The following is a 115343-nucleotide window of genomic DNA, read 5'->3' as shown; positions in this document are numbered from 1 at the left end:
ACCGAGACCCTGACCTTGTTCGCCTATCAGGAGGGCTTCAAGAAGTTCAATCTCGGCTACACGTCGGCGCTCAGCTTCCTGTTCCTGATCGCGATCACGATCATCGGCGTGACCTATCTGGCGCTGTTGCGACCGCATCTGGAGAAGCACCGATGAGCGGGCAGGGCCTCACCGGACTGTCGAGCTGGAGCCGCCGCCTGGTCGCGGCCGGTGTCTCTTGGCGTGGTGCTTGATCACGGCGTTTCCGCTTTATTGGGTCGTGGTGACGGCGTTCAAGACCCCGCCGGGCGTAATCTACGAGAAGCCAAGCAATCTCTTCGTTGCGGGCTTCATGGGCGCACCCAGAATGAATTTATCCATGGCGAGATTGTCGCTCGCGACGGCGTGCTGGTCTTCAGCGAGCCGTCGGGTGCGGTGCTGAAATTGCCGAAGTCCCGCGAGGCGGCCTACGCGGGGAGCGTCGGCCAGCCGGTTGTGCTTCGGCGTGCGGCCTGACCACGTGCTCCGTCAAGATGTGCCGATGAGCTCATCCGTCCGCTTGATGGTGAAAGACGTGGAGCCGCTCTGGCCGCATACGCTCGTGATTGGAGCCGTCGGCGCATTTCCGTTCACGGCGCAGATGCCGGTGGGGTGGCTGCGGCGCCGGATTGCTTTATCGACGTCGCGCTCGATCTGGAGCGAACGCATCTCTTCGACAAGGTTTCGGGGATGGCCATTTCTTGAGCTCGCGGCTCGGCCCGGCCTGTTTCGCCGTGCGGTCAACCCCTCCGGCCAAAAATATTCCGCTTTACCGAAATTCGGGAATGGCGTATGTATCGCTCATCCGGCTCGACCTGGAGGGGCGATCGTACGTCGTCACTGATCGAGAGCCGGGCTTGCGGTGGACGCGGCAGCGTCGGCACGAGAGGTGCGGGCAGGGCGGGTAGTCCCTGTGAGTCCGAAACTGCGTGCGGACGAGCTGTGCTGTACAGTTCGTCTCGCCAACATTCTTGCGGTGCGTGTGCACACGGCCGCAAGACCCTGTGGCGGCCGGCGAACGCGCGTACGGCAAAACCGTGTGGTCCTGGCCGTCGTCGCTACGGTCAAGTTTTCGCGGAGGTGTGGAGCGCCCAACCGGGTTAACCGCATCGCTCATCTGCGAGGCGAGGGAGGCCAGAAGGAACTCGGCTCCCGGGAGAGCACGGCATAAGCCGTCAAACCACTGCGCAGGGAAGGCCGAGTGATTGGCCACACCTGTATGCTGTTGTGCGGTCTCTTTGCGCTACATTTTCGCGCAGCAGACCGCGGGTGCGAGGTCGGCACCCGGTCTTCCCTGCGCCCCTCTGGACAAGAGGGTGGAATGACGAAGCAAAGCTCGGGCGACATAAGCCGCGAGAATGCGGGGTCATGGGGTATCGATTCCGCCCGAATCTCAGAGCATCGGTTCGAACTGGCAATGCACGAGCATTTCGGAGACCGACGCATTGTTCGGCAGCATGAGTGCGGCTTCCGTGAAGGCGGTCCGACCTACGGCTTGACGTAGGTCCAGCCCTTCTCCTGCAGTTCCATCACGTGCACGACTCCCGACTTGACGACCTCCGCCTGCCGAACAATCGGAATATCCTTGCTCTCGGCCTTCTGCATCTTCTCCTGGGTGTTGCCGCAGGCCTTGAACGAAACCTCGGGCGTGCCCAGGGCCATTTCCTCGATGCGCGCCTTTACCGGCGATGTGTCCTCGCGCAGCATGTGCAGGCCGGGTCCAAAGGTGACCACCTCGATCTTCACCGTCTCGCCTGCGTCCTTGTAGTATTGGGCTACGTTCGTCGCGTTGTTCAGCGCGAGATTCATCGCTGTGGGGTCGTTGGTATTCACCTGCAGGATCAAGTGATGTTCTTTCTTCTTCGTTGCAGCAGGATTCTCAATACGGGCTAGCGCGGATCGCATCCGCGTCGACGCTGTCTGCGTCGCGATATGGTGTCTCGCAGGGCTCGTCTTATGCGAGACAGGCTGCCCTTCCGCCGGTGTCCAGTATTTTCCGCCCTGCTCAGCGACCGCAAACGATGCGGACACCAGAACGGCGGCCGCTCCCATCGCGAGTGCTGTGGCAATATGATGAAACTTGATCATTCTGCGTCTCCATCGAAGAAAAGCATCTGCAGCAATCAATGATTCGGTGTCGCGATCGCGCGAGGCCATTTGCAGGCCGCAGCGATTTTCGCGCGCGCCGTGTCCAGCCCGGCGAGCGAGAACGTTCCGTCATGGGCAGCCCCGCTCCGTGGTGAGAGGAGGACAATGAGGTCTCCGCCGTCCGGGAGCGACTGCACGAGGCGAACAACATCCCCGGCGAACGCGACGCCGGGACCGAATGCCGGTACGGCTGCTGCGACCTGCGTCGCCGGATTATCATTGACGCGATACGAAATCGCATCATCACCTCCTTCGCGGGAGATGCCGGGTCCCGCGAGCACCAGCTCCGTCCGGCCGCCGCGGCAGCGAATCGACAACTGCATCGCGGAATCGCCGGTTCCGCTGCGTGACGATGCCGTAGCGGTCGCGATCGGTGCGTAGTCTACTGGCGAGGTCGTCTGGCTGACGATCCAGTCGTCTTCCGGCGTCATGCGACGCTGGGGCACGACGGTACGCGTCAATTTGTTCAAGCACCCGAGGTGCTCCGCGTGTTCCTTCTGAAGGCAGGAACGGAGCTGCGTCATCGACTCTTCGGCCGACGCAATGCCGCCTGTGCACCCGAGTGCAGCAAAAAGCAGGATGGCGGCGCGTTTCATTGTGATGCTTGTTTTGCGCCGGGTTGACGATCCAGCCAAGCTTGCGCCGCAGGGACGCGCGCCAGACCCGGAACCGTCGCGGCGAGGTTGATGGATTTCCACTTCGGATCGAAACCGGGTGCCTGCAATCTGTCGATCCGGGAGAACAGGTGGTCGACGAAGCGCGAAACGCGCTCAGAGCGATTTGTCTTGGCCGGCCAATTGAAGGCGACCAGAGCGGTCGGCACGGCAATCGTCGAAATCCGTTCGCCCTGCTTGATCAGATTGGGATAGTCGGTCGCGTCGAGGGTGGCGGGGAGATAGTAGTCCTCGAACTTGCTCTCGTACGGGACGGGCAGGAACTTGAAACCTGGCTCCCAACGACCCCTCACGAAAGCATCCACCGGCTTCGATGTAATGAAGACGACGGCTGACATCTCGCCTTTGCGCATCTGCTCGAGCGCCACCTGGTGCGGAATAAACGTTTTTTCCACCTCGATGTTGAGCCGGCTGAAGATCATCGGCCCTGAATAGGCCGCCGCAGTGCCCTGGTTGTTGAAATTGACCTTCTTGCCGGCGAGGTCGTTCAAACTCTGAATCTCCGGTCGAACGAAGATCTGCAGCTCGGACGGGAACAGATTCAGGACATACGCAATTCGTCGTTGGATGTCCGGCACCTGGCTCTTGTATTCCTCGAGCGCGTCGGAATTGATGATCGCCGCGTCGATGCCGCGCAGATAGAGCAGGGAATTCAGGTTCTCCGTGGCCCCACGTGTGACGACCGGCAGAACATGCAGGTTGTCCCCATCGTCGACCACACGCGCGATCTCCGCCGCCAGGCGGATCGGCGCGCCCTCGAGCAGACCGCCGGCCAGGCCGACAGTCCAGGCGTTCATGGAAATCACTTCAGGCCTCGGCTGCGGCGGCTCGGGCCGTGCCAGACGAACCTTGTGAGGCCGATTGTCTTGCGGCCGTGCAGCTGCCCAGGGCTGAATGGGCAGGAGCAATGGTGCGAACGCCGCGAGTAAGAGCAGCCGACGCAATCCGATAATCCGTTTCATTGACCCACTCCCTCTACACATGCCGCATCCGTGTCGGCGCTTTCGATCCTCGTTTGCCGCATTGCCAACTTGGGAACATCGCCGCTCAAGACCATGCTATCGACGCAGCGCTTCGAATCGCGCCTTCGCCTCCTTGATTCCTCCAGCTTCGGCCCGCGCGTATAGAGTTCGCGCTTTAGTTGGATCGCCTTGCGTTCCATACGTTCCAAAATTTGGAAGTATCAGCGGATCGTAGGTTTCCGCGAGCGCGAAACTTGCTTGCGCGCTGCCCATCTCAACGGCGCGCTCCAGCACGATCCGCGCCGCGCCGATGTTTCCCTGTTTAAGAAGTACGCTCGCGCGCGCGATTAATTTCGCCGATTGGACCCCGTCGTTAGGATTGACCGAAGCATCGCCCTGGTTGCGCGCCGCTATGGCCTGATCTTGGACTGCCTGATTCTGGATTGGCGGCGGCGGCGCTGGCTGCGGCGCCTCGCGCACGGCGTTGCCGGCGGCAGCCAGTGGAGGCGCCGCGGAGGGAGTTTTCGCCACAAGCGCGCCGTTGTCCAGACGCGCCAACGCGAGATCCCTCTCCAGTCGCTCGGCCCGCGCGCGTTCACGCAGCAGCAAGCTGCGCAGCTCGGCCGAGTTCCGCTCTTCTGCCTGCTTAGTCCGTACGACTTCCTCGCTTGCCTTGGACGCGCGCTCGGTCTGCGCGTCGAGATCGTGGCTCGCTTTCGCGAGATCCCGTGCCAGTTGCTCGGCCCGCTCGCGCTCCTTTTGCTGCGATAGCCGTAAGTTGGCGATATCGCTCGCTTCCGCTTGTTTAACCTGCGCCGCTTCCTCGGCAACTTTGGCCGCTTGAGCCTCGTACGCGTAGATCTTGCTGCGTGCCATTGAGAGATCATGCGCCAGCGCATTGGCTCTCTCTTGCTCTTGCTCCATCGATCGCCTCTGTTCCGCAGCGCCAGCTTGTGCTGTCTGCGATAGCTTGGCGACCTCGTTGCTGGCTTTTGTCGCCACCGTCGTCTGAGCATCGATATCTCGTCGCGCGGCCGCCAGTGCCTGCTCCAGCTGCCTGGACCGATCCCGCTCCTGTTGCAGAGCTTTCTGCAACTCGACGGCGCCGCTTTCTGCTGCCGCTTTCTGCGGGAATGCGTCCTCGCTACCTTTCGCCAACAGTGCTGTTTGCGCCTGGTAGGCATCAATAGCGCTTCGCGTCAGGGAGAAATCCCGCGCAAGAGTGTCGGCCCTTTCGCGCTCCTTCTGCATCGATTGCCTCAAATCCGCGGCATTGGCCTCCGCTGCCCGACTTCGCTGCGAAAGTTCCGCGTTTGCCGTCGCCGCCAGCGCAGCCTGGGACTCGATGTTTTGCCGCGCGGCTGCGAGATCCTGCTCCAACCGCGCTGACCGCTCGCGCTCCTGTTGCACGGCCTTCCGCAGCTCCGCGGCACCGCTCTCCTCCACCTGTTTCAGCCGCGATGTTTCCTCGCCTGTCTCTCCTGCCTGTTTCAGCCGGGACACCTCCCCACTTGCCTTCATCGCCAGCGCAGTTTGGGTTTCGATATCGCGCCGCGCGGCTGCGAGATCCTGCGCCAGCAGCGCCGATCGCTTGAGCTCCTCTTGTTGCGATGCCTGCAGCTCACCGGAGCCACTTTCGCCGGCTTGATTCAGCCGGGAAGCTTCCTTCAGTCGGGAAGCTTCCTCGACGGCCTTCGATGCCAACGCCTTTTGGGCTTCGACTTCGCGCCGAGCCGCGTTGAGATCCTGCACCAGCCACTCGGCCCGATCGTGCTCCTGCTCAAGATGTTGCAGCAACTCGATGTCGCGCCTTGCAACGGTAAGTTCGCAGGACAGCGACTCTGCCCAGTCGCGTTGCTGTTCTGGAGCCTGGTGCGGGGGTCTTGTATCGCTGATCGTTGTTTGCGCAACCTGTATCGATTCGAAGCTGCCGTCTGGGCGCGGCGGCAACGTTTCAAACTCGTCAGAACCGGGATTGCGGGCAGTCGTCGCCTGTTGTGCGTCTGCGAGCTGCCGCGTCTGATCCGGGAAGGCCTCCGTTTCCGACGCCCATGTGATAGCGAGCATGACCGCTGCCATCCGCAGGGGGGCATATCGTCCCATCGTGAGCGAGACCTTCACCACGTCGTCGTTGAGCATGACCGTGCGACTCTTCTGCAATCACCTGTCGCGTAGCAATACGACTTCCTTCAGTTGCATCATTGTGCTCTCCACCTTTCCGCAAATCATAGGGCTCGCTTGGAAGACCCTCCGCACCATTTTTAAGGTAGGCTACGGATTGGGTCCGCTCATCGAAACCGTGAACCGCTCAAAGTGCCTTCCGGTGCATTGCGCGGTGTGACCTGATTGCCTACGAACGATAGCGGGCCGCCGTCTTCGCCAATGAGACGGCCCCGAGCGGGCTGAAGCCGGTGGCTGTCCATTCCTGGGCGTGCCATCACCAAGAATGAGAACCGCAAGCGCGTTTCTATTGCGCGCCAAACGGAGCGCGGGGCAAGCACTACAGGTTGGTACTCCGTTTGGAATAAACGGGTCGACATTCTTATGTGCAGCTACAATCAGCCGTTTCGCACCTAGTCGGCGTGTGCCGATCCAAAGCAAGCGCGTAAGCCTGCAGAGCACAAGGCCACATCCGGATTGTGGCTCAGTGTCCGATCCGTTCGGAGTACTCTCCTTTCGTCCACGCGCATCAAGGAATTCTGACGCATGTGCGAGGAGGAGGTGGTAACTTTGACCCAGTGTTCCACGGGTAGACGGGAAATGAATTTGGTCGGAGGGGTTTTCGCAGCAGGAGATCGGGATTGTTCCAGCAACCGGCGCCGCCACCTAGATCAATGCCACCGCATACGCACACGCTTACCGCAGTCCGGTAAGCTGAGCATAGAAAGTGACGGTTCGACCTGGCTCAAGCTGGAGCGCTCCAGACTGGATCGTTCAAGGTTCGCGGCCTCGGCAGCAGCGCACGAAGAGTATTTTCTGAAGGGCTACGAGCATTGACGTTGCCGTTGTGGGAGGGACCCTGCTTTTGAAATCGAGACTCAGAAATGGCGAGCCCCGGCCGGGGCAACCCGTCGAGGCGCTTTAGTGGTTATTACCGCTCTTCTTCGACTCGTCGCGTGGCTACTCGCGGCCGCTGTCACTTTCGTAACGCTCGGACCTGGGTATGTTCGGCCACACCCTGTTCTCGGTCAGCAGGGCGATCACGCGCTCGCGTTCCTTCTGGTCGGGCTTTTCTTCGGCCTCGCCTATCCGCAGCGGCGCTGGATTGTTTCAGCGGTTGCGGTTGCCCTGATCGGCCTGCTTGAGATCTCGCAACTATGGGTGCCGGGGCGGCATGCGAGGCTTGAGGATTTTGTGGTCGATGCGCTCTCGGCCTGCGTCGGCTTCGCGCTGTCCGCAGCGGTCAACTGGATTCAACTGGATGATGGCGCAATTTAGCCAAGATCCGGCGCGGTGCGGATCTGCAGGCGGCACAACTCGCTAAGGGCGATGCGTCGGCCGCCGTCCAACGACGATGAAGCCGGGCGCGATCGTCCTGCGACGCCGCGAAGGCAAGGCGTTCGAGCCGCTCCTGCGGAGCGGCTGGATCTCGGCGCTCTCGAAGCCGAGGCGCCCTTGGAAGCGCGAGCCGGGAGTGCTTCGCTCGAACCGCATGCTAATTGTTGGCTGATCGGACCGCGAGGCGAACACGCAACGCGCAATCGAGCTCAGTGCATTGGAGCGCGGGCGCCTCGCCGCCGCTTGGGTCGGTGTAGCGGATCGCCAAATTTAAGGTCGGCGACCAGCCGCCAGAGCTGAACCTCGTGGCCGTCCGCCAGCCGCCCAGCCCGCTCGGTTGCGGACGCGTCGTCTGGGCAGTGAAGGTTGACCACGCCCCCCAATTGGCCGTGTTTGTCCAGAACGAATGCACGATAGTGTGGCATCGCAAATCCCCAGGCGCACAGCATCTTACCTGCTGCCTCGATGTCTGGCGTGGAGATTTTGGGTATTGACGAGCTACCCCTGATGGGCGGTATGCCTGCCGCAATGGCTCGCTGCGAACCCGCTCATTCCGTCAGGCCCTTCGGCGCCCGTTCGAATAGCTCGCGCCGACGCACTCAGGCGCGACGGTGGAGATGTCTGGGCCGCTCCCGGACTTTCGGAAGCTCGCTGCCATGGTAGCCGTTGGGGTTCTGCAATTGCCAACGCCAATGGTCCGCACACATCTGCTGCAAGGATCGGGTCGATTTCCAGCCTAAGGCATCCATCGCAAAGGTTGGGTCGGCAAAGCAGGCGGCAACATCACCCGCACGGCGCTCCTTGACTTCATAGGGAACCGATCGCCCGCTCACCGCTTCGAATGTGCGAACGACCTCCAGAACGCTGCTGCCGTTACCCGTGCCAAGATTGACCGTGAGCACACCGGGCTTTATCAGGTGACGCAAGGCACTCAAATGCCCGGATGCGAGATCGACCACATGAATGAAGTCGCGGATTCCGGTACCGTCAGGGGTGGCGTAGTCGTTTCCCCAGATCTGCAGCTTCTCCCGCCGCCCAATTGCCACCTGCGCCACGAACGGCAGCAGGTTGCTAGGAACGCCGATCGGGTCCTCTCCGACAAGCCCGCTTTCGTGCGCGCCAACCGGATTGAAATAGCGCAGATTGCCGATCCGCCAACCGTCGTCGGAGCCGCAGAGATCCTTCAGCATCTCTTCGATAACAAGCTTTGTACGGCCGTACGGATTGGTCGGACCGAGCGGATGCTTCTCGTCGAGCGGCAGATAGTTCGGTATCCCGTAAACCGTCGCGGACGAGCTGAAGACGAGCGACTTTACATTCGCCCTTTTCATGGCCGACACAAGGCGCATCGTTCCCAGGACGTTGTTCTCGTAATACGTCATGGGCCGAATGTTGGAATCGCCGACCGCCTTTAGTCCTGCAAGGTGAACGACCGCGGTCACGCCGTAAGCACGGAGTGCGTCGTAGATCACGTCTTCATTCCGGATATCTGCGTGCCGAAAGACGAGCGTCCGCCCGCAGATGGATTGCACCCGTTCGAGCGACGCCTTGCTGCTGTTGCAGAGATTATCGACGGCGACAACGTCGAGGCCGGCGTCCAGTAACGCGATGCAAACGTGGGACCCGATGTAGCCGGCAGCCCCGGTCACTAGGACCATCTCGGACATCTTCCGCTTTCGCTCAACCAGTTTGGTGCAATATTGCGACGGCGCTTGTTGTCACCTCTGCACGACGCGAGCCGAATCGCCTGCGGTTGAATCGGTCGGACCTGTTCCCGATCGAATATCTGAACTGCTTAGCTTTCGGGGAGGGACGGCAGGACCATCCTGGTATTGGAGGCTGACCTCGACGGCGTCACCCGGCAGCAGCTCGGTATCTTCGCCTGCGATGATTCGTTCCTCCCCCTTATCGCGCTTCCTGATAATGGCAATCTCCAGGTTATTGCCGGCTCCTCGCACGAGTTGTGTTCGAACCATCGCAACGTACTGAAGCTTCTCGCCGACGCTCTGCAGCTTCTCTCGAATTTGATTGAGTCTTACGCTGGTATCTTGCAGCTCACGGAGCAGGTCGAGCCTGCGCTGGTCATCCAGCTTTGACAGCTTTCTGACGAACTCGTCTTGCTGCTTTTTGACCTGCAACAGTTGCGCAGAGGTTTGCAGCTTCCGTGTTGATGACAGCAGTACCGCGCGACGCGCATCCGTAACGCGAGGGCTGATCAAGGATCCCTTGCCGAAGAGCTCGGTGGTTTTCTGCAGGTCGTCAAGATCTGCCTGAAGTCCTTCTTCATCCTTCTTCTGCTGCTCTGACAGCACGCGGACCTCGTCGTCTCCCTGTCGAATGCCGTGCTGAAGGTACGTCTTTTCCTGTTGATAATCACTTTGCTTGGTCTTCAGATATTCCGTTTCTGCGTTAACGATTTCCGAGATCGCCGATCGAGCTAAGGGCGTGTCCATCAACGCGCTTGGAGCGATCTGGACTCCCTCTCCAAGTTCAGTCTTGATGCGCCACATACGCGCCTGTTCTTTGGCTAGCTCTGTCCAAAGTGAACCATACTCGCTCCTCAGGTCGGCTGACTCGAGGTAAGGGTTGTTCATTCTGATACGCATGATGTCGTAGCCGCCTGCCACGGCGACGAGCTGGCGTGCGGTTATAGACGGACGATAAGGGTACTCACCCGGCTTCGATACATCCCCGTTCACGTATATGGGCTTGTATTCTGCGATGACCGTCGTGACCTCGTCTGCGTCGATCACGACGACCGTCTCACGGCCGTCCGACGTCCTCTGTCGAAATGCCTTGCTTGCTAATGCAGCGCCGATTTTGGCTTGGATCTGCGGTAAGGGCAGGCCGGCCACTGGAACCGCTCCGACCAGTGGCAACGAAACATTCCCGTCCAATTGAACGGCAGCACGATGCCGTAGCTCCGGCACGCCCGCCACCGCAACCTCCAGCACGTCTCCGACGTCCACCAGATATTCTGCCTTTGCTGGAGTGACGAAAATTGTCAAGCCAACAGCCACCAAGGCGCATTTGATGCAACGACTGAAGTCGCTGCTGGAGAGGTCGATATGGAAGGTATTGCGCAGTCTGGAGTTCGGCATTGCGTCATTCCCGGTACGAATGTGGTCACCGAAGTGAAGTCTTTCGAAATTGTTCGCGGAAGGCGGTAAGTCAAAATCCGTCCGAGTAGCCGTCCAGACAGGCGATCCGCAGAACTACGTTCTGTTCTCTCATTGACGCGACCGCTCGGTGCATTCTTCCGCTCCGTTCGACTGATCGGTCCCCATCGGGACGGGCGCTTATAGCAGCCCGAATCTAATCCCGCGCCGTCGCGGCTCAATCGACCATCGTAGTTACCCACTTATTGCCGGTCCCATCCAGTTATTGCCAATTTCCATCCAATGATCACGACTGTACTGATTCCGCCCAAGTGGCGAGTGATGGTGGCCTGTCTGCTATGAGTTGCGCGTCCTTCACCAACTTGCCGGCGTCTACCAAGCTTCCGGCACATTGGGTCTCACGGGGCAGGGCGATCGTGAGCCAAGGGAGGGGGCGGATTGGCTGCTCGATTGATATGCCAGCAGGTAGCGGATTCCTACCCGTAGCCGCGGCCTGTTTTGCAGCTGACCTCCATCTGCATGGGACACGGGTCTGCGTGTGGGACAACGCCATCGCAACCGCGCAGCTTCCTCCAACGGTCTGTGCGGTCGCTGCGAGTTTGTCTCATTACTGCTCGAAAGATTACGATTGGGGGCGACAATGGCTAGTCTGTCGGATCTGCCGGTAGCGATCGTCGGAGCAGGGCCTTATGGCCTCTCCGTCGCGGCGCATTTGCGCTCCTCTGGTGTGCCGTTTCGGATCTTCGGTACGCCGATGCGTCGGTGGCGAGAGCAAATGCCAGAGGGCATGTTTCTGAAATCTGAAGAACACGCGTCGAGCCTTGCCGATCCGTCCGGGCACTACACTCTACAGCAATTCCGCACAGCAGCAGGATCTTCCCTCGCGACGGCTCCCATTCCGCTCGAGACGTTCACCAGATACGCATTGTCATTTCAGCAGCGTTTTGTTCCCGTGGTGGAAGATGTATTGGTGACGGCTCTCGACAAAAGACAAGACGGGTTTGACTTGAGGCTGGCGGACGGGGAAAGGATCAGGGCGAAAAGTGTGGTTATCGCGACCGGCTTGTCACATGCCGAGTATGTTCCGCAGGAACTGGCGCAGCTGCCAGGAGAGTTGCGATCACACAGCAGTGTCCATCGCGACCTGAGCCACTTCAAAGGTCGCGACGTCATTGTCATCGGTGCTGGACAGTCGGCTCTCGAGACTGCAGCGTTGTTGAATGAGAGCCAGGCAAAGGTGAGCCTGCTCGTACGCGGGTCTTCGATTAGCTGGAATCAGAGCCCTTCATCTGATCCGCGATCGCTCTGGCAGCGAACGCGGCGGCCAGACTCGACGTTGGGCGCAGGGCTTCAAACGTGGTTCTGCGCAAATGCCCCGTTTCTGTTTTACTACCTACCTCAAAGGGCGCGTATCGAGATGGTACGGGGTAGCAGGCGCCGCCAAGCGTTGCTGGGCCCGGCCGGCGCGTGGTGGCTTCGGGAGCGGGTTCTCGGCCATGTCCAGATCCTCTTGGGCCAGTCCGTGTTAGGCGCGACGACGAGAGGCGGAAGGGCAGTGCTTCACGTCAGCGGACCGGATGGAAGATCAGGCGATCTCGCCGCCGACCATGTCATCGCTGCCACAGGCTATCGATTTGCCGCCAACTCGCTGCCGTTCGTCGATGCGTCCTTGTTGCGCGATCTGCGTTGCGTCCAGCAGGTTCCCCTACTGTCTACCAGCTTCGAGTCTTCAATCCCGGGCCTCTATTTCACCGGGCTCGCGAGCGCCTACAATTTTGGGCCGGTGATGCGTTTCCTGTGTGGATGTCAGTACACTGCCGAACGTATCTGCCGCAGTATTGGCGAAAGGGAAGCGCCATCCCCTTCGACTTTGGCAGCGCTGATTTCCGAGCACAACCCGAACAGCTCATGAGAACTGCTCATGATCGCTCCGCCCCCGTGCTTATCCTGAAGACGGGGAGCTATGCCATTCACCATGGGCAGCTTGGCATCATCCGAAGCCTGGGAAGGTTGGGCATACCAGTATACACCGTTGCTGACGATCACCTGACCCCTGCGGGGACTTCCAGATACCTGGCAGGGAATTTTGTATGGCGCGCGGGCGATCTGCCAAGACCGCAGCTGCTTGAAGCGTTGGCGAAGATTGGCAAGAATCTCGACAGGCCCACAATCCTCATTCCCACCGATGATCTGGGGGCCATCCTAGTCGCCGAAGAATTCGCGACGCTGCGGCAATGGTTCGTATTTCCCGATATATCACCCGGCTTGCCGCGGAAACTTGCGAACAAGCAGATGTTGTACGAGTTCTGCCGTCAAATAGGCGTGTCCTGTCCGAACACGCGGTGTCCTACGTCTATCCTAGATGTGCACGAATTTGCGGCATCGGCGGGATTTCCGATCGTCGTTAAACCGGCAGCGGGCTGGCTTCATCCGAAGCTGAAGGTATCAATTGTTCATTCGGAACAGGAGCTTGTCGATGCCTGGCAAGGGGCGGGGGGCTCGCAGAATCCCAACCTGCTGCTTCAAGAATACATTCATCCTGGAACGGACTGGTTCTTCCATGGCTACTGCAATGGCGCGTCGGATTGCCTGGCGGGTTTCACGGGAATGAAACTACGATCCTATCCGCCACACGCTGGAGTGACTACGCTGGGCAGATCCATAAACAATGACGTTCTGTTTCATCATGCTCAGACTTTGCTCAAGGCGATATCCTATGCGGGCATAATGGACTTGGACTTTCGCTTCGACGAGCGAGATCGACAGTACAAGCTTCTGGATTTCAATCCGCGCATCGGGGCCCAGTTTCGCGTGTTCGTGGACGACAACGGTCTCGACGTTGCGAGAGCTCTCTACTGCGATCTCACCGGCCAGATTGTGCGGCGCTCCAAACAGGTCGATGGACGTGTTCTTGTAGTAGAACCGGACGATCTCCGTGCAAGCGTGAACTACTTCAGGCGGGGCGAACTGTCGGCCTATGACTGGTTGCGTTCGTTTAAGGGGCAGAAGGAGTTCGCCTGGCTCAACTGGGATGATCCCTTGCCTTTCCTGATGGTGTGGACGCGTTTTGCAATCCGAGCCGTTCGCAAAATACTCCGGTTCGGACTGTTTAAGTCCCACGCCACCTGGCAGTCGACTGGCATGGATCAAGAGCGCAGACCGGATCACGTGATACCGGTTTCGCGATACGGCTTGTGGTCGGGCTTGATCTCGGTCGTAGGTTCACTGCGGCATTATCTGGCATGGCCGTGGTGGAATTAACGGGTGCCGACCGGGCCAGCTCGCTTGGAATGCCGCCCTAGTTGCCTGCGATGATCATCCATGATGCTTCGCTTCGTCTACCGCTCCCGCAGCGCCTCCTGCTTGTATCGCGCCAGCGGCGAAAGAAGGTAGCTGATGATCCTGCGCCTGCCGGTCTTGACCTCGGCCGTGACCGCCATGCCCGGGCCGAGCTTCACGAGCTTGTCTTCCACTTGCATTTGGGTGCGGTCGAGTGAAATGCGCGCCGCATATTCCAGCTCCTGGCCCTTCGGCTCGCTGCTGCCTTGCGCCGTGCCCGACGCGCGGTCGTTCGGTCCGCCCTGCCTGTCCCGCGTGATGGCGTCGGTCGACACGCTAAGCACGTCCCCATGGAGGAGCCCATAGCGCGTGAAGTTGAACGTATCGATCTTGATCTCCGCCTTCTGTCCGGGATGGACGAAGCCGATGTCGCGGTTGGAGAGCATAGCTTCGATCTCGAGTTGGCTCTCGGTTGGAACTACGATGGCCAGCGCCTGCGCCGGCGTCACCACGCCTCCCACCGTGTGAACGGCGAGCTGTTGCACGACGCCGTCGACCGGCGCAGTCAAATGTTGAAGCTTCGAGCGCCGCTCCGCCTTGACCACCTCTTGCGCAGCGCTCGCAGCCTTCTGCTCGGCTTTCGCAAGTGCGTCATAGGTCGTACGACGATACTCTGCGGCGGTTCTATCCTTCGTTTCCTTCAGCAGGGCGATCGCTGCGTCGGCTTCGCGGAGCCGGCTTTGCTGGAGGACCAGATCCTGCTGGAGGCCGACCAGTTCCTGATACTCGGAGAGATAGACAACCTTCGAAGCCAAGGCCTTGTCGACGAGAGTCTTGCGAATGTCGACCCGCTCCTGAAGCACCGGTATCGTCGCCTGGAGCTTCGCCACGCTCGCCAAAGTAGTCGCCCGCTCAGCTTCCTTCTGGCCCTGCTGACGCTCGATCTCGGCGAGCTTGGCGCTCTGCTCGGCGCGCTGGCTGATCAGAAATTGGCGATGCATCTCGATCTCGGCAGCAGTTGCGCCCTGCGGTGACTTGAAGGCGGCGAGCGGATCGTCGGCGAGCGCTGCGCGCAGCCGCGCGACGTCGAGTTCGGCCGCGACGAGATCGCTCCTTTGGCGCTCCTGATCGGCCTCCGTCATCGTTGGGTCAAGCTCGATCAGAACGTCGCCGGCCTTGACGGTCTGTCCGTCACGTACGTGAATTGCGCGGACAACGCCCGTCTCGAACGGCTGGATCAGCTTAGTACGCCCGCCAGGCACGATCTTGCCCGTCGCGGTGGCGACGATATCGACGCTGCCGAATGATGCCCACAACAGCGCGACGCAGAAGACTGCGATGATACTCGCCCCGATCGCGCGACCGATCGGCGACGGCGGCGATTCGGTGATCTCGAGCGCCGCGGGCAGAAATGCAATTTCCTGCTCTCGGCGTCGAACTTCGGCTCTCGGAAACGTAACGATATTTCGGCTAGCGGACGTCATGGATACCGGCCTGTAGATAATGGAGGTTCGCGTAGCGCCCATTCGAGCGGATCAGCTCGTCATGGCTGCCGTCCTCGACGATTCGGCCATGCTCAAGTGTGACGATCCGGTTCGCATTGCGCACGGTCGAGAGCCGATGAGCGATGACGAACACAGTCCGGCCGGCGGCAATTCGCTTCATGTTCTGCTGGATGGCGCGCTCGCTTTCGTAGTCAAGCGCGCTGGTGGCCTCGTCAAGGATAAGGATCCGGGGGTTGGTAATGAGTGCGCGAGCGATCGCGACACGCTGACGCTGCCCGCCGGATAAACTGCTGCCTCGTTCGCCCACGATGGTGTCATAGCCCTCCGGCAGCTCCAGGATGAAGTCGTGAGCGCCGGCGAGTGACGCCGCCTCAATGACGCGCTCCATGGGCATGGTCGGGTCGGCGAGCGCAATGTTCTCGCGAATCGAGCGATTGAACAGCACGTTCTCCTGCAAAACCACCCCGATCTGACGCCGAAGCCAGGTTAGGTCGACCGTCGCGAGGTCAACCCCGTCGACCAGCACGCGCCCGCTCTCCGGCACATAGAGCCGCTGGATCAGCTTGCCGATTGTGCTCTTGCCCGAGCCCGAAGAGCCCACGATACCGACGACCTGGCCGGGCTCGACGCCGAAGGACACGTCGTGCAGAATTTCGGGGCCGTCAGCGCGGTAGCGGAAGGCTACGTGCTCGAATACGACCTTGCCGCGGATGGGCGGTAGCGCGGCGCGGGCAGAACTAAAGCTTGGTTCGGGAATGGTGTTGAGAATATCGCCGAGACGATCGACCGACAGACGAGCCTGATGGAAATCCTGCCAGATCTGCGCGAGCCGAAGCACGGGCATGCTCACCCGCCCCGCCAGCATGTTGAACGCTACAAGCTCGCCGACGCTCAGGTCGCCGCCAATCACGAGCCTGGCGCCGAAGTAGAGCGTTGCGGCGGTGACCAGCTTGTTGATCATCTGGACCGCTTGGCTCGCCGTATTGTTCAGGCTGAGCACGCGGAAGCTCGCGCCCACGTAACCGGCGAGTTGCTCTTCCCAGCGGCGTTGCATCTGCGGCTCGACCGCCATCGCCTTCAGCGTCTCGACCCCCGTGACGCTCTCGACCAGGAAGGCCTGGTTCTCCGAGCCGCGATTGAACTTCTCATCGAGGCGCCGGCGAAACAACGGCGCGGCGCCGACGGAAATTCCGATGTAGAACGGGAACGATGCCAAAACGATCAGCGTCAACGACGTTGAATAGTAGAACATTACCGCAAGGAAAACTGCAGTGAACAAGAGATCGACGACGAGCGTGAGCGCCGAGCTCGTTAGGAACTGACGGATGTTCTCGAGCTCGCGAACGCGTGCGACCGAATCGCCGACGCGGCGTGTCTGGAAATATGCGATCGGTAACGCCATCAGGTGGCGAAACAGCCGGGCGCCGAGCTCGACGTCGATGCGGTTCGTCGTGTGTGCGAATAGATGGACGCGCAACGTGCCGAGAACGGTCTCGAACAAGGTCAACGCGACGAGGCCCGCGATCAGGACGTCGAGCGTGCTGATGCTTCGATGCACGAGCACCTTGTCGATGACGACCTGGAAGAACAGCGGGGCGACGAGGGCAAAGACCTGAAGGAAGAACGACGCAATCAGCACTTCGCCGAGGAGATGGCGATACTTGTGAACCGCACCGAGAAACCAGCTGATATCGAACCGCCGAGCGGGATCCGTCAGAGCCGCACGCCGGGTCATCAGGATGATGTCGCCGTCCCAGATGGCTTCGAGTTCAGCCTGGGTCATGGATTCGGGACGGGGAGACAACGGGCGCTGAACCAGAAGCTTGTCGTCGATGACCTTACCCAGGATCAGGAAGCCGCCGTCGCGCAGCAGGGCAATTGCCGGCAGCGGCGTGACGCCAAGTCTGTTCCAGCTCGACCGCTGTGCCCGGGCCTTGAGCCCGAACTCCCTGGTGCAGCGCAGGATTTCGGTCACACCGATCCGCGACGTACCCATACGATGCCGAATTTGCTCCGGGTCGGCCGCAATACCATGGCAACGCAGCAAGATCGCCAAGGCGATGAGCCCCGACTCATCGTCACTCGCAGGCTCAGGACCCGCCTCCTGGACGGGTATATCGCGAGGATCGGCAGAATATGCCTGCCTGAGGGCGTCACCGGCGCGACGAATGAGGGCGTCACCGACGCGGCCAACCAGATCACGCCCATGCGCAATCAGATCGGTAAGGGCATGCGCGCGACCGGCGAGGCTTTGAGGTCCGCTCAGGATCAAGCGGCCGTCCCAAACTTCTTCAAATTCCGCACGGGGCATCAACTTCGGGTGTGACGCGGTTGGATGCAGCACAAGCGCCGCATCGTCCTCGACCTTCCCGAGCAGCAGAAATCCGCCATCACGCAGCGCTGCGATTCCGGGCAGATTGATGCCTGCGAGCTGTTTCCAATGTGTTGTGCGCGAACCGACCTTCAGTCCAAAATCGCGGGCGCAGCGAAGCATCGCACGGATGCCGATTGCGCTCTCCCCGCAACGATCGCGGAGCTGGTCGGGCTCGGCGTTCACGCCATGAAGGCGCATGAACAGAGCAAGGGTTCGAAGCCCGAGATCTGCGACATCGGCATTTCCATTCTGGATCGCCATTTTTTTACTCAACCTTTCGCAGCTACCGGCCGCGTCGAGATTCCTTCTCATGCATTCACAAACATTGACGATGCCGCACCCAGGCGCTGAGCCAGGGTGCGGCCCGGCATTAATGTTGCGGTCGGGCTAGCGACGAGTCGGGCCCCCAACCGGTCGCTTGCGACAAGGCCGCCACGATCTGACCGGGATCCACGTGGCCGGTGTGAGCGGCCAGATACTGGTTCAGCAGCGCAAAGCTATGGTTTGCGTGGGACGCCATGCCGATCGCAATCGGATGATCTGCCACCGTGATCGACTGGGGCGCGGTCGTTGCCAGGGTGTTGGTGGCCGGATCCACATGTTGCTGGAGCAGCGCAAAGCCCTGGCCTGCCAAGGACCCCGTGTTTGCAGCGGTCGTTTGCTGATGACCCGCATGGTCGATCGTCTGCGGTGCCGTTGGGGCCGCGGCCGTCGTTGTGGCAGCAGGATGATGATCCGTCGCGATATGGTGGTGGTGATGGTGGTGCGACGACGTTGTGGTCGTGACGGGCGCGGGGCGAGGATCCGTCACGGTGATGGTCTGCGGCGAAGTCGTCGAGACCGCGCCGGTGGTCGGGTCCTTCGCACTTGCAGTCAGCGTGAGCGTTGCGACCGGATGACTGTTGCCCTTGTAGTTCGATTGCAACGTCAATCCGCTGTCGACTTGTGCGGCCGTCAGGGTAATGTTCTTTCCACTGAAAGTACGACCATCGAGCTTGTCGATGATCGTCTCGTACGTCGGCAACCCCGTGATGTTTACAGTCACGTGATCGTTGATGTCCGTCGTCGTCACCTTGGTCCCGAGATCGACCTGGCCGCCTCTCCCGGCCACCCAGAGCGAGTGATCCGCGATGGTGAGAACCGGCTTGGTCGCTGACGGGGTCGACGGCGTCGTCGGTGTGATTGGAGTCGTTGGCGTGGTCGATGCCGTCGAAACCCCCAGGCCGGAGAACGTCTTCACCGCGCCCGACAGGTTTGCCGCAAGACCGCCAGCATCCTTGATGCTCGCGCCGCTCGGAAGGTTAACCCCGGTGATCGCGAGCGCCGAGGTGTTGGTGTTGGTCGAGGCGACGGTGGTCTTGAAGGTGAGCGTGCCCGTGCCGGAACCACCTGCGTAAGTGGCCGTTCCGCCGTCATTGAGCGACAGCGTGGGCGTGCCCGTCACCGTCACGGCTTCGTTGAAGGCGAGCGACAGGGTGATCGTGTCCCCGACGTGCTCGGTGCCCGTTCCCGGAGACGCCGTGGCCTGCGTCACCGCCGGTGAGATCGGATCGATCTGGAGCCCGGTGAACGTTTTCACCGCTCCCGACAGGCTCGCCGCGACACCGGAGGCGTCCTTGATGCTTGCTCCGCTCGGAAGATTGACACCGGTGATGGCGAGCGCCGAGGTATTGGTGTCGGTCAACGCAACGGTCGTTTTGAAGGTGAGCGTGCTCGTGCCCGAACCACCAACATAGGTGGCGGTATTGCCGTCATTGAGCGACAGCTTGGGCGTGCCCGTCACGGTCACGGCTTTATTGAAGCCGAGCGTCAAGGTGATGGTATCGCCGGCGTGCTCGATGCCCGTCCCCGGAGATGCGGAGGCCTGCGTCACTGCCGGCGTGACCGTTGGGGTGGTGGGCGTCGTGGGCGCTGCGGGTTGTGTCGGTGCGGTGGCGCCCGCACCCGTCCAACCGGCCGCCTGCGACCCGGTGACCAGCGTCATGTTGCGATAATCGACCGCGGCTGTCTCGGGCGCCGTCGAGCGATAGATGCCGTATTCCCAATAGGTGCCCTGCCCATAGCCCAACGGACCCTGGTAGTTCACAACCTCTTTGCCGTTGATCGAGACCTGCAGGTATCCGCCGCCGCTGTTGGATATATTGGCTTGGACCTTGATGTCATTGTAGACACCGGTCTGGATCGGGTTCGGGTCGGTCCAGAGCGTGAGCATATGGAGAGCGGATGACGAATTGCTGGGATTGCCACCGGGCAAAACATAGCGGGCGACAATTTGCAGATGGTCGCCGTTCATCTGGAGCGCGAACGGCGGCGACGTCCCTACGCCGCTCGCAGTGTCGTCATTATGCATTTGACCGACGACAAACCAGCCGTTCGAGCTGTTTTGAGTGTTTACAAACGACCCATTGGGCCCATTGGCCTCCACCATGAACTGATAGTCCATGCCAATCGGAGTGCCGGGCGGTATCTTTGCACCCCAGCTGGTCTTGACCCCCGTCGAGTCGTTTTGAATTTCAGAGCGATCAACGTGCGAGCCATCACCGCCGCCTGCCCAATTGTCGCCCTGGTGGACCTCGAACCGCAGGGTCTGCGGGTCGGGGTTAGTGATACTGTAGCTCTTACCCGCCGTCTCGATTTCGTAGATGTCGCCGCCAACGCCATCAAACTGGCTTCCAGGTGTGGTCTTGAAATTCGTGATTGTGCCGGTTGTACTCAATTTCTGGCCTCCGAGTGCAGAGTTTCGCTTTGACGTTGACAAGGGAATTCCACTGCCGCAAACGCGATGGCGCGCGACATACCGCGTGCTCGCAAGCGCCTAGCATTGCGAACAGTCTTTCATAGCAGTGGGATTTGAAGTGCCCCCCCGACTGCTCGGCCGGTTGGTTAATGAGCGAGTATGGCGAAAAGAATAAGCGAGTAAGGCAAAAGTTCGAACGGCAAATGCGGCCCGCCTGTGGCGCTTACCGCCATGTCCCAGCAATTACAGCCGAATTCGGCAATGTTGCCTTGCGGGCGGCAACATAGGTATTCACCGATAATACCAACGTATCTTCTCGCCGTCGTGAATCATCTCGTGTTCTGGGCCCAAACAGGTCGCCAGCGACGGCGGCAAACCTGCCGGTCGGACGAGTCGGGGGCCGCGTGGCGCGTGATTCTCGTGCTCTCCAAGCGTAATCCGCAAGTGGCGATCGTCAATGCCGGTAAGTCGCCGATCACGGAACCGGTCTCGATGAGAACGCAGCGCTAGCGACACACGGCCCGATCGAGGGAACTCGTGCTCCCGATTTTCGAGGATAGCGCAAACTCGATCGTGTTCTTGATGCGGCCGCGGATCTACGCCCGAAACGTCGAAACGGCGCAGATTTGGCGGACGAGCGGCATCAGCATGGTCTCGATTGTCATTTAAGAAAACCGTGGTGTGATATCGGCCCGATCGAAGCATTTTGGCGAGCGCAATCGGCAGGGCGCCTTTACTCAGCATCAGGTGGCGTACTTGCGCTCAGGTTGAACGCGATCGAAGCGCTTCTTTTCTCAACTCTCCTGCTGACACTTGCTTCACACATGCATCGAAGTGGGAGGTGGTCCTGCAACAGGCTTTGTATCTCCTAGATCACCTAATTAGCCATCGAGGATATCTCGAGTAACAGTTCCTTCCCATGTCGCACGCGCCGTCCTATCCGCCACCCTCCGATAGAGGCAGAGATATGCGTTACACATCGCATCGAGCGAGAATTCTGTTTCAACACGCCGACGCCCTTCGATACCGAATTTACTAGCAAGCGCACGGTCATTAAGGAGTCTGAGCACGCGATCGATCAACACCCCAGGGTCTTGGCTCGGTATAAGAAACCCCGTCTGGCCCTCCAGAACCAATTCGGGAGTGCCCCCATCGTTTGTTGCTACGATTGGCTTGCCCAATGCCATGCATTCGGTGATCGCGTTGGAGATGCCTTCCCCGTGTAGATGGCTGTTGGTGGTGAGAACGCCGACAGCGAAGAGATTAGCGATGCTTTCTATGTCTGTCCGCTGCCCCAGAAACTTTATGCGCGGTGAATGTTCTGGTGGAACGCTATCGCGCACCTGCGGCAACATTTCACCGGTGCCGACAGCCAGAAAAGTAACATCGTCCCTAAGACGGCAAATGCGGCACGCCATCTCGACAAAGGTTGCGTAATCTTTTCCGGGCCTGAAGTTAGCCACCATCCCAACAATGTGGGGGGTCGTGATGCCGAGCGCGCTACGAAGCTCTGCCTCGTCTATTAAGTTAAGGACCCTCGCAGGATTAAAGCCATTGTAGATCGACAGACCTTTGTGCTCGGGAATATGGTAGGCAGCGAGGCCCGCGCGCGAATTGGCGACGACAATGTCTGAGAATGGGATAGTCAGCTTGCCCATTAAATAGTTTTTATTCCAGGGCGTCATATGCGACGGTGCGTCTCGTACAAAGCCATTGACGAACGCCGCGCCGCACAATTTCGCAACCGGAGCTGCATAAATAGAGCATATCGAGCCCCAGGAGTGGACAATATCAATCTTCAAACTGGAGGTCAGATCATACAAACGCTTGAAAAAACGCAAATCCCTCCTGCCTTTACGAATGAGCGGAATGTAATGCGCATGTTCACTGGCAATTTCAAATTGATCATCCTCTTCATAGGTAACCGCGACGAATGACTCTATGTCGCGGTGGTGGGCGAGCCCGCCCAAAAGTTCGACGATTTGCCGTTCTTTCCCTCCTCGGCCTATGCATTCGGTTAAGTGTAGTATACGCATCTCAGCGCTCTCCCACATGGACTGATTAAGTCCAAGTCGCAACGAGGCGGTTCAGCACGAAGTTCAACGTTCAACCGCGCTCGATGTAAGGCTTCTCACTTGCAGCATTTGAGCCGCCGCCGATTGAATGCCGCTCATACGAACCTCGAACCTAGTCCTTGTATCGAATGGCCCCCCAACGCCGACACGAGGAAGTGCAAAATGATTTGATTTGGCATCGGAGATCTGTCCACTCCGCGTCGTTACTGCGGTCGAAAAGCCTACTTCCTTCGCGAGATGTTCTTCGCGGGGACCACATGCTTTAGAGCCGCCGTAAGGATAAGCGAAGTGCCGAACCGGAAGCTGCAGCAATTGCTCCAAATAACAGCGGTTATCCGCCATTTCGGCCCGCGCCGAAAGAACATCCAGGCCCGACAGTGCTGCATGCGAAACGGTGTGCCCGCCAATTGACGCGAGAGGATGCCGGGCCAGTTTTTGAAGCTCGCTTTCACTCAGGAAATAGGCCTCGTTCAGGGCCGATAGCGATATGCCGGCCTTTTCGAACGTGGAGGTAAGTGTTGCAGCCCGGTGATAGTCTTGGTGAATCCACTCAATGACCTTGTTTAAGCCCGACACCTTTTCGTGAAACTCGGGACAGTGGAACCGCATGTCCATGGCGTCGATTGTAACCGCCTCTCTAATGCGAAACAATTCGCGCAAACCCAGCCACCACGATTGCAGCGCTCGTGTTAGGGCGCCGGTAGGAACGTACATCATGAACGGGGCCTGGTTTCGCTCGAGGATTGGAAGCGCGGTCGCGACATTGTCTCGGTAGCCGTCGTCAAAGGTAAGCACCGCATAGCGGCACGGTCCAGGATCCGTGGCCAATCGCTGGAGACATGTTTCGAAACTGACGATCTCCCACCCTTCTTGCCGCAGCCAGTTGAGTGAATATTCGAAAAGGGCCGCTGACGTTCCCGTCGTCAATTCCGAGCGATGATCTTGTTGAATTTCATGGAACATCAGGATCGCAGCCCTGCCGGCAAAAATCCTGCAGAAGGTTGGCATTAGCCCAGACCGATGAGCCAAGTGCGTGATGCTGTCCTTGAGACCCTGCTTCACGCTAACCCTCCGTTGGTCTGCGCTGCAATGCCTCTACGAGGCTCTGCTGGTTGGTGAGGGGCCGGCCATCGCATTGTCGTCATCCGCTCCGCAGCAAACGCCTGCCCATTGCCCTTGTCCTGAAGTTGGAGAGAACATCTCCATATACCCCGACGATCTTTTCCACGGTGAGCGCCTGGTCGTACCTCGCCATTGCAGCCCGTCCCCGGAACTCGCTGCTCCGCGACCAGTCAAAAACCTCGCGAAGGTTGCGGGCAATCGTCGCGGCGTCCTGCGGACAGATCCGCGTTCCCGCGATGCCATTTAACAGCTCGCCAACGTCGCCAACCTCCGTCGCCACCACCGGACGATTGCACGCGAGAGCTTCCTTGATAGAGGTCGGCGACCCCTCATAATCCGAGCAGAGAAGCAAGGCGTCGGCCGCGCTGTAGCACCACGGCATTTCGCCGTTCGGCACATTGACGACCGTCATCAACTCCGCGTCGACGCCCTCCTGCACGAGTCGCTCGACTGACGCTCTTGCCAGATCGTATCTCTTCTCAGGGCGCGCCGGATCAAATGGAAACAGAACGATACGCTTGTCTTTCGGCCACCCCAGCCGCGCTCGTGCTTTGTCGCGATCGTACGGCTTGAATACGCCGAGGTCGACCCCGCAGGGAATCACGATTCCCGGAATCCGTCTCCGCAGCCCCTCCGAAACGACTATGACGGCATCGGCGAAATACGACACAGCCCGCGTGCTCAGCCGTTCAAAGGTACTCGTTCCAATGACGTCGGTCCCGTGCAGCGTGATGACGAGCGGCGCCTGCAACCGAAACATTGCAGGATATGCCGAATAACCGTAATGCGCATGGACGATGTCGTATGCTACCGCGCTCGTCATTCGCATGACGTCAAGAGTGCCCCTCAGATAATTCATCTTGGACTGGGATCCGAGAATATCGATGACGTCGACCGTGTGGCCGAACCGGCGCAACTGCTCAACCTGCTGGCACACGAAGGCTCCGGAGCCCGGTCTCTGCGGACTCGGATACATGTTGGTTACGCAGAGGATCCTCACGATTGGTATTCCTTCGACGCTTGGCACGAACTGCCAGCGAGTCACTGGTCTGCGCCGCTAACCTCTTTGAGCCGTCGTCGGATCTCCGCTGGGACGCCCATCACGAGCGAACCGTCGGGCACGTCCTTCGTCACCACCGCACCGGCGCCGACGACGGCGCCAACGCCGATTCTGACGCCTGGCAGCAGGTTGGCTCCGAGGCCGATCGCCGCGCCGCGCGCGATATGGGGCCCGAGCATGGGCGAACCGTCGTAGCCATTGCGGCCGATCGCATTGTCGTTCGAAGTGCCGACGCAGCCCGAAATGAACACGTCGTCCTCGATCGTCATATTGCCCGCCAGCCAGGTGTGATCCTGCACCCGGACCCGATCGCCGACTCGCGTGTTGTAGTTGACGGTGACGTAGCGTCCGATAACGGTCTTCGAGCCGATCCGCGATTGTTCACGGATCGATGCGCCGTCACCAATCAGGGTCCCCGCGCCGATGGAGACGTCGTAGAAAATTACCGCGTGCGGTCCGATAGAGCAGCCGGCGCCGACATCGACCCACGCCTCGAAACTAGGCGCGCGCGACAACGCACCGCTCCCCTTGGGCGCCTTGCCGATATAGGCCCCCGGAAAAATTTCGACGTTGTCCCCGATTCTCGCGCCGCTCTCAATCACGACATGCGGGTGAATGACCACCCCGTTGCCGATCGTAACATCGGGCCGCACCACAGCGAACTCGGCGATCGTCACGGCAGCGCCGATCGCCTCGGTCTCGACCACCGCCCATGCACTGATTCCAGTCACCGTAACTCTTTCCCGACTTCGGCGCGCAGCAAGGCGGGCGCATACGTTGAATTCTGCCACAAGTTCTTGTGACCGTCCGGTTCGGCCGCATTGCCTACAATCGCCGCGATATGGCGCACTTGGTCGCGTGTAAGTTCGGGGAACATGGGCAGGGACAATGATCGTGCGGCCAGAGTTTCGCAGCACGGCAAGTCGCCCTGCCTGTAGCCGAGATAGGCGAGGGCAGGCTGTAGGTGGAGCGGCAACGGATAGTGGATCCCGGTCGCCACGCCGGCCTCGTCGAGCTTGATCCGCATTGCATCACGCTCGTCCGTGGTGATCACATACAAATGGTAGACGTGCGTCGACCCCATTCGAACGAGCGGCGTCTTGATCCCCGACTGCGCGAACTCCTCGGCGTACCACTCCGCAGCGCGCCGCCGATTGGTGTTCCATTCATCTAGACGCCGGAGCTTGACCTGCAGGACTGCCGCCTGGAGCGCATCGAGCCGACTGTTGAACCCGATCTCGGCGTGGCTGTAGTGGGTGGTTCGACCATGGTCACGCAGTCGTTCGATCCGCTCGGCGATCGCGGCATTGTTGGTGGTGACCGCTCCGCCGTCGCCATAGGCCCCGAGGTTCTTCGCTGGATAGAACGAGAAACATGCGACATCGCCGAGCCCCCCGGTTCGGACCCCCCGATATTCCGCCCCGTGTGCCTGGGCTGCGTCTTCTAGCAAATAGAGGCCGCGCCGCCGTGCGATGTCCTTGATTGGACCCATGTCAGCCGGCTGCCCGAAGAGGTGGACTGCGATGATCGCTTTTGTACGATCCGTGACGGCGCGCTCGATCATCTTGGGATCGATCGTGTAGGTGTCCGGATCGATATCGACGAGCACAGGCCGTGCTCCTGTCGCCACGATGCCGGCCGCAGTGGCGATGAAGGTATGGGCGGTCGTAATGACCTCGTCGCCATGACCAATACCCAGGGCCCGCAGCGCCAGGTGAATCGCATCGGTGCCGTTCGCCACGCCGCGCGCATAGCGCACCTGGCAATACGCGGCGAAATCTCTTTCGAACGAGGCAAGCGCCTCGCCGCCTATGTATTGCGCGGAGTCAAGAACGCCTCGAATTGCTTCGGCCATCTCGTCTTTGAGCGTCTCATATTGCGCGTTGAGATTGACAAACGGGATGTGCATTTTTCGAACCTCACTAGAATCCATCTTTGTCTCTAGAGAACGTCATCGGGCACCGTGCCCGCGCAGAACCGCGGGAAACGTCAGGGCAATCAACTTCAGGTCGGTCAATATGGTCCAGTTCAATGCATATTCGACATCCATCTCGAGCATCGCTTCGGGGCTGACACGACCCCGACCGCGCACCTGGCAAATCCCGGTTATTCCGGGCTTCACAATGTGACGCTTATGGTGCCAGTCCCGGAAGTATTCGAGTTCATAAGGAATCGCTGGCCGCGGACCGACGATGCTCATTTCGCCCCGCAATACGTTGAGGAATTGAGGCAGCTCGTCGAGGCTGGTTCTCCGCAGCCACCGTCCCACGCGCGTCACGCGAGGATCGTCCGTCAGCTTGTATGGGGCGGCGGGGTCGTTCGAGAGGAGTTCCTTTGCCCAAACCCTCCGGATCGCCTCACGGTGGACGTTTTGGTCGGCGTTGTGGTAAAGCGTCCGGAATTTGAAGCAGTCGAACGGCTTCTCGTCTCGCCCGATCCGACGTTGGCGAAAGATCGCTGGACCGGGGCTATCAAGATGTATTGCTATCCACACCGCCAAGAAGACCAGCGCCAGTCCCACGAGCGCGAGAGCGCTGATCGAAACGTCGAGCGCCCGCTTGCCGAATTCCCGCGGGGTCGCCCTCCGTCGTGTGGCGTCATGCGACGGCAATTTCGGGACCTCCCGCCGGCATGTTCCGCCGCCGAAATATCCGCTGATCCTTGCCATTGCTACGGTGCTTGTTCTTGAGCCGTAGACACGCCGATGCCGCCTCGAGCGCTTCGACAACGCGCAGCCCGTTCAGTCCGTCCGCGCGCGGCCGTTCCCCGGTCACGATCGCATTGACAAAGTCGAGTATCTCGAGCTTCAGCGGTTCGCTGCCGGATATTGCGGGGATATGCACGTCGCCATGATGGTAGGCCGACTGAAAGTCGGCGTAGGAGTCGCCGTCGATCTGCGGCCTGAATCGCTTTTGGTAAACGCGCACCTTTTCGGACGGCTGCACGTCGTCGAACACCAGCATCGCATCGCTTCCGACGATTGTGATCTGGCGCACCTTGACCGGGTCTAACCAGGAGACATGCACATGGGCGGTCGGGCCGCTCTTGAAGCCCATCTTGGCATAAACAACATCCTCGACATTGGGCAGAACGTGCGCGCAACCCCAAGCGCCGATGGTTTGCGGCACCTCTTCCAGCAAGTAGAAGATGATAGAGAGGTCGTGCGGCGCCAAGTCCCAAAGGACGTTAGCGTCCTGCCGATAGAGACCGAGATTCAGGCGCCGTGAATCAATGTAGTAGAGCTCGCCGAGAGAGCCGCTCTTGATCATCTGGCGCATGACACCGACCGCCGGATGATATTCGAACGTGTGCCCGACCATCAGCACGCGCTTGCGCTGCTCGGCGATCGCATTCAACTCGCGGCATTGCGCGCTCGTCATGGCCAACGGCTTCTCAACGAGCGCGTGCTTTCCGGCCCGTAGCACCGCTCGCGCCAATTCAAAGTGCGTCTCTACAGGGGTAGCGACAATGACACCGTCAATAGAAGGGTTATTCAGCACCGCGCCGATATCACGCGAAATAGCGACAGAAGGGTATTGCGAACGGATATACTCCAATCTGTCAGGACGCGGATCAACGGCCATCGACAACCTTGCACCCCGTATGTCGCAGCTGACGCGGATGTGTTTCGAACCCCAGTAGCCGCAACCGATGACCGCGAGCGACGGGCCGCCGTTCGCAGTCCGAATTTCCGCGTCTTTATTCGCAATATTCGCCATATTGGCTCCTGTTTGAAGGCGCTCAGCGTGCTTCATTCAAGATAACCAATCGCGCGTGCGCGCCGAGGTAGAACAGGGATTATGATCTAGGCTCTTTGGGGGTACACAGGTTGGAACACCCTCGAAGCGGTGGTCATAGCCACAGTGATTGATTGGCTGATCAAAAATCTAAAGCCCTTCAAGCATCTAACGTCTTATCATTCCATGGCTTTTCCGCACAACTTCCGCGCCGGTTGCCACAAAGAGCTGATCCTCGGTTTTTGCAGCGCATTGTTTGCCGGTGTGCCCAGGCAGAGAACAGCACCTCGTCTCTCTCAACGCGCCTGCTCCATGTTCGGAATGTGCCTACGACGACCCGCCGCCTTGCCCGATGCTCGAAGCGGAGGGTTGCGCAAGCGTCGTCGCTTGTGACGCTTCTGACGACCCGGACTCGTTCTGGAGGCCCGCTACTCGGCCTGCTGCCTCGGGGGAAGGCTTATCGCCCGGGCCCGACGACCTGACCGGCATCGGCGGGTTTTCGACACTGAAAGGACCGTCAGCCGCATCGCTCATCGCAGATATGTTGGCCGACAGAACCATTGGGCGGGTGTCCTTCAGTGGAAACCTGATGATCTTTCGTATAGGACTCCCCAAAAGAGGAGCACAGTCTCGAGATCGCGGACGATCCGCAGGATGTCCGCTGGCCTTGCCGAGGGATGATGCGATAACCAGGATGGAGTACCGACGACATGGACATGGGCCCTTCGATCGCGCTCCTGCTCCGCAGCGACGACACCCCATCGCTCGAGGATCGCAATCTAGCGGAAATCCTCGATTTTTTCGGAATTCCATGGACGGCGATGAAAGTCAGCGAAGCTAACGGGGACAAGATAGCCACGCTGACGGCAAGTCATCCGCAGTTCTCCATCCTGACTTCCGCGCGCTGTCTCGCCGAAACCTTGCAGCCCTGTAAGCCCGGAACGTTTCCGGCTTGGTTGGCTGCAGCCGCTTCCGTGTTCGTCTATGGATTTCAACCTGGCGATTCCTGCAGGGCTCTGCTGCGCCGGATCACGGGAGACCCGGCGGCGGATATCCGCGGCATCGATACGTGGCCGATAACCGTGTCCGTCACGGATGCTTTTCCGGACATGTGCGGCCCAATGTCGGCCCTAAAGATCCAACTGCAGCCCGGCGCCGCGGACGTGGTGCTCGTGATCCGAGGGCATGGCGAAGTGCAGAGCATCGCCTCGGCGCCCACGGGACATATGTTCGCCGGAATTGCTCATGCCGGCGTGCACTTTTTTGCCGACGCATCACTGGCGATGGTGGACATTCGCGAACGGGCCGCGACTTATTTTGATGTGAAGAAGCGTTTCGCCGGTGCGGTGCCGGTCGTGATGTATCTGAAGTGGTCGTTCCGCGACATCTGCTGGACCACCTTCGAAACAAACGCGTGCCTAATCATTGACGATCCACCCCTGAGGCCACGGTACGGCTTTCTCGATTTCAGCGAGCTCCTGCACTTGGCCAATAAGCAGACGTTCGCGACGACAGTCGCCTTCATTCCATGGAATTGGCAACGAACAAATCGCGACACGGTTGCCGTCTTTCGGCAGAATCGCGGAAAGCTATCCGTCTGTGTGCACGGCTGCGATCACACCCGTGGTGAATTTGCGGCCCGTTCAGCTGACCTGCTCGACAGAAAACTGAAGACCGCCAAGTGTCGGATGCTGTCCCTTCTCAAAAAGACCGCGCTTGATCATGAAAACGTGATGGTTTTCCCGCAAGGGGCATTCTCGCCCGAGGCAGCGTCGGCCCTTAAACGAAACGGCTTCGTCGCGGCAGTAAACACGGAAGTCGCACCGGCCGACCACGCGGCGAACGAAACGACCCTTGCAGACCTGTGGAGTGTCGCCATCGTCAGGTATGGGGCATTCGCGATCTACACCCGGAGGTACATCCACCATGGCATTGAAAACTTCGCATTTGACGGAATCCTGGGCAAGCCGTGTTTCATCGCCGGGCATCACGACATTTTCCGGGGCCATGGCAGCGAACTGGCGGAGTTCCTCCGACAGCTAGCTTCCTTGCGGTGGAAACTTTGTTGGCGGACTCTGGGGGACGCCGTCTGCCGCAGCTACGGCATTAAATCCGGCGGCGGAGCGAGCGAAGTAAAGATGTTTGCTGAACAACTTCGCATCGAGAACACGGGGGCGATGCCGCGACGGATCCGAGTTGTGAAAGAAGAACCGGAGGTCGTCTCGTTGAAAAATGTTACAGTCAACCAGGAGACCGTCGCGCACGAATACATGGATGGATGTCTTAGAGTGATCGTCGATATTCCCCCCGGCGCAACGGCGGATATACGCTGCGTTTATCGCGAACAGCTGGATGCTTTGCCGGATTCAGATGCGCTCTCATACCGACTTGGAGTGGCGGTTCGGCGTTATCTTTCCGAACTTCGTGACAATTACGGGCACCTCTTTCGTTCTAAAGTATAGCGCCGGGGGCGAATTGCCACGAGAGTGGTCATGCTGCTTCGGCTCCGGCGCATAAGCTCTCGGCAAGGTCAGGCTGTATCGCTACCAACTCGCGGAAACGCCTCTTGCTCAGCCGAGGCGTGCCCCAGCAGCCCGAAGACTGCTGCCGCGGCCGGCTTCGAACCGGGAGCATCGCGCGCGATCAGTCTGCGAATGCCTTGGCAGGTCCAAAGTGTTGATTGCAAGCTTCTGGGCGTAGTCATGATCTAGGCCAACCGGCAACCTTCAGTCCGTCTTCTTTCCCTTAGCCAGAATAGGTAGCCCAAAGAAGTCGAAGCTCGGCGCTGATGAAAGAATACACTCGGGTAACGTGATTCAAGTCCAAATAATTGGATCCTGCGTTTTAAGAGAAGCCGTGACCTTCCCAGAACGAGCAACCGCCTGCGTTGACACCACAAACGCAATGCTGGTGGTGAATTAGAATGAGAATTGCGGTGCTCGGACTTGGTCACGTCGGCACGACGACGGCCGCTTGCCTCTCGAGGCTAAACTTATGCCCGCTCCACTAGTTGCCGATGGCGTCAAATCCTCTCATGTTCGCCCCGGTGCGATTGCCGCCGCCAGCCGTACTGGCGTCGGCAAAAAAATCTGGATTGACCTGGAGAACACGCCGCATATTCCGTTTTTCAAGCCCATTATCCGCGAACTGGATCAACGGGGCTACACGGTTGTGCTGACCGCCCGCGACGCGTTTCAAGTGTGCGAGTTGGCGGACAAGTGTGGATTGAATTACAAAAAAATCGGCCGTCACTACGGCAAGAACCGCCTCCTCAAGGCGTGGGGCCTTGCCTGGCGCAGCCTGCAATTGCTGGGCTTTGTGCTGAAGGAGCGTCCGATTATGGGGTTGAACCACGGCGCGCGCGCACAGATAGTCATCTGCAATCTTTTTCGAATCCCAACAGTCATGATCATGGATTATGAACACTCCAAGACACCGGCGATCGTGGCTCCGCGTTGGGAAATTGTTCCCGAAGTGCTATTGAACGAAAATCTTCACGCCAAGTCGAAAGAACGAATCCGCAAATATCGCGGCATCAAGGAAGATGTCTACACTCCGGAATTCAAACCGGACACCTCCCTCTGCAAGCAACTCAATTTAAGCGACACGGAGATCATCGTCACGGTTCGTCCGCCCGCGACGGAAGCGCATTATCACAATCCCGAAAGCGAAAAGCTCTTCATCGAGTTTATGGAACGCGTGACGGCGACCCCCGAGGTGAAAGCGGTTTTGCTGCCGCGCAACAAAGCGCAGGAATTGCAGATCCGCGCTAACTGGCCGAAGTGGTTTGAAGGCGGCAAAGTCATCGTTCCAAAACAGGCTGTGGATGGCTTGAATCTGCTCTGGCATTCGGACCTTGTCGTCAGCGGTGGCGGCACCATGAACCGCGAAGCCGCTGCGCTAGGCATCCCGGTCTACAGCATTTTCCGCGGCAAAAGCGGCGCGGTGGATCGCTATTTGCAAAAAGAAGGCAAGATGGTGCTGATCGAAGCCAGCGACGACGTCCAAAGCAAGATCCTGCTTCAACGCCGCGACCGCAACGCGGCGGCTAATGGGGGGGGCCGCAACGCTTTGAGCGACATCGTTCGCGAAGTCGAAGGCATCGTTCGCGCTGATTGCCGCATATGATTCGATGCTGTCCACGGCAATGGACAAGGTCCTTCCACGCCAAATTGTCCGATGGAAGAAGATTGAAGTCCGCGCGGCCCACCTGAGAATGGTTCAGGGGGACCTTTATCGCGATTTCGTTCAGGAAATGATGGTGAGAGAAAGATTGCCGGCCTCAGCCGCAACTGCGCTTCGCGCACCCTGGATGGCTCGCGCTGACCTCTCGAACCAGCGCGGAACATCCGAGCTAGATCTGCTCCGCCATTTTCGATGGAATATCATGATCGCGTAGTACTGGCGTCGAAGCTGTCCTCACGTCTGGTAGGCTGTCCGATGATCGCGGCACTACGCTGGCGAGCTTCAGATCCAAAGCACCGTGATTCTGCTTGAGCTCCAGATCGCGGCGCTTGGCGTTGATCAAATCATCGAACGAAAGCAGTGGGGAGCGAAACGCCTTGGATCCGTAGATCTTGTGGTTCGAAAGAACCACCAGAGCGTCGGCCCATCCATCAACCTCTTCGAGGGGGAATAGCTCGAGTTCCCAAGCTTTCACGAACGGGTCATGGCAGCGGATTTCGTATCTTTCGGAGAGAAGCCTTGCGACCACCAACGCCGGCGTTTCGCGAGCATCGTCGACATCCGGCTTGTAACTCACTCCCAGAATGCCGATTCGTCTGACGGACGGGGCGATCTTGTTTTGAATTCGCCCGGCGGTGTGCTTCGGCATCTCGTCGTTCAGTTCGCGCGCCGCCCTAATGACATTGAGGCCGTCGATGTCCTCAGTCAAAAACCATGGATCGATGGCGATGCAGTGGCCGCCGACGCCGATCCCCGGTTGCAAAATGCTAACGCGCGGATGCTTGTTCGCAAGCTCGATCGCAGCCGAGACGTCGAACCTGAACTTGTCGGCGATCAGGGAAAACTCGTTCGCGAGAGCGATATTGACGTCGCGGAAAGTGTTTTCCATGAGCTTGGCGCACTCCGCGGTCACAAGGGTTGTCTTGTGAATCGCACCCTTCGTAAACGTCGAATAGAGGCGTTCCGCTCGCTGTGCTGCTTCCGGCGACGTGGCGCCGATGATGCGATCATTGTGCACGATTTCGTGCAGGGTATTGCCGGGAATGGCGCGTTCCGGACAATGCGCGACTTCGATTTTAAGACGTTTCGATTGGATGATTGGAAGTACGACGTCTTCACAGGTCTTCGGCTTGATCGTAGATTCGATGATGAGAAGATTTCCGTCCTTCATCACGGGAAGCAGGCTATTCAAGGCCGAAACAACGAAGGACAAATCGCATTTCTTATTTTCGTGCGGAGTCGGCACGGCCACAACGAAAACGTCCGCCGGCGCAGGCCCCGTCTGAGCGGTGAAACGTCCAGTCTTCAAGGCAGCCGTCAGCAGTTCCGGAATGCCTTTTTCTTCAAACGGGCAGTGGCCGCTGTTAATCTCATTCACCTTGTTCTCATTGAGATCAAACCCAGTAACTCTTGCGCCCGCGTTCGCAAACAAGAGCGAAGTCGGGAGTCCCATATAGCCAAGGCCCGCAACGCAAACGGTGTCCTGCGTTCGGGAGACCGGCTGCACATGTTGGCCTGTGACGATGTCGAGAATTCTCTCGGCGGTGTGGCCGTCTCCAAATGGACTCGTCCAAGTAGTCATCGGGCGATTGAGAGCCGCGACCATTGCCTGCGTGTCTCGGTGTACCAAAACATTCGCGCCGACATCTACAGTTTCGGGCCGTTCCGTGCGATCGCGGATCGTCACACAAGGTACGCCCAGAATGCAAGCTTCCTCCTGAACACCGCCGGAATCAGTAATAACGGCGGTGCAATTCGAAAGCAAAGTCAGGAAATCCGAATAGCCGACAGGCTCGGTCCAAGTCAGATTTTCAGGCAGGTCAATCTTGCATTCTTTGAGTACTTTCTGTGTGCGATAGTGGATCGGCCAGCACACTTTGCCGGGGATCTTGGTAATCAGGTGGATGATCTCTCTCAATGCATCCGGATCATCGACGTTTGCAGCCCGGTGGGACGTGAGGAGATAATACCCCTTCTTCTGCAATTTCAGTTCAGAAAGAATCTGACTCGTTTTCTCCGCTTGAACCCGATGAGAAAGTAACGCGTCAACGATCGTGTTACCGACCTTGAAGATTTTCGACTCCGGTAGGCCTTCTTTTTTCAGGTAACCGACCTGCAGGTCGGTGACGGCAAACAGATAGTCCGAAATATGATCGGCGATGATCCGGTTGCTTTCTTCGGGCATCGTTTGGTCGAACGAGCGCAATCCGGCCTCAACATGCCCTACCTTGATATGAAGTTTATGCGCCGCGAGAGCGCCGGCCACCACAGTGTTCGTATCTCCTTGGACGAGCAATACGTCCGGTTTCTCTGACATTAGGATAGGCTCAAGCGCGATCAATATGCGGCCCGTTTGGTTCGCATGGCCGCCGGATCCGACGTTCAAATTGTACTGCGGCGCCGGAAGATCGAGCTCTGAGAAAAAGATCCCGTCGAGCTTTTCGGAGTAATGTTGTTTCGAGTGAATGATTAAGTAGTCGAGCTTTCGCTTCCGGCATTCGCGAATGACCGGCGCCATTTTTATGATTTCCGGGCGAGTTCCGACGAGAATGGCGATCTTCATCTATTCACCGTGAGCGGCTCAAACATGAGGATGGACGAACGTAGGATATCCAATATTCGCCTTATATGCGGACCCTTCTGGGTTACCCCGGTCGGTGCCTGCTTCTTATGCGAGCGGACGGTGCGGTGTGGGGGGCAGTCACGATGATCTATCGTCAGCCGTGATGCCGAAGCGCGCCAGGCATTTCTTGTTGCTCAAGCTGCCCGCTATGCCAGCACCGAGTGGCGCACTCAACCTCTCACTTCGGCGATCGTCCGGTGCTCCACCCGCGCCGGTTGGCGTGTAAAATGCCGCCCTCCGGATGAAGGTTCAGGGGCAGTTCATTTTTGTTCTGGCGCGGCCAGAGTTAGGCGCGCTAGCGAGGCAGTGAAGCTGCGCGCCGTCAGTCAGGGTCAGCGTGAAGAGACAGGCGTTGACGACCCGAGTGTTATCGTCAAATTTCGATAATTGGCGGCGGCTGTCTCGGTCGCCGTCGAGCGATAGATGCCGTATTCCCAATAGGTGCCTTGCCCATAGCCCAGCGGACCCTGGTAGTTCACAACCTGGTTTCCGTTGATTGAGACCTGCAGGTACCCGCCGCCGCTGTTGGAAAAATAGGCTTGGACATTGATGTCGTTGTAGACATCGGTCTGGATCGATTTCGGGTCGGTCCAGAGCGTGAGCATATGGAGAGCGGATGAGGAATTGCTGGGATTGCCACCGGGCAGAGCGTAGCGGGCGACAACTTGCAGATGGTCGCCGTCCATCTGAAGCGCGAATGGCGGTGAGGTCGCCACGGCGCTCGCAATGTCGTCATTGTGCATTTGACCGACGACAAACCAGCCGTTCAATCTGTTTTGAGTGTTGACAAATGACCCGTTGGTCCCATTGGCCTCCAGCATGAACTGATAGTCGATGCCAATCGGAGTACTGGGCGGGATCACTGCACCCCAGCTGGTCTTGACGCCCGTCGACTCATTTTGAATTTCAGAGCGATCACAGTATGAGCCATCACCACCCGCTGCCCAATTGTCACCCTTACGGACCTCGAACCGCAGGGTCTGCGGGTCGGGGCTGGTGATACTATAGCTCTTGCCCGCCGTCTCAATTTGGTAGACGTCGCCGCCGATAAGAAAGTGGGTTTGCGGGGTAGCCGAAAACGACGTAATCGACGGAACAACTGTTCTCGTTCTACCGACAGACTGCGATGCGGTGGTCGTATCACCTGCCATGTTGCTGTTGGTGCCGGCAAAGCTGCGAGTATCGTTGGACAGATTCTCGGCCAGTAAATTCAACGAACCATCTGCGTCCGCTATCCTCGTATCGAGAGATGTCGATCCATCAGAGATGTTCGCGACGCTGCCGGCCAGCGCGAAGATAAGGGGTATCACTATTGTCATTGTTGTCCCCCTTGTCTGTATTCTACCTGTAGTCCGAGCAATTACAGCAACGCTCTATCGTGAAACTCGAATAGCGTGCTGCCGCAAAAGTTCTTAGCCATTGGTGAAATTAACTCATTCGAATCCCGATACAATTTTCGACCGGTTCAATCGAAGGAAAATAAGGACTACCACCAGGTATGAGCCCCGAGGGATGCATCGGGCTGCATCCCGTAGGTAACCCCTATTATCCGCCAAGACGGCTTCGGGAGTCCTGAACACCTGATATGCATTTGGGAGGAGACCGCACGCACGAGGCGCGCGGCATGCTTCATCGTGACCTCGCTCGCACGCCAGGCCGTTGCAGCACAGGAGGTTTGTGAGACAATTTGGGCATGAGTGCATCCACGAACCTTGAGCAAACGGCTCCCCCGCGCTATGGCGCGTCCAAAAGCCGAGGGACCGTGATTCACGCTGGTCGCGCCATCGCGGTCGTCTTCTATGTCACCGTTGCCGCCCGGCTGCTGAGCATCGTCAGCCAGGTGCTGACGGCGTCGACCTTTGGCGCTGGCCCAATCATGGACGCCTATACAGTGGCGCTGATCGTGCCCACAACTATTTCTGGCATCTTGACCGCGGCGGTAGGCGCGGCCTTGATTCCGGTCTTTGTGGACTACCGCGAGAACAAAGGCGAGGCGGAGTCCATGCGCCTGCTCTGGGTTGCGATGACGCTGGGCACGCTGATTGCGCTCGCGGTAACGGTGGCGCTGGTCGCGGGCGCGCCGATGGTGGTGACGGTCTTCGCCCGGCAGATGGATGCCCCCACGCAGACGCTAGCGGTCATCCTCCTGCGCTTCTTGATGCCCGTGCTCTTGCTGCAAGTGTTGGTGACGCTGATCGGCTCCGTTCTGAATGCCTACGGGCGGTTTGCTCTGCCATCGCTGGCTCCCGCCACGATTACGCTGAGCACCATCGCGTTTCTCCTGTTTGCGCGTTCCTGGGGCATCTATGCCCTGGGCTGGGCCACGATTGTGGGTTATTCGCTGAATTTCTTGCTGCTCGTCGTTGCCTATCTGCGCATGGGGCTGCGCTTTCATCTCGATTTTTCATGGCGGCATCCGGGCATCCAGCGCATTGCCGCGCTTTCTACGCCCATGCTGATTGGGGCGTTGCTGGTCAACGGCAACAATCTGATCGATCAGTTCATGGCTTCGCTCTTGCCGCCGGGCAGCATTGCCTCGCTCAGCTACGCGATCAAGCTGGTGGATACGCCCTCGGGGATCTTTTATACGGCGCTCTCCACGGCGCTCTTGCCGATCTTCGCGCTGCAAGTGGCCCGGCGCGAATTTACGCTCCTAACCACCACCTTCCGCCAGGTGGTCATTTTTTCCGCAATCATCCTTTTGCCCGCTGGCGCGCTGCTGAGTTCGTTGTCGCGCCCGGTGGTGGAGATTTTCTATTACCATGGCAATTTCAGCGCGCAGGCTACCGATGTGGTGGCATCCGCCGTGATGTTTCTCGCGCCGAATATATTTATCGTGACCTACGGCTTTATCAACGGACGGATCTATAACGCCCTGCAGGATAATCGCACGTTGCGCAACGTAGCCGTGCTTTCGCTGGTGCTCAATGCCGTCCTTGACTATCTGTTGATGCAAGTCTGGGGCGTGGCAGGCATAGCGTTCGCTACCACGCTGACCTATCTGATTGGCGCGCTGACCCTGCTGGTCATTCTTGACAAGCGGCTGCAAGGGCTGCGCCTGCCGCAGCTTGGCCTCTCGCTGGGCAAGACCGCGGTGGCGGCGGCGTTCCTGTGGCTGACATGCGCACTGCTGGCGATGCTGCCCCAGGTAGCCGCGCTGCCGCTGCTGGTACAGATCGTCTTGCTGAGCGCGGCGGGCCTGGTGATCTATGCTGCGCTGCTGATGGCCTTGCGCGTTCCAGAGGCCAGCCAGCTCTGGGCCATACTGTGCAGTCGGCTGCCCTGGGGCCGCGCGCGGGCAAAACCCGCGTAGGCCGCGGATGAGCGTATCGATGTTTGCGTACCTGCGAGGAAGAACTGCCATGAGTGTACAAGTGGCTAGCTCCCCACCTAAAAGTCTTAGCCTGGCAGACTTGGTCAGGCAAGCGCGTGGTATGGTCCATGTCATCAGACGAACACGTTCGTGGACCTGCTTGCGCCTGTTCTGGTTGGGCGAGCGCAACCCTCGCCGCGTTCCCGGCGCGTTTCGCTTTCCGTTCGGGCCGGTGCGCTATATGGACGCCCGGGTGATGCTGTCGCTCTATCAAGAGATTTTTCTGGACCGCGGCTATGAGGCCGCCGGATTGCGCGACGCGCCTGTGATCCTTGATTGCGGTGGGAACATTGGCATGAGTGTGATCTGGTTCAAGCAACGCTATCCGCGTGCCCGCATCACCGTCTTTGAGGCCGACCCGCAAACCTCCGATCTTCTGGAAGAGAATGTGCGCGCGCTCGGCCTCACCTCGGTCACGGTGGTTCGTGCCGCCGTCAGCGATGCCGCTGGCAAGGTATCGTTTGTGCCTGAGGGGTCGCTGGGCGGCCATGTCGGCGATGGGCCAGGGGTGCTGGTGGACGCGGTGCGTTTAAGTGACCTGATTACCGAGCCGGTGGATTATCTCAAGGTCGATATTGAGGGCAGCGAATTTCGCGTGCTCAAAGACCTGTGCGCCACAGGAAAAATAGGGTTGGTCAACCATCTTACGTGCGAGTTGCACTGTAATCCCGGTGTGCAAGACCAGGTTGCTGAATTGTGGACGGCGCTTTCGCAAGCGGGCTTCCGCATCACGGTTAAAGAGGCGAGGGTGTGTGCTGAACTGCCAGGGCCACCCGCGCCCACGCCGTTTTTGTCCGCACCGAGCGCTAAGTATCTCGTCTGGCTCTATGCCTGGCGTGTGTAGGGATTTGGACCGCGTCTTGCCATGCGAAGAGGATGTCGTTCAGCTTCATCGGCATCGTGACACGTGAGTGCAATCTATCGAGTGAGGCGCGACAGAAGACACTCTCGCACTATCTGATCAAGATCGCCCCGCAATTGCGTGATCTATGGTCTGGGCTTCTGGTGCTAGAGAATGGGTAATCCGAAAAGGTCGCGCCACGGACCGGCTCAAATAGTATACTTGTTGTGGTGTGAGTTTGGATGCCATGCGTTGACCTCCTCTCAGGGAGCTCTTTCTCGAGCATATCCGGAATTACCGGTGTTTGGGAGCGTATGGTTGCAGCCTGCAACATCTGAAAAGGCGGACGTCTGCAGTGCTGGCTTGCTCAACCAAACTGCGCCGTCGTCCGGCCCTCGATAGCTCAGGGTTTGCGTCAGGAGGAGTGGGTAGTGAGTAGCATGGTTCAAGAAGAGGGACAGAGATTCGAGTTTGGGAATAACTGGCACCACTTCATTCAAAAGAATTTCGGACCCGAGAGGGTGCGGATTTCCAGGAAGCACCTTCTCGATTTTATCGAACGGGACGATCTGAAGGGGCTAACGTTCCTCGATATTGGATGCGGAAGCGGACTTCACTCCGTTGCCGCCCTGGAAGCAGGCGCAGTTTCGGTTCGTGGCTTTGACTATGACGCGAATTCAGTCGCTACGAGCCGATACGTGCAGGCTCAAGTAGGCAATCCCTCTAATTGGACCGTCGAGCAAGGCTCCGTTCTTGACGATACGTTTGTGAGGAACTTGGGAGCGTACGACCTGGTCTATTCATGGGGGGTTCTGCATCACACCGGAGACGTCTGGCATGCAATTCGCAATGCCGCAGCGTGCGTTAGGCCCGGTGGTATGTTTTATATCGCTCTCTATTCAGCGGACGTTCAAGTCAACCCGCCGCCGGAATTCTGGCTCGACGTCAAGCAAAAGTATGTCGCTGCGGGATGGCTGAAGAGACGCTACATGGATCTTTGGTACGTCTGGCGCTTTCAGATGCGCTATAACCCGCTGCGGCTACCGCTGTTTCTGTGGAGGATGCACGAATACAAAAAGAGTCGCGGCATGAACTTGTTTACGGATATTCGTGACTGGCTTGGCGGTTGGCCGATGGAATTTGTCTATGACAAAGAGGCCGTCGCCTTTTGCAGGGAGCTCGGTTTCAGCTTGCAGAGGATGGTGACCGGTGAGGCGAACACGGAGTTTTTGTTCATAAGGTCGGCCTCACCTAAGTGAGGGCAAGGTGCTCTCTTATTGTCACTCGGTAAGGTGAGATCGGCGCTACAGCGGGCAGCATCGAGGAGATTTCGCTCTTTTCGAAGAGGGCGGGCTGGAGGGCAGGGCCTCCAGTTGTGATAGGTTGGGTGTTAAACGTTGATGATGCGCTACCTTGGGCGTCGGCCATTGCCTTAAGGCCGCCGGCGCTCGATCTCGCGGTGCCTATGGCGGGCCACGGGACAATTCAACCATTCGATCGCGTGGTCGACTGCATTCCCAAGAGCGCTCAGCTTGGCCGCTTGCTCGTATTCCTTGGCGAACACGCGACTCGGTACGAGCTTCGAAGACGTTCGGCGGAGAACCACTTCCGCCGCTCCGATTGACGTCCCGGCTTGGGGCGTACGGTATTCCGCGATCTGGTCTGGGGTAATCCGAAAGGGTCGAACCGCGGACCGGTCCAAAATACTATGCTGCTGGGGTGTGAGTTTGGATGCCATGCGTGACGTCCTCTCATTAGGGAGTTCATTTCAAGCATGTGCGGAATTTCCGGTATTTGGGAGCGTAATGGTTGCAGACCGCAAGATCTGAAAAGGCTGGCGTCTGCAATGACGCAAACCCTGAGTCATCGCGGGCCGGATGACGGCGGAATTTGGTTAAGCGATCAAGCCAGCATTGCCTTCGGCCAGCGTCGCCTGGCAATTATCGACTTGTCCCCAATGGGACATCAACCGATGGTCTCGGCCAACGGGCAATATGCAATTACGTTCAACGGTGAAGTATACAACTTCCGAGAACTCAGGGCCGAACTAGAGCGCTGCGGAGTGCAGTTTCGTGGGCATTCAGATACAGAAGTAATTGTCGAAGGATTCGCCCAATGGGGGGTCAAATCGACCATCGCCCGCTTGAACGGGATGTTCGCAATTGCAGCGTGGGACGCCGGAGAGCGTCATCTGTTCCTAGCTCGTGATCGAATGGGCGAAAAGCCGCTTTACTGGGCGATTTTCGACGGACTGATTTTATTCGGATCAGAATTGAAGGCGCTGCGCGCTCATCCCGGTTGGAAGCCAAATCTCAATCGTGGGGCGATCGCCGCTTTTCTTCGGCATGGTTATGTGCCGGGTCCATTCACGATCTATGAAGATGTCTACAAGCTGCCGCCCGCGGGGTTGGTCAAAATTTCGAGCGGCGGCGGCCCCGAGGTTGGCGCGTACTGGGATCTGGCCGATGTTGTTTCGCGGGGGCAACGGGATACGCTTCGAGCCAACGAAGAGGGATTGGTCGATGAGCTCGAGGCGCTGCTGCATGATGCAGTATCGCGCCGCATGATAGCGGATGTGCCGCTTGGCGCCTTTCTGTCGGGCGGCTATGACTCATCTACTGTCGTCGCACTCATGCAGAGAGCGTCTGCGAGACCAGTCAAGACGTTTACCATCAGCTTTGACAACCCGGCGTTCGACGAAGCGAAGCACGCTGAGGCTGTCGCGCGACATCTTGGGACCGACCATACAACATTCCCAGTTAGCGGCGCGGACGCGCTGGATGTGGTGCCGAAATTGGCCGAGATGTATGACGAGCCATTCGCCGACCCCTCCCAGATCCCGACCCATATTGTTTCCGCGTTGACTCGAAAACAAGTCACGGTGGCTCTGTCAGGAGATGGTGGAGACGAGTTGTTTTCCGGATACGACCGGTATCGGTGGACGGAGAAGGTTTGGCGACCGAGTGCGAGTATGCCGCTTGCGCTCCGTCGCCTCGTGTCTTCGAGCATTCGCGTTGCAACGCCTGGCACTTACGACAGCATAGCGCGCTATGTGCCGTACCTTCGGAGCGTGCCACGTGTTGGCCGAAAGGCCCATCGGTTGGCGAAAATCCTCTCAACTCCATCGATCGATTCCGTGTACCATCAGGTTGTCTCTCATACCCAGGACAACCTTGTAAAAGGATCACAAGAGGTGCGGACGGCCTGCTGGGATCAAAATCTCCAGACCCTCTTGCCAGATCCGGTGGACCGCATGCGCTACCTGGACATGTGCACGTATTTGCCCGATGCCATCCTGGCGAAGGTTGATCGAGCCTCTATGGCCGTCGCACTTGAGGTCCGTGTTCCGCTCCTTGATCATCGCCTGATTGAATGGGTCTGGAAGTTGCCGGTATCTCAGAACGCGCGGGCCCCCCGCCCCAAACATCTGCTCCGGCGTGTTCTTGCCCGCCATGTGCCCGATCATTTGGTCGAGCGCCCGAAAATGGGGTTCGGGGTTCCGCTCGCGGATTGGTTGCGGGGTCCGCTACGAAATTGGGCCGAAGACCTGATGAACGAAGCTTGCTTGAGCGCCGGTGATATCTTTCACGTCGATGCTGTTCGGACGCTCTGGGCCGAATTCTTGAGCGGAGATAATGAGCGGTATTTCCTCATTTGGAATGTTCTAATGTTTCAAGCGTGGCATCGCCGATGGCGCGATGCGTCGGCGGTGGACGCCGGAACAAGACGCTTGGCAGAGATTGTCTGACTTGGGCGTTTAGTGGAGAAACGCCGATGCGCTTCCTGACAATTTCGAATGAACATCCTCAGATATACAGGCAAGTTCAGTCGAAAGTCGCCGAACTGCTATTCCTGTTGCGGTCCCATTAAAGCTCGGGTGTCAGGTGCGAATTCTCGCGATAGATTTTTCCATTCCCTACCTGCTGAAGGATGATAGCTATCCGATCGGCGGCTGGGCCGTTCAACTTTCAATATGGCTTCGCGCGCTTGAAAACGCCGGTCACGAGGCCGCTCTCCTTACCTGGAAGGGCGCTTTGGCTCACGTCGGTTCGGGCCAGCAAATCAAACTTATCGAAACCTATGATCCTGCGCGTGGGGTGCGGGTGGCGAAATACTTCTACTCATACATCCCCAAAACATTGGCAGCCGCCCGCGCCTATCATCCAGATATTGTGATCCAAGGCGCAAGTGCGATCCATACCGCCATCATGGCTTTCGTCGCTGGTCAACTGGGGATTCCGTTCGTTCATCGCATTGTCAACGACGTAAACGTCGATGACCGATGCAAGATCGGTCTTCGATCTTATGAATGGTTCGCTTATTCCTGGGCTCGGCGTCGAACAGCAGCATTTCTCTGTCAAAACGAGTATCAACGCGAAAAACTGGCGGCTCTTTTTCCGGGCAAGCCTATACACATCATTCACAACGCCGTTGCAGTGGCAGAGGACGCGCCCGCTCCTTTGCCGCGCGCGGAACGCGGATATGTCGCCTGGCTCGGTGTCTTCCGCTATGGAAAGAACCTGCCATTACTTTTTCAAATCGCGCAGGAATTTCCAGCCGTTAAATTCCGCGTGGCGGGGATGCCAGAGCGAGATGTTGATCAACCGACGCAGGACGCTATGAATGGCCTGCGCCATCTGCCAAACGTCGAGCTGGTCGGCCATCTTCGGCGGGCGGATGTTCAAAAGTTTCTTTCAGAAGCGACGATGCTTCTCTGCACGTCTGATTTCGAGGGGTTCTCGAACGTGTTCCTGGAGGCGCTCGCCGTGGGCACACCTGTCGTGACGCGCCGGCAAGTCGATCCGGACTCGATCATCCTGCGTCATATCCTTGGCGCATCGGCTGAGGACGAACCGGCACTTTCCAAATCCGTGAAGGCATTTTGGGACATGGACGCGAACGAATACAACGCGGTGGCTCGACGGTGTCAGATCTATGTTAAGGCCAATCACTCGCCGACGGCAAAAGCTCGCGAATTGATTGCGGCCCTGACGCCTCTTGTCGCTAAGTCAAAACGCCCAGGGCAACAACGAAATGTTCTCACAAGCAATGAAGAATTTCCTTCAGCGCGCTAGCCGACTTTGACAACGGTGTATTGTTGCCGTGATGCTCCGACTACAACGGCAATACAGACGATAAGAATGATGGTGGTTTCGCACGGTGAGGCGAGATGTCGAGAGTTTATTGGACGGTGAGATCCGTAGGTCCACAATGACTGCATCTTTGACGCACAACGGCCGAGCGCCTTATCATCTCACGTTGCCGCGTTCGGTCGCGCAGGCCGGAACATTCTTCTTTCTGTTGTTTTTGTTTATGTGGCCCTTCCAGGGCGCACTATTTCTAGCGGACAATTTGTTCGGCATCCAAGGGTTTAAACCCTTCAACTTATTATCAGCAGTGGTCTTGGCTTATCTGGTGTTCGACACTGCGCCCCTATACGCGACCGACAAAATCGAACGAACATCCATCAGAATTTTTCTCCTGTATTTCGCAACTCTTGGCATTGCTCTCATTCGATCGGTTCCAAACGCGCCCCTTTTGCATAGTCGCTTCCCTGGCATTCCAGGGGACTACGTTGACTTTATACTATCGGCTTGCATTGTGCCGACCTTCTACACTCTCTCCTTCCTGTTTATCCTTAGGCGCATGTGCTCCTTTCAGGAGCTCGAGAAGATCACGACGGTGATCTGCCTTTCGATACTATTGCTATCAATAGCTTTCGTCGCGGTGGTGCTGATGAATCCGTCCGTTCTGCTTTCAGGACACGCGGGCGGAATGACCGATAGCGACCGAGACGAAATGGCCCAGTTGTGCATAACGTATTTTGGATCCCATTATAACGTAATTGGAAGTATGTTCATTTCCACTGTGCCGTTGTTGCTCTATCGAGCCCTTACACGCGGCGCTCTCTGGATCGCGCCCCTGTGTCTATCGCTTCTGGCAGTTCTTCTCCTCGAGTCCCGAACAACGCTTGTCGCAGTAGTAGCTTCGTGTTCCCTGTTCCTGATCCTGCGGCGCAGGTTCGACATTTTGGTTTTCGGTGCTGGGGCGGCTGGCATCGCGTCGTTAGTGTGGAGCGGACCAACCGTTGAGGCCCTTCTTTCGATCGGATTTGGCAGCGGTTCCGACGTCGTCTCGGCCGATGCCTTGCTGACCGGCCGAGTTGATTACATTTGGCGTCCGCTGCTAGAGGAGTGGACGAGCAATATCGGCTTGTTCCTGTTTGGCGCCGGTCGCTACGGAATAGGGACGAGCCAACTCTGGAGCACGGGAACCCTGTTAGAGAAAACCGTAGCGCATAATGCGTTTATCGGATTCTTTCTTGATTGCGGGGTGATTTTAACCGGTGTGGCCCTAATGTTCCTTATGGCTGGAACAGTTACCGCCTGGCGAGTTGGGCGAAGATTGAATAGTGGCCTATATTGGGCTCTGTTCGCGAGCATGTTTGGTTGTGGGATTAGTATGGTGACCGGGCGTGACATCCTTCCAACAATTGAGAACATGTATGTATTTCCGGTCATTGCGATGATGATCAACTTGGCGCGGTTGCGGTATCTGGCGAGCCAAGCGGCGCCTCGTCAATGATTGGCTTGCAGACAGCTCACTGCGCCGAGCCGTTGCCGATACCAAGCGTGGCCGCCGCAACGTTTGGCAGCGATCCGCTGTTTTTCTTTCCAGTGTGCAACGCTGGCGAGCGCCCGTTGCCACTACTTCCAGCCGGGAGTCCTTCGAGAGGTTTATGATCCGCCACACGCACACTCCGCAAAGGCGGCCCTCTCCGAAGCGATAAGCCTAAGGGCGGAAAACCTGGCGCGCAGCGCACCCCACACTGCGGTTGATGTGAGATGCAGAGAACCACCTGGTTGATTTGTCCCAGGAGATCATGTGAGACAAACTACGTCTGACAGTATGCGTCCGCTGAAGGCCGCCTTGTCACGGTATTGAGAACTGTCCTTATGGACAGTGATAAGGCCAGTGCCCAAGGCGGGCCGTTCGAAGTAAGGGCGCTCGAAACCGTCATCGGCAGCCTGCCGCGGAGCCTCGGATGGCGGGTGTCGAACCTGCCGATACAGCGCCGCATCGTCGATGCATCCCGACGCTGCTCGCGCAGGGCATCGTTATCAAGTGCGCGATGCTTGCGTTCTGGGCGGGCGAGGCGGCCGCACAGCTTCCTCCGCTCAGGCTGCGGCTCTGCGCGAGATCATCCTAATCGTGGGCAAGATCGCGGTCGACGACGGCATCGGTGCGGATCCCGGTCGTGGCCGCACTAGCAAGGGCTTCCTTTGGGCGATCGCGCATCGGCGGGGCACACGCCGGTCGTCGGTTGAGATGGCGGTGTTCAACCCGAACTCGTGAGGCGCACTGGCTTTGTCTCTGCCGATGCATCAAGTTGATGATCTCGGCGAATCCCGTTCGGAAGAGGTCGCTCGATCCTGCCATCCTCTGCGCGTGGACCAATTTTCTGTCCGCTGGTGCGGATGCGATCAGACAGATCGCGCACAATTCCTATAGCGAGTCCAAGAAGCAACCCTGCAACGATCGCTACTCCGAGCACGATTCTAGGTTTTGGCCAGGTAGCCCTCAAAGGAGGCGACGCTCCAGTGACGAGACTCGCCTCAAAAGCCGGCGGGGTTTGTTGTTGCGTCGCTTCTGTCTTACGCAGCACATGGCGAAAATTATCATAGGCGCTTTTTGATGATTCAGCGGCGGCGGCTAGTCTCTCGCGACTACCAGCGGAATCCGTTGTGTCATTCGTCTTGTTCCTATCGTAGTCCTTCAAGGCCGCTTCTGTGGTCAATGCTTGAGTGCTCAATTCGTTCAGTCGATCAGTAACCCATTTCTCACCCTGCAAGCCTGCCTTGTTCATTTGAAGAGTAATGTAGTTTTCTGCAACGGCATTCAGGATCTGCGCCGCCCGATCCGGATTTCTGGAATCGAAGGTAATCTCGATAAGATATGTAGGACCGACGCGCTTGGCCGAAAGCTTTCGTTCGAACGGTTCGACGGCATAGCGTGCGGCGTTAGCTTCCGTCTTCGGTTTACTCCAGCCGAGCAGTCCTGATATCATGCCGCCACCTTGGCCCGTCGCAAATTCCGGGTCTTGAGCAAGGTTGAGCTTCTCGATCACGGCGTTAGCGATGCTCTCAGACTTTATGATTGCGATCTGACTCTCCACGACCGTCGACAGCGCCGCGGCGTCCGCGAAGGTCAGTTTCGAGTTTACGAGGAGTTGCGCCTTGGCGGTGAACGTCGGTACCACGATGATGAGGTACAGGATGGCAATGCCAACCCCCGCCAAACACGTCAGCAGCATGATCAGTAGATGCCGTCGGATGAAGGCCAGCACTGCTAGCACGTCTGCTAGTGAGACGGCTGGCCCCGGGCGAAATTCCGGCGGCATACTGTCGCGACTTTCCCAATTCTCTGTGCTGTTGGTCTGGAGCATTTTCATTGCCACGGCTGATAGTTGAGGCTCCGGGACGGTGCTCGAGTTGTGTGCGGAGAAGTTCGGTTGGCGAAAGATGCAGGAGCCGCATCGATAGGCATTGCAACTAACCTTTTTGGCATGAGGTGCTTGGCCAGAATGCTTGGTTGAAGGGGGTGAGAGGGGACCGGAAGAGTCGGATCGTCATCATGTTGCCGGCCCGTTGGCGAGCCCCCGACCAGCCGATGGTAGAGGACGGCTGCGCAATAAGCCGCAAGGGCGACGAGCACAAATTGGGCGCCTGCTGCCAACGCCAGCAGCGCGGCCATTCGATTCTTGCTGGCGCCGGCTGGAATCGTCCTGCCCGCCATCGAATGTGCCGGAAGCTTGGTAGAGGCCGGCGAGTTGGTAAAGGACGCATAACCCACCAGTCACTCCTAGCCATCTCGCTTTCCAGCCGAACAGTAGCATTCGAGTCACTGGGTGGAATTGGATACGACGGAGTAACTACGATGGAGGATTGAGCCTGGGCGCTGCGGGCCTAAATTGTCCAATCATCCGAAGGGGCTCCGACGGTAGCGGTTCCGCTCGGCCTTCGGCGGACTGACTTGAAGTTCACTGAGAACAACCGCTTGGCGGCACACCCGGTCCGGTCGTGCTCGAGCTTCGCTAGGACGTACTCGAGATGGAGGTCGCTCAACTTTCCGCCCGGGTTCACGGCGTCGCGCCGGCCGAGCCCAGCCGGGCTGCAATGGAGCAGGCGGTCGACCTGGTCGGCAAAGCCGAGCGGCGGAGGTACCTCGCCCGGAAGAGCGGGCGTTGCGATATCCACCTTTGCGCTCCGGTAGCGTATGGGAGAAATGCTACGGATCAAGCGTCGAGCGTATGGGAGAAATGCTATGGATCAAGCGTCGAGTCAGGAGAACTTGAGTTATGGCATGCGCAGGATTCCCTTTGTCAAGCTGGTGACCGCAGGCGTAGTCCTTTGTGTATTAATTGCATTTGCCCTTGAGGCCGTTTTTTTATTTTGCAGCATTTTCATGACGAGGAGCATCCCCCTGTACGATGATTTTGCAACCCGCGATTTTTCACAATGGAAAGGCTTTTCCAAACAAGTTTGCTGTAATCGGTCGGCAGTGGTCGTTGACGCCCCCAACTGGGATTCTAAGAACGCGGCGCGATTCGAGATAAACTTCGATGACCCCATCGTTAGGGGGAGTCATCGATCCGAATTCCGATTGAAGCCGACAGAGTTTCATCGACTTTATGAGTATGGATTGAAGATTTTCGTGCCACCGGATTGGCAGTCCGATAATCATCAGGTTGTGGTGACGCAGATGCACAACACGCCAGACCGTTGGAAAGGTGAGGGGGGGCTGGTTCCCCCGCTGGAATTGCGCTTGCTCAACAATAGCTGGGTTCTTATGACAGCTTGGGGGCAGGTGCCAACGTGGTTCGATCGGAAAGGGGACATTCGTTATGTTAAGTCCTGGTCACAGCCGTTTGAACGTGGAAAGTGGACCGGTTGGATTTTTCGTACCAAGTGGTCGCTCGATGAGGATGGGATTGTCGAGGTCGAAAAAGACGGCAACTTAGTTTTCCAGAAGCTCGGCCCGAACTGTTACAACAATTTGTTTGCGCCCTATCTTGAGTTCGGAGCCTATGCTCCCACTTGGGTAGACTTAAGCGTGCCTCCTGAAATCAAAACCAGGGAAGTTTTTTTTACGGACGTTTTTGCTCGCGAGCTTTGAGCGGCTGACTGAGAATTCTGTTGAACAGCAGGCTGTGGATTTGAGTGGACCCCCTGGTGAGGAGTACGGGCTTCCAAGATGGAAGAGCGGCCGTGCTTTGTTTCATCACGCAACCCTTGGCTGCTGTTGTGGTTGCTAACTTTCGGACCTCTTCGCCCAAAAATCGTGGCCTATGAGAAGCTGACCGATCTTGGTATGCAGCCTCTGAATTCGCGCTCGTGCCCGGCCGCGCCATGGCTGCTGTCGTTTTCGAACGCCCACGCCGGGTGTTCCAGCAATGTTTCTTCCGAGCGTAGATCTGGTTGGATGGACCTGATAGTGCTGGGAACGTCGGAGCTGAGCCAAGCGATGGCAACTGAGCGGCAGATTGCGGCGAACCGCAAGAACGCCTTGCGAAGCAAGGGGCCGAGCTCGCGCGCTGGAGTTGCGCGAGCTGCACGCAATGCGTATCGACACGGGCTTGTCGCAACACCAGGCGCCATTGTGCTGCGGCAGGTCGAGGAATTGGCAAGGGAGATTGCGGGTCCTTCGGCAGGTTACGTTCAACGCGCAATGGCGTGTGAGGCCGCTCATGGTGCCATTGATTTGGCGCGCGTGCGGTAGGCCAAGGTTGCGATCTTCAACCGCGCGGTTGTTGCCGAACGAGGTGAAGTTTCAGATCCGATTGCTAAAGGGAATGATCTGGCAACTGCCGATGCAGCCGCGCTGATGGCGTGCGCTGCGTCGTGCCTGATTTACTTATAAGCTCGACGATACGAAGCGCGCGCTTTGGCGCGGCGCAATCGCGCAATGCGAGCATGTATGCGAGTGATCAGCTATCTCGAGAAGGAGTGCGATTAGACAGGAGTTTTGCAGAACGAACCCGATTTTCTGCAATTGACACAATGTTAGCGGACTTTATCGGATTGGTTCGGGGAATAGCACCAAGCAGCGGGGTGTTGGAGAATGCGTTCATAGCACCTTGGCGCGACCGATCTTGAGCGATGCGGCGCTTTCAAGCCAATGATTTAGTCGTTCTGATTGCACGAGCCATCTTTGTACGCCAAATGGCCGAGCAAGCTTGCAAAACGAACGACACCCATCAGAGCGGAACCGGGTAGGCCGGAGCCGCAGTTGGAGGGGAGCGACGCACGAAATTCCAGCGGCTGACTGCGCGGGTCGAGGGTGTGGTGCAACAGCTCGTCGTTCACACGGTCGGAAGAGTGGTGAGTCGGCGCGGACGCCGGCCATCGTGATTCCAAGCGAGCGCCAGCTCGCGATCGAGGCCATGCTCTCCTACCGCGACATCGGCTTCGCTCATCAAGATCGATACGTCAGCCGCGGCGCAAGGCAGCATCGAGCTGAAGGGCCGGGGGCTGAATATGTGGCGCGCATTTCAATCGACCGCACGCGCATGCAGGTGGAGGATAAGCTCGTGAAGGGGCATGGGGGTGACGGCCAAGGTCAAGACCGCCGCGCAGGATCATCAGGTACGTCTCTCGCTGCTTTCGACATACAAGCAGGAATTGCCGCGGAAGCGATAAAAAGCCGGCTCCTGCAGGCATGTGCGCTGTACGGCGCCTTCCCGAGAGAAGTGTCCGCGCGATCTCGAGCGGACACTCATGCAGGAGCAGCAGGGAACATGCTGCCGTGCGCCTGGACGTCGCGGAGTCAACGAAAGCGTCGCACCTCTACTCCGCGATCTGACCGTTCGAGCGACGGCAGCCGCTTCCGAACCCCGCGTCTACTTGTAGAACGGTACCGCGGCACGAGTCCCGTGGTCCACGGCCTTGTGAAGTAGGCTGTTGACGGGATGGATCGCGACGCGACCAGAGTGGGGAACCAATGGAGCCGGCTCTTTGAGCTGCTCCATTTCGGACATCATCTCGACAGGCTTCGCGATCGCGATCCCTCCTCCTGCATCGACGGCGGAGGGGGCGCGACCGTTTGTTGCCCGTACCAGCGACCCATGGTTCATTCCCCAGATCGCGGCTTGCGTCCGGTTCTGGACCCTGATCTTGCGCAGGATCGCCTTGACGTGGACCTTCACGGTCGCCTCGGCGATATCGATCTTTCGGGCAATGCATTTGTTGGAATCGCCTTCGATAAGGCAGGATAGAATTGCCTTTTCGCGCGGCGAGAGCTGCGGCGAGATCGTGTCCTCCGACGCGACGCAGATCACGTGCTCATTGTCGCTGAACGGGGCCGTTTCGCGTTCGCGATTGCCGTCAAGAGCGAACGAGAGAAATGCCGGCGGGAAGACGGTCTCGCCCATCGTGACGAGCTCAACGGACTTGATGAAAGCGTCGCACGAATTGACGTTGACGAAGTAGCCGTTGGCGCCTGCGCGAAACGCGGAGGCAAGTTCGACTGGCCGATAATTGTCCGACACGATCGCGATGCGCGCATCGGGATACCGGTCCTTTATATATCCGATCTGTTCTATCCCAAGACCAAAATCATCGCCGGTGTGGACAATGAGAAACATCAGTTGCTCAGCTTGAAATGAACTTGGTAGCTCTTCTGGGCTCGATGCCGATATCGGGATTCGAAAATTTGCCGTATGCAATATTCTAGCGATACCCTCTCTGATCAGAACGTTCTTTCCGATAAGAACCATTCCGTAAGATTGCCGCCTCCTCATATTACCCTCCAGCCTACGCAATGACACAACGGGAATGACACAACAGAAACGAACTCAACTTAGCCTTGCGACGGACGAACTAATCCATGTTGGATTGGTCGCTCTCGCTCGGCTTGCAGTCTTCAAAAATAACGGGCTACCTCGCTTTTGATGCTCCCATTTTTTGCCGAACGTTGTCGGCGGATTTCGACCGCTTCAAATTGCTGAAGCCTTTATTAATGTTAGATGCGAATTTCAGATCGCCCTATATATCGTTCGTTATAGACTGGGGCGTGCGTATACCCGTGCGATTACGGTCCAAAAAACTGCCTTTCGGTGCAGCCTCTGAGCGAATTAGGGTAATGATGCTCCTTCAACATTGAAGAGCTTGTCGATTGCTTTTGATTGGCGATGCAATTTATGCGTGAAAACATCCCTTGTACGAGTGAGATGCATCGATCTACTTAAGACTGCTGAAGTATCGAAGGCGTGCACCATTGAGGAATTGCGCCGTTATCTGGACTGGATAGCCGCAGAGGCTGGCCCGCCGCAGTCCGATCTCCGGGTTCTTACGGGCGTTCGGGTCGCAAATTGTAGGGTGAAGAGTCGGGAAGCGAGCAGAGCTGCGTGCCCATTAACCTCTAAGTATTTATGTATTACGTTGCGACATTAGCATCGCTTGTTCTATTGGAAATTTCGGATCAGTTTATTGATGGCGATGAAACAGTGGCGGGGACACAGAGCTTATCTTTTGGGGGGGACACGCTGAGGAGCGCCCAATGCGACATACCAGTTTAGTCATTGCGGACCGGCATCCGGTCGTCTTGCGGGGACTTAGCAACGTGCTCGGTGCCGCGGCCGATTTCAACATCGTTGCATCTTGTAGCGACGCCGCGAGCTGCATCGAAGCGATCCGGAACTTGGCGCCCGATATCGCGATCGTAGATCCGGCAATGCCCGAGCTCGCCGCGCTGAAAATTCTTTCAACCATCAATTCAGAAAATCTTTCGACACATTTGGTCTTTTTCGCCTCAAGTGAAGATTGCGAACTGGTGCTCGCGGCGACGCCCGCGACCTGTAGCATCGTGCTGAAGGAGACAGAACCCGAGACACTGGTGCAGTACTTGCGGCAGATCGCCAATGGCCACAGCCTGCTGCCGACGACGTCATCCGATTCGATCGTGTCGCAGGAGCAGGGCGCGAATTCGGAGAATGGGCTGACAGCGCTGACGGACCGCGAGCGTCAGATCATGCGTCTGGTCTCCGAAGGATTGTCGAACAAGGAAATCGGGCGGCGGTTGAACATCGCCGACGGCACCATCAAAGTGCACCTTCACCATATCTTTCAAAAGCTTGAAATCAGCAATCGGACAGTGCTCGCGGCCCTCGCCATTGTGGAACATGATCGTGCGACCATCCTGCGGGAGAAGGCTCCGCAACCCGGATTGGGCCCGACAAGTGGAGAGCGTTGAGAGGATCTTCACGTACCACCATTCCCGGCCAACGCTCCCGCTGCGATGGGCCTTCGGCCCCTAAACTAACGGATGCGGCGCCGCCGGCTGGAAAGATCCAGGTGGATCTGCTTGACGATCTGCGGCATCGGGCTGGACTAGGGGGGAACGACACGCCTGGTGCTGCCGTGCGCCGGATATGATTGGTGTGGGCGCCGCTTGATTGGCGAGGTCAATGTCCCGGAGGCTTAGTGGGGTAGTCCGTCGGGGCAGGTGGTTGATCCAAAATCGCAGCCAAAGTATCGGGAGGGTCGTGTATTCATTCGTCATCTGCAGCTCTGGGTCCATCGCGATTTGTCCGTTGTCAGGTAAAACGAAGTCGCGGGCGATAGCGAAGGGCAGCAGATGCGATCGCAGAGATGTGCCGAGTGGATCTGGGCACATCTGGAGCGGCGGCCCTGGCCCTCCCTGCTGCCCACCATGGTCAGGGCCGCTTCCCCACAGACCGACCTGCCAACAGGACTAAACTCTGCTGACAGCGCGTACGCGGGCGCACCTTGATGTCCCTTCAGTTTCATCGTGCCGTCGAAGACATGGAAATTTGGAGCGCGGCCGACGACGGCTTTTCCTTTGTGATCACGTATGAGAGCCCTGCTGGTTCTGGCTTTCATGGACGTGCCGGCTATGTGGCGTCCTGGCGGCCGTTCTATCGGAGTAACGGCGCGATCAAGATCGGTGGTTCGGCGTTTGCGACTTTCACGGAGGCCGAGGAGGCCTGCAACACGATGCTTGAGTACCTGACGGGCCTGCACTGAAATGAAGTGCGTGGCCTGCAGTCAGGTTACGTCGACATTCGAGTACTTTTGAGCCGAGAGGAGCGGTCGCCAGACTGAGGCGACCTTGAGGCTTAAGCTGAGGGCCAGCTCGCGCTCATTGAATAATATTGATCGTGCGATGCTGTAGGTCTGACGTTGCAGCAGCCAGTCTGAGTTCTTGTTTCGCTTCCAGCTCTCGCGGTCGAGGGTGACGCGGATGCGATCAACAGCACAAAGATCACCATCAAAGAATTCTATGCTTCAATCAACCGTGCTGGAGAGTCCCCCCTTTTGCTGCTTGAAGAATGGCAGTAACTTCTCCAAAATCTCATGCCGATGCCGGCCGATCTCCCAAGTGAGGGCGTCACTGAAGCCAGGGGCATGGGCCTGGACTTTCGTTGGGGTTCCGCCAGGGTTTGCCCAGCCGCTCAGCGCTTCGCCATCCCATTCAGTGGTCTGCGTGTGACTAATCGACAAGGTTGCCTCCGAGTAGCGCCGTCCTGGATCGTCATTGCCTTCCCTCAACCCTGAGGGCGCAGATACTAATGTTGCCAAGAAACAGCTCTCTTGGACAACTGCCGGGGATAGGTACTACCTACACGGGGTCAGCCTATACCGTTATTTGAAATCATATGAACGCGGCGCGCCACAACGCCACACGTCTGCCGCCGAGACGGTCAGGCGGTGTTGCCGGCGTCCACCGTCAGCACGGTGCCGGTGATGTTCCGGCCGCCTTCGCCGAGAAGATATTCGACCATGGAAGCGACGTCGTCGGGTTCGGGCAAGTGGCGCAATGCGCTGCGGCCGGTGATACGTCGACGGCCTTCGTCGTCCAAAGACCTGGTCAATTCCGTGTCGATGAAGCCGGGCGCGATCGCATTCACGGTGATGCCGATCCTGCCGACCTCTCGGGCCAGCGAACGGGTGAAGCCGGCAACCGCGGCCTTGGACGCGGCATACACGGACAGACCGCTGTAGCCGGTCGAGGCGACGATGGAGGAAATGTTGACGATCCGCCCCGCACCATCGGCTATCATATGGCGCGCCACGTATTTGGTCAGAATGATCGGCGACAGTACGTTCAGGCGAATCAAGGCCTCGATTTCGGAATTGTGCATGGTGGCCAGCAGCCCATCGGTGCCGATTCCGGCATTGTTGACGAGGCCGTAGATCGTGCCGAATTCGTCGCGCACTGATTTTGCGAAGACCGGGATCGCATCAGTCACCGCAAGGTCGCAGGCTCGGAAATGCAGGCGCCACTGTGCTTCGCGGATTGCAGCCGCAAGCTCTCCGCTCTCGCGGCGCGCCACCGCGACCACATTGTAGTCGCCGGACGCGGCGAGCCTGCGGGCGATGGCAAGACCGATCCCGCGGCTGCCGCCGGTGACGAGGACGTTACGCATCGGATCGCGCCAGTTTGCCTGCTGCCGTGACGTCGAGCAGCTCGACGAAGCGGATCATCGCAGGCACCTTCCATACCGCCAGGTAGTCCTTGCACTGGCTGAGAATCTCCGCGCGAATCGTCTCGTGGCGCTCCCGATCAGTGCCGTCGGCGAGGATGACATCGGCGACCACAATGGCGCCGGTGATCGGGCTCCTGCGCGATCGCGCGCGCGACATCTGGACGGAGGCGTGCCGGTTGATCACGGCCTCTACCTCCTCCGGATGCACCTTCAACCCGCCGATGTTGATAATGCCGCCTCGCCGGCCGACGAAGTGGTATCGTTCGCCGCGCAGCTCGACCATATCGCCGGTATCGACGTAGCCCTCGGCGTCGGCAAGCGGCGGCGCCTCGGCGCCGACATAGGCGCGCGCGGTACGCAGGGACCGGATTCGCAGCGAGCCGTCGACCACCTTCATCTCAACGCCGTCTCGATTCCTCCCGATCAGGTGGGCAGGAAAACCCTCGCGCCCGTCGTCAACACTGAAACCGACGCCGGCCTCGGTCGAGGCATAGGCGTGCCCGATCGACGCCTGTGGAAACGCCCGGGCCAGACCGTCGAGCACTGCCTGGTCAGCGATTTCGCCCGACAGGCGGACATAGCGCGGCGAGAAGTTGGCGGCCGCGCCGCTCATCAGGAGCTTGCGCCAGTGCGACGGCGTCCCGGAGACGTGGGTGACGCCGCCCGCGCGCAGCCTAGCCACATAGGCCGCAATGGCTTCCCCGGGCTCCGAAAGCACCATCGATCCGCCGCCGATCAAGGCTCGCAGGAAGATTTGCAGGCCGCCGTAGCGGCGGATGTCGTAGAACGTCGCCCAGGTTGCGTTCCGATAGCGTGCGGGCCCCTCGGCGATGATCGCGCCGGCAAGCCCATCGAGCGAATGCCGGACAATCTTCGGCAGCCCCGATGTCCCCGAGGTCAGCATCAGCCACTCGGTCGCACGGTCGACCTTCCATCCCTCGTCCCTCCGCTCGGGCAGGTCGATGCCGATACGGATATACTTGCCGGCATCGTGTAACGGCCGATCGGTGACGATGGTGTCGATCTCGGCTTGCTCGAGCAGGACCTGGAGGCGGTCCCAATCGAGGTCGGGCGGGCACAGAAGCACGCGACGGGCGACGCCGTCGAGCTCGATCATTGCAAGCGCGGACAGTAGCTGTCCCGACGTTGCGAGCAGGACCGAGCGGCCGGACAGATCGCAGGATCTGCCGGTCAGGCAGCTGCGCTGGATAATGCCGGTCAGCGATACACTGTGCCGGGCATCGGAAATCGAGCGGTCCTTCGGCCCCTCACCGAGATATTGCCGCAGCGCGATGATGTCAGGCGGGGACATTCTCATAGGCTCGGACAAACTCACCGAGGGTGGAGGGGAAGGCTGCGTCCTCGGCGACAGTGAAGGGATCGATACTGAGCTCGTCCTCCAGCCGCGCAACCAGGATTGCGAATGCCAGCGAATCGAACCCCGTCTCGTGCAGTGACAGATCGTCCTCAAGCGGAGGAAGCGTGACCTTCTGTTCCTCGGCGATCTGCTTCATCGCGGAGAAAATCTTCGACTTGACCGACATGGTACACCTCACATTTCGGCTTTCCGGGCCGATGTTAGAGCCTGATTTCGCCCCCAACGATGCGCGCGTAGACGGCCCGGTCGATCGAACGATAGTCGCCGGTCGCTGCATCGCGCAGGAACAGCGGATCATCCACGACAGAAGGATTGAATCCTTCGCGTATCAGCCGCTGCTTCTTCTGCTTGAAAGTGTCGGTCGCCTCGAGCACCGGGCTCAGCCTGACGAAGGCCGGAACTGCGTAGGGCGGAAGCCGGTGCGAAAGGTGTTCTCTGAATATCCCGAAATCGAAACCTCGGTCCACCACCAACGTCGCCATGCCGGCGCGGCCATCGGCCCCGGACACGGCAACTCCATAGGTCGAGGCGTCGATAACGCCGGGGCAATCCCTTATTGCGTCGTTCACTTCGCTGGTCGCGACGTTCTCGCCCTTCCAGCGGAAGGTGTCGCCGACGCGGTCGACGAATTGCAAGTAGCCCTGCTCGTCGCGCAGCATCAGATCACCGGTGCGGAACCAGGCATCGCCGTCGGTAAAGACGTCGCGCAGAATCTTTTTCTCGGTCTCGGCGGGATCCGTGTAGCCCTCGAAAGGTGCGCCGTCGCGATCGGCGCTGCCGATACGCCCGACAGCCTCGCCCGTCTCGCCAGGGGCGCAGGCGATGCAGAGCCCGGCGTCGCTGCGGAGTGGACTGCCGCTATCGGCATCGACCTTGATGATCGAGGCGGGAAAGCGATGCGCCAGCACCGGCGGGATCCGGCCGATCGCGCCGGGTTTTCCCTCGATGTTGAACAGCGAAAAATTGCCTTCCGTTGCGGCATAGAATTCGAGGATCTGCGGAATCGCGAAGCGGCTGGCGAACGCCTCCCAGATGTCGCCGCGCAATCCGTTGCCGACAGCCAGCCGCAGCCCGTGTCGCGCCTCTTGTTCGGACACGGGCGTCTTCAGCAAATAGCGGCAGACCTCGCCAATATATTGGAAGACGGTGCAGTCGAAACGCACGATGTCGTCCCAGAAGCTGCTGGCGGAGAACTTCTCCGCAATCACGACCGAACCGCCCGCGCGGAGCATGCTGCAGGGAGCTGCGACGCCGCCCACGGAGTGGTGGAGCGGCAGGCAATCATAGAGACGATCGTCGGTGGACGCGTCCGTCAGTCCGGCAAACCATCCGCCCCAGGTGAGAATGCGGCGATGACTGACGTTCGCCGCCTTCGGCAGTCCCGTCGTGCCCGAGGTGTAGATAAGGAGCGCGCGTTCATCGATCGTGACGTCGCCACGTTCGGCGGAGGACAGCGGACCTGGCTCGATGGCGGCGAGTGCGGCGTCCAAATCGTTGCGTGGGTCGCCGGTGCCGAGGTTCCAACTTTGCGGCACGCGGTGCAGGTGCGGGCGCGCGCCCTCGAACGCGTCCACGCAATCGGCCGCAATGATGATGTGATCGGCATGCGCGACGTCGATGCAGTGGGCGAGCGACCGGCCGACCAGGCTGGTGTTGATCAGTGCCACCGTCCCGCCGACCCTGCTGACGCCGAGCCAGCAGGCGAGGTAGTGCGGCCGGTTTGGCATCAGCAGACAGACGGTGCGGCCGGCATGAAGGCCGAGGCGCCGCGCCCAGCGCGCATACCGGTTGATCTGGTCGGAGAGTTCTCCATAGGTGAAGGATTGGCCGCCGGAGAGCAAGGCAGGTCGCCCGGGTTGACGCTGTGCCCATTCTTCCACGATGTCGGCGAACAACCGATGCGGCTGCGCTTCGAGCCGCGCGGTCAGTGCGATGGCTTGCAGCCAAGTTTTGGCGGCAGAGCGTCCGCGCAGCGGAGCGCCGCGTCTGGTCGCCTGCTGGATCACGGCTTCTTGCACGACCTGATCCTGCAATTGGGGTGAAGCGACGTCCGTGCGCACCGGCTCGCTCGTCGGCAAAGTTGCGGCCAGCGCGACCCTTCAATCATTGTAGATGCCGCTCTCTTGGTTGTCGAAGCCGAATCTCTGTTCAACTGGCTTCATCCCGACCCGGGTCCGAGCTGGTTGAGGATCATCCGCTCCATCGTCTTCACCGATTGAAAATTTTCGGGCGTGATCGCGAGTTGGGGAAGAATGAGATCGAACTCGGCTTCAACCTTGAGCATCAGCTCGACCATGCCCATCGAGCTCAGCCCGATATCCACCAGCCGCGACTCCGGGTGGACGTCGGCGGTGATCGCGTTCTGCTGGAGAATACTCCTGACGACGGATAGGACACGGTTCTGAATGTTGACGGTAAGGTCGTGCATTTCGGCTACCCCCTCGCCGTGACCGGGCGTGATCACAATCACAATCGGGTGGACGATACCCAACTGCTCCTCCGGTCAATAGCTCTGCTTCGGAGGTACCCCGACCGGGAGTGGTAGCTGCTTGACACCTACTTCTGCGCCAACGACGCAACAGGGGGAAGTGGGCTAGTTGTCGATTTTCGCGACGTCCAACCAAGAAATGGGAGGCTCTGGCTCATGAGCGTTCAGGAACTCCAGTTCCGCAACCTCGCCACGGAAATCGGCCGGTTAGCGTTCTCTCCCGACGGCTCCTCGTTCCCGCAGCGGACGGCAACTGTCGCACAGGTCGCTGCGACGGAGGCCGAGGCGGTCGATCGCGAGGCGCGCTTCCCGCGGAAGGCGATCGATGCGGCGCGCAAGGAGAGACTTCTGGGCGCTCAGATTCCAATCGAGCTAGGCGGAGACGGTGCATCGATCTCCGAGGTGGCTGACATGTGTTACGCGCTCGGCCGCGCCTGCGCCTCGACCGGGATGATCTTCGCGATGCATCAGACCAAGATCGCGTGTCTGGTCCGCCATGGTGCGGGCAGCAGTTGGCATGAAAGTCTCATGCGCCGCGTGGCTGCCGAACAGCTGCTGCTGGCATCGTCGACCACGGAAGGCCAGAACGGCGGAAACATACGGTTCAGCTCGGCCGCAGTGGAACGCGCCGGCGCCGAGATTTCGCTGGTGCGCGACGCGACGGTGATTTCGTACGGCGCCGAGGCGGACGGCATCGTCACTGTCGCCCGCCGCTCCGACGATGCCGCCGGATCCGATCAGGTGCTGCTGGCCATCACCCGCGACGACTATACGCTGGAACCCACTCTCGCGTGGGAGACGCTTGGCATGCGTGGGACGTGCAGCGCCGGGTTCAAGCTGAATTTCAGCGGCGCTGCGGACCAGATATTCCCCGTGGCATACGAAAAGATCCATGCGCAGACGATGACGCCCGTCGCCCACCTGTGCTGGTCCTCGGTCTGGACGGGGATCGCGGCTGCGGCGGCGGACCGAGCGCAGCTCTTCATCCGCAAAGCCGCCCGCGGCGCAGGGGGCAATATGCCGCCCGGCGCGGCGCATTTCACCGCGGCCAAAATGACGCTGACGAAACTGCGCGCCATGATCGCCGCGAATCTCCAGTTCTATGAAGCGCACGAACGGGACGAGCGCGCGCTGTCGTCCGTCGACTTCCAGTCCTCGATCAATCTTCTCAAGGTGGACGCCTCCGAGCTCGCGGTCGCGGCCGTCATGCACGCGATGAGGGCCTGCGGCCTGTCCGGTTACCGCAACGATACCGACGTAAGTATCGGTCGTCACCTGCGCGACGTGCTTTCCGCGCCGATCATGATCAACAACGATCGCATCCTTGCCAGCGTGGGTACAGCTACGCTGATGAGCGCCGTCCCGGAGTCCCTGCGCGATTGATATTTGATTCTCGAAAGGAAATGGGTCTCGATATGAACGTGGCCATGTTTGCAGCGCCGACGGAATCCACTTCGCGTCCGTCCGATCCGCTGGACCACCTTGCCGATTTGCTATTCTACGAGATGGACTCTCCAGGGGTCTATGGTCGCACCGCGCTCTATGAAGACGTCGTAGAGCGGCTTGCGGTGCTGATCTCGCGGCATCGCGAAGCGGACACCGAGGTGATGCGCTTCCCCCCCGTCATGAACCGCGCGCAGCTTGAGAGGTCGGGCTATCTGAAAAGCTTTCCGAACCTGCTGGGTTGCGTTTGCGGCTTGCACGGCACGGATAGCGAGATCCACGAAGCGGTCAGCCGCTTCGAGGCCGGCGGCGACTGGACGCAGTCGCTTTCACCGGCCGACCTCGTGCTGTCGCCAGCAGCCTGTTATCCGGTCTATCCGATCGCGGCGAGCCGCGGTCCCGTACCCGCGGGCGGTTGGTATTTCGACGTAGCCGCAGATTGCTTCCGCCGCGAGCCCTCGCACCATCTCGACCGGCTGCAGTCCTTCAGGATGCGTGAATTCGTCTGCATCGGCAGCCCTGATCAGACCTTCACGTTCCGGGAGCGTTGGATCGAGCGGGCGCAGGAGATCGCTCGGAATCTCGGACTGACCTTCAGGGTCGACTACGCCAGCGATCCGTTCTTCGGCCGGGTCGGCCAGATGATGGCTCTGAGCCAAAAGCAACTGTCGCTGAAGTTCGAACTGCTTGTGCCTCTGCGCTCCGAGGAGCAGCCGACTGCCTGCATGAGTTTCAACTATCACCGCGAACATTTCGGCGCCACATGGGGCATCGTGGATGCGGCCGGCGAGCCGGCACATACCGCCTGCGTGGCGTTCGGAATGGACCGGCTCGCCGTCGCCATGTTCCACACCCATGGCGGAAATACTGCTGGCTGGCCGCCCGCGGTGCGGGACCTGCTCGGTTTCCCGCCGAACGGCCAGTAGGTGGCGTCGGAATTGGAGGAACGTGCGATGCGCCAGGGACATCCCGAGATCGCTCGGGATCGAGGAGCTAAAGGGCCCGCCTCCATGAGAAGAGAGACTATCGCCGTCCACGGCGGCTTCAAAGACGATCCGGTCACCAAGGCGGTCGCCGTGCCGATCTATCAGACGGCCTCGTACGCATTCGACAGCGCCGATCATGGAGCCGCGCTCTTCAACCTTGAAGTGGATGGATACCGCTACACCCGGATCGGCAATCCGACCAACGCGGTGCTGGAGAGTCGCGTCGCCGCCCTGGAAGGAGGCATCGGGGCACTCAGCGTGGCCTGCGGCCAGGCCGCGGTGAACTATGCGGTGATCAATATCGCGGAGATGGGCACCAACGTCGTCTCGGTCCCGCAACTTTACGGCACCACGCATACGCTGTTCGCGCACATCCTGCCGAGGCAGGGCATTGCGGTCCGGTTTTCAGAAAACGACCGGCCAGCGAGCGTAGAAAGACTGATCGACGACAACACGCGGGCGGTGTTCTGCGAGAGCGTCGGAAATCCGGCCGGAAACGTCTGCGACATCGAAGCGATGGCCGAGGTCGCGCACAGGCACGGCGTTCCGCTGATCGTCGACAACACGGTGCCGACACCGATCCTGCTCCGGCCGATTGAATATGGCGCAGACATCGTCGTGGAGTCGTTGACTAAGTTCATGGGCGGGCATGGCACCACGCTCGGTGGAATTATCATCGACGGCGGCAAGTTCCCATGGGTGGAGCATCGCCGGCGCTTCCCGATGATGAACGAGCCGGAGAAATCATACCACGGGCTGGTCTTCACCGAGCGCTACGGGGCTGCTGCCTACATTGCACGTTGCCGCGCCGTCTCCCAGAGGACTACCGGCGCCGTCCTGGCGCCGATGAACGCTTTCCTGCTGCTCCAGGGCATTGAAACGGTCGCGCTGCGGATCGAGCGGCACGTCGATAATGGCGCGAAGGTCGCGCAGTTCTTGCGCAATGACCGCCGTGTCGGGTGGGTGAATTATGCGGGCTTTCATGACAGCCCGTATTACGCACTGACGCAGAAGTATCTGGGTGGTCGGGCAAGTTCACTGCTGACTTTTGGCGTGGTGGGAGGCTTCGAGGCGGGCAAGCGTTTTTACGACGCGCTGAAGCTCTGCAAGCGGCTGGTCAATATTGGCGATGCGAAATCGCTCGCCTGCCACCCCGCATCGACCACGCACCGGCAAATGTCTCCCGAAGAACAGGACAAAGCCGGCGTGCGGCCCGAGATGATCAGGCTGAGCATCGGAATCGAGCACATCGACGACATCATCACCGACCTTGATCAGGCCCTCTATGCAGCGAACTGATTCTGCGTCAACCGCGAAGGCATTCCGATGCCAGTCCTAATCGACATCGACTCCGACGACCACCACTTGTTCTTGCGAGCGCGGAGTGGAGGCGGCGCCGTTATTGCGTCGCCGGCAAACCGGTTGGAGTGCCTCGACATCGGCCTCATAAACAATATGTCGGATGCTGCCTTGATGTCGACCGAGCGTCAGCTGTTCGATCTGCTCGATGCGGCGGCCGGGCGGCTTTTCGTCAGGCTGCATCTCTATACGATGGAGGCGACCCCCCGCTCGGAATGGGGGCGCGATTACGTGCGTCGATACTACCATGGCATCGACGACCTGCTGAGCCGGAGCCTGGATGGGATCATCGTGACCGGCGCCGAACCCAGAGCCGCGAGCCTGACGGAAGAGCCATATTGGACCACCTTCGCAGAGATCTCCGACTGGGCCAGGGAGAATACCTTGTCATCGGTGTTTTCCTGTCTGGCCGTCCATGGCGTGGTCCTGCACCTGGACGGCGTTGCGCGCCACAAGCTGCCAGCCAAATGCATCGGTGTCTTCGCTCAAACGAAGACGAGAAATCATCCGTTGATGCACGACGTTCCGGCGACTTTCAGAATACCGCACGCCCGCTGGAACGCGGTGCCGGAGGAAGCTCTTGAGAGCAGCGGATATTCTGTTCTCACTTGGTCGGCTGAGGCTGGCGTCGACTGCTTCATCAAACAGCAGAAGAAGAGCCTTTTCGTCCATTTCCAGGGCCACCCGGAATACGAAACCCAGAGCCTGTTGGGCGAATATAGGAGAGATATGGGTCGTTTCCTCCGGGGAGAGAACGACGTCTGTCCGACGATACCGAAGGGCTATTTCGGCGATGAGGCAGAAGAGATACAGGTCGCCTTCCGACAGAAAGCCCTTTCCGACAGACACCCAGAGCTATTCGCCGATTTTCCAGCCGATCAAGTGGCGAAGGACCTGAGCAACGTTTGGCATCTGCCAGCCAAGCGTATATATCGCAACTGGTTGCAGTACATGGTGTCGGAGCGAGCTGGACGCTCAAAGCCGTTGGGGACGCGAGAGGCGGCTCTCTCCGCAGCAGGAATTCCGGTGCGTCGCCATGTTGCCGCTCGATCCGCTCGTCTGGCGCGCTCGCCAAAGCTGATGACCAAGACGCGGCTCGGATATCACGAGTGAGAGCTCGGATCATGATCCGATGCCGCGAAATAGGACTAGCCGATCTTAGCACCATCGCCGCTCTTCTGGCACGCGGCTTTCCCATCCGCTCGCGCGACTACTGGATCGATGGACTCCGACGCATGTCGGCGCGTGAGGTACCCGATGGCTTCCCGCGCTTCGGCTACCTGCTTGACCATGAGGGGACGGCCGTCGGCGCTGTGCTATTGATTCACACCGCACGGGATGATGACGGCTGTACCTCCATCCGCTGCAATCTCTCCAGTTGGTATGTGGAACCGGCCTTTCGTAGCTACGCACCGATGCTCACCAAGGTTGCGCAGCGCCACAAGGACGTGACCTATGTCAATATCAGTGCGGCGCGATGGACTTGGCGAGCCATTGAAGCGCAGGGATTCCGCCGCTATTGCGGCGGCTTATTCTTCTCCCTGCCAGCGGTATCGCGTCCGGTCAAAGCTATGCGTGTCGAAGTCGTCCGGCAAGACGCGTTGGCGGTTGCCGGCTTGTCCGAAGCCCACGTCGCGCTGCTTGCACGCCACGCAGCCTATGGCTGCCTCAGCCTGGTATGCCGCGCCGCTGATGGCCGCGCCTTTCCGTTCGTCCTGCAGTCGATGCAAATCCGCAGGATTGCGCCTCTCGCCATGCAGTTGATCTATTGCACCGATGTGGCCGACTACGTTGCCTGCGCCGGTGCCATCGGCCGCTTCCTGCTCTGGCGCGGCCGAATCTCCGTCGCTCTCGACGCCAACGGCCGCATGAAGGGTCTGGTCGGGCTCTACAGGGAACGCCGCAAATACTTCAAGGGTCCACATTGCCCCAGGCTTGCCGATCTGTCGGATTCTGAGCTGGTGATCTACGGACCATAACTCTGTCGTCCCGGAATGGAGGTTCGTCATGGTTCCCGACACCAAGTCCATCAGCCATTCGAGAACAAGGACATTCTTCCGAGGCCAATGGCATGAGGGCAACGTGCCGATCATGGGGCCGCGCACCCATGGGCTCTGGCTCGCCTCGACCATCTTCGACGGCGGGCGCGCCTTCGAGGGAGTTACGCCCGACCTCGATCGTCATTGCGCCCGCGTCAATCAATCTGCGGTCAACTTCGGGCTCAAACCGGTCGTCGATCTCGGCACGTGGCTCGGACTGGCGCGCGAAGGTATCGCCCATTTCCCGGCCAATGCCGAACTCTACATCCGCCCGATGTACTGGCCGCAGAACGGCATCGGCGGCGGAGTCCTCTTCGACCCGGAAACCACGGACTGGTGCCTTTGCATCTACGAATCGCCGATCCCGGAGCCCGTCGGCAGCGCGATTACGCTGTCGCCGTTCCGCAGACCGACCACCGAATGCGCGCCGGCCGATGTCAAGGCCTCATGTCTTTACCCGAACGGTTCTCGTGCGCTCAGGGAGGCCGCCTCGCGCGGCTTCCAGAATTGCCTGATGCTGGACATGCTCGGTAATGTCGCAGAGTTCGGCAATTCCAACGTGTTCATGGCGAAGGCGGGCGTTGTCTATACGCCTGCGCCGAATGGCACCTTTCTGAACGGTATCACGCGGCAGCGCGTGATCGAACTCTTGCGCGGTGACGGTATCACGGTGATAGAGGCACCGCTGCGCTATGCCGATTTCGTCACTGCAGACGAGATCTTTTCGACCGGAAACTTCGCAAAAGTCGCGCCCGTGATCCGGATCGACGACCGGCACCTCAAGCCCGGGCGCTTCTACGCACGTGCACGAAAGCTATATTGGGATTTCGCACACGGCGTGAAGCTCGCGGCGTGAGAGGGGCTATGTCGGCCCCGAACCGGCACGGAAGTTCTGCTGCCGGCTAGCCTTTTTGACGCCGCGATCCGACTTGCGAGCCTCTCTGGGACCGGTCAAAATAAGCGCGCTACGGTGAGCAATTCCAAGCCGGAAGATGATGATGCGAACACTCCTTCCGTTCTGTGTCGCCCTGGCCTGTCTCTCAGCAGCGATGACTCTGAGCTCGTCCAGCGCGAATGCAGTGTTCTGGCGTGGCCTGACCGCACCAACCAATATTGATTATCACGGCTTCACCATCCTCAGGGAGCCTCCGCCAAGCCCCTGCCAGTGGATACGGGTCAACGGCTATTACGTCCGCCAATGCGTACGCTAGCGGCTGCCCGTGCTTTATGTGAAGTGCCGGCGATTGGTCATCTCGATGCTGCCCGCCATCCAAGGTCGGGAATGGCCGATTTCGGCCGATCGATAGAATAGAGACTACCGACATTGGCGGCCGAATAGCGCCCTCAGTCCTCCATTGCGTTCAACTCCTTTACGCGTTTCTCGCCAGTCGACAACGCTGTGAATCGTCAGGTCCACGATAGCGCGCTCGGAAGGGCGAGCGCGTTGTCGCGCGTCGACCGAACTCCGGTCCATCTGCGAAAATGGTTAATCGAGCGAGGATTACCCCCTTTGATCCGCCTCACCACTCGATGGAGCAGGCGAAACCTTCGGGCCGAACCGTATAACTGGATTTAGTTGGCGGCAGGGGTCTTTTCGCCAACGAACGTTGCGATGTTCTGTCACCTCCAAAGAAGGGATTCTCCGATGTTGAAGTATTATTTTGAGACCAGGGAAGCGTTGAAGCGTCTGCGCACGGACCAGGACGGCGTGGTGTCGTTCGAGTACATCATCGTCGCGGTTTGTATCGTGGGCGCAGTGGGTGCTGTGTTCGGTGGCGGAGCTGGTGGTCAGATCGGGGCGGCGCTGACTACCGGGATCACCGCTATCACGACCGCTTTCGCTACCGCCATCGCGGGTTGATACAGGCGTCTGACCCCAGAGGGGGGCAATCCAAGCTGCCCCCCTTGTGTGCTCCTGCCTTTTCGTCTGCATTCCGCTTTTTTGAGGCGTGCATTTCATGAATTGGATTGCTTCCACAGCCTCGATTCTGGAAATCCTGTTGTTGCTCCATGTCGCAACGATCGATGTCGCGACGCGCTTGATCCGAAACGAGATTTGTCTGGCGCTGGCGCTCCTCGGGATCGTCAGTCAATTGCCCGACGCGATGCAAGTTGCGGAATCGCTGATAACAGCCGCCATTCTCTTTCTGCTGCTGTTTGTCGTGTACACTTTCGGAGGAATCGGCGGCGGCGACGTCAAGTTGCTGACTGCCTTGGCGATCGGTTTTCCCCCGACCGGCGCGATTCAGCTATTGACGATAACTGCGCTGGCCGGCGGGGTTCTTGCCCTGGTGCATCTGCTAATGCGCCTCCTGCCATATCCCGGGTTGGCACCCGCCGGATCGTCGCTCGCTCGCCGGGTCTACGCGATTGAGCGTTGGCGCCATTTGCGGCATGCCCCACTACCATACGGAGTTGCTATAGCGTGCGGCGGTATTTGGACCATCTTGAGCAAGGGATTATGAGATGTCATCCGCGTTGCGTCTGTCGATCATCGTGGTACTTCTGCTCGCGAGCACTGCGTTCGGGCTGATCGCCTACAACATGAACCTACCGAAGGCGCAGCCTGCGGCCCCGGCACAAGTCGCAGAGATGGCTCCGGCGCCGGCAGCGGCGCCGACCGCCGGATACTTTGTCGCCGCACGTCCGTTGCCGAAGGGGACATTGGCGCGCGAAGAAGATTTCGCAGTACGCCAAGTGCCGCCCGAACGTCTTCCAGCAGGGGCAATTCTTGAAACGCCCGACTCGAAGATTGGGCTTCCCGGATCCCTGGTTCGCAAGTTCGTCGAGGCTGGCAGTCCGATCACCTTGCAGGACGTATTGCGACCGCGAGATCGGGGTTTCCTGGCCAGCGTCTTGGCACCGGATAGCCGAGCCATCAGCATCAAGGTGGACGAGGAGTCTGGCGTCTCAGGGCTGATCAGGCCCGGTGATTATGTTGATATCCTGTTGACCCAGGTGTTCGAAAAGGCAGATCCCGCGCGCCGCGCCCTGAGTGAAACAGTTCTGAGCAACATTCGAGTCATTGCGATTGACCAGGAGATTGTGCAGGGCGGTCGCACCATAAGCTCGGTGGCCGGCAAGCAACCGCAAACCGTGTCGTTGGAGCTTGCGCCAGATCAGGTCAAGAAGGTCACTGTCGCAAAGCAACTCGGGACCCTCTCCCTAGCCGTAAGGGCAGCAGTCGAGCAGTGGGATACGGCGGCTGACACTGCCGCCATGTCCAGCTGCGATGTGTCGCCGGAACTTGCGCGGCAGAATGCAATTGCCGGCCGGACCGCAGCGGTCGTCGTTCATGCCGGCGGTCAGGTCAAGCAATACTCGGTCAGGAAACAGGACACAGCCGACGCTCTGGTCAACTGCGACGGATCGGTAGTTTCCCACGGGGGTGCGACGATGGTGGTTCAGGCAAGCAAGTTGCTGGAGAAACGTTGATGAGTGTTAACACTGCAATCGCTGCTTCGCCCGAAGAAGCTACCTCCGTCGTCACGCGCAACCGCATCGTCTGTTTTGTGGATGACGAGCTCAGTGCCGCAGCCCTGCGCAAGGGCCTCGAAGGTAGCAATATATCGATCAAGCGTGGCACGATCCGGAACGCGATACGAATGCTCGAAACCGACACCGATCTATTCGCGTTGGTGACGGACATCAGCGGCATCGATGATCCCTTCACCGAACTGGAAAGGCTGGCCGGGGTCTGCCCGCCCGATGTCCGGGTAGCTCTGATCGGCGAGAGCAGGGAGATCACCTTCTACCGCGCGCTGATGGAGCTCGGCTTGACCGAGTATCTGCCGAGGCCGATCACGCGGGACATGGTGCTGGACCAGCTGCGCCCGAAGCTGCTTGGCAACGTGGTGCACAGTCAGCCCGATCGTGGCGGGCATGTGATCTCGATCTGTGGTGCGCAGGGCGGTGCCGGCGCAACGAGTATCGCGATCAATCTCGCCCTGCAGCTGGCCGAAACCACCAAGGCTAAGGTCGCGCTGCTCGATCTGCATCTGCAAGGCGGCGAGACGGCGGTTATGTTGGGTGTTCAGCCCGGACCAGGACTCCGCATCGCTTTGGAGAATCCGATGCGGGCAGACACGTTGTTCCTCGAACGCGCGGCGATTGAGGTTAACGAGCGGGTTTGTCTGATCTCAGCGGATGAGGAGCTGGATGCGCAGCTCGACATCACTGAAGCCGGCGTGAGACACGTGCTGGGTCTGCTGCGCCAACGATTCAATTACATCGTTGTCGATGTCCCGGTGCCGTTTCCGGCATCCATCCACCCGGTGATTGCGCTTTCCCGTCATGTGCTGGTGCTGCTGGAAGCTGAGGTGACCGGACTGCGCAATGCTCATGCGGTGCGCGCTGCGGTAACCAATATCGCTGGCAAGGATCGGGTGTTTACTTTGCTTAACCGTGCCGATCGCCCCGGCGGCCTCCCCCGTGCGGCCGTTGTCAAGGCGTTGGGCGCAGAGCCAGACATGGTGGTGCCGGATCTCGGCAAAGGCATGACCCAGGCGGTCAATCTCGGAATTCCAGCGCTGAAGCACGTATCAGGACTGCGACGTCACCTCGCCCCCATCGTACGGGAGATCACGGGGCTCGGCGCCGAGCGGGAGGGTTGGCTGAGGAGGCTGCTTGGACGATGAAGACTTTCGGTAGGCGCGACGACGATACGCCAGCTCATTTGTCGGCATTGACGCCATTGCCTGCGTCGCCGCCCAACTTGCCTGCAGCTGCGCCCAGGCCCGAACCTCCGCCTCAGCGGCCTCTCATGCCAACCTCGCTCCGCGAACGGGTCATCGAGCAGATTGAGCCATCAGTGGCCGCGACTGTTTCGCGCGATGTCCTTCGGCGGCAGATCGAGCAAATCATCCATGGAATCGCCAACGAGGAACGGCTCGAGCTGTCAGCTCGCGAACAGGTTCAGCTGGCGGACGAGATTGCGGACGACATGACCGGCTACGGGCCGCTGCGTCCGCTTCTGCTCGATCAATCGATCAACGATATCATGATCAACGGACCGAGTAACATTTATGTCGAACGAGCCGGGAAGCTGGAACGGGTCGCGGTGCGATTCCGCGACAATGACCACATCGCATCGGTAGCGCAGAAAATCGCCGCGCAAGTTGGGCGACGCGTTGACGAATCCAGTCCGATGGTGGATTGCCGCCTGCCTGACGGCAGCCGGGTCAACATCATTTTTCCGCCGCTGTCGATCCATGGCCCCTGCATCTCGATCCGAAAATTTCCAAGCCGCCGTTTGGACATCGCCGGGATGATCGAAAACGGCTCAATGACGGCGGCCATCGGACAATTGCTCGAGATTGCCTCCCGGTCTCGGCTCAATGTTCTGGTCTCCGGCGGCACGGGGTCCGGCAAGACGACGCTGCTCAACGCCATGAGCCAATTCATCGATCACAGCGAACGCGTCGTCACCATCGAGGACGCGGCGGAGTTGCAGCTCCAGCAGCCGCATGTGATCAGCCTGGAGACCCGGCCTTCCAGCCTCGAAGGCACGGGGCAGGTGACACAGCGCGATCTCTTGTGGAATGCGCTGCGCATGCGTCCTGATCGGATCGTCGTGGGTGAGGTGCGTGGCGCTGAGGCATTTGACATGCTGCAAGCAATGAACACCGGCCATGATGGTTCGATCTCCACGGTGCACGCGAATAGTACCCGAGACGCGCTGACCCGCATCGAAAATATGGTGCAGATGGGGCAGGTGAATCTACCGACGCGCGCAATTCGAGCTCAGATCGTAGCTGCGCTGGATCTCATTGTGCAGGTTGAACGCATGCGGGACGGACAGCGCCGGATTGTTCAGATCAGCGAGGTCGTCGGCCTGGAAGGGGACGTGATTACGACCAATGACATCGCAGCCTTCGAGTATCACGAGGAGGATGTGCATGGGCGTATATCAGGCTCCTACAGGTGCAACCTTGCAACCCCGAAATTCAAGAGCCGTCTTGTCTATTACGGGCTGGATGGAGCTTGGGCCGAGGCCATGAGGCAGGTGTGATGCCGGAGTCTGTGATCGTCACTGTTCTGGCGCTCGCGATGTGCGCAGCAGCCATTTCGTTGTGGATCGATGCTCGGGAAAGACGCATCGATCGCCGGCTGTCGGTTGCCCTGCCGGCCTCGCATCCGGTTAATCTGCCATCCATTCGCCGGCTGGAGACCGGGTCTGGGTCCCTGTTTCTCCATCGCCTGGCCAATTACAATCCCGAGATCCCCTACATTTGGCATCCGGCCTATGTGCTGGTTCCCGGTGTCGTCGCAGCAGCAGCAACTCTCTATGCGATTCACCTGCTCGGATATTCCATCCTCTACGGGTGCATTGCCGCTGCAATCCCAGCCGTTATCGTGGTGCGAGGCCTGTTTGGATGGCAGCAACGCCGCGTTGCCCTCAAGCTTTTTCGACAGCTGCCTGATGCGATCCAACTGGTGACCAGTACCGTTCGATCGGGTCTGCCCGTGCACGAAGCGTTTCGCGCACTCGCGCGCGACATGCCGCAACCAACGGCTGGCCAGTTTGCCATCGTATGCAGCGAGGTGAATTTGGGGAGACCTCCAGAGCAAGCTGTCGAATCTGTCTATCAGCGAACGCAAGTGGCGGAATATGCAATATTTGCGGTGACACTTGCAGTCCAGTTGAAGTCAGGTGGCAGCTTGGCCGAAACTTTACAGAACCTGGGAGACACGGTCAGGCAGCGTGTTGCGCTGGCTGGTCGCGCCAAGGCGCTCGCAGGAGAGGTGATCTTTTCATCGCGAGCGCTGACGATATCGCCGTTAGTTGGAGGCGGAGTATTATACGCGGCCAATCCGCAGACCGTTGATCTGTTGTTCACTGATCCGGTTGGAAACAAGCTGCTGGCTTACGCGGTGGGCTCAGTGCTTCTTGGGGCGCTGGTGATAAGCTGGATGGTCAGAAGGGAAACAGAGCTGTGACTGTTGGCCTAGGTCTGGTAGCCCTCGCACTAGCAGCTGGCAGTGCGACCTGCGTCTTGATCATCCAGGAATTACACCTTCGTGCATTGGACACGCGGGTATCGAACGCCGTGATGGGTATCCCTTACCGGCCGGCCCCGTTCCAAGACGTGACCGGTTGGTTTTCATGGCTCGGCATGCGGTACCGCCGCTTCTACGCCGAGGAAAATCTGGATCAACTACGCGCGATCCTTCAATCGTCAGGTTTCAATCATCGACGAGCGTTGCCAACCTGGATCGGTGTCAAAGCCGTCAGCATGTTCCTTTGCCCAATCATCGCCGCGGGTGTTGCCCTGCTTCTCGGGAAGGCACTGACGGATGTGCTGGTCTTCACACTCATGGGCGTGATGATCGGGATTTTGGGGCCGCGATTGATACTGACCGTGATGAAGCGGCGGTTTGATGCTGCCATTCGGGTCGGCACCCCGGATATGATCGATTTGCTGGTTGTATGTAGCGAAGCGGGAATGGGTCTGGAGAGCGGTCTTGTACGAGTAGCGCAGGAAATGAGCCAGACCAATCCCCCTGTCGCGCGGGTCTTGCAAGGTCTTATTGACGATCTCCGGATATTGCCAAGCCGCAGCGAGGCATTCGAGAAATTAGGGGCTACGTCGGATGGGCTTCGCCGCTTCGGCACCATGGTCGCTCAAAGCCTGCAATACGGAACGCCGGTGGGCCAGGCTCTGCGGAGTATCGCTGTCGATCTCCGGCGAGAGCGTATTACCAAGCTTGAAGAAAGGGCACACAAGCTGGGCGCCAAGCTGACCATTCCGATGGTGTTGTTCCTGCTCCCAGCCATGTTCGTCATTTTGGGAGGAAGTCCCATTCTGCACCTGGCGCGTTCGTTTGCCAGCTTCGGTAAGTAGCCATGAGCACGGTTACCCTGTCGAAAACCTCCTCTTACGATCGAACGATGCAACTGTTCGGCGGCATGTGGTTCATGTTGCTGGCACTCGGCGTCGCCATTAGAATCGGGGCATTCACCGATCCCTGGCCGTCGCTTCTGTCAAGTTTTTGCCTTGCCGTTTTCTACACGCTCCTGGCGGTGTTGATCATGACCAGGTCGCCGGCAAGGGCGCAGGCGGATGGCCTCCTCCCGAGAATAGCGGCGTTCGTCGGCACCTATATGCCATGGACGATCGCCTTCTTCGGCAAAACCGACCAAGCGTTACCAAACCTGGCATCCACCGCTTGCGTGTTGATCGGCATGATCATGATGCTGGTCACCATCCGGCACCTTGGTAGGTCATTCAGTTTGGTGCCGCAGGCGCGCAATGTGGTGCAAACGGGTCCGTACCGGTGGATCAAGCACCCGCTCTACCTCTCGGAAGAAATCGCGGTGCTCGGTGTCGTGCTGAGAAACCTGACAGCGCTGACAGCGGTCTTGCTGGTCCTGCATATCGGCGTCCAGGTTTGCCGAATTCTTTACGAAGAAGACCTGCTTCGGCGCAATTGCCCCGAATATTCCAGTTACGAAGCATCACGTTGGAGAGTGGTCCCTTACGTTTGGTGAGCGGCTATGCGTAGCCGAATTGTCATGGACATGGTTCAAATCGCTACTGTTCGGACGCCGCGATCGGAAGTGGTAAGCGTCGGTCGAGGCAGGCGCGCGTGTCGTAAAAAATCGTTCAGTGCGGATCAGCGCGGCGCCGTCGCGTTTGAGACAATGATTGTTTATGTATTCCTAGTGGCGTTCCTGCTCATGCCGCTCGCCGACGTGGCCGCCGCGGGCTTCCAGTTTACCGCCGCCTGGGCGGCGTTGCGCGGCTTCGGGCAGTATGTGCAGTACTACAATCCGCTCGGCCCCGACGGCACGGTGACCTGGAGGGCAGGGCTACAGACAACGGTCGCCGGTTACCCGATCAGCAACATCCAGGTCATATGCGGCGACGCACGCGCTGCCTGCTCATCAGGCAATATTGCTACTCCGAAGTATTTCACATTCACGACAACCGTGACTTTGGCCCCGATTGCGTTGAGACGGGTTCTGTGTCCCACCACTTGTACGTACACGCTGCTTTACTCAGAACGCTTCCAGTAGGTGCTTCCATGCGTCATCTGCTTCATTCACGACGAGGCTCGGTCGCATTCGCAACAGTCATCGCCCTCGTGCCACTCATCGGAGTTGTCTCACTTGGGGTCGAGGCCGGATCGTGGTACGTCACCAAGAAGAACACGCAGAACGCTGCCGATGCGGCAGCCTATTCGGGCGCCTTGCGGCTTGCATGCGCGATTGCTGGTGCGACCAACTGCGATCCACAATCGGTGGATTATCGCGGCAAGGAATTCGCGGCACAGAATGCGTTTTGCAACTCAAATCCAGTGGACAACACGCCCTATCCTGACAGTCGGTGTGTTACGACCCTTCCGAGCAGAATCTCGCGGGCCGTGCAGATCGATATCGGCGACTACGTCGGCGACGCCAATGCGGGCACGTTCACAACGCCACCTAAAGGTACGGGTAACGCCGTTCGCGCCGTAGTGAGCCAGCAACAGCCAGCCTACTTGGCGGCTGTGTTGGGTTTTAAAACCGTGAAAATCCCCTCCCAAGCCATTGCTCTGGTCCAGAACCCGACAAAACTGTGTGCGTTGGCACTCGGGCCCGACTCAGGCGCACTCAAGCTTGGTGGTAACCTCAGCAACAACGGAAGTGGCTGTGGGATGATGTCGGACACCACTGTTCAGTTTGCCAGCACGCCGACTTTCACGGGTTCCGGATGGGCGGTTTACGGTGCAAGTGGCTGCACCCCTTCAGGCACCTGTAGCGATCCTGGCGTGACGCACAACTATTTCATGCCGAACGCGACCAATCCGCTTAGCAAGTTGGACGGCGAATCGTTCAACAGCAGGACCGGCAATACCAACCCGGAAACAAAGGTAACATGTCCCATCTCGCCAGCGCCGCCCGCCGGCACTAAGACTTGTTACACGACGTCCCCGAATGCTCCTCCTGCGACTGGGGCGTACGGAAGCCTGACGGTGACGACCGGAGACTATTTGGATTTCGCTCCAGGCACATATGTTTTCTATAATGCGACAATAAAGATCAATGGCGGAACGGTCACCTGCAACGCCTGCACAAAGTGGCCGCCTGCTGGCACAGGTCTGGGCGTAACCCTAGTATTGTTGGGAGATTCGAGCCTTTCCATCAGCGGCGGCACGGTGACTCTCTCTGCTCCTGTTACCAACACGTTCTCGTCCGATCTGAACGGCGTTCTGATCGATGATCAAGCGCCGACGAAGTCCAAAAACGCTGTCACGATCAACGGCGGTGGTGCGGTCGCTTTAGGGGGGGCGGTGTATTTTCCGTTCGTCGACGTTACCTGGAACGGAGGGACTCAAAGTTCAAACACAACGTGTTCAGAAGTGATCGCCAAAACACTCACCATGAGCGGCGGCGGCTTCCTGAGTACGCAAGGGTGCGGTCCCGTCGCTTACACCCAAGTTGTCGGTTTGGTGCAGTGATGAGAAAGCTCGACAATCGCGGTGTCGCGGCGTTCGAATTTGTTCTCGTCTTCACCGCGCTTTTCACATTGATATTCGCCATCTTCGATGTCGGACGCTATGCGATCACCATACAATCATTGCGGACGCTCGCGAGCGCCGGCGCCCGGGCAACGATGATCAGGTGCTACACACCTGACGTAACCAACAACACGTCACCGTCCGGCTGTATCGATATCAATACCTACCTGCCTGTCGCACAGAGGCAAAATGTTGCGCCTTTCCTGTATTTCGGCGGTCTTACGCCAACGATGACCGCGGGGTCCAGCCCCACCAATTTGACTATTACGGCTTCTCAACCAGGTTTTAAGATGCTGATGCCGATAGTATTCGGCATAAAGTTGAACGCGCCGAGCGCGTCCACAAGTATTCCCTTCTAGCACACTTCCCAGCATCACCGATGAACACCCGATCAGCCCCTGGCGATTAGAACGATGCCGGATGCGATGCCAAGACAAGCGCCATCATCATGACAAGTGTGACCGCATCATCGGCGCAGGCCGCCGTGAATACGGCAGCATGCCTTACCGTGTTGACTGGTATCACCGTATGGCCGCGCCGGTCGAGTTGGCTAAGTGCGTGGGCATGTAACGATGCCAGAGCTATCTGCGTCTGGCCAGGCGCATCTCCAAGCGCGCGACTCGACGTTCCTCCGACTGCGGAGCGACGACGGGAATTCGTACCCGAGACGGTTGTGCTGCAGGATTGTTCCGAACAGGCGGAGAGAATGATGCTCCCTGGCAACATTGGAAAGTTTTCTTGGCTGCATGCGGCAATGCGGTAAGCGTCTCTTCTTGCAAGGAGGCAGCATGAGGGACGATGATCTTGGAAACACGAAGTAACGAATTGTAGTGGGACAGAATGTAAGCTCTCCTACGTGGTGCGCGGAGGAGAATTGTTGGGGACATCGAGCACGTAGATTTGCGGGTATAGCCGTGAATCGGGGCGGGGGGACTCGAATGGGTGGCGCTGGCGTTTCGGGGAAGACGGTAGGGGGACTTCTCGCCTTCGGCATGATGGGCCTTGGCGCGGCGGTGGTCTTGTTTGGGTCCGCCGACGGCGCGGAGGCTGCAGACCGGCGGAGCTCCTCCGGCGGCGTCTTCGTCAGCGAGATGAGCGATGTCCAGCGGGTCAAGGTCGTCGTCAACAAGTCGCGCACCTTCAAAGTCGATACGGCCTTTGCGACGATCGTCGCGGGGTCACCCGACATCGTCGATGTGAAGTCGCTGAGCGATCACCTGATCTACGTCCAGGGCAAACAGACCGGCACCACAAACGTCATACTATTTGACTCTTCAATGAAGCAGATCGGGATCCTCGACGTCGAGGTCGTGATCGATACCGGCAATCTACAGCAGAACATCCGGAGCAGCACCGGCGGGCAGGGTATCCGCGTGTCGGCCTCCGAGGGGCAGGTGGTGCTCAGCGGTACCGCAGCCGACGCGGTTACGGCCGAGCGGGCGATGGCGATCGCCACCAGCACCGTTGCGAAAGGGGGAGTCGTCGTCAACGCCATGAGCGTCGCGGCGCCGCAGCAGGTGATGCTGGAGGTACGCTTCCTCGAGGTCAGCCGGGAGGCCGGTCGAAACCTCGGCGTGAACCTTTCTGCGGCGAATGCCAACGGCACGAACATCGGTCGCTCCGGGCTGGGCGGTGTGACCGCCGCCGGTCGAACACCGATCGGTGGTATCAACACCACCAATGGTCCCCTCGGTGCTGGCGGGGGGCCTGTCGGGAGTGCCCCGACGGGTAGCCTCCCTGTCCTCGGAACGGTAGGGACGCTGTTGGGGACCGCGGGCGGTGTAGCACCTGCCCCGTTCGGAAGCTTGCTGACCAGCCTCATTCGAACCAGCAACGGTGGCTCAGTGGACATGCTGATCTCCGCATTGGAAACGAAGGGATTGGCGCGTCGACTGGCGGAGCCGAATTTGACCACGCTGTCCGGCGACGCCGCCCGCTTCCTAGCCGGCGGTGAGTTTCCAGTGCCGATACCGACTCAGACGACAAACGGCTTTCCCACCATCACGATTGAATACAAAAAGTTCGGTGTTGAGCTTGCCTTCGTCCCCACCGTGCTCTCGCGCGGCGTGATCAATCTTAGGGTCGAGCCGTCGGTCAGCGAGCTCGATTTCACCAATGCCATTACCATTCAGGGCACGACCGTTCCGGCTCTCACCCGTCGCGACGCGCGGACCACGGTCGAGTTGCGCGACGGCCAAAGCTTTGCCATTGCCGGCCTGCTCCAGACCCGCAATCGCCAGGACGTTTCGCAATTGCCGTGGATTGGCTCGGTGCCTGTGATTGGGACCTTGTTCAGCAGCAAGTCGTACCAGCAGGAGGAAACGGATCTGGTGATCATCGTGACGCCGCGCCTGGTCGCGCCGGCGGCGCCCGGTCAGCAATTGGCCTCGCCGCTCGACTCGCGTCTGCCGGCCAACGACGTCGATTTCTTCCTCAACGGCCAGACGGAAGTTCGCAAGCGCTACGACGATTACGTCAATTCCGGTGGTGAGGTGAAGGGACCGTACGGCCATATCATTGCGCCTGAAGTCAGGGCGCCCGTCGTGGCCCCGGCCGCTGCCGTCGACCAGCCGGTCGTCAAAACCCTAAACTAGAGGACGCGCGAGATGACCATGAGGTATCTAGTTCTGCTCGCGCCCTTCCTCCTTGGGGGGTGTTACGGTCTCTACGGTCATGACGAGGTGGACCGTTACTTTCAGCGTTCCGACACCGTCACGATGAGTGCGGGTAACGCCAAAGAGGTCAACGCCGTCACCCATACGATCCATCCGTGGCCGCGATACGTCGGCGACCGCAGGATCGCGTACGACGCTCGGCGCGTTGGCGCCGCCGTCTCGCGATACGGCAACACGCAACAGCCGGTGGATCAGCTTCCCGATAATGGTGATCCGACGAGACAAATGGGCCAGCGGCCTCCCGTCACCCAGAATGTCAACGTGACCGGATTGGGAGCGGGAACATCGGGCGGAATCTCGGTGCCGGTCGGCGCGCCGGCGGCGGGAGCTAGGTAGCGGCTTTTGGTAAGTGAATTTAGTGACGAGTATTTTGCGCTCGGCGGAGTGAGTCGGTTAGGCCGGGCGGGGGACAAGGGTTATGCGAGCTATTGTAATGCTGACTTGCTGCTGGCTTGCGCTAGGCCTTGCGGGGTGTGACTACACGCTAAGGGAGGCCGCGATCGTGGCCCCCGTCGATCCGCCGGGCGGGGACCCCGTGCAGGAGCCGACCGACGTCAAATATTACCCGTCGGACGAACCCGTCCGGCTGGGACTGGAGCATTTCAATCGCGGCAGCTACGGGCTATCCCAGCGCTATTTCAAGGACGCTGTCGAGAAATCACCGAAGGACCTGACGGCCTGGATCGGGCTCGCCGCGAGCTATGACCGCCTGCGTCGTTTCGACCTGGCTGATCAGGCCTATGCGCAGGCGATTAGGCTGGGAGGCGAAACCGTTCAAATCCTGAATGACCAGGGATATTCGTACATGCTGCGCGGCAACCTGAATGCGGCGCGGCGAAAGTTTGAAAAAGCCTACTCGCTCGATCCGGGTAACCCGGTTATCGCCAATAACCTCGAGCTTCTCAACGGCAGTCGCAGGTTCATCGAAAGGCCGCCGAATAATCAACCATAGGCAGAGCGTGTGCCAGATTGATTTTTATTGATATTTGGTCGTCCGGTAAGAAGCCGAATTGAGCGGGGCGGGACAGGCGAGCGTTCGCCATAGCTTGACCAGGAACAGGCACAAGAGTTCTCTGAGGCAGGCGAGGATGCGGCGGAAGTTGTGCTGAGAGAACGACGTTGGCGGCGTCGCCGGCGCGGCCTTTGAGGTAGCAGCGGCCGAGGTGACCTTCGGCCTTCAGGTGTCCGATGATGGGCTCGATGGCGGAGCTGCGCAGCTCGCGCTTGATGACACCGAAAACGCGCGCTTTTGGCCGGAGATGAGTGTTTCGGTGCGGCCAATGACGTCCCGCAGGGTGTGACCGTCGTACGGGTTATCGGGCGGCGCCCTGGCGTGCAGAACGAACAGGCCACCGGGAGCGCGGCGGTTGTTGCTGACGATGGAGGCCTTCACGCCGAACTCTAAGGCGCGGCGGCCTTGCCTTCGCCGATGCACTCCACCTCCGGGGCATGGAAGGAATAAAGCTTCCAGCCAGGCTGGCTCTGGTGTTGCGAGCGGTTCTGCGTGGCCCGCCCAAGCGGGAGGGCGAACGCCTCCTCCAGTGCTGGCTGGTCCAGTGCGGCTGGCCCCCGATCCTGCGGCGGATGTCGCGGATGATCCGGCCCAGCCGGCTGCGCAGGATGCGCAACTGCCGCTGAAGCCGCTTGAACTGTTTGGCATGGGCGTAGCGGCCGCCGGCCTTGGCGACACGAGAATAGGATTGCCGCAGGCCTGACGCCGTGCCTTCTCGACAGGCGGTTGACCCCCTTGATGGCCGCATGCAGCAGCTTGGCATCGGCCGTAAACGTGATGGCCTTCGGCTGCACCGTGGTGTCGACCGTGACCAGCTTGAGGTCTTGGCCGCGTAACGCCGCCGGCCTCGTGCGCCAATGGCTCAGGTCCGAGCGCTCGTGCGGGAAGACGTGTTGGAAGAACTCCTCGCCGGTGACGAACTGGAAATACGGGTCGTGGACCCAGCGCTCGCACACTCTTCATCGGACGGCCCGTAAATGTGCTTGAGCAGCAATGCTCTCTGTCTCAAGTTGCCGCCATTGCGCAACCAAAACGTCGTCGCGTCAGCTCCGCAGTCTGCCAATCGCAACCCGCGATCTCACACTATCCCCATAGCCGCACCACCGCGCATATTCTCCCGCGCCTTCACAGGGCGAGTTTGGTAGCGCCCCGGCGGCAGATTCCTAGCAGGGGAGGCACGCGCGCTGCGGCCAACGGCCCGCACGCTACGCGGCAGGCTTTTTGAATAGTCCCACCAAGAGCGACGGCCCGGCATTAAAGTAAGTGAATCTAAGGCTGCATACGAAGAGGTACCCCTTTTGAAATTCGACAGTTGGCGCTCTGCGACAAGTTAGCTTCTTCACATCCGAGGCGGAAAGCCGGATTTTGCGACGCTGGGAAAACTCGGCGACTGGCGAGGACAAATTCAGTTGGAGGTGACACCGATGCCGCTCGCACCTTTCTACACGGCCCATTGCAATGTGGATCTCGAGCCTTCGCCGATCGAACCATCGTGGATCATCGAGGGCAATCCGGAAGCTCGCTCGCGCCTTTTGTCGAAGAGCGGATGCAAAACTGCTTGGACCCTGGTCTGGTCGTGCACCGAGGGCCGATTCAACTGGCACTATGATTTTGACGAAACAATCATGATCCTGGAAGGATCCATCGTGCTCGAAAGCGATGGCATGCCGCCGAAACGCTATGGCGTTGGTGACTTAGTCTTTTTCCGCAGCGGCGCCAGCGTCAAATGGTATGTCGAGGGTTATGTGAAGAAGGTCGCTTTCTGCCGCCTGACAAATGCGCCGGTGCTCGGTTATGCCATCCGCGCCCTCAACAAGCTCAAGTCCGTGATCAGGCGGAATAACCCGGCCCTAGTCCCCGCGCTGGTCTGTTTTAACCTGCTCGCCTAAGCTGGCGCATTCAAGTGGCACCCAGCCTCATGCGGGACTGGTAGAACTGGAACAATGCGCTTGACGGCGCGTTTGCTTGCGCCTCCAGCCGAAAGGTGCCCCCCCGACTGCTAGAGGAAAACCCGCAAGGCGGGTTGGCGGCCCCTTGGTCGGGGCCGTTTAAGTTTAAGGTAAGGCCGTCTCAGCCCAAGACTCGGCACCTTACAAGAAAAGGCCCCAGCCCGGGGGGCCTCCCGGCTGGGGCTCTAGTTTTCCGGCACAACCATTTGGATAGAAGTGCCAGCCTCCTCAAGATCGAATATCGTCAATACGGGCACGGTATGGCGAGAGCTTGCGGAAAAATAATCTAACATATGGCGCTCAAGGCGATTGTGTGATCCTCCGCCACTATGGATCGCAAGTGGCCACCTTGATCCAGAACTTCAGCCGGCTACCGCGGTAGAGGGTTGATCGCTGCGCGCGTGATCGAAAACTGAACGATCAGGAAAGTCAGCCCGAGGATCCCGGGACTGTCAGAAACCTCGACGCGCCATGTGTTGTCCTGCCACAACGGACCGTCCGGTCCATCGTTGAGAATTTGTCCGCACAATTCGATCGCGGCTGCTTCCGCAGCTTCGATGTCCGGAAGCTCCAGCCCGACGTCATCGAAGACGGAAATGCCGTTGTGAACGTGGAAGAAGAAGCGGGTCATCTGCACGACTCCCCTCCAAGGGACCGTAGCGAGGAGAACGCCCGATCTCACTCCGCCAATATGGGTGACCCGATAACTAGACCGACTGTGGAACCCGGAACGCGGCTCTTTTGAGGGAGATGAATGCCCTTAGTGGGTAGGTTTTCTAGTCAGAGCCCGAGCCGGCGGACTTCGCCTGGTCGAAGCGCATCTGATTTCACGCGCAGGCGGTGCTGCAAAAGCCTCGTGTTGTGCCCGTCGCCTACGACCCGTGCGACCGCTTGGGTCGCCTTCTCAGGTTTTACCGCTGCAACCCAATATGACCTTTCCCCGTCGGGCGAGATGACCAGAATTATGGGTAAGCGGACCATCATCAAAAAATTCCGCACCGTAAGTGTCGCCGCCGGTGGTTGTGCCACTAGTCCCTAAAAGATACGCCGCCGAGTTCGAAATGTGCCGTCTCGGCGACGCCCTGTTTCAATCTGGGCCCGTGAAATCCCCGGCTGCTAGGCATCAGCAAAGCCCGTGCCGCGGGGCTTCGGTCCCGCGCTCACGCGGACGGTGCAGACATCGGGCCTATTGCTTTAGCCCGGCGGGCTTTTCTTTTGGCTTTTGCGGGCGCGGCAACCTGGGGCCTGCTTTCAGGCCGCTGTTCTTGTGCTCTGGTTGGTTGCTTCGGGCAGAGAAACCTCGCGGACCACCGCTGCTCGAACCTTCGTTGGACGTCCAGAGGGACGGCGGACATCGGAAAATCTCCTCGCCCCCGGGGGTTCGTTGCCTTAACGCTGAGGGGATCCAAAGGTTCTCAGCCATGCGCCCGGCACCCATGCAACCGGAAGCGTCTGGCGGTTGGCATGCTGGAAGGCTGTGACGCTGAAGCCGGCCCCGCCGGTTCTCGCGTTCCATTAACGTGCAGCGCTGACGTCAAGCTTACCAAGGGAGTTAAGTTGTCTGCGCGCTTCGCGGTGAAAGTTTGAGAAGGCTTATTCGCTCGATCCCGGCAATCCGGTCATTGCGAATTCCTGGACGGTGGTCGCAGTTCATCGAAAGGCCACCGAACAACCAGCCATGATTAATCGCGACCGTCCGCGATTGGCCTGGACCGCCCTCCGTGCCCGCAAGATCGCGTCCTAGCTCGGTCCGAGCACGGCATCCGCCTGACGACTGTCCTTTTTGAGGATGACGATTGCGCCATTTCTGATCGCAAACCTTGCGCCGATCAGTTTGGAGATTTTTTCCGTAAGAGCAGACGGGAAGGGGATAGTCGGCCCGCTGACGGGATCACCGACGCTGATGGGCGCCGTGGAAGCGTCCACGAGGGGCGCCGGCTTGATATAGTCGCGAACAAGCTGAATCTCTTCGCGAGAGAGAAGAAGAGGGGCTTCTTGAACGCGATTTTCTCGCGACGGTTGATTGTTTGGGCCGCTCACTTTGTCGAGAGCTTCCTTGCTCTTTTCGACCTGATCGAGCCTGGCGACGCGCTCCCTCAGCGGAAGCAGCTCGCGTTGCATGGCCGTCAGTTCGGATCTCAAGGATTTGACCTGCATGAGGGCGGCTATCGCGCCGGCGCAGCTCGCGATGACGAGCAGGCTCAGCAGCGCGAGCAGCAGGCGTTCGATATTTGCGCCCGAGTGCCGGGTCACTTTCGGCGGTTGGCCCTGCTCGAGATGACGGCGCCAGGTGCCGATGGCGCCCTGCATGCGCTGCGCTAGCCTGCTCAGGATATTGGAGCTTGAAGATAGGTCTCGCAGCCCGGAGCCGAATTTGGAGATCAAGAAAGCAGGAGCATCCGAGGCAATCTCATCGTCGCTATGATATGCAGATGCTTCGCTACCTTTCACATGCGGACGACCGTCATTGGTTCGACTGGGCATGCGCGGGTCAGCAGGCGGGGAAGTCGTTGATAGGGCTTCCGGGCCGCCTGTCTCACCGTGAGGGGCGATGAGATCTGTGTTCCGGTCAATTGACCGAGGTTCAAGGTCGAATTTCTTCAGGGGCGTCTCACTGATCGAGCCGTCAATCAGGTTCGGCGACAGGGTAGAGGCAAAGTCAGGTTCAGGCAACTCGCGCCCAGAGAACGCCTCTCACGACAGCATCAGGCGCGCGGAAAGCGGGTACGCCCTAGCGTGCGGACCATGGCCATCCCAGTGCTGGTTGCGGCTTTTTGGCTTGCGGCCGCGCTGGGGGTGGTGCCGAATTGTGTGTCTGAGCAATGTTGGTCGGCTGGCGCGGTCGCGGCAGTGGTATTTCGGACGTCACCTTTGGCTCCTCGGGGCTCACCTTCGGCTCTTCGGGGATCAACTTTGGCTCCGAAGCGTTGGCGATGACTCGGGCCAGTTGTTCCTGGCTTGCGTTGAGCCGCTCGGCAACCGTTTCGCTTTCGCGCGCGGCCCGTATTTGAGTCGCCCTGATCTGGTCGATGATATCGTTGTTGCGAGCTATTTCTGCCTGGCTCGCCTTGAGTTGGTTTGCGACATTTTCATTGTCGCGGACTAATTGTCCCTGCCTCATCTCGAGCTGTGCGACCGTTTCCCTCAAGGTAGCGAGATCATGCGCCATCGATTGAAGCTGTTGCGCAAAATCGGACGACTGGGCGATCGCAGTCGGCGCGGCCTGTGTCAGAGGTGCTGGGTCTGACGGGGCGATGGTTTCCGTATATACGGAGGACGACCACCACCAGGCAGCAAAACCGATGGATGCCGCCAATAGAGAGCCGACGAAAGCCAGGTAGCGCCAATCCGAAAAATAACGAATCGTAGGCAGTGGACGACCAAGCGTCTCAATACCGGTCTGCGGGTCCCGCGGATGGACCCTCGCGTCGCGCGCGAGGTTCGAAAGCTGTTCCTCCAAGCTCGCAAACGGCCCTTCCGTAAGTTTGTCGTCCAGCGTGGAATCCATTAGAGGCTCCGTATCAAACGCGATGCGACCGCAGCTGCGCTACGGCAAGCTGCGAAGCTTCGTGGGGATGAGCATGCGGCCTGCACGTCAAATCGTTTGTCTCTTATGATGCATCCTTGAATGTCCCTGCGTTTTTAACCCAGCCGGCGAGGCGGAACTATGTTCGGTGGCCGGAGAAACTACGCAAGGAACCCTTACGCTTCTGTCTGGTGGCGCATCCGCTGAGAGTCCGCGGCCCGAAAGCGGCGGCCTGGGCAGAATGCCGCACGGCGCCGCAAGCGAGTGGCAGAAACGATTGCAGGAGGTGGATCAGGCCCATCCCACGAGGTACCCCGCAATGGGGGCCAGCGAACGGGGGCTTGCGGCAAAGTGGCATCTTCACGCGCTCAGCTGGCAACCGGATTATGCAGGTCCCGGGAAAGTCGGCAACGAGCGCCACCGGGATTTTCGAAGCCGTGCAGATTGATATTCAGCCGGGGGCCAAAATGCTTGCGCTTACTGAAGCGGTACATTCCAAGGTGAATGATCTAGAACCTTCGCCGATCGATCCTTCCTGGATCATCGAAGGCAACCCGGAAGCCCGCTCGCGCCTTCTGTCGACGAGCACATGCAAGACCGCTTGGACCCTGATCTGGTTCTGCACCCGGGGCAAGTTCAACTGGCACTATAATTTCGACGAGACGGTGGTGATCCTCGAAGGATCGATCGTGGTGGAGAACGATGGCGCACTGCCGAAGCGCTACGGTGCTGGTGACGTGATCTTGTTTCGCGCCGGTACGCGCGCTAAGTGGCAGGTCGAAGATGACGTGAAGAAGGTCGCCTTCTGCCGCCTGACCAATCCATTCCCGTTGGGCTTCGCTATCCGAGTAGCCAACAAGCTCAAGTCCCTGATCACACGGACACCTCTGTCATCACGTCTTACTTGAGGGGCCCAAGAAGTAGCCCCGCGCTGTAGAGGACCCTGCACGAAGTGTGATGAGCATCGAGCGAGCGGCGTGATGTAATTCACAAGGACAGGTACGGCCAGGAATAGCTTGCGCGCTTCAAACTGGAGGGAAGCGCCATAACGGCCGGTAGCCATCGGATTTGTGAGCGCTTTCGGCGAGTGGGCTGGGGGAAAGGGGCGTTAGGTCAGCGGCTCTGCGGTTTTCCGACCTTGTGCTTGAGGACTTTGACGGCCGCCTCGGGCGCGCCTGGTGCGAAACAGCCGAAGAGGACACCGATCATGCAACGCTGATGCGACATCTGATGGAAGGCCATTATGAACGTCCCGCTCGTATCGTGGCTTTTAACATTGCAGAGGGTTGGTCGCGCGATGTGACCACGGACATCGCCGATGAGCTGCGCCGTCGCTTCGTGGAGATTGAGGACGTAGCGCCCTCGGTCCTGGAATTCCTGGATAGAGCCCGCAAGGCGCTGAGAGGCAGATTCGTAAAATGCATCCGGCGAGCCCATGTCCGGCTCATACGTATCGCGTGGGTGAAGAACGCCGGCCGCAGATTTCGTTGGTCGAGAAGCTGCTTAACCAGCGTGTCGACGGTCTCATTCTGGCTACCCTATCGCAGCACGACGAACTCGTCTGATATAGTCTCGAGCGCGGGCTGCCAGTCCTTCTGGTCAATCGCCTAGGAAGCACGGGATCGCGTCCCGGAAGGGCTTGGGGCTCGCCTGTCTCAGTGAATGAAATGTCGCGACCGGCCTCGCGACCAGCTCTCTCGTTCGGACAGTGGATGAATGGGGCCGCGGCCCGCCTAGGACGTGCGGCCCGCACCTTTAGCTGAAGAACGCTGAGGGTACGAAAATCGAACCGTCCATTAGCCTGCGGCGGCGAATTCGGACAATGCTCTGACTGTGCTGACGGATCGAGAGCGCCAGATCATTCGGCTGGTCTCGGAAGGACTCTCGAACGCTTGGCGAGCCGGCGGTCACTGCAGGCTATTGCGTGACCGAGAAGTGAAGTGTGAACAAGGGCAGACTGGATAGTTCGGGGCTGTTGCTCACCTCAATCCGCCAGGACGGGTGGTCCTGGAATGGCCCAATGAGCTCGCTGCTGAGAATCTCGCAGCTCAACTCAATGGCCGCCGTTCTCGCGGCGTCGATGTCCGGCAAGTTCACCCCGAGGTCATCGGGCACTGAGCCGCCATCGTGAACATGAAAGAAATAGCGAGGCATCGGCGCTTCCGTAAAACGGTTGCATCCCTGGGGTCCAACCAGAACTGGTGTAGCAATGGCGTCCCGGAATGGACCTACGACAAGGTGCCGTTTCACGTCCATGATCATTGGTGGGTACCTCAAGGTCTCCCGAGATCCTCTTGGTTGACATGGACAGTTGCTTCTTGCGGACTGAAGGTCGGGTTGCGCCGTCTCTGCCCACTGCGGCGTGTTCAGCGGCCCCGGCTCCCCTGCGAATTAGCCCCCCGCCGGGGCCGCGATCTCTCAGATTCGAGAGCACCGGCGCCGGTAGATAGTCCGGCCAATTGATCCGCCCTCTGGCGTTCGCGCATGCTCTTCCGGCGACGACGATCGAGTTGTTCGGGGGCGTGCGCGGGAGCGCAGCTCCGACGGAGTAACCCGCGGTTGCTGCGAGCGCTCCCCCGATTCGACGATCTCAATTGTGCAATAGCGGTGTATTGAGCGTGATCACCATTCTGCGCGTGCAGTTTCTGGATTGTCGGCGAGCTGGGAGATCTGACCGTGTGCGGAATCATCGGCATTCTGGGGCGAACTGCGGTTTCAGATCGTTTGGTCGATTCACTCAGGCGGCTCGAATATCGTGGGTATGACTCGACGGGCGTGGCAACTCTCGATGACGGTCGTCTCGAACGCCGCCGAGCCGAAGGCAAGCTGAGGAACCTGGAAGCGCGCCTGCTCGCCGAGCCACTGGGCGGTGATGCCGGAATCGGGCACACGCGCTGGGCCACGCACGGCAGGCCGACGGAGCACAATGCCCATCCACATGCGACCGAGCGTGTCGCCGTGGTGCACAATGGCATCATCGAGAATTTCCGGAAACTGCGCCAGGAACTGGAGCAGAAGGGCGCCACCTTCGCTAGCGATACGGATACGGAAGTCGTCGTACATCTCGTTCATTCATATCTGCTGATGGGCTACTCGCCTCAGGAAGCCGTGTGGGCGTCGTTGCCGCAGCTGCGTGGCGCCTTTGCGTTGGTGTTCCTTTTCAACGGATATCGCGACCTTCTGATTGGAGCACGCAAGGGTTCGCCTCTGGCGGTGGGCTATGGCAACGGCGAGACCTATCTCGGTTCCGATGCGATTGCGCTCGCTCCCTTTGCCGATGGCATCAGCTACCTCGAGGACGGTGACTGCGTGGTGTTGTCGCGTGAGAAGGGGGTGATCAGGGACGCGAATGGCGCGATTGTTGCCCGCGAGGTATTGAAAACGGGTGGGGCGTCGTTCGTCGCCGACAAGGCCAACTATCGCCATTTTATGGCAAAGGAGATTTGCGAGCAGCCGGACGTGGTCGGCCGCACGCTCGCCCACTATGTCGATATGAGAGCCGAGCGGGCGGCGTTGCCGATCAAGCTGCCGTTCCACTTCAGCGACGTGAGGCGTGCGACGATTACGGCTTGCGGCACCGCAAGCTATGCTGGCGCCATCGCGAAGTACTGGATCGAACAGCTGGCACATATCCCGGTTGATGTCGATATTGCCTCCGAATTCCGCTATCGCGAAGCGCCAATCCGCAAGGGCGACCTCGCGATCTTCATCTCGCAATCCGGCGAAACCGCCGACACGCTGGCTGCACTTCGCCATGCCAGGGACAAAGGGGCGCACACCGTCTCTGTCGTGAACGTGCCGACGTCCACCATTGCGCGCGAGAGCGAAACAGTGCTGCCGACGTTGGCTGGTCCGGAAATCGGCGTCGCTTCCACCAAGGCTTTCACATGTCAACTGACGGCGCTCGCCGCCTTCGCTGTCGCGGCGGGTGCAGCGCGCGGCGAGATCTCCGCGAGCGAGGAGAGGGGGCTGGTCAGAGAGCTGATCGAAGTGCCGCGTTTGATGGCGGCAGCTCTTGCCAGCGAACCGCAGATCGAGAAGCTGGCTCGCACCATCGCGAAAACGCGGGACGTGCTTTATCTTGGCCGCGGCACCAGCTATCCGCTGGCGCTCGAGGGTGCGCTGAAGCTGAAAGAGATCTCCTACATCCACGCCGAAGGCTATGCCGCAGGCGAACTGAAACACGGCCCGATTGCCCTGATCGATGAGAACATGCCTGTCGTGGTCATCGCGCCCTTCGACAGTGTGTTCGAAAAGACCGTGTCGAACATGCAAGAGGTCGCCGCGCGCGGGGGCAGGATCATTCTGATGACGGATGCCAGGGGAGCGGCGGAGGCGGCCGTCGAGCCCGAAGCCACGATATTGCTGCCGGACATGGTGCCGACCTTCGCGCCGATCGTCTACGCCGTTCCAATCCAGTTGCTCGCCTATCATACGGCCGTGATCATGGGCACCGATGTGGACCAGCCGCGCAATCTCGCCAAATCCGTGACGGTCGAATAGAGGCGAATGTCCCTTGCATCACAGTGTCTCGCGGTCGCCGACGCCGCCGGCAACGCAGCGAATGTGCGGCCAACACCCGGATCTGATGGGGAGTACTCCCTTTGGGTCGAAAACGATGACGACGAAGATTCTAATCAGATTCCAACTCTATTGTACGGTGCCAGTGTCCTCCCGGGAAACCACGACACAACCTACAACCACTATAATCTTCTGAGCACGATCCTCGCGTCGTACCGACCCGAACCTAGCGGCGGTAGCGGCGCCTGTTCAAGTGTTCGGAAACGCAGCTGCTGTTTCCGCGCCGACGCTCGCCCTCAACGACGGTGGCACCTACGTTGGTGGCTCGGGCGGCGCCGCGCTCACCTTCAACCACGTGGTGGCGGCAGGCCAGAACACCGCCGATCTCGTCGTCTCGTCGCTCAACCTCAATGGCGCGGCCGTCACCGATGGCAGCGGCAATGCCGCCAGCCTGTCCGGCGCGACCAACTACAATCCCGCCGGCACCCCCGCAGATCGATACGACGGCGCCGACGATCACGATCAGCACCATAGCGGGCAACGACAATGTCAACGCTACGGAAGCCTCTCAGGGTTTCATCCTCAGGGGCACAACGACTGATGCCGAGCGCGCAGGCCCTCGCCTTGGCTGATGGAAAGTACACCGTCACTGCCAAATGCGGCGCCGACCGCGACCCGCGCCTTGGCGGTGGATGAAGACAAGGGGCCCGAGGTTCCGACACTGACCATCAGCAGCACGTCGCTGACGGTAAACGCCGGAGGATCAGTGGTTGGCGGCCCCTCATTTCCACACGGGATGAGACCGGAGGCACCCGGCTCACTGCAGCAGCCAGGGTCCTTTCGCGCCATCGTCGGCGTCGGCCACCTTTGCAATTGCAACGTGTCTTTCATCTGCACGTCCAAGGCCACGATCCGTTCCTATGGGCTGTCCTGACCTGTCCGTACTTAACCCTTTGTGTCTTAGGTCGAATTTCCGCACTGTCCGAATTTGTTCTCAGCCAGCCAAACTCTGTTCATGGCCGCTGTTCATGTTGGTCGTCATTTGGCCGGATTCTGTTCGTGCCCCCAATGGACTAGGCGGAAAAGACGAGCCTGCCCCGCTGCAAGAGATTGGCAGAAAGCTTTGCCAGCGCTTGTTGCATAGAGGCCGCCTGCGTTTGGACTCATATTCAGGCGGCGGATGGGCGCAGTCGCTTCAAATGATCGATGGAAGGAACGCCCTCCTGTTCACCCAAAGCTGGATTGAGGGATGTTGACGCGTTGAGATTGATCGCCCGTTCGGTGTCCGGCTCACCGTGCGATCATGTCGACTGCTGCCGTCCAGGCCTTGCGATAAGAATCAAGGCCGGTCATCGAAACCGGATCGACGAGGTTCGGCTCCGCGATTTGGTAAGAGGGGGGCCATTGCGCGAGCATTGCGGCGCCGCGTGCCGTGCCTGCTGCGTCCTCCGCCGCAAAGACACGCTGCGTCGGTCGTAGGGCGCCGAGAGTCTGACAGAAGGGAAGATTATTGGCGAACGTCCCTTCGACGACTAGATCTCCACCAGTTGCTCCCATCCGTGTCAGCATAAGATCGCTGACCAAAGCGCAATAGAGCGTCGCAAGCGCGGTTCGATCGCGCGTTGCGACTTCGCCGTGGATAACACCCTTGGTCGTCGCATAAGGTCCACCATGGCCGGAGAAGCAGGGGAGGGCCATTGCGCCCGAGGCGATGATGCGCTCGATGCCGCCAGGATCAGGATTGCCGCCGCCGCCCGCGATGACGGCGTATTCGCGTCCACCCATGAAGCGTCCGCAGGCGATCGGTCGACACAGGGCATCGACGTTGGCAAGCGTGTCGTCACGAGCATCGAGTTGATCGAGCGAAAGACCCACGCACATCAGGATCACCCAGGTTCCGGTCGACAACACGGTGAACGGCGCCTGGCGCGAGACAAGGTAGGGCAGAAGTGAAGCGTTGGAATCGTGGATCCCGCAAAAGACTGGCGTTCCAGGCGCGATCCCGGTGAGCGCGGCGATTTCTGGCTTAATCGGACCGAGAGGATTGAAGGCGCGGCTTAGCGGCGGCAGCAAGTGGTCGACGCCGAGAGCTTTGACGAGGCCCGAGGCCTGTCCCCGCCGTGGCGCCCAAAGATCAGTATGGGCTCCGAGGGTGGTGACTTCGGAGACAGCGGCGCCAGTGAGGCGCCAGGTCCAATATTGCGGATAGCCGACGAAATGCTTCGCTTCGGCGAACAGGTCCGGACAGCGCCACTTCTGATAGGCGAGCTGCCGACCGAGATTGAGGCCGGCGGGCAGGTTCGGCGACAGGCTCTCTGAAAAGGATGGCCGCAGCCTGGCGTAGTCGGGCTCGATCACTTCGACGCCCGTGAATTCGTAGTCCATGACCGGAGCGGCGAGATCGTTCTGGCCGATCAAGGCGCCGGCGGCGCCATGCGCGGTCGGAACGATCGCACTGATCTGGTGCGCGCGTGCGGCTTCACGAAGCGCATCGAGGAAGAAGTTCCACGTGCTCTCAACGTCTTCGTGCGGGTACGGTGGGCCCGGCCGAATGCGGTTGGGCGCCGACTTTTCCCAGAGACGTCGGCCGTCGTCGAACAAGGCAAGCTTTACGTTGGTCTTGCCGACGTCAAGGACTGCGACCGTCTGGCTCATCATCAAAGCTCAAGGCAGAAGGACATCTCGACGAGCAACATCATCACCGTGTCACGGCCGGCTCGTTGCGGCCATGACAGCGGAGGCCAAAAGTGCGTCGCCCGACCGCGTTCAACGGCCGGTTGACGAGTCCGGATCAGAAATCGAAGTCCTTGATGTTTTGCTTCGTGAAGATGAAGGGCGACCCAAGCAGGATCTCGCTGCCATTGACCACGTTCAGCTTGCCGAGCTTGCCCGCGTCCACCGAGGTTGCGCCGGGTTTCAGGCTGCCGTCGACGACGGCACGCATCACGTAGGTTGCGGCATAGCCGAGATCGACCGGGTTCCACAGCACGACCGACTTGACGCAATCGGCATTGACATATGGCTTCATCGCGTTGGGCGTGGCGAGGCCGACCACCGCCACCTTGCCGCAGAGCTTGGCCTTGGTCACGGCTTCCGCCGAAGCAGGCGTTGCGACCGAAGTCATGCCGAACAGGCCAGCGAGCTTGTCGCCATGCTTGTTGATCAGCGTCGTTGCCTGGTTGAAGGACAGGTTATTATCCTCCTGCGCCTCGACCGTTTCGAGCCATTTCAACTTGGGATGACACTTCTGCGCGTAAGCCCACATTTCGGCGATCCAGCGGGCCTGGTTCGGCGTCGTGAAGGTCGAGGTGACGATCGCGAAGCTCTTGTCCTCGCCGGCCTCCTTGGCCATCGAGTCGATCATCGCCTTGGCGATGCCGTTGAACTCGGCCTGGTTGACGAACCATTCGCGGGCGTCCGGCGTCGCGTTGGCGTCATAGCCGACGACATGGATGCCCTTCGACAGCGCCTTCTTCAGGACCGGCGCGATAGCCACCGGATCGTTGGCCGCGAACAAAATGCCGTCGACGCCGCTGGTGATGTAGTTGTCGATGAACTTGATCTGCTCGTCGATCTTGGCTTCGGTCGGGCCGTCGGTCTTCACTGTGACATTGCCGAGCGCCTTGGCGGCGTCCTGCATGCCTTTCGACGTTGCGTTGAAATAGCCGATGCCGATCAGCTTCGGCACGTCGACCAGCGTGATCGGTTTTCCGGCTTTGTCGGCGGCATTGGTTGGCCGGCCGCCGTCATAAGGCTTGGCCGTAGGCGCCGCGTTGGCCTCGCCAGCCGAACAGGCAAGCGGGTTGACAGGCAGGTCATCCGCTCCGTCCCATCTCTTGTCCGCCGCCGAGGCGGTGCCGGCCAGCAGTGTCGCGCCGAGGAATGCAGCAGCTAATCCAAGCTTCATTTTATTTTCCTCCCATGTTGAAGCCGCTTTTTCGCGGCCAGACACGCATCAAACGCCCTCGCGTCGCCGCTGGAGCGAACTCGCCACAAGAGTTGAAAGAATGAGCACCGTGCCGATGACCACGATCGTCGCGTCGCCCTTGACGCCGGTCAGGGCCAACCCGTTTTTCAAGAGTTGGATCATCGCCAGGCCGACTACCGTGCCCCAGATCGTGCCGACGCCTCCGAATATGCTGGTGCCGCCGAGTACCACCGCCGCGATCACGTCGAGCTCGTAGCCCATCCCCATGTCCGACCTTGTCGTCGTCACGCGCGAGACGAGAACACAAGCCGAAAGACCGGCCATGAAGCCCGATAGCGTGTAGATGATCAGTTTGACGCGATCGACCGGCAAACCGGAAAAGCGTGCCGCGGTCTCGTTGTTGCCGATCGCATAGAGCGATCGGCCGAAAGTGGTGCGGTCAAGAACGATTGCCGCAACCACGATCGCGATCAGCAGGAGCCACAGCTGCGCCGGTACCCCGAAGAGGTTTTCCTGTCCGATGAAGTAGAACCATTCCGGGTAGCCTCGCACCGAACGTGCCTGGCTGATGCCCTCGGCGAGCCCGCGGTAGAGGGCGAGCGTCGCGATGGTCATGATCAGCGGCGGCACTTTCACCCTGGTGATGACGATCCCGTTGAGAAACCCCGCCGCGGCACCCGCGAGCAGCGTGAAGCAGATCGCCAGTGGCAGGGGAAAGCCGAAAACCTTCCAGGAATAACCGAGCAGGATCGCGCAAAACCCGACGATCGAGCCCACCGAGAGATCGATACCGCCGGTAATGATGATGAAGGTCATTGGCAGTGCGATCAACCCGACCTCGGTCGTCAGCCTGCCTTGATTGAGCAGATTGTCGAGCGTGAGGAAGCGGCTGTTCAAGCCCCCGAGCACGACCAACGCAATGAGCAGGATCACCGCAAGCATGGTCTCGTGGCGCAGCAACCACCAGGGCACGACGCGTTTGGCGGGGTGGGGAAGAGGGATTTCGCTCATGGCGCTCATGCCCCGGCCATCCGGCGGCGCCGCAAAATGTCGGCGATCACGGTCACGAGGATGAGCACGCCCTGGACCGCGCGGATCCAGTAAGGCGAGACGTCGATGAAGACCAGCGCGCTGGCGATTTCGGCGATCAGTACGGCAGCAAGGGTCGAGCCGACCACCGTACCGGTGCCGCCGAGAATGCTGACACCGCCGACGACCGACGCGGTGATGATCGTCAGCTCGAGATTGGGCGGCACGGTCGACTGGATGACGCGCAGCTGCGTCGCGTAGAGCAGGGCGGCAGCCCCTGCGAACATGCCGTGCAGCGCGAAGACCATGACGATCGTGCGCGGCTGCGAAATGCCGCAGAGCCGCGCCGCTTCGGCGTTGCCGCCGACGGCGTAGACCGCGCGCCCCGAGGCTGAATAGCGCATCCACAACGCTGCCAGGATCGTCACCAGGATCATCAGAACAACCGGAAACGGCAACACACCGAAGAGTTCGATATCGGCGAGATGGAAGCTGTCGGGCAGGTCGGTGATCCATTTGCCACCGGTGACGCTGATCAGGCCGCCCTTGAGGATCGACAGCATGCCGAGCGTAACCACGATAGCCGGAATGCGCAGATAGGCGATGATAATACCCTGCAACGCCATCACGAGGATACCAGCAACGAGCGCCGCCAGCCAGGCGACCACGATCGGCGCGCCGTTCACCGCCAGAGTGCCGCTGATCGTCGCCAGGACACCGATCAGCGCGCCGACGGAAATATCGATATTGCCGGAAATGATCACCATCGTCATGCCGACTGCGGCGACGGCGATATAGGCGTTGCCGAGCAGTACGTCGGAAAGATTGCGCGCCGCCAGAAAGCGCGGATTGTAAAGTCCGACGGCGATGGCGAGCCCGATCACCGCGATCGCGAGCAAAGCCTCCTGCGAGGCAAACGCCTTCAGCCACCGCCGCGGATCAGCCTCGGCACCGGCTAAGGTCACCGTCGTCATGCGGCCTTCTCCGCGTTTTCACGGCTGCCCATCATCGCTGCGCCAATCGACTCCTGGGTTACTTCTTCGCGCGAGAATTCGGCAACGATACGGCCTTCGCGCATCACGAGGACGCGGTCGCTCATGCCCAGCACCTCGGGCAGCTCGCTCGAAATCATCAGGATGGCGAGCCCCTGGGCCGCAAGCTCGCCCATCAGCCGATGGATCTCCGCCTTCGCACCCACATCGATGCCGCGCGTCGGCTCGTCGAGAATCAATAGCTTCGGCCCGTTGGCCAACCATTTGCCGAGCACGATCTTCTGTTGGTTGCCGCCGGAGAGCTTGCCCGCGATCTGCTCAAGCGAGCTCGTCTTGACCGCAAAGCGCTTGACGCCGTCGCCGGCAAGCTTGCGTTCGGCACCGCGATCGATGAAGCCGCCGAATGCGACCTTGCCAAGCGCGGCGAGGCTGAAGTTCTCGCGCACCGTCATCGGCCGCACCAGGCCTTGCGTGCCGCGATCCTCGGGAACGTAGGCGACGCCCAGAGAGCGCGCCTGGGCCGGCGAGCGAATGTCGACTTTCTGCCCGGCGATCCGGATTTCGCCGTTATCGGCCGGCGTGACGCCGAAAATGGTTTGCGCCAACTCGCTGCGACCGGAGCCGACGAGGCCGGAAAGGCCGACGATCTCGCCGGCGCACACCGTGAGTGAAACATTTTTCGTCAGTGGCCGACGTTCGAGGTCCTTCACCTCCAGCACCGGCTGACCGATCGGAACCGTTATCTTCGGGAACAGGCTTTCGATCCTGCGGCCGACCATCAGTTGCACGAGATCGGCCGCGTCAGTATCGGCGACGCGCTTGGTTGCGACATGCGCGCCGTCGCGCAGCACTGTGACACGATCGGCGATCTCGAAAATCTCATCGAGCCGATGGCTGATATAGATCACGGCCACGCCGCGGGCTTTCAGCTTGCGTACGATGTCGAACAGCCGCGTCACGTCGTACTCGGTCAGGGCCGCGGTCGGTTCGTCCATGATGAGAATGCGCGCATCCTGCGACAGCGCGCGCAAGATTTCGACGCGCTGGCGATTGCCGACGCTGAGGGAGCCAACGACTCGGTCGGCCCGCAGATCATGAATCTCGAGCGAAGCGAGCAGCGCATTCGTCTTCTCGTGCATCGCCCGCCAGTCGATCCGGCCGAGAGCAGCGCGGGGCACATGCCCCATGAAGATGTTTTCGGCGACAGTGAGCTCCGGAAACAACAGCAGCTCTTGATAGATCGTGGCGATGCCGGCGCGTCTCGCATCGTCCGGTCGCGCGAGATCGACCTGCCTGCCATCCACAAGCACCTCGCCGCGATCGGGCGGGAATACGCCGGAAACGATCTTGATCAGCGTCGACTTGCCGGCTCCGTTCTCGCCGAGCAAGGCATGGACTTCGCCCCTGGCGGCGTCGAACGAGACGCCGGATAGTGCCCGCACGCCTGGAAAGGACTTCTCGATCGCGCGCACCAATAGAACCGGCGCCGCGGGAGTTTCACTGTGTGGGTCAGTTGTCATGGTCACGCCGCCTCATTGGTTTGAGCGACTGCATCCACGACAACGATGCGGATACCGTGGCCGCGCAGCATGTCGAGTGCGTCGTTCGGCGCATCGGAATCGGTGATCAGCGTATCGATGCGCGAGAGTGGGCAGACGACAAGGCTGCCGCGCGAGACGAATTTCGAGGAATCAGCGAGCACGATCAGCTTGTCGGCACGCTTCAGCAGCTTGGATTCGGCGCGGGCGAGCAGAGGGTCACCTTCGATTACGCCGAGCGGTCCGATCGAGATCGCACTCATGAACATTCGCGTCGCCGAATAGTGCTGGATCGCATCCTCTTCGAAGGGCGAGACGATCATGCCCTGCTCACGATAGACCTCGCCGCCCGGCAGGGCGACGCGGCATTTCGACGTGTGGATCAGTGCGTCGGCGAGCAGATAGGAATTGGTCAACACCTTCAGACGGCGCTCGCGCAGATATTCGCCCATCTGGAAGGTGGTCGTGCCGCCGTTGATGATTATCGTCTCGCCGTCAGCGCAGAGGGCGACCGCTGCACTCGCAATGGCGCGCTTGGCGTCTATATTGAGTGTCTGGCTGACGTCGAAGGAGCGGGTGGCAAGCGACAGGACATCGCCCGGCGCGTTGGGGGAGGAGGGCAAGGCTTCGAGACCGCCGTGCACCCTGATCGCGACACCTTGCTCGGCGAGCCTGGCGAAATCTCGCCGTATCGAGGCTTCGGAGACGCCGGTCGCGCGACAAGCATCGGCGATGCGCACCAGCGACCGTTCGCGCAACAGTGCCTTGATGACCTGCCAGCGTTCCCGCTCGTGCACGTCGCCCTCCCTTTTGCCCATAAATAGGTCACGCTCTCGATTAGCGGTCAACTGCAAACCGTCAAATTCGCTCAATATCGCGCTGCATCAATCGCATCGCGCCGTAGTGTTGAGTGTCGGTGATTGACCTTGATTGAATCCGTGGCCTAAGCTGCACAGAGATCAAGCACAGGAGAATGCCGAATGAGCGAGGTCGCGGCCACGCCCCTGCCAAACCTATGGGACGACGCGCTCGCCGCCGGGCTCGATGAAGCAGGTCAGCTGCTGTACCGCTCGAACCTTCTCGGAGCCGATCTGCGCATCACCAATTTCGGCGGCGGCAACACGTCGGCCAAGATCGAGATGAAGGATCCGCTGATGCGCGCGAACGTACGCGTGCTCTGGGTCAAAGGGTCAGGAGGCGACATCGGCTCGATGAAGCGCGACGGCTTTTCGACGCTGTACCTCGACAAGCTTGAGAGCCTGAAAGGCCTCTATCGCGGCCTCGCCCATGAGGACGAGATGGTCGCCTTGTTCAATCACTGCACTTTCGATCTTAATCCGCGCGCGACTTCGATCGATACGCCCTTGCACGCCTTCGTATCGCACCGGCATGTCGATCACGTCCACGCCGATGCGGTCATCGCCATTGCTGCCTCGATCGACGCCGAGCGTCTGACTCGTGAGGTTTTCGACGGCAAGCTCGGGTTCCTGCCGTGGCAGCGGCCCGGCTTCGATCTTGGCCTGAAGCTCGGCGAGATGGCTGCGCGTCATCCCGACTATGTCGGCGTGGTCCTCGGCGGCCACGGACTGTTCACATGGGCGGAGACGTCGAAAGCCTGCTACGAGATGACCTTGCGCGTGATTCAGCAGGCCGCCGATTGGCTTGCCGCGCATGAGCAGAAGCCGGCTTTCGGCGGTGGCAACGTGCCAACGGCCACGCCGGAAAAGCGCCGCGCGATCGCGGCCAAGCTGATGCCGCTGATCCGCGGCAAGATCTCCGCGGACGAACGCAAGATAGGCCATTTCACGGACGCGCCGGAGGTGCTGGAGTTCGTCAACTCCAGCGCTCTGGCGAAGCTGGCGCCGCTCGGCACCTCCTGTCCGGATCACTTTCTTCGCACGAAGATCCGGCCGCTGTTGCTGCCCTACGATCCCGTGCGCGACAATCTCGACGAGGTGATCGCTGGCCTCGACGATGTTCTCGCCGCTTACCGGCGCGACTACACCGCGTATTACGAGCGCTGCAAACATCCGGACTCGCCGGCCATGCGCGATCCCAACGCGGTCGTGTATCTCGTTCCCGGAATCGGCATGTTCACCTTTGCCAAGGACAAAGCGACGGCGCGCGTTGCGGGTGAGTTTTACGTCAACGCGATCAACGTCATGCGTGGCGCCTCGGGCGTCAGCGCCTATGTTGGCCTTGCCGATCAGGAGGCCTTCAATATCGAATATTGGCTGCTGGAAGAGGCCAAGCTCCAGCGCATGCCCAAGCCGAAATCGCTCGCCGGGCGGATTGCCTATGTGACCGGCGGCGCCGGCGGCATTGGCGGGGCGACTGCGCAGCGGCTGCTCGGCGAGGGCGCTTGCCTCGTCATTGCGGATATCGACGAGAAGGCGTTGAGTGAGCGCGTCGCGGCGATCACGAAGCGCCATGGGCGCGACGCGGCGATCGGCGTGAAGCTCGATGTGACCGACGAGGCGGCGGTGGTCGCTTCGTTCGAAGAGGCGGCGCGATCCTTTGGAGGTATCGATATCGTCGTCTCGAATGCCGGGATCGCTTCGGCCTCGCCTGTCGAGGACACGAGTCTTGGATTGTGGCAGAAGAACATGGACATTCTCGCCACCGGCTATTTCCTCGTCTCGCGCGAGGCGTTCCGGCTGATGCAGCGCCAGAACATCGGCGGCGCTATCATCTTCGTTGCCTCGAAGAACGGCCTCGCCGCTTCGGCCGGCGCTTCGGCCTATTGCGCCGCCAAGGCGTCGGAGATTCATCTCGCCCGCTGTCTGGCGCTGGAGGGCGCCGTGCATGGCATCCGCGTCAACACGGTCAATCCTGATGCAGTGCTGCGCGGTTCGAAGATCTGGGCGGGTGAGTGGCGCCAGCAGCGCGCGGCGTCCAACAAGGTCACGGAAGACCAGCTCGAGGAAGTCTACCGCCAGCGCTCGATGCTGAAGCTGTCGGTTTTCCCCGAGGATATTGCCGAGGGTATCTACTTCTTCGCGTCCGACCTTTCGGCCAAATCGACCGGCAACATCCTCAATGTCGACGCCGGCAACGCCCAGGCCTTCACGCGATGAGCACGCCGTTCTCGATCTGCGGGGATTTCATCGCCGACCACAATGCGCGGCTCGTAGATGCGACGACCGAGGACTACGAGGCGCTAATGCGTGCACTGGCACGGCATGGGATCGACGCGGAAGCTCTGGTGCAGAAGGTCATGGCCTTCGGCGTCGCCATTCCGACCTGGGGTGTCGGCACAGGGGGGACGCGATTTGCCCGATTTCCGGGGCCGGGTGAGCCCCGCAATGTCTTTGAGAAGATCGACGATTGCGCCGTGATCCAGCGATTGGCGCGGGCAACCCCGACGATCTCGGCGCACATCCCGTGGGACACGGTCGACGACTACAGCGCCTTGCGCGAACAGGCCGCGAGTCACGGCCTTACCTTCGACGCAGTCAACTCCAACACCTTCCAGGATCAGCCAGGGCAAGAGCTCTCGTACAAGTTGGGTTCGCTGTCGCATACCGATGCCCGTGTGCGCGCGCAGGCCATCGCCCGCAACGTCGAATGTATTGAGATCGGCCGCAAGCTCGGTTCGAAGGCGCTGACCGTCTGGATCGCCGACGGCTCGAACTTTGCCGGCCAATCGAATCTGACCAAAGCGCTCGACCGCTATATCGACGCGATGCGTGAGATCGTCGCGGCGCTGCCCGCCGACTGGCGGGTGTTCCTCGAGCACAAGCTTTACGAGCCGGCGTTCTACTCGACCGTGATCTCGGATTGGGGCACGAGTTTTGCGGTCGCGCAGGAGCTCGGACCCAAGGCGTATTGCCTCATCGATCTCGGCCACCATGCGCCGAACGTGAATATCGAGCAGATCGTCGCCCGGCTCGTTCGCTTCAACAAGCTCGCGGGCTTTCATTTCAACGATTCTAAATATGGCGACGACGATCTCGATAGCGGCTCGGTCGAGCCGTTCCGGCTGTTTCTGGTCTTCAACGAGTTGATCGACGCCGAGCGCCGCAAGGCGGAAGGCTTCACGCCCGCCTATATGATAGACCAGTCGCACAATGTGACCGATCCGATCGAGAGTTTGATGCAATCGGCGATCGAGTTGCAGCGCGCCTATGCGCAGGCGCTAATCGTCGATCGCGCAGCGCTTGAAGCGGCGCAAGAGGCCAATGACGCCCTTGGCGCGCATCTCGAATTGAAACACGCCTTCACCACCGACGTTTCGCCGCTCCTCGCTGTCGCGCGCATGCGGGCCGGCGGGGCGATCGCACCAATCGCGGCCTATCGCGCCTCCAGCTATCGGGCCCGAAAGGCGAAGGAACGACCGATCGTCGGCGGGACTTCGGCAGGCATCGTCTAGGGAAGGTGATCCATCGAGACTCTTGGTGATCGTGATTTCCTCCTCGATCAGCAACGTGGGAGCCCGCCTTGAGAAGCTGTAATATCCAACGCTTGGCAGATGCTATGAAGAGGAGAGGCTTCGCACGGAGTTCCTCGGTGGTACCGAGCTTGTTAGGCCCGGCGACCTCAACGTCACCAAGGAGGACGAGCACGTCAAAAGTATTTGGGACAATCGGGTTCGGCAGTTTGAGAGCCGGCATGCAGCCCTGGACGGCCAGCGCATCATCATCAAGGAAATGATTGCGCAACTTCAGTACCAGATACTAGGCGGTGAAGCGCAGGTAAAAGCTTTCAATGCGCAGCTCGGCTCCTTTTCACCATGCAATAGCCGACGCATTCGATCTCAGCCCAAAAACCGTCTCGAACTACCACTGTGCCAGTAAATCGAAGCTCAGCGTTTCTTCCGGTGTTGAGCTCGTGCTTTTTGGGTTGCGAAGTGGCTTGATTACGCAAGTAGAGCAGAGTAGCGCGCGGACGAGGACCAATTCTGATCGCCCCGGGATTCGATGCGTCGCAATCTACTGCCTGGGATTCAGCGCACTGTTCAGGCCATCGCCGATCAGATTGAAGCCGATGACAAGAGCGATGATTGCGAGACCGGGCCAGAATGCCATCCATGGCGCCTCGCCAAGGAATTGCCTGGCAACGTCGAGCATGGCACCCCAAGAGGGAGCCGGGGGCAGTTGACCAAGACCAAGAAAGGCCAGGCTCGCCTCGGCCAAAACTGCAATCGCCATCGTAAGGGTCGCCTGGACAATCGTTGGCGCAAGCACGTTCGGCAGCACTTGCCCGGTCAGGATGGCGAGATGGCCAAGCCCTTGAGCGCGAGCTGCCGCGATGTAGTCCTCAGTGCGGACAACCAGTGTTTCGGCGCGCGCAACGCGGACGAAGATCGGAATCGCGGAAATGCCGATTGCAATCATCGCATTTTGCAGGCTGGGACCCAGGAACGCAGCTAGCGCAATTGCAAGGACGAGAAACGGGCAGGCGAGAAGAGCATCCGCGATGCGCGAGATCACCATGTCAGCGACGCCACCAAAATAGCCAGCAATGAGGCCGAACGGCAGGCCGATCAACACCGCAACAGTTACGGAAACCAAGCCGGCCGCGAGCGACGCCTGTGTTCCGAAGATGACGCGAGATAGAACGTCACGGCCGAGATCATCCGTGCCAAACCAATGCACTGCATTGGGGGCGGCACGAATCGCCATCCAGTCCGGAACATTCGGATCGTAGGGCGCAATCCATGATGCAAACACGGCCAGCACGACAAAGAACAGAATGATCGTGCCGCCGATCACGGCGGACGGTTCGCGTAGCAAGCGGCGAATTTCCGAACGACCGCCCGCGAGCATCTGGGTCGGGGCCGGCCCCGCCTCAATCGTGCTCATGGCCTGAGCCTCGGGTTGAGCAGCACATAAGCCACGTCGGCAATCAGGCTCATCGTCAGGAATACGGCCGCCGTACAGAGCACGACAGCCTGAACCACGGCATAATCACGGCTGAACACCCCATCGACAACCATCTTGCCGAAACCGGGGATCGAAAACACCTGCTCGGTCAAGACCGCACCGGCCAATAGTTCGCCGAACTGCAACGTGCCCAGGGTGACCACCGGAATCAGCGCGTTCGGTAGCGCATGACGCAGGACGATAGTACTTTCGCGGACGCCCTTTGCGCGAGCGGTGCGCACATAGTCCTGCTTCATCGCTTCGATCATCGCGCTGCGAACGTGGCGCATCATGATCGCGGCGGTACCCGTGCCGAGCACCAAAGCAGGCATCAGCATCGAGATCAGATTGCGCCCGACGCTTTCTGATGGCGGAACAAAACCTCCGGCGGGCAGCCAGCCGAGGTTCACCGAGAACAGGAGGATCAGCATGATCCCCAGCCAGAAATGCGGAATGGAAAGTCCAGCGAGCCCGAAAAGACTGGCACCGTAGTCGAGCGGCGTCCCGCGCCCCAGCGCCGCCAGGATTCCGATCGGCAATCCGACAAGCAGCGCCACCAGCATCGACAGGACGGCGAGTTCGAAGGTTACCGGCAATTTTTCCACCAGCATGGTGCCGATCGGCAGTCGCGTCCGGACTGACGTGCCGAAGTCGCCGTGTGCCACTGCCTTCAGCCAAATGGCATATTGCACGGGGATAGGATCATTGAAGCGATACTTCTGCCGAAGATACTCGATAACCTCGGGATTGCGCTCTTCACCTGCCAGCGCCAGCGCCGGGTCGCCGGGAAGCAGCTTCTGCAGACCGAACACCATCATCGACACCAGCAACAAGGTCGGCAGGATGACAGCGAGGCGGCGCAAAAGCAGGGTCTTCATCGGGGTAGACTAGTCCTCACCTGGAGCGGGCGCGCGAGACGTTGAACGTCAGTTCACTGGCTTGACGCCCACCAGGCGCAAGAGCCCGTCTGGCACCATGACGATGCCGCCGACCGATTTGCGTGCAGCAAAGAACCAGTTGGGGTGATAGAGAGGAATCGACGAGAGTGCCGTCAGGTAAATGTCGGTTGCTTTCGCGTAGAGAGCCTTGCGCTTGGCTTCGTCGGCCTCGCCTCGCGCCTGAGCCAGGATCGCATCGAGGTCCTTGTTGCAGTATTTGTTGACGTTCTGGGAGCCTGCGCAACTGAAGAATGCGACCAGGGTCGGGTCCGGGTCGGCACGGCCGCTCCAGTTGCCGATGTAGGCTTCAAAATTGCCGTTCAAGTAGCGCTCGATGGCAGTGGTCGTTTCCATAGGCAGAAGCCTTACGTCGAAGCCGGCCTCGGACGCCATCGACTGCATGATCTGTGCGACCCGGGCGTCACCGGCCGTATTCTCGTACTGAATCTCGATCGGGACGCGGGTCATTCCGGCTGCGGCAATCAACGCCTTGGCTTTGGCAACGTCGCGAGCCGGCGCCTTGTGTGCTGTATCGTAGAACGGAGATGACGGCGGGATCATCTGATTGTCCGCCAGGAACTCGCCGTTGAAGGCAACGCGATTGATGATGTTGCGATCGATCGCGAGCTCAAAGGCCTGCCGCAGCGTCGCGTTCTTGCCGAGTGGCGTATCGGCCTTCGCGCCTGCGCCGACATTGAACATCAGATGGGCAACCGCAAGTCCCTGGCCGGAATGGAGTGTGAGGTTGGGGTCGTCGCGCACGGTCTTGAGATCGGTGGGCGCGACACGTTCCGCGAGCTCAAGATCGCCCGCTCGTACCCGCGACAATCGCACGGTCGAGTCGGGCACGTAGTAGTAGACGACTTCGTCGTAGCCGACAGCACCTGCGTTCCAGTAGCCGGGATACTTCTTGAGACGAATGAGGTCACGCGACTTGCGCTCGACAAATTGATACGGACCCGCACAGACTGGCGCTGCTGCGAATTCGCCGGCTTTCTCCGTGGCGGCCTTGGGCGATACCATCATGCCGGCACGATCGCTGAGATTGGCGAGCAGCGGCACGAATGGTTCCGACAGGTTGAACCTGACCTTGTCCGCCGCAAGGGCCTCGACGCTCACGATCGGCGCCAGTTCGGCCTTCCGCTTCGAATCCGGCATCGTCTTCATGCGCTCGATGTTGAACTTGACCGCCGTCGCATCAAACGCGGCGCCATCGTGGAACGTGACGTTCTTGCGCAGCGTAAAGGTGATCGACTTGCCGTCGGCGGCCCATTCCCAGGCCTCTGCCAGTTGCGGCACGATCTTGAGGTCGGCGGAAATATCGACAAGTTTGTCGCAAAGCGCTGCAAACACGAACCGGCCGGAATAGGTGCCGCTGAGTGCCGGGTCGAGTGCATCGGGATCGTCCTGAATGCCGACCCGCAATGTTGCAGCATGCGCCGAGACCAGGCTCGACCCGATCACCAGAATTGCCGCCAACGCCGTGCCCATCCGCTTCATACGGAATTCCTTTCGTCCAAGGCTTCTCTACCGAGCCTCTGCTGTCGAAGGAGAAGACAAGCACATTGAACCCAATTTGTAAACATCGCGAACGAATTAGACTTTGGTGTGTAATGACGTCGTATGAAAGTTGCCATTTGCGGTGACAAAGGTACCTATATTCCCTCTTGACGGACGGGCTGAGTCCTTATTAGTTCGGTATACTGACGAATTGGATTAAGCTCTATGCCAGACGCCCCCTCGTCGCCCGTTGCGCGACAACAGTCCGTGCGCCTCGTCGTCGAGCGCCTGTTGCGCGACCGAGCGGTCTCGCGCGCCGAGCTCTCCCGCAGCACAGGCCTGTCCAAACAGACAATTTCGGAAGTCATGCGCGACCTCGAACGCGACGGCTGGGTGCGCGAGGACGGGCAAATCCAGGGCAGTGTGGGGAGAAGTGCGGTCACCTATGCGTTGCGGCCCGACGCCGCTTTCGTGCTGGGCGTCGACCTTGGAGGCACGAAACTGCACGTCGCGCTTGCCGACCTGCAGGGCGAGATCGTCGCCGAGAGCATCGAGCCGACGTCCGGCGACGGTGGTGCTGCCGTGGTGGCTCAGATCGGGCGCATGCAAGAGTCTCTGCTCCAGCGTGCGGCTGTACCCGCGCAACGTCTGCGCGGCGGCGTGATGGGAAGCCCGGGCATCATCGATCCGGTGTCGGGCAGCATTGTCATCGCGCCCAATATCCCCGGACTTGATAGCCTGGATGTGCGGGCTGCATTGCGCGAGCGACTTGGTATCGACGTGGCGATCGAGAACGACGTCAATCTTGCCGCGATCGGCGAGCACTGGCGCGGTAACAGCCGCAGGGCCCGCAGCTTCGCTTTCATCGCCGTCGGCACCGGTATCGGCATGGGCATCTTCTCGGACGGCTATCTTGTGCGCGGCGCACGTGGCGCGGCGGGCGAGATTGCCTACCTGCCACTTGGCGGCGACCCCTTCGATACGCGCGGTCTTCGGTTGGGTACGCTGGAGACGGCCATCGGCAGCGTCGGGATTGTCGAGCGCTACCTCGGACTTGGTGGCGTCCCGGGCGGCACAGTGCGTGATGTCTTCGACAGGCTCGAGATTGATGAAGCGGCGCGAATAACAATCGACGAAGTCAGTCGCATCCTTGCGAGTGCGATTCTGGCCGTGCACAGCATTCTCGATTCAGAGATCATTATTTTGGGGGGCAGCATCGGCGCGCGGCCCGAGTTGAAGCTGCGGATCGATGAGTATCTCGGACGGTGCATGCGCGCGCCCGTTCGTATCGAGCTCAGTACGCTCGGCAATCGTGCCACGCTGATCGGCGCAGTCGGCAGTGCGATAGACCTCGTGCACCGCTCGCTTTTTGGCATTGATGCGGGCCCGCTAGCCCTTCCCGCGGTGACGGCAGATGTTGCGGCATGACAGAATACCCGCCGAGAATTGAGATTGTCGGCAATGCGGATGCCGTCGCGGAGCGCGCTGCCGCAATCGTCGGCATCCAGCTGCGCAATCGACGGCCGATTACTCTTGGTCTTGCGACCGGGGCAACAATGACGCCGCTCTATGCCCGTCTTGTCGCGGCAACCCGTGCTGGCCTGATCTCATTCCACGCGGCATCAAGCTTCAACCTGGACGAATATGTCGGCGTCGCGCCCCGATCGCCGGGAAGCTTCCATGCCTACATGCAGGAGCATTTGTTTCGGCACGTGGATATGCCCGCCGAGAGAGCCCAGATCCCTGACGGCATGGTCAACGATGTCGCCAGCGAAGCCGCACGCTACGAGGCGCAAATCGCGGCAGCCGGCGGCATCGACCTGCTGCTGCTCGGCATCGGCACCAATGGCCACATCGGCTTCAATGAGCCGGGTTCGGATTTCGCCTCGCGCACCCGCGAGATCAGGCTCGACGAGGCGACCCGCACTGCCAATGCCGGGAGCTTTCTCGATCTCACATCTGTTCCTCGACGTGCGATCACGATGGGGATCGCGACAATCCTCGACGCAAAGAGGATCCTTCTGATTGCAACGGGACCGGAGAAGGCGGCGGCAGTCGCAGCGGCGATCGAGGGCCCCATTGGGACGGATTGCCCCGCATCGGCACTTCGGCTGCATGGCAACGTCGACGTTCTCTGCGATGAATCGGCGGCCGCCGCGCTTGTGAATCGGCCTCATACCAACGATCGGAGACGGGCATGAGCTGGGGACAGCGCGATTTCATGGTGCCAGGACGTTCCTTGGCGGTCGGCGACCGGGGCATGGTCGCGGCCTCTCACCCGGCCGTCTCGCTGGCGGCGGTCGAAATCCTGCGTAGCGGCGGCAACGCCGTCGACGCCGCAATTGCTGCGATCGCCCTTCAGGGCGTTATCGATCCGCACATGACCGGCATCGGTGGTGACTGTTTTGCGATCTATGCTCCCGCCTCAGGTAAACCCGTCGCCATCAATGGTTCAGGCAGAGCGCCGGCGAAGGCAGAGTCGGGTTGGTTCCGGCAGTTGGGCTTGGCGTCGATTCCTGATGACTCGCCTCACGCCGTCACAGTCCCGGGGGCGGTCGATGCCTGGTGCCGATTCTCCGCCGATTATGGTTCAAAGGGCCTGGACGAGATATTGGCACCCGCGATCCGCGCGGCTGAGAACGGCTTCGTGGTTACTCCGCGCGCCGCCTTGGACTGGGCGCGCTATGCCGATCGCGTCGAACGGCATCAGACGGGTGTGCCGGTTTATCTGCCCGGCGGCGCCGCGCCCGTCGTCGGCGGCAAGCTCAACCATCCGGCACTCGGCGCAACGTTGCGCCGGATCGCACGTGAAGGGCGGTCTGCCTTCTACGACGGGGCTGTCGCCGAGGAAATCGTCTCAATCTTGAAGGCGATGGGCGGACTGATGGAGCTCGAGGATCTAGTGAGTGCCCGTTCGGAATACGTGGCGCCGATCTGTGCTGACTACCGTGATCATCAAATCTGGCAATGCCCGCCGAACGGGCAGGGCGTGGCAGCGCTTTTGATCGCCCGAATCCTTGCCGGTTTCGATATGGCCGATCCGGCGCTCGGCGAGGCGGACCGCATCCATCTCCTGGCCGAGGCGACCAAGGCGGCCTATCGGCAGCGCGATGCGCTCGTCGCGGATCCCTCTTTCCGTCCGTTCGATATCGACTCGCTGCTCTCCGAGGGATCAGTCGCGACCTTGCGCTCTCGCATCAGGCGCGAGCGTGCGAGCGCACCGACAGACTTCGACATGCCTGTTCATCGTGATACCGCCTACGTTGCGGTCGCGGATCGCGACGGCAACATGGTGTCTCTCATCAATTCGCTGTTCTTCGCGTTCGGGAGCGGCATCTACGCTCCTCGCTCCGGCGTGCTGTTGCAGAACCGAGGCTCGGGATTCTCGCTGGTCGACGGGCATCCCAATGCCATCGCGCCACGAAAGCGCCCGTTCCACACGATTATTCCGGGTCTGCTCGCCAGGCATGACAGGCCGGTCATGGCTTTTGGCGTGATGGGCGGGCAATATCAGGCGACAGGACATGCGCAGATCATCAGTGGCATGCTCGACCGTGGTTTGGACATTCAACAGTCCTCGGATGCACCGCGCAGCTTTGCATTCGACGGCGCGCTGACGCTCGAACCCACGATTCCTGCATCCGTGGCCGATGATTTGCGCGGTCGCGGCCATCGCCTGATCTGGGCGGACGAACCGTTGGGAGGATGTCAGGCCGTGCATATCGATGCGTCCCGAGGTGTCATGTTCGGGGCGTCGGATCATCGGAAGGACGGCATCGCGTTGGCGGCGTGACCAGGACGAGGGAGGATCGCGATGTTTGATCGGTCAAAATGAATGACATAGTCGAACCGATCTTGTCGATTGAACAGCTGACGCTGGCGCTACCCGCTGGCGCAGATCGTAGCTTTGCCGTCGAAGACGTCTCCTTAGCCTTGCACGCGCGAGAGATACTCTGTGTTGTCGGAGAGTCCGGCTCCGGCAAATCAGTCTGCGCCTCTGCCGCGATGGGTCTGCTGCCGCCAGCTATTCGTCCAGTCGCCGGGGCCATTCGGTTCGAAGGGCGCGATTTGCTGAGGCTGGCGCCCCCGGAATGGCGGGCGCTGCGTGGGCGGCGTATCGCGATGATCTTCCAGGAGCCGATGACGGCGCTTAATCCTGTTATCCGGATCGGTGATCAAATCACGGAGGCGTTCGAGGCCCACGGGCAGCTTACGCCGCCTGAACGTCAGCAGCGGATGCGCGCCCTCCTCGAGGAGGTGGGCTTGCGTGACCTGGAGCGGATCATCCGCAGCTATCCGCATCAATTGTCAGGCGGACAACGGCAGCGCGCCATGATCGCAATGGCATTGGCGCTCGAGCCGTCGGTTCTGGTGGCAGACGAACCGACCACTGCGCTTGACGTCACTACGCAAGCGCAAATCCTACGGCTCATCCGCGACATCCAGCAGCGGCGCGGCATGGCGGTGCTTTTCATTACGCACGATTTCGGCGTCGTCGCCGACATCGCGGACCGCGTCGCGGTCATGGAGAAGGGGCGGGTTGTCGAAGAGGGGCCGGTCGAAGACGTGCTAAGGCGCCCGCGGGATTCCTATACACGCCGGCTGCTCGCCGCCGTACCCGGCGGGGTTCCGCCAGTGCGGGCGCAAGTCACGGATGAACCGATTGCCTGCGCCACAACCGGACTTGCGAAGACCTATCGAGGTGGAGCGTGGTTCGGAGCGCAGACCGAGGTCGCGGCCGTCAAGGACGTGAGCTTCGATATCCGGCGCGGCGAGACACTCGGCCTCGTCGGGGAATCGGGCTCGGGCAAGAGCACGATCGGACGATTGGTAATGCGTCTCACCGACGCCGATGCAGGGGTGGTCCGCATCGGCGAACTTGATTTCTCCAAGGCTCGTGGAGCCCGCTTGCGGGCCGCTCGCAAACACATACAAATGGTTTTCCAGGATCCATTCGCCTCGCTCAATCCGCGTCGCCGTGTCGGACGAATCATTGCCGATGGTCCGATTGCGCACGGCGTTTCGCGAGCACAGGCCTTGGCACGTGCCGAGGAGCTTTTGGCCCTCGTTGGTCTCGATCCCGCCGCGGCGCGCCGCTTTCCGCATGAATTTTCCGGTGGGCAGCGCCAGCGGATCGGCATCGCACGCGCGCTGGCGCTCGACCCCGAAGTGTTGGTCGCGGACGAGCCGGTGTCGGCGCTCGACGTCTCAGTGCAGGCGCAGGTGCTCGCCCTGCTGGAGACGTTGAAGGAGCGGCTGCGACTGGCGGTGCTGTTCATCACCCACGATCTCAACGTTGCGGCCCAAGTCTGCGATCGAATCGCCGTCATGCGCCTTGGCGAAATCGTCGAGATCAGGCCGACCGCAGATCTGCTCAATCGTCCTGAGCATCCTTATACACAGGCATTGCTGGCCGCGATTCCGGGGCGGCAACGCGGAGCGCCGAACTGATTTAAGCCCGTATCACCATCGAAGGAGGCCTGAATGCAGAAGCTCACCGAACTTCCGACATTGCGCGTCGGGCTCATCGGTAGTGGTTTCATCGCCGCATTCCATCTGCAGTCCATGCTCGGCGTACGCAATGTCAGTGTCGGCGGCGTATACAGCCGCTCTGCCGAGCGTCGTGCGCGTATCGCGGAAAAGGCGCGCAGTTTTGGTCTGGGGCCGGCGCATGTGTTCGACAGCATCGAGGCGATGGCCTCGTCTGGCGAGGTCGACGCGCTTTGGCTGCTGACGCCAAACGACACCCGCCTGGACATTATGCGCGAAATTCACCGCGTGACGAAGGCCGGAGCTCCTTTGCGCGCCGTTGCATGCGAAAAGCCGCTGGCCCGCACGCTTGCCGAGGCACGGGAGATGCGCAGGCTCGCCGAAGATGCAGGCTTGCTTCACGGCTATCTCGAGAACCAGATATTTTCGACCGCGGTGATGCGCGGCAAGGACATCATTTGGCGCCGGGCCGTGCCTGGGAGCGGTCGCCCTTATCTCGCTCGTGCGGCAGAGGAGCATTCCGGGCCGCACGAACCGTGGTTCTGGCAAGGCGAAAAGCAGGGCGGCGGCGTGCTTTCCGACATGATGTGCCATTCGGTCGAAGTCGCACGCTTCATGCTGACCGCTCCCGGTGCGAGGCGCGAGTCCTTGCGGTTGGTCAGCGCCAGCGCCACAACGGCCAATCTCAAATGGACGCGGCCCCGCTATGCCGCCGATCTCAAGGCGCGAATGGGCGTCGATTTCGCCAAGCGTCCTGTCGAGGATTTCGCGCGCGGCATCATCACGATGGAAGATGCCGACGGACATCAACTGATGATCGAGGCGACGACCTCATGGGCCTATGTCGGCGCCGGGCTGCGCATCCAGCTCGAATTGCTGGGCCCCGAATATTCGATGGAGTTTTCGTCGCTTTCGACTGGGCTGAAGGTCTTCCTGTCACGCACGCTGACCGGGTCGGAAGGCGAGGATCTCGTCGAGAAGCAGAATGCCGAACACGGCCTGATGCCCGTGGTCGAGGACGAAGCTGGCATCTATGGTTACACGGACGAAAACCGTCATATGGTCGAAGCGTTCAGGCTTGGTGCGAACCCGACTGAGACCTTCGATGACGGAGTCGGGGTTATGGAAATGCTTATGGGTCTCTATCGTTCCGCGGAGCTTGGCCGGACCGTGCATTTTCCGGATCCCGAGCTCGAACATTACGTGCCGGTGGTGGCTCGGTGACCGCAGCGCATCAGCGTGAGGGCGCTGGGTGAGATCCGATCCGGATGCACTGGAGATCGCTGTGCGCAGCGGTCGAGGTCATCAAGGCCGTTCATCGCCGGACTCCCCCGCGGATGGAAAGCGAACATGTGGTCTGCGAGCCGCGGAATGAGGCGAGCCTGAGAAGGCGCCTAGCCGGCTATTCTCGGCGGGAGGCCTCTGGCCGTGATCTCCGCTGAAAGCTCCTCGATGGTCTTGCGCTGCTCCATGGCCGCTTTGCGGATCAGCGCGAAGGCGGCCGGCTCGGAGAGGGCATGAGAATGCATCACCTGGAGGACCGCGGCGAGCACGACGCGGCGTGACCGCAGACGCTGCTCGAGCTTGACGACCTGCTGCTTCAGCTCATTGGTGCGTTCGTTGCGCTCGAACGCCATGACCAGCGCCGCGTAAATGCCGGCCGAGCGCAATGGCTTGATCAGGAACGACGCCGGATCGAGCTCGAACACCAGCTTCAGTCGGCTGGGCGTCTCGGTGCCGAGCAGGGCGATGACCGGGCAGCGTCCCAGCATCGTGCGTTGAGCCGGCTGCGCCAGGGGCAGGAACTCGTCGTCGATCAGTGCCACGTCGGGAGAGACGTCGAGCGCCGCTCCGGCTCCCCATGCGACGCTGTCGATCCCGAGACGTTCGAATTGCCGCCGCACGATCGACGCGTCGCGGTCGTCCTTGATGGCCAACAGTGCCTTGCGGCCGCGCAGCGAAAATGAAGATGGTCTGCTCATTTTACAACCCGCAGATGCGGCGCATTCGGCAATGCGCCGCCCACCGAGGCCTCCCTCGAGGGGCTGACGGCAACGTCGAGCTGCGTCAGGTAAGGATCAGGCTTAACAGGCGCGTCGGCCTCCCAGAAGATATCAAACTGTCCCTGCCGATTGGATACGGCCAACCGCGGTGTAAGGACGCAATGGTTGTTGCCGCCGTCAATCCAGACCGGTCCTTGCGGCGAATTGTAGCGGTGGCCCGCCGCGGCGCGCCTGACTTCGCCGATATCGGACGTGCCGGCGCGCTGCAACGCGCGCGCAAGCAGATAAACGGCGACGTAGGCGGATTGCCCGTCGACGGAGGGGCTGCTGTCTTCACCATAACGCGCTTTCCATCGTGCGACGAAGGAGAGGTTCTCCGGCAGCTGTATGCTTTCGAAATAGGCGGACGACGTAATGCAACCGGCGGATGCCGGTCCGACGATCGAAAGTTCCGGCTCGCACAGGCTGCAACTTAGCATGGGAATCTCAAGACCTGCAGCCTCGGTGCCGGCATGGAAGGCGCGGATGAAGTCGTAGCTCGAGCTTCCGACGAGTGTGTTGAACACGATCGGCGGTTTCTTGCGGACGATCTCGTCGACGATGTGCCCGACGGCGCTTTCGCCCAGCTCGAGCAGCCGTTCGGCGAGGATGTGGCCATCCGCTGCGCTGACCAGTTCCCGGGTGACGCGGTTGGTTTCCCACGTCCAGACGTAGTTCGAGCCGACGCAGAATATCTCTCGCGACAGATTGTCGAGGACATAACGGATGAGCGGCAGGACATTGTGATTGGGCGATGCGCCGACGTAGATGACGTTGTCTGAGCACTCGAAGCCTTCGTAACGCGCTGGATACCAGAGCAGCCGGTCAGTGCGCTCCACGATCGGCAGGACTTGTTTGCGCGACGCCGACGTGTAGCAGCCGATGATGTGCTCGACGCCGACGTTGCGAATGAGGTCGTCACAGACCGTGTGATATTCAGACACGATGCCGCGGGGGTCGCGGACATGAGCAGTAATCGAGAAATCGAACGCGGCCTGGTTGTTGATCTCGTCGACCGCCATCATGGCGCTCTTGAGGATTTCGCGGCCCATGGCTTGGTAAGGCCCGGATTGCGAACAGATAATGCCAACGGGAACGGACGGTTTTGTCATTGACAGCTTTCGGCAGCACAGCGCGAAGATGAAACCATCATCGGTGATGACAGCGCAAGTGGGCTGCCATTTTGCTGCGCAGCACTCTCGAAATTTAGGCAGACAGCATCGTTGACAATGCGATAGGCAGTTACTTAGACTTTTCTCCTACAGGGGCTCCTATCGAACCTCGCGTGCGTCGACCTGGCCGATGACGTCCAGCTCTTTGCACTAAGTGCTTCGTTCGATTTCGGACCCTAAGCGACAGATCATAGCCGCGGCATTTGAGCCATTCGTCGCCTCATTCGGGAGGGACGGGTGGCTTTTTTCGTTTGCCGCCCAAGAAAGCTGGCGATGCGTCCGCATCGCCAGAACGGTAGCGCATGCGCGGGGACCATCGTGCATCACGTCGAGCGGGAGGATAACGAGCGATGGCGGCAGCAGATATCCACTATCTCGGTCTCGTCGACGTCGGACGGAAGATCCAGGCTAAGGAATTGTCGCCGGTCGAAGCGACCAAGGCGATGCTTGGGCGTATCGAGAAGCTCGACGGCAAGCTCAAGAGTTTCGCATATGTGATGAGTGACGCGGCGCTTGCTGACGCCGCTGCGGCCGAGAAGGAGATTGCTTCCGGCAACATCAAGGGGCCGCTGCACGGTGTTCCGCTGGCGGTCAAAGATCTCTGCTGGGCCAGGGGCGCGCCTGCTGCGCACGGCATGACCATTCATCGTGAGTTCCGTCCCTCCGAAGATGCAACAGTCGTCGCGCGGCTGAAAAATGCCGGAGCGATCATTCTCGGCAAGCTGCAGCAGACCGAAGGCGCTTACGCTGATCACCACCCGAAGATCGACCCGCCGAAGAATCCGTGGAACGCTGATCTGTGGCCCGGCGCATCATCGAGCGGTTCCGGCGTCGCCACCGCGGCGGGGCTCTGCTTCGGTTCGCTCGGCACCGATACCGGCGGATCGATCCGTTTTCCCTCCGCAGCAAACGGTGTCACCGGACTCAAACCGACTTGGGGACGGGTCAGCCGCTACGGTGCCTTCGAGCTTGCGGCGACGCTGGATCATATCGGCCCCATGGCGCGGAGCGCGGTCGATTGCGGCGCCATCCTCGGCGTAATCGCAGGACAGGATCCCAAGGACACGACGTCGGTGCCGCTGCCCGTGCCCGATTATCTCGCCGGTCTGTCCGGCGACCTGCGGGGCGTGACGA

At 59.9% G+C, this 115343-nt stretch carries 91 protein-coding genes and 2 pseudogenes (2 of these 93 cut by a window edge); 50 read left to right on the top strand and 43 right to left on the bottom strand.

Annotation, left to right across the window (positions count from 1 at the left end):
• The 3 genes and pseudogenes from K3F49_RS11550 to K3F49_RS11540 all read left to right on the top strand — a co-directional run.
• A pseudogene (locus tag K3F49_RS11550) lies at positions 1-156 on the top strand (sugar ABC transporter permease) (its annotated part extends 69 nt beyond the left edge of the window); the annotation flags it as partial.
• Between the two features lie 66 nt (positions 157-222).
• Complete coding sequence (locus K3F49_RS11545) at positions 223-495, top strand: hypothetical protein (protein WP_234681040.1); 273 nt, start codon at positions 223-225, stop codon at positions 493-495.
• Between the two features lie 25 nt (positions 496-520).
• Positions 521-862 (top strand): hypothetical protein, encoded by a 342-nt coding sequence (locus tag K3F49_RS11540; protein WP_234681039.1) that lies wholly within the window; start codon positions 521-523, stop codon positions 860-862.
• Between the two features lie 644 nt (positions 863-1506).
• Here the strand turns inward: K3F49_RS11540 and K3F49_RS11535 are convergent.
• From K3F49_RS11535 to K3F49_RS11520, 4 genes are all read right to left on the bottom strand, one after another.
• Complete coding sequence (locus K3F49_RS11535; RefSeq protein ID WP_234681038.1) at positions 1507-2106, bottom strand: DsrE family protein; 600 nt, start codon at positions 2104-2106, stop codon at positions 1507-1509.
• Between the two features lie 35 nt (positions 2107-2141).
• Positions 2142-2762: a hypothetical protein gene (locus K3F49_RS11530; protein ID WP_234681037.1), complete on the bottom strand. Its 621-nt coding sequence runs from the start codon at positions 2760-2762 to the stop codon at positions 2142-2144.
• Positions 2759-3802, bottom strand: a complete 1044-nt coding sequence (locus K3F49_RS11525; RefSeq protein WP_234681036.1) for a TAXI family TRAP transporter solute-binding subunit — start codon at positions 3800-3802, stop codon at positions 2759-2761. Before K3F49_RS11525 ends, K3F49_RS11530 begins: the two co-directional genes overlap by 4 nt.
• A gap of 96 nt (positions 3803-3898) precedes the next feature.
• Entirely contained in the window at positions 3899-5941 is a 2043-nt protein-coding gene (locus K3F49_RS11520; RefSeq protein WP_234681035.1) for a hypothetical protein, read from the bottom strand.
• A 945-nt stretch (positions 5942-6886) separates the two neighbouring features.
• Between K3F49_RS11520 and K3F49_RS11515 the strand changes: the two genes are divergently transcribed.
• Positions 6887-7240, top strand: a complete 354-nt coding sequence (locus K3F49_RS11515) for a VanZ family protein (protein ID WP_452100883.1) — start codon at positions 6887-6889, stop codon at positions 7238-7240.
• Between the two features lie 659 nt (positions 7241-7899).
• Here K3F49_RS11515 and galE read toward each other — a convergent pair.
• A complete protein-coding gene (galE, locus tag K3F49_RS11510; RefSeq protein WP_234681427.1) occupies positions 7900-8958 on the bottom strand; it encodes a UDP-glucose 4-epimerase GalE in 1059 nt (352 codons plus the stop codon).
• Between the two features lie 60 nt (positions 8959-9018).
• Positions 9019-10401, bottom strand: coding sequence for a polysaccharide biosynthesis/export family protein (locus K3F49_RS11505; protein ID WP_234681034.1), 1383 nt, complete (start codon positions 10399-10401; stop codon positions 9019-9021).
• Positions 10402-11059: 658 nt separating this feature from the next.
• Here K3F49_RS11505 and K3F49_RS11500 point away from each other — a divergent pair.
• Together K3F49_RS11500 and K3F49_RS11495 are read left to right on the top strand one after the other, a co-directional pair.
• Positions 11060-12331 (top strand): NAD(P)-binding domain-containing protein, encoded by a 1272-nt coding sequence (locus tag K3F49_RS11500; protein ID WP_234681033.1) that lies wholly within the window; start codon positions 11060-11062, stop codon positions 12329-12331.
• The gene (locus K3F49_RS11495) at positions 12328-13680 is read left to right on the top strand and encodes a carboxylate--amine ligase (RefSeq protein WP_234681032.1); all 1353 of its coding nucleotides are present in this window, start codon (positions 12328-12330) and stop codon (positions 13678-13680) included. The genes K3F49_RS11500 and K3F49_RS11495 overlap by 4 nt, the downstream gene beginning before the upstream one ends.
• 77 nt (positions 13681-13757) lie before the next feature.
• Here the strand turns inward: K3F49_RS11495 and K3F49_RS11490 are convergent, their stop codons facing one another.
• The 10 genes from K3F49_RS11490 to K3F49_RS11440 form a co-directional block, all read right to left on the bottom strand.
• On the bottom strand, positions 13758-15182 hold the full coding sequence (locus tag K3F49_RS11490; RefSeq protein ID WP_234681031.1) for an HlyD family type I secretion periplasmic adaptor subunit: 1425 nt from the start codon (positions 15180-15182) through the stop codon (positions 13758-13760).
• Entirely contained in the window at positions 15169-17775 is a 2607-nt protein-coding gene (locus tag K3F49_RS11485; RefSeq protein WP_234681426.1) for a type I secretion system permease/ATPase, read from the bottom strand. Before K3F49_RS11485 ends, K3F49_RS11490 begins: the two co-directional genes overlap by 14 nt.
• 172 nt (positions 17776-17947) lie before the next feature.
• The gene (locus K3F49_RS11480; RefSeq protein WP_234681030.1) at positions 17948-20293 is read right to left on the bottom strand and encodes a heparin lyase I family protein; all 2346 of its coding nucleotides are present in this window, start codon (positions 20291-20293) and stop codon (positions 17948-17950) included.
• 902 nt (positions 20294-21195) lie between these two features.
• A complete protein-coding gene (locus tag K3F49_RS11475) occupies positions 21196-22350 on the bottom strand; it encodes a glycosyltransferase (protein WP_234681029.1) in 1155 nt (384 codons plus the stop codon).
• 63 nt (positions 22351-22413) lie between these two features.
• Complete coding sequence (locus tag K3F49_RS11470; protein ID WP_234681028.1) at positions 22414-23451, bottom strand: polysaccharide deacetylase family protein; 1038 nt, start codon at positions 23449-23451, stop codon at positions 22414-22416.
• Between the two features lie 79 nt (positions 23452-23530).
• Positions 23531-24448: a glycosyltransferase gene (locus tag K3F49_RS11465; RefSeq protein ID WP_234681027.1), complete on the bottom strand. Its 918-nt coding sequence runs from the start codon at positions 24446-24448 to the stop codon at positions 23531-23533.
• A gap of 104 nt (positions 24449-24552) precedes the next feature.
• On the bottom strand, positions 24553-25302 hold the full coding sequence (locus K3F49_RS39165) for a hypothetical protein (RefSeq protein WP_346657315.1): 750 nt from the start codon (positions 25300-25302) through the stop codon (positions 24553-24555).
• Positions 25299-26480 (bottom strand): DegT/DnrJ/EryC1/StrS family aminotransferase, encoded by a 1182-nt coding sequence (locus K3F49_RS11450; protein ID WP_234681026.1) that lies wholly within the window; start codon positions 26478-26480, stop codon positions 25299-25301. The genes K3F49_RS39165 and K3F49_RS11450 overlap by 4 nt, the downstream gene beginning before the upstream one ends.
• A gap of 42 nt (positions 26481-26522) precedes the next feature.
• The gene (locus K3F49_RS11445) at positions 26523-27182 is read right to left on the bottom strand and encodes a sugar transferase (protein WP_234681025.1); all 660 of its coding nucleotides are present in this window, start codon (positions 27180-27182) and stop codon (positions 26523-26525) included.
• Positions 27169-28290 (bottom strand): Gfo/Idh/MocA family protein, encoded by a 1122-nt coding sequence (locus K3F49_RS11440; protein ID WP_234681024.1) that lies wholly within the window; start codon positions 28288-28290, stop codon positions 27169-27171. The genes K3F49_RS11445 and K3F49_RS11440 overlap by 14 nt, the downstream gene beginning before the upstream one ends.
• Positions 28291-29018: 728 nt before the next feature.
• Here K3F49_RS11440 and K3F49_RS11435 point away from each other — a divergent pair.
• Positions 29019-30770, top strand: a complete 1752-nt coding sequence (locus K3F49_RS11435) for a polysaccharide deacetylase family protein (protein ID WP_234681023.1) — start codon at positions 29019-29021, stop codon at positions 30768-30770.
• A gap of 532 nt (positions 30771-31302) precedes the next feature.
• A complete protein-coding gene (locus tag K3F49_RS11430; protein WP_234681022.1) occupies positions 31303-32436 on the top strand; it encodes a DUF354 domain-containing protein in 1134 nt (377 codons plus the stop codon).
• A 226-nt stretch (positions 32437-32662) separates the two neighbouring features.
• Here K3F49_RS11430 and wecB read toward each other — a convergent pair whose 3' ends face one another.
• Together wecB and K3F49_RS11420 are read right to left on the bottom strand one after the other, a co-directional pair.
• Complete coding sequence (gene wecB / locus K3F49_RS11425; protein ID WP_234681021.1) at positions 32663-35056, bottom strand: non-hydrolyzing UDP-N-acetylglucosamine 2-epimerase; 2394 nt, start codon at positions 35054-35056, stop codon at positions 32663-32665.
• A 392-nt stretch (positions 35057-35448) separates the two neighbouring features.
• Positions 35449-36435, bottom strand: coding sequence for a heparin lyase I family protein (locus K3F49_RS11420; RefSeq protein WP_234681020.1), 987 nt, complete (start codon positions 36433-36435; stop codon positions 35449-35451).
• A 374-nt stretch (positions 36436-36809) separates the two neighbouring features.
• Here K3F49_RS11420 and murJ point away from each other — a divergent pair, with 374 nt between their 5' ends.
• From murJ to K3F49_RS11390, 6 genes are all read left to right on the top strand, one after another.
• A complete protein-coding gene (gene murJ, locus K3F49_RS11415) occupies positions 36810-38429 on the top strand; it encodes a murein biosynthesis integral membrane protein MurJ (RefSeq protein ID WP_234681019.1) in 1620 nt (539 codons plus the stop codon).
• A 160-nt stretch (positions 38430-38589) separates the two neighbouring features.
• Positions 38590-39333, top strand: a complete 744-nt coding sequence (locus K3F49_RS11410) for an FkbM family methyltransferase (protein ID WP_234681018.1) — start codon at positions 38590-38592, stop codon at positions 39331-39333.
• A gap of 437 nt (positions 39334-39770) precedes the next feature.
• Positions 39771-40589, top strand: a complete 819-nt coding sequence (locus K3F49_RS11405) for a class I SAM-dependent methyltransferase (protein ID WP_234681425.1) — start codon at positions 39771-39773, stop codon at positions 40587-40589.
• 515 nt (positions 40590-41104) lie between these two features.
• Positions 41105-43078 carry an asparagine synthase (glutamine-hydrolyzing) gene (gene asnB, locus K3F49_RS11400; protein WP_234681017.1) on the top strand — a complete coding sequence of 658 codons (1974 nt, stop codon included), beginning with the start codon at positions 41105-41107 and terminating at the stop codon, positions 43076-43078.
• 136 nt (positions 43079-43214) lie between these two features.
• The gene (locus tag K3F49_RS11395) at positions 43215-44405 is read left to right on the top strand and encodes a glycosyltransferase family 4 protein (RefSeq protein ID WP_234681016.1); all 1191 of its coding nucleotides are present in this window, start codon (positions 43215-43217) and stop codon (positions 44403-44405) included.
• A 136-nt stretch (positions 44406-44541) separates the two neighbouring features.
• Positions 44542-45915, top strand: coding sequence for a hypothetical protein (locus K3F49_RS11390; protein ID WP_234681015.1), 1374 nt, complete (start codon positions 44542-44544; stop codon positions 45913-45915).
• 754 nt (positions 45916-46669) lie between these two features.
• Here K3F49_RS11390 and K3F49_RS11380 read toward each other — a convergent pair.
• Positions 46670-47776, bottom strand: a complete 1107-nt coding sequence (locus K3F49_RS11380) for a Wzz/FepE/Etk N-terminal domain-containing protein (RefSeq protein ID WP_234681014.1) — start codon at positions 47774-47776, stop codon at positions 46670-46672.
• A gap of 878 nt (positions 47777-48654) precedes the next feature.
• Here K3F49_RS11380 and K3F49_RS11375 point away from each other — a divergent pair.
• The gene (locus K3F49_RS11375) at positions 48655-49506 is read left to right on the top strand and encodes a polysaccharide lyase (RefSeq protein ID WP_234681013.1); all 852 of its coding nucleotides are present in this window, start codon (positions 48655-48657) and stop codon (positions 49504-49506) included.
• A gap of 78 nt (positions 49507-49584) precedes the next feature.
• A complete protein-coding gene (locus tag K3F49_RS11370; protein WP_234681012.1) occupies positions 49585-50109 on the top strand; it encodes a hypothetical protein in 525 nt (174 codons plus the stop codon).
• A gap of 1120 nt (positions 50110-51229) precedes the next feature.
• On the opposite strand, the gene K3F49_RS11365 is transcribed toward K3F49_RS11370, so the two are convergent.
• Positions 51230-52105 (bottom strand): LuxR C-terminal-related transcriptional regulator, encoded by an 876-nt coding sequence (locus tag K3F49_RS11365; protein WP_234681011.1) that lies wholly within the window; start codon positions 52103-52105, stop codon positions 51230-51232.
• Positions 52106-52887: 782 nt separating this feature from the next.
• Here K3F49_RS11365 and K3F49_RS11360 point away from each other — a divergent pair.
• Both K3F49_RS11360 and K3F49_RS11355 read left to right on the top strand, forming a co-directional pair.
• On the top strand, positions 52888-53580 hold the full coding sequence (locus tag K3F49_RS11360) for a LuxR C-terminal-related transcriptional regulator (protein WP_234681010.1): 693 nt from the start codon (positions 52888-52890) through the stop codon (positions 53578-53580).
• Between the two features lie 539 nt (positions 53581-54119).
• Positions 54120-54374 carry a hypothetical protein gene (locus tag K3F49_RS11355; RefSeq protein ID WP_234681009.1) on the top strand — a complete coding sequence of 85 codons (255 nt, stop codon included), beginning with the start codon at positions 54120-54122 and terminating at the stop codon, positions 54372-54374.
• A 261-nt stretch (positions 54375-54635) separates the two neighbouring features.
• Here K3F49_RS11355 and K3F49_RS11350 read toward each other — a convergent pair whose 3' ends face one another.
• From K3F49_RS11350 to K3F49_RS11325, 6 genes are all read right to left on the bottom strand, one after another.
• Positions 54636-54851 carry a hypothetical protein gene (locus K3F49_RS11350; protein WP_234681008.1) on the bottom strand — a complete coding sequence of 72 codons (216 nt, stop codon included), beginning with the start codon at positions 54849-54851 and terminating at the stop codon, positions 54636-54638.
• Between the two features lie 200 nt (positions 54852-55051).
• Positions 55052-55777 carry an SDR family NAD(P)-dependent oxidoreductase gene (locus K3F49_RS11345; protein WP_234681007.1) on the bottom strand — a complete coding sequence of 242 codons (726 nt, stop codon included), beginning with the start codon at positions 55775-55777 and terminating at the stop codon, positions 55052-55054.
• Positions 55770-57149, bottom strand: coding sequence for a class I adenylate-forming enzyme family protein (locus K3F49_RS11340; RefSeq protein ID WP_234681006.1), 1380 nt, complete (start codon positions 57147-57149; stop codon positions 55770-55772). The genes K3F49_RS11345 and K3F49_RS11340 overlap by 8 nt, the downstream gene beginning before the upstream one ends.
• Positions 57136-57381, bottom strand: coding sequence for an acyl carrier protein (locus K3F49_RS11335; protein ID WP_234681005.1), 246 nt, complete (start codon positions 57379-57381; stop codon positions 57136-57138). The genes K3F49_RS11340 and K3F49_RS11335 overlap by 14 nt, the downstream gene beginning before the upstream one ends.
• Before the next feature lie 34 nt (positions 57382-57415).
• Positions 57416-59233: a long-chain-acyl-CoA synthetase gene (locus K3F49_RS11330; protein ID WP_234681004.1), complete on the bottom strand. Its 1818-nt coding sequence runs from the start codon at positions 59231-59233 to the stop codon at positions 57416-57418.
• 140 nt (positions 59234-59373) lie between these two features.
• Entirely contained in the window at positions 59374-59643 is a 270-nt protein-coding gene (locus tag K3F49_RS11325) for a phosphopantetheine-binding protein (protein WP_234681424.1), read from the bottom strand.
• 216 nt (positions 59644-59859) lie between these two features.
• Here K3F49_RS11325 and K3F49_RS11320 point away from each other — a divergent pair, with 216 nt between their 5' ends.
• The 20 genes from K3F49_RS11320 to K3F49_RS11225 all read left to right on the top strand — a co-directional run bounded on the left by K3F49_RS11320 (position 59860) and on the right by K3F49_RS11225 (position 79660).
• Positions 59860-61086, top strand: coding sequence for an acyl-CoA dehydrogenase family protein (locus tag K3F49_RS11320; protein WP_234681003.1), 1227 nt, complete (start codon positions 59860-59862; stop codon positions 61084-61086).
• A gap of 32 nt (positions 61087-61118) precedes the next feature.
• Positions 61119-62072 (top strand): amino acid--[acyl-carrier-protein] ligase, encoded by a 954-nt coding sequence (locus K3F49_RS11315; protein ID WP_234681002.1) that lies wholly within the window; start codon positions 61119-61121, stop codon positions 62070-62072.
• An 84-nt stretch (positions 62073-62156) separates the two neighbouring features.
• A complete protein-coding gene (locus K3F49_RS11310) occupies positions 62157-63431 on the top strand; it encodes an O-acetylhomoserine aminocarboxypropyltransferase/cysteine synthase family protein (protein WP_234681423.1) in 1275 nt (424 codons plus the stop codon).
• A 27-nt stretch (positions 63432-63458) separates the two neighbouring features.
• Complete coding sequence (gene metA, locus K3F49_RS11305) at positions 63459-64604, top strand: homoserine O-succinyltransferase MetA (RefSeq protein ID WP_234681001.1); 1146 nt, start codon at positions 63459-63461, stop codon at positions 64602-64604.
• Positions 64605-64615: 11 nt separating this feature from the next.
• Positions 64616-65470 carry an acyl-CoA acyltransferase gene (locus tag K3F49_RS11300; RefSeq protein WP_234681000.1) on the top strand — a complete coding sequence of 285 codons (855 nt, stop codon included), beginning with the start codon at positions 64616-64618 and terminating at the stop codon, positions 65468-65470.
• Positions 65471-65498: 28 nt separating this feature from the next.
• A complete protein-coding gene (locus K3F49_RS11295; protein ID WP_234680999.1) occupies positions 65499-66386 on the top strand; it encodes a branched-chain amino acid aminotransferase in 888 nt (295 codons plus the stop codon).
• 789 nt (positions 66387-67175) lie between these two features.
• Positions 67176-67391 (top strand): hypothetical protein, encoded by a 216-nt coding sequence (locus tag K3F49_RS11290; protein WP_234680998.1) that lies wholly within the window; start codon positions 67176-67178, stop codon positions 67389-67391.
• A gap of 97 nt (positions 67392-67488) precedes the next feature.
• Positions 67489-67995, top strand: coding sequence for an A24 family peptidase (locus tag K3F49_RS11285; protein ID WP_234680997.1), 507 nt, complete (start codon positions 67489-67491; stop codon positions 67993-67995).
• Between the two features lies 1 nt (position 67996).
• Entirely contained in the window at positions 67997-68965 is a 969-nt protein-coding gene (gene cpaB, locus K3F49_RS11280; RefSeq protein ID WP_234680996.1) for a Flp pilus assembly protein CpaB, read from the top strand.
• Positions 68965-70167 (top strand): AAA family ATPase, encoded by a 1203-nt coding sequence (locus K3F49_RS11275; RefSeq protein ID WP_234680995.1) that lies wholly within the window; start codon positions 68965-68967, stop codon positions 70165-70167. Before cpaB ends, K3F49_RS11275 begins: the two co-directional genes overlap by 1 nt.
• Entirely contained in the window at positions 70164-71540 is a 1377-nt protein-coding gene (locus K3F49_RS11270; protein WP_234680994.1) for a CpaF family protein, read from the top strand. Before K3F49_RS11275 ends, K3F49_RS11270 begins: the two co-directional genes overlap by 4 nt.
• Positions 71537-72469 (top strand): type II secretion system F family protein, encoded by a 933-nt coding sequence (locus K3F49_RS11265; RefSeq protein ID WP_234680993.1) that lies wholly within the window; start codon positions 71537-71539, stop codon positions 72467-72469. Before K3F49_RS11270 ends, K3F49_RS11265 begins: the two co-directional genes overlap by 4 nt.
• The gene (locus tag K3F49_RS11260) at positions 72466-73374 is read left to right on the top strand and encodes a type II secretion system F family protein (protein ID WP_346657314.1); all 909 of its coding nucleotides are present in this window, start codon (positions 72466-72468) and stop codon (positions 73372-73374) included. The genes K3F49_RS11265 and K3F49_RS11260 overlap by 4 nt, the downstream gene beginning before the upstream one ends.
• Positions 73375-73376: 2 nt before the next feature.
• Positions 73377-74021 (top strand): methyltransferase family protein, encoded by a 645-nt coding sequence (locus K3F49_RS11255; protein ID WP_234680991.1) that lies wholly within the window; start codon positions 73377-73379, stop codon positions 74019-74021.
• Between the two features lie 24 nt (positions 74022-74045).
• Positions 74046-74549 (top strand): hypothetical protein, encoded by a 504-nt coding sequence (locus K3F49_RS11250; RefSeq protein WP_234680990.1) that lies wholly within the window; start codon positions 74046-74048, stop codon positions 74547-74549.
• An 8-nt stretch (positions 74550-74557) separates the two neighbouring features.
• Positions 74558-75973, top strand: coding sequence for a pilus assembly protein TadG-related protein (locus K3F49_RS11245; RefSeq protein ID WP_234680989.1), 1416 nt, complete (start codon positions 74558-74560; stop codon positions 75971-75973).
• Complete coding sequence (locus K3F49_RS11240; protein ID WP_452100873.1) at positions 75970-76392, top strand: TadE/TadG family type IV pilus assembly protein; 423 nt, start codon at positions 75970-75972, stop codon at positions 76390-76392. The genes K3F49_RS11245 and K3F49_RS11240 overlap by 4 nt, the downstream gene beginning before the upstream one ends.
• Before the next feature lie 579 nt (positions 76393-76971).
• Complete coding sequence (locus K3F49_RS11235) at positions 76972-78627, top strand: type II and III secretion system protein family protein (protein WP_234680987.1); 1656 nt, start codon at positions 76972-76974, stop codon at positions 78625-78627.
• A gap of 18 nt (positions 78628-78645) precedes the next feature.
• Entirely contained in the window at positions 78646-79044 is a 399-nt protein-coding gene (locus K3F49_RS11230) for a hypothetical protein (protein WP_234680986.1), read from the top strand.
• A 166-nt stretch (positions 79045-79210) separates the two neighbouring features.
• Entirely contained in the window at positions 79211-79660 is a 450-nt protein-coding gene (locus tag K3F49_RS11225) for a tetratricopeptide repeat protein (RefSeq protein WP_234680985.1), read from the top strand.
• Between the two features lie 24 nt (positions 79661-79684).
• On the opposite strand, the pseudogene K3F49_RS11220 reads toward K3F49_RS11225, so the two are convergent.
• A pseudogene (locus K3F49_RS11220) lies at positions 79685-80714 on the bottom strand (IS5/IS1182 family transposase); the annotation flags it as partial.
• Between the two features lie 430 nt (positions 80715-81144).
• Here K3F49_RS11220 and K3F49_RS11215 point away from each other — a divergent pair.
• Positions 81145-81609: a cupin domain-containing protein gene (locus tag K3F49_RS11215; RefSeq protein WP_234680984.1), complete on the top strand. Its 465-nt coding sequence runs from the start codon at positions 81145-81147 to the stop codon at positions 81607-81609.
• A gap of 430 nt (positions 81610-82039) precedes the next feature.
• Here the strand turns inward: K3F49_RS11215 and K3F49_RS11210 are convergent, their stop codons facing one another.
• The 3 genes from K3F49_RS11210 to K3F49_RS11200 all read right to left on the bottom strand — a co-directional run bounded on the left by K3F49_RS11210 (position 82040) and on the right by K3F49_RS11200 (position 85177).
• Positions 82040-82300, bottom strand: a complete 261-nt coding sequence (locus tag K3F49_RS11210) for a DUF6894 family protein (RefSeq protein WP_234680983.1) — start codon at positions 82298-82300, stop codon at positions 82040-82042.
• A 1109-nt stretch (positions 82301-83409) separates the two neighbouring features.
• On the bottom strand, positions 83410-84342 hold the full coding sequence (locus tag K3F49_RS11205) for a hypothetical protein (protein ID WP_234680982.1): 933 nt from the start codon (positions 84340-84342) through the stop codon (positions 83410-83412).
• A gap of 58 nt (positions 84343-84400) precedes the next feature.
• Positions 84401-85177 carry a hypothetical protein gene (locus tag K3F49_RS11200; protein WP_234680981.1) on the bottom strand — a complete coding sequence of 259 codons (777 nt, stop codon included), beginning with the start codon at positions 85175-85177 and terminating at the stop codon, positions 84401-84403.
• Positions 85178-85662: 485 nt separating this feature from the next.
• On the opposite strand from K3F49_RS11200, the gene K3F49_RS11195 reads away from it, so the two are divergent.
• Positions 85663-86103 carry a cupin domain-containing protein gene (locus K3F49_RS11195; protein ID WP_234681422.1) on the top strand — a complete coding sequence of 147 codons (441 nt, stop codon included), beginning with the start codon at positions 85663-85665 and terminating at the stop codon, positions 86101-86103.
• A 205-nt stretch (positions 86104-86308) separates the two neighbouring features.
• Here K3F49_RS11195 and K3F49_RS11190 read toward each other — a convergent pair whose 3' ends face one another.
• Both K3F49_RS11190 and K3F49_RS11185 read right to left on the bottom strand, forming a co-directional pair.
• Positions 86309-86632: a hypothetical protein gene (locus K3F49_RS11190; protein WP_234680980.1), complete on the bottom strand. Its 324-nt coding sequence runs from the start codon at positions 86630-86632 to the stop codon at positions 86309-86311.
• A 480-nt stretch (positions 86633-87112) separates the two neighbouring features.
• On the bottom strand, positions 87113-87349 hold the full coding sequence (locus K3F49_RS11185) for a DUF6894 family protein (protein ID WP_234680979.1): 237 nt from the start codon (positions 87347-87349) through the stop codon (positions 87113-87115).
• 522 nt (positions 87350-87871) lie between these two features.
• On the opposite strand from K3F49_RS11185, the gene glmS reads away from it, so the two are divergent.
• Together glmS and K3F49_RS11175 are read left to right on the top strand one after the other, a co-directional pair.
• Complete coding sequence (glmS, locus tag K3F49_RS11180) at positions 87872-89698, top strand: glutamine--fructose-6-phosphate transaminase (isomerizing) (protein ID WP_234680978.1); 1827 nt, start codon at positions 87872-87874, stop codon at positions 89696-89698.
• Between the two features lie 271 nt (positions 89699-89969).
• Positions 89970-90317, top strand: a complete 348-nt coding sequence (locus K3F49_RS11175) for a hypothetical protein (RefSeq protein WP_234680977.1) — start codon at positions 89970-89972, stop codon at positions 90315-90317.
• A gap of 689 nt (positions 90318-91006) precedes the next feature.
• Here the strand turns inward: K3F49_RS11175 and K3F49_RS11170 are convergent.
• The 6 genes from K3F49_RS11170 to K3F49_RS11145 form a co-directional block, all read right to left on the bottom strand.
• Positions 91007-92374, bottom strand: coding sequence for an FGGY-family carbohydrate kinase (locus K3F49_RS11170; RefSeq protein ID WP_234680976.1), 1368 nt, complete (start codon positions 92372-92374; stop codon positions 91007-91009).
• A 133-nt stretch (positions 92375-92507) separates the two neighbouring features.
• Complete coding sequence (locus K3F49_RS11165) at positions 92508-93623, bottom strand: autoinducer 2 ABC transporter substrate-binding protein (RefSeq protein WP_234680975.1); 1116 nt, start codon at positions 93621-93623, stop codon at positions 92508-92510.
• A 48-nt stretch (positions 93624-93671) separates the two neighbouring features.
• Positions 93672-94664, bottom strand: coding sequence for an ABC transporter permease (locus tag K3F49_RS11160; protein ID WP_234680974.1), 993 nt, complete (start codon positions 94662-94664; stop codon positions 93672-93674).
• On the bottom strand, positions 94661-95647 hold the full coding sequence (locus tag K3F49_RS11155) for an ABC transporter permease (protein ID WP_234680973.1): 987 nt from the start codon (positions 95645-95647) through the stop codon (positions 94661-94663). The genes K3F49_RS11160 and K3F49_RS11155 overlap by 4 nt, the downstream gene beginning before the upstream one ends.
• Positions 95644-97185: a sugar ABC transporter ATP-binding protein gene (locus tag K3F49_RS11150; protein ID WP_234680972.1), complete on the bottom strand. Its 1542-nt coding sequence runs from the start codon at positions 97183-97185 to the stop codon at positions 95644-95646. Before K3F49_RS11150 ends, K3F49_RS11155 begins: the two co-directional genes overlap by 4 nt.
• A 2-nt stretch (positions 97186-97187) precedes the next feature.
• On the bottom strand, positions 97188-98000 hold the full coding sequence (locus K3F49_RS11145) for a DeoR/GlpR family DNA-binding transcription regulator (RefSeq protein WP_234680971.1): 813 nt from the start codon (positions 97998-98000) through the stop codon (positions 97188-97190).
• A gap of 183 nt (positions 98001-98183) precedes the next feature.
• On the opposite strand from K3F49_RS11145, the gene K3F49_RS11140 reads away from it, so the two are divergent.
• Positions 98184-100280, top strand: a complete 2097-nt coding sequence (locus tag K3F49_RS11140) for a bifunctional rhamnulose-1-phosphate aldolase/short-chain dehydrogenase (protein ID WP_234680970.1) — start codon at positions 98184-98186, stop codon at positions 100278-100280.
• Positions 100277-101575: an L-rhamnose catabolism isomerase gene (gene rhaI / locus K3F49_RS11135; protein ID WP_234680969.1), complete on the top strand. Its 1299-nt coding sequence runs from the start codon at positions 100277-100279 to the stop codon at positions 101573-101575. Before K3F49_RS11140 ends, rhaI begins: the two co-directional genes overlap by 4 nt.
• A gap of 559 nt (positions 101576-102134) precedes the next feature.
• Here rhaI and K3F49_RS11130 read toward each other — a convergent pair.
• From K3F49_RS11130 to K3F49_RS11120, 3 genes are read right to left on the bottom strand one after another with little or no spacing between them, the layout of a single operon-like run.
• On the bottom strand, positions 102135-102971 hold the full coding sequence (locus K3F49_RS11130; RefSeq protein WP_234680968.1) for an ABC transporter permease: 837 nt from the start codon (positions 102969-102971) through the stop codon (positions 102135-102137).
• A gap of 32 nt (positions 102972-103003) precedes the next feature.
• Positions 103004-103945 carry an ABC transporter permease gene (locus tag K3F49_RS11125; protein WP_234680967.1) on the bottom strand — a complete coding sequence of 314 codons (942 nt, stop codon included), beginning with the start codon at positions 103943-103945 and terminating at the stop codon, positions 103004-103006.
• A gap of 48 nt (positions 103946-103993) precedes the next feature.
• Positions 103994-105505: an ABC transporter substrate-binding protein gene (locus K3F49_RS11120; protein WP_234680966.1), complete on the bottom strand. Its 1512-nt coding sequence runs from the start codon at positions 105503-105505 to the stop codon at positions 103994-103996.
• Between the two features lie 267 nt (positions 105506-105772).
• Here K3F49_RS11120 and K3F49_RS11115 point away from each other — a divergent pair, with 267 nt between their 5' ends.
• The 5 genes from K3F49_RS11115 to K3F49_RS11095 are packed head-to-tail and all read left to right on the top strand — an operon-like array spanning position 105773 to position 112219.
• Positions 105773-106933, top strand: coding sequence for an ROK family protein (locus K3F49_RS11115; protein ID WP_234680965.1), 1161 nt, complete (start codon positions 105773-105775; stop codon positions 106931-106933).
• Entirely contained in the window at positions 106930-107706 is a 777-nt protein-coding gene (nagB, locus tag K3F49_RS11110) for a glucosamine-6-phosphate deaminase (protein ID WP_234680964.1), read from the top strand. The genes K3F49_RS11115 and nagB overlap by 4 nt, the downstream gene beginning before the upstream one ends.
• Positions 107703-109298, top strand: a complete 1596-nt coding sequence (gene ggt / locus K3F49_RS11105) for a gamma-glutamyltransferase (protein ID WP_234680963.1) — start codon at positions 107703-107705, stop codon at positions 109296-109298. The genes nagB and ggt overlap by 4 nt, the downstream gene beginning before the upstream one ends.
• A 38-nt stretch (positions 109299-109336) precedes the next feature.
• Positions 109337-110956: an ABC transporter ATP-binding protein gene (locus tag K3F49_RS11100; protein WP_234680962.1), complete on the top strand. Its 1620-nt coding sequence runs from the start codon at positions 109337-109339 to the stop codon at positions 110954-110956.
• Between the two features lie 33 nt (positions 110957-110989).
• On the top strand, positions 110990-112219 hold the full coding sequence (locus tag K3F49_RS11095; protein WP_234680961.1) for a Gfo/Idh/MocA family protein: 1230 nt from the start codon (positions 110990-110992) through the stop codon (positions 112217-112219).
• A gap of 170 nt (positions 112220-112389) precedes the next feature.
• Here K3F49_RS11095 and K3F49_RS11090 read toward each other — a convergent pair whose 3' ends face one another.
• Together K3F49_RS11090 and K3F49_RS11085 are read right to left on the bottom strand one after the other, a co-directional pair.
• Positions 112390-112932 carry an ANTAR domain-containing response regulator gene (locus K3F49_RS11090; RefSeq protein WP_234680960.1) on the bottom strand — a complete coding sequence of 181 codons (543 nt, stop codon included), beginning with the start codon at positions 112930-112932 and terminating at the stop codon, positions 112390-112392.
• Positions 112933-112973: 41 nt separating this feature from the next.
• Positions 112974-114149, bottom strand: a complete 1176-nt coding sequence (locus K3F49_RS11085; protein WP_276575367.1) for a transporter substrate-binding domain-containing protein — start codon at positions 114147-114149, stop codon at positions 112974-112976.
• Between the two features lie 410 nt (positions 114150-114559).
• Between K3F49_RS11085 and K3F49_RS11080 the strand changes: the two genes are divergently transcribed.
• Positions 114560-115343: the 5' portion of an amidase gene (locus K3F49_RS11080; RefSeq protein WP_234680958.1), read on the top strand. Its footprint extends 617 nt past the window's final position; 784 of the gene's 1401 nt are visible here — the first part of the coding sequence; the start codon lies at positions 114560-114562; its stop codon lies beyond the right edge, outside the window.

The organism is Bradyrhizobium monzae, assembly GCF_021458635.1.
GTDB lineage: Bacteria > Pseudomonadota > Alphaproteobacteria > Rhizobiales > Xanthobacteraceae > Bradyrhizobium.
Note: the sequence above shows the minus strand (reverse complement) of the source record. Positions and strands in the feature narration are given on the sequence as shown.

What these genes read in the sequence shown, in the direction of transcription:
- K3F49_RS11535 (WP_234681038.1), bottom strand. Translation starts at nt 2,106, where the DNA reads ATGATCAAGTTTCATCATATTGCCACAGCACTCGCGATGGGAGCGGCC.
- K3F49_RS11200 (WP_234680981.1), bottom strand. Translation starts at nt 85,177, where the DNA reads ATGGATTCCACGCTGGACGACAAACTTACGGAAGGGCCGTTTGCGAGC.
- K3F49_RS11130 (WP_234680968.1), bottom strand. Translation starts at nt 102,971, where the DNA reads ATGCTCGCGGGCGGTCGTTCGGAAATTCGCCGCTTGCTACGCGAACCG.
- K3F49_RS11275 (WP_234680995.1), top strand. Translation starts at nt 68,965, where the DNA reads ATGAGTGTTAACACTGCAATCGCTGCTTCGCCCGAAGAAGCTACCTCC.
- K3F49_RS11520 (WP_234681035.1), bottom strand. Translation starts at nt 5,941, where the DNA reads ATGCTCAACGACGACGTGGTGAAGGTCTCGCTCACGATGGGACGATAT.
- K3F49_RS11290 (WP_234680998.1), top strand. Translation starts at nt 67,176, where the DNA reads ATGTTGAAGTATTATTTTGAGACCAGGGAAGCGTTGAAGCGTCTGCGC.
- K3F49_RS11440 (WP_234681024.1), bottom strand. Translation starts at nt 28,290, where the DNA reads ATGGCGAATATTGCGAATAAAGACGCGGAAATTCGGACTGCGAACGGC.
- K3F49_RS11215 (WP_234680984.1), top strand. Translation starts at nt 81,145, where the DNA reads ATGCCGCTCGCACCTTTCTACACGGCCCATTGCAATGTGGATCTCGAG.
- K3F49_RS11250 (WP_234680990.1), top strand. Translation starts at nt 74,046, where the DNA reads ATGGACATGGTTCAAATCGCTACTGTTCGGACGCCGCGATCGGAAGTG.
- K3F49_RS11140 (WP_234680970.1), top strand. Translation starts at nt 98,184, where the DNA reads ATGAGCGAGGTCGCGGCCACGCCCCTGCCAAACCTATGGGACGACGCG.
- K3F49_RS11155 (WP_234680973.1), bottom strand. Translation starts at nt 95,647, where the DNA reads ATGACGACGGTGACCTTAGCCGGTGCCGAGGCTGATCCGCGGCGGTGG.
- K3F49_RS11365 (WP_234681011.1), bottom strand. Translation starts at nt 52,105, where the DNA reads ATGGTTCTTATCGGAAAGAACGTTCTGATCAGAGAGGGTATCGCTAGA.
- K3F49_RS11085 (WP_276575367.1), bottom strand. Translation starts at nt 114,149, where the DNA reads ATGACAAAACCGTCCGTTCCCGTTGGCATTATCTGTTCGCAATCCGGG.
- K3F49_RS11270 (WP_234680994.1), top strand. Translation starts at nt 70,164, where the DNA reads ATGAAGACTTTCGGTAGGCGCGACGACGATACGCCAGCTCATTTGTCG.
- K3F49_RS11525 (WP_234681036.1), bottom strand. Translation starts at nt 3,802, where the DNA reads ATGAAACGGATTATCGGATTGCGTCGGCTGCTCTTACTCGCGGCGTTC.
- K3F49_RS11320 (WP_234681003.1), top strand. Translation starts at nt 59,860, where the DNA reads ATGAGCGTTCAGGAACTCCAGTTCCGCAACCTCGCCACGGAAATCGGC.
- K3F49_RS11125 (WP_234680967.1), bottom strand. Translation starts at nt 103,945, where the DNA reads ATGAAGACCCTGCTTTTGCGCCGCCTCGCTGTCATCCTGCCGACCTTG.
- K3F49_RS11185 (WP_234680979.1), bottom strand. Translation starts at nt 87,349, where the DNA reads ATGCCTCGCTATTTCTTTCATGTTCACGATGGCGGCTCAGTGCCCGAT.
- K3F49_RS11095 (WP_234680961.1), top strand. Translation starts at nt 110,990, where the DNA reads ATGCAGAAGCTCACCGAACTTCCGACATTGCGCGTCGGGCTCATCGGT.
- K3F49_RS11375 (WP_234681013.1), top strand. Translation starts at nt 48,655, where the DNA reads ATGGATCAAGCGTCGAGTCAGGAGAACTTGAGTTATGGCATGCGCAGG.
- nagB (WP_234680964.1), top strand. Translation starts at nt 106,930, where the DNA reads ATGACAGAATACCCGCCGAGAATTGAGATTGTCGGCAATGCGGATGCC.
- K3F49_RS11380 (WP_234681014.1), bottom strand. Translation starts at nt 47,776, where the DNA reads ATGCTCCAGACCAACAGCACAGAGAATTGGGAAAGTCGCGACAGTATG.
- K3F49_RS11435 (WP_234681023.1), top strand. Translation starts at nt 29,019, where the DNA reads ATGGACATGGGCCCTTCGATCGCGCTCCTGCTCCGCAGCGACGACACC.
- K3F49_RS11315 (WP_234681002.1), top strand. Translation starts at nt 61,119, where the DNA reads ATGAACGTGGCCATGTTTGCAGCGCCGACGGAATCCACTTCGCGTCCG.
- K3F49_RS11495 (WP_234681032.1), top strand. Translation starts at nt 12,328, where the DNA reads ATGAGAACTGCTCATGATCGCTCCGCCCCCGTGCTTATCCTGAAGACG.
- K3F49_RS11490 (WP_234681031.1), bottom strand. Translation starts at nt 15,182, where the DNA reads ATGACGTCCGCTAGCCGAAATATCGTTACGTTTCCGAGAGCCGAAGTT.
- ggt (WP_234680963.1), top strand. Translation starts at nt 107,703, where the DNA reads ATGAGCTGGGGACAGCGCGATTTCATGGTGCCAGGACGTTCCTTGGCG.
- K3F49_RS11335 (WP_234681005.1), bottom strand. Translation starts at nt 57,381, where the DNA reads ATGTCGGTCAAGTCGAAGATTTTCTCCGCGATGAAGCAGATCGCCGAG.
- asnB (WP_234681017.1), top strand. Translation starts at nt 41,105, where the DNA reads ATGTGCGGAATTTCCGGTATTTGGGAGCGTAATGGTTGCAGACCGCAA.
- K3F49_RS11300 (WP_234681000.1), top strand. Translation starts at nt 64,616, where the DNA reads ATGATCCGATGCCGCGAAATAGGACTAGCCGATCTTAGCACCATCGCC.
- wecB (WP_234681021.1), bottom strand. Translation starts at nt 35,056, where the DNA reads ATGAAGATCGCCATTCTCGTCGGAACTCGCCCGGAAATCATAAAAATG.
- K3F49_RS11475 (WP_234681029.1), bottom strand. Translation starts at nt 22,350, where the DNA reads ATGCGTATACTACACTTAACCGAATGCATAGGCCGAGGAGGGAAAGAA.
- metA (WP_234681001.1), top strand. Translation starts at nt 63,459, where the DNA reads ATGCCAGTCCTAATCGACATCGACTCCGACGACCACCACTTGTTCTTG.
- cpaB (WP_234680996.1), top strand. Translation starts at nt 67,997, where the DNA reads ATGTCATCCGCGTTGCGTCTGTCGATCATCGTGGTACTTCTGCTCGCG.
- galE (WP_234681427.1), bottom strand. Translation starts at nt 8,958, where the DNA reads ATGGTCCTAGTGACCGGGGCTGCCGGCTACATCGGGTCCCACGTTTGC.
- K3F49_RS11345 (WP_234681007.1), bottom strand. Translation starts at nt 55,777, where the DNA reads ATGCGTAACGTCCTCGTCACCGGCGGCAGCCGCGGGATCGGTCTTGCC.
- K3F49_RS11170 (WP_234680976.1), bottom strand. Translation starts at nt 92,374, where the DNA reads ATGATGAGCCAGACGGTCGCAGTCCTTGACGTCGGCAAGACCAACGTA.
- K3F49_RS11150 (WP_234680972.1), bottom strand. Translation starts at nt 97,185, where the DNA reads ATGACAACTGACCCACACAGTGAAACTCCCGCGGCGCCGGTTCTATTG.
- K3F49_RS11230 (WP_234680986.1), top strand. Translation starts at nt 78,646, where the DNA reads ATGAGGTATCTAGTTCTGCTCGCGCCCTTCCTCCTTGGGGGGTGTTAC.
- murJ (WP_234681019.1), top strand. Translation starts at nt 36,810, where the DNA reads ATGAGTGCATCCACGAACCTTGAGCAAACGGCTCCCCCGCGCTATGGC.
- K3F49_RS11420 (WP_234681020.1), bottom strand. Translation starts at nt 36,435, where the DNA reads ATGACAATAGTGATACCCCTTATCTTCGCGCTGGCCGGCAGCGTCGCG.
- K3F49_RS11485 (WP_234681426.1), bottom strand. Translation starts at nt 17,775, where the DNA reads ATGCGCCTTCATGGCGTGAACGCCGAGCCCGACCAGCTCCGCGATCGT.
- K3F49_RS11120 (WP_234680966.1), bottom strand. Translation starts at nt 105,505, where the DNA reads ATGAAGCGGATGGGCACGGCGTTGGCGGCAATTCTGGTGATCGGGTCG.
- K3F49_RS11295 (WP_234680999.1), top strand. Translation starts at nt 65,499, where the DNA reads ATGGTTCCCGACACCAAGTCCATCAGCCATTCGAGAACAAGGACATTC.
- K3F49_RS11325 (WP_234681424.1), bottom strand. Translation starts at nt 59,643, where the DNA reads ATGCACGACCTTACCGTCAACATTCAGAACCGTGTCCTATCCGTCGTC.
- K3F49_RS11310 (WP_234681423.1), top strand. Translation starts at nt 62,157, where the DNA reads ATGAGAAGAGAGACTATCGCCGTCCACGGCGGCTTCAAAGACGATCCG.
- K3F49_RS11370 (WP_234681012.1), top strand. Translation starts at nt 49,585, where the DNA reads ATGGAAGAGCGGCCGTGCTTTGTTTCATCACGCAACCCTTGGCTGCTG.
- K3F49_RS11540 (WP_234681039.1), top strand. Translation starts at nt 521, where the DNA reads ATGAGCTCATCCGTCCGCTTGATGGTGAAAGACGTGGAGCCGCTCTGG.
- K3F49_RS11360 (WP_234681010.1), top strand. Translation starts at nt 52,888, where the DNA reads ATGCGACATACCAGTTTAGTCATTGCGGACCGGCATCCGGTCGTCTTG.
- K3F49_RS11255 (WP_234680991.1), top strand. Translation starts at nt 73,377, where the DNA reads ATGAGCACGGTTACCCTGTCGAAAACCTCCTCTTACGATCGAACGATG.
- K3F49_RS11210 (WP_234680983.1), bottom strand. Translation starts at nt 82,300, where the DNA reads ATGACCCGCTTCTTCTTCCACGTTCACAACGGCATTTCCGTCTTCGAT.
- rhaI (WP_234680969.1), top strand. Translation starts at nt 100,277, where the DNA reads ATGAGCACGCCGTTCTCGATCTGCGGGGATTTCATCGCCGACCACAAT.
- K3F49_RS11390 (WP_234681015.1), top strand. Translation starts at nt 44,542, where the DNA reads ATGACTGCATCTTTGACGCACAACGGCCGAGCGCCTTATCATCTCACG.
- K3F49_RS11100 (WP_234680962.1), top strand. Translation starts at nt 109,337, where the DNA reads ATGAATGACATAGTCGAACCGATCTTGTCGATTGAACAGCTGACGCTG.
- K3F49_RS11190 (WP_234680980.1), bottom strand. Translation starts at nt 86,632, where the DNA reads ATGGGCTCGCCGGATGCATTTTACGAATCTGCCTCTCAGCGCCTTGCG.
- K3F49_RS11160 (WP_234680974.1), bottom strand. Translation starts at nt 94,664, where the DNA reads ATGAGCGCCATGAGCGAAATCCCTCTTCCCCACCCCGCCAAACGCGTC.
- K3F49_RS11405 (WP_234681425.1), top strand. Translation starts at nt 39,771, where the DNA reads ATGGTTCAAGAAGAGGGACAGAGATTCGAGTTTGGGAATAACTGGCAC.
- K3F49_RS11195 (WP_234681422.1), top strand. Translation starts at nt 85,663, where the DNA reads ATGCTTGCGCTTACTGAAGCGGTACATTCCAAGGTGAATGATCTAGAA.
- K3F49_RS11450 (WP_234681026.1), bottom strand. Translation starts at nt 26,480, where the DNA reads ATGCACATCCCGTTTGTCAATCTCAACGCGCAATATGAGACGCTCAAA.
- K3F49_RS11235 (WP_234680987.1), top strand. Translation starts at nt 76,972, where the DNA reads ATGGGTGGCGCTGGCGTTTCGGGGAAGACGGTAGGGGGACTTCTCGCC.
- K3F49_RS11285 (WP_234680997.1), top strand. Translation starts at nt 67,489, where the DNA reads ATGAATTGGATTGCTTCCACAGCCTCGATTCTGGAAATCCTGTTGTTG.
- K3F49_RS11505 (WP_234681034.1), bottom strand. Translation starts at nt 10,401, where the DNA reads ATGCCGAACTCCAGACTGCGCAATACCTTCCATATCGACCTCTCCAGC.
- K3F49_RS11430 (WP_234681022.1), top strand. Translation starts at nt 31,303, where the DNA reads ATGCCCGCTCCACTAGTTGCCGATGGCGTCAAATCCTCTCATGTTCGC.
- K3F49_RS11355 (WP_234681009.1), top strand. Translation starts at nt 54,120, where the DNA reads ATGTCCCTTCAGTTTCATCGTGCCGTCGAAGACATGGAAATTTGGAGC.
- K3F49_RS11340 (WP_234681006.1), bottom strand. Translation starts at nt 57,149, where the DNA reads ATGTCCCCGCCTGACATCATCGCGCTGCGGCAATATCTCGGTGAGGGG.
- K3F49_RS11165 (WP_234680975.1), bottom strand. Translation starts at nt 93,623, where the DNA reads ATGAAGCTTGGATTAGCTGCTGCATTCCTCGGCGCGACACTGCTGGCC.
- K3F49_RS11500 (WP_234681033.1), top strand. Translation starts at nt 11,060, where the DNA reads ATGGCTAGTCTGTCGGATCTGCCGGTAGCGATCGTCGGAGCAGGGCCT.
- K3F49_RS11530 (WP_234681037.1), bottom strand. Translation starts at nt 2,762, where the DNA reads ATGAAACGCGCCGCCATCCTGCTTTTTGCTGCACTCGGGTGCACAGGC.
- K3F49_RS11245 (WP_234680989.1), top strand. Translation starts at nt 74,558, where the DNA reads ATGCGTCATCTGCTTCATTCACGACGAGGCTCGGTCGCATTCGCAACA.